Source organism: Streptomyces sp. NBC_00425 (assembly GCF_036030735.1).
Taxonomy (GTDB): Bacteria; Actinomycetota; Actinomycetes; order Streptomycetales; family Streptomycetaceae; genus Streptomyces.
In genome coordinates this window covers 6,003,616-6,116,696 of sequence record NZ_CP107928.1, presented here as the reverse complement: position 1 = coordinate 6,116,696, position 113,081 = coordinate 6,003,616, and the positions used below count along the sequence as shown (strand labels likewise).

The following is a 113,081-nucleotide window of genomic DNA, read 5'->3' as shown; positions in this document are numbered from 1 at the left end:
CTGCACACCTTCATCGGCGGCGCGCCCAGCACGCCCGAGGCGCTGCGCGAACGCTACGAACGCCTCGTCGCCGGCTCCCCCGACCCGTCCGTCTCCTGGTGCAACTGGGTGCTGCGGACACGGGACGACGACTGCCTCACCGGGACCGTCCAGGCGACGGTGACCGGCCGGACCGAGGCCGAGATCGCCTGGGTCGTGGGCGTCCCCTGGCAGGGGCGCGGTCTGGCCTGCGAGGCGGCCCGCGGCCTCGTCGGATGGCTGCGGGAGCAGGGCGTGCGGACGATCGTCGCCCATGTCCACCCCGACCACCGGGCCTCCGCGGCGGTGGCCGCCGCAGCCGGTCTCTCCCCCACGCGGGAGGAGCAGGACGGCGAGATCAGGTGGCGTTCCCGGAGCCCCGGCAGCGTCTGACGGCCCCAGACCCGGCCCGGACCCGGACCCGGTCCGGCTCTCCGTCCGTCAGGAGGACGCCCGTCCCACCAGCTCCGTCGCCAGCACCACCTGCCGGCGCTCCAGGCCCCGGGAGACCGCCGGACGTCGGTCCGCGATCTCGGTGAGGAGGAGGTCCAGCATCCTGCGGCCCATCTCCTCGATGGGCTGGCGCACACTCGTCAGCGGCGGGTCCATGTGACGGGCTATCGCCGAGTCGTCGTAGCCGACCAGGGCCACGTCCTGCGGAATACGGCGGCCCGCCTCGCGCAGGGCCTGCCGGGCGCCCGCCGCCATGACGTCGGAACCCGCGAAGACCGCGTCGAGCGTCGGGGTGCCGGCGAGGAGCTCGTGCATCGCGCGGTGGCCGCCCTCCTCGGTGAAGTCGCCCAGGGCGATGAGCCCTTCGTCCACCGGGTGCCCCGCGTCGCGCAGTGCGTCCCGGTAGCCGTCGACGCGCCGCTGCGCGCCGTAGACGTCGAGGCGGCCGGTGATGTGGGCGATGCGGGTACGGCCCCGGGACAGCAGGTGCTCGACGGCCGAGCGGCCGCCGCCGTAGTTGTCGGAGTCCACGGACGGGAGCGTCTCCCCGGCGGAACGCGGACCGCTGATCACCGCCGGGATCTCCAGCTGCGACAGCAGATCGGGCAGCGGGTCGTCGGCGTGCACCGAGACCAGCAGGACGCCGTCCACGCGGTGCGCCGCCAGGTACTGGGCCAGCCTGCGCCGTTCGCGATCGCTACCCGCGAAGATCAGCAGCAGCTGCATCTCCGTCTCCGCGAGCTCCGCGCCGACGCCGCGCAGCATGTCCGAGAAGTACGGCTCGGCGAAGAACCGGGTCTCCGGTTCGGGGACGACGAGGGCGATCGCGTCCGTGCGGTTCGCCGCGAGCGCGCGGGCGGCGGTGTTCGGGACATAGCCGAGCTCGGCGACCGCCGCCTCCACCGCCGCGCGGGTCGCGTCGCTGACCCTCGGCGAGCCGTTGATCACCCGGGAGACCGTGCCCCGGCCCACGCCCGCGCGCGCGGCCACCTCTTCCAGGGTCGGCCGGCCCCCGCTGCGCCCCCGTGCTCCGTGGCCTGCCATGGGCTCCGCCTTCCCGTTGTTCGCACTCGCCTGGAATCTAACAGTCCTGTCCGCCGGGCCCGCGGTCACCGGGGGCCACGGCCAGGACGAAGCCTGCCGCCGGCCGGGATCCTCGTCACTTCGGACACCTGGCGGACCATTTATGCCGAACTGTGCTTTATGGGCCCTGCTTCATCCGATTAGCTAACAGGCCGATAACTGAACGCATCTCTCCGCGCCCCCACCCTTGACACCCCCGCCGGAACCGACGACTCTTCAACACATCACCTGTGGGAGCGCTCCCACGGTACCTGACACATACACATCCCGCACGTTCCCCGCCCGAGCCGCAGCGAGTAACTGACGGGCCCAACATTGCAGTTGGCCGGGGGGTCGGCACGTCAGGGCAACAGGAGGACGTAATGCGAGCACGTACCCGAACCGCCCGCCGGGCGGTTGTCCTCGCGGCCGTCGCGTCGTTGGGCGCCGGCCTGCTGGCCGGCTGTGCCGACGACGGCGGCGACGACAAGGCTTCCGACGGTTCGTCGTCCGGCAGCGGCAAGGGCAAGACCACGATCACTCTCGGTCTGTTCGGCACCTTCGGCTTCAAGGAGGCCGGGCTCTATGCCGAGTACGAGAAGCTCAACCCGAACATCAAGATCGCCGAGAACGTCATCGAGCGGAACGAGAACTACTACCCCGCGCTCGTCAACCACCTGACCACCAACAGCGGTCTGATGGACGTCCAGGCCATCGAAGTGGCCAACATCGCCGAAGTCGTCGCGACCCAGGCGTCCAAGTTCCAGGACGTGTCCAAGATCTCGGGCGTGAGCAAGGGCAACTGGCTGGAATGGAAGTGGGCGCAGGCCACGGCCAAGGACAACAAGACGATCGGCCTCGGCACCGACGTCGGTCCCATGGCCCTCTGCTACCGCACGGACCTCTTCAAGCAGGCCGGTCTGCCCACCGACCCCAAGGCGGTCGGCGCGCTGTGGGCGGGCGACTGGAACAAGTTCATCTCGGTCGGCGAGCAGTACAAGAAGAAGGCGCCCGCGGGCACGTTCTTCATGGACTCCCCCGGCGGGCTGCTCAACGCGGTCCTCAGCAGTGAGAAGGAGAAGTTCTACGACTCCTCCGGCGAGATCATCTACAAGAAGAACCCCGCCATCAAGGCCGGCTTCGACCTGACCGCGAAGGCCGCCGCGGCGGGCCTGGTCCAGCCCCAGACGCAGTTCCAGCAGGCCTGGGACACGACGATCGCCAACAGCAAGTTCGCCACCATCGCCTGCCCGCCGTGGATGCTGGGCACGATCAAGGGCAAGTCGAAGCCCGAGTCGTCCGGCAAGTGGGCCGTCGCGGTGGCGCCGAAGTCCGGCAACTGGGGCGGCGCCTTCCTGGGCGTGCCCTCCGCCGGCAAGCACGTGAAGGAAGCCGAGAAGCTGGCCGCCTGGCTGACCGCGCCCGAGCAGCAGGCGAAGCTGTTCAAGGTGCAGGGCAACTTCCCGAGCGCTCCCGGCACGTACACGATGCCCGAAGTCACCGGCGCGAAGAACCAGATGACCGGTGAGCAGAACATCGGCACGATCTTCGCCGAGGCCGCCAAGACCGCCCCGGTCCAGGTGATCGGCCCGAAGGACCAGATCATCATGCAGGGTCTGAGCGACAACGGCGTCATCCTGGTGACGAAGGGCAAGTCGGCGGCGGAAGCCTGGGAAGCGGCGACCAAGACCATCGACAACAACCTGGACAAGTGACCCGAATGGCCACCCGCCACGACACCGCCGCGCCCCCAGCCAAGGAGGGGGGCGCGGCCCCGGGCCGCCCGCCCGCCGTCCTCACGGATGCGGAACAGCGGCGCAGGGCCCGGCTCTCCCGCCGCTGGCAGCGGGACAAGCGCTGGAGCCCGTACGCGTTCGTCTCGCCGTTCTTCCTGCTGTTCCTCGCGTTCGGCCTGTTCCCGCTGCTCTACACCGGCTGGGCCTCGCTGCACCAGGTGGAGCTGACCGCGCCCACCGACATGACGTGGGTGGGGATGCGCAACTACACGCGCATCTTCGACGACGACTTCTTCTGGAACGCGGCGAAGAACACCCTGACGATCGGAATCATCGCCACCGTTCCGCAGCTGCTGATGGCCATGGGCATCGCCCACATCCTCAACTACAAGCTGCGGGCCTCGACCTTCTACCGGGTCGCGATGCTCGCGCCGTACGCGACGTCGATCGCGGCCGCCTCGCTGGTCTTCGTCCTGCTCTTCGGCCGTGACTACGGCATGATCAACTGGGCGCTGCACTTCGTCGGGATCGACGCGATCGACTGGCAGAACGACAAGTGGCCGTCGCAGATCGCCGTCTCGTCGATCATCATCTGGCGGTGGACCGGGTACAACGCGCTGATCTACCTGGCCGCGATGCAGGCCATCCCGCAGGACCTGTACGAGTCGGCGGCGCTGGACGGCGCGAGCCGCTGGAGGCAGTTCCTGCACGTGACGCTGCCGTCGCTGCGGCCGACCATCCTGTTCACGGTCGTCGTGTCGACGATCGGCGCGAGCCAGGTCTTCGGCGAGCCGCTGCTGTTCGACGCCAACAAGGGCGCGTCGGGCGGCGCGGAGCACCAGTTCCAGACGCTGGGCCTGTACCTGTACGAGCAGGGCTGGGTCAACCAGCACCTCGGCCGGGCCTCGGCGATCGCCTGGACGATGTTCCTGATCCTGATCGTGGTCGGCATCGTCAACTACGTCATCTCGCGCCGGCTGCGCGCCAGTAGTTAGGAGTACCGGCCGTGACGACGACGACAACGACCGCCAAGACCGTGGAACCCGAGGACGCCGTACCGGCGGCCCGCAAGGTGCGCCGGCCGAAGTCCGCGCGGGCGGGCGGGCAGATGCACGGTGGCCCGATCGCCTACATCATCCTGGCCGTGTTCACCATCGTGTCGCTGTTCCCGCTGGTGTGGACGGCTATCGCCGCCTCCCGGGACAACAACCGGCTGGCGCAGAACCCGCCGCCGTTCGTGTTCGGCTCCAACCTCTTCCACAACCTGGACGTGGCCTGGAACGACGCGAACCTGGGCAAGGCCTTCGTCAACACGACGATCGTCGCGGGCACGTCGGCGGCGACGATCGTGTTCCTCTCGACGATCGCCGGGTTCGCCTTCGCCAAGCTCCGCTTCCGGGGCCGGGGCGCGCTGATGCTGATCGTGATCGGCACGATGATGGTGCCGCCGCAGCTGAGCGTGATCCCGCTGTACATGATGGTCGCCAAACTGGAGTGGACGGACCAGCTCCAGGCGGTGATCCTGCCGTCGCTGGTGAGCGCGTTCGGGGTGTTCTTCATGCGGCAGTACCTCATCCAGGCGTTGCCCGACGAGATCATCGAGGCGGCCCGGGTGGACGGCGCGAGCAGCTGGCGGGTGGTGTGGCACGTGGTGTTCCCCGCGGCGCGCCCCGCGATGGCGGTGCTCGGCATGCTGATGTTCGTGCAGACCTGGAACGACTTCCTGTGGCCGTTCCTGGTGCTGAGCCAGACCGGCAACCCGACCGTGCAGGTCGCGGTGGCGGGCCTGGGCCGTGGCTACACCCCGGACCAGTCCCTGATCATGGCGGGCGCACTGCTCGGCACGCTGCCGCTGCTGCTGGTCTTCGCGATCTTCGGCAAGCAGATCGTGGGCGGCATCATGCAGGGCGCGGTGAAGGGCTGAGCCGCGCCGCGCGGCCGGGACGCCCACCGCACACGACGCCGGCGGCACAGGCGCGGGCCGTCACGCGTCCATGAATCTCCCGGGGGCCGGGTCACCGCCGTCCCGGCCCCCTTCGCACCACTTCCCCCCTCAACCTCCGTCGGTCTCGACGACCACTCATGGGAGCGCTTCCATGCCTGAGCCCGTTTCTCCGGTGACCTTTCCTCCCGCCTTCCTCTGGGGCGCGGCGACCTCCGCCTACCAGATCGAGGGGGCGGTGCGGGAGGACGGCCGCACCCCCTCGATCTGGGACACCTTCAGCCATACACCCGGCAAGACGGCGGGCGGTGAGCACGGTGACATCGCTGTCGACCACTATCACCGCTACCGCGACGACGTCGCCCTGATGGCGGACCTGGGCCTGACGGCGTACCGCTTCTCCATCTCCTGGTCCCGGGTCCAGCCGACCGGCCGCGGTCCCGCGGTCCAGGTGGGTCTGGACTTCTACCGCCGGCTGGTGGACGAGCTCCTGGCGAAGGGCATCAAGCCCGCCGTCACCCTCTACCACTGGGACCTCCCCCAGGAGCTCGAGGACGCGGGCGGCTGGCCGGAGCGGGACACGGCCTACCGGTTCGCGGAGTACGCGCAGATCGTCGGCGAGGCGCTCGGCGACCGGGTGGAGAACTGGATCACGCTGAACGAGCCGTGGTGCAGCGCCTTCCTGGGCTACGCGTCCGGAGTGCACGCGCCGGGCCGTACGGAGCCGGTGGCCTCGCTGAAGGCGGCGCACCACCTGAACCTGGCGCACGGGCTGGGCACGTCGGCGCTGCGCGCGGCCATGCCGGCCCGCAACTCGGTGGCGATCAGCCTCAACTCCTCGGTGGTGCGCCCGCTCTCCCCGGGCGACCCGGCGGACCTGGCCGCGGTGCAGAAGATCGACGACCTCGCCAACGGCGTCTTCCACGGTCCGATCCTGCGGGGCGCCTACCCCGAGACGCTGCTCGCGGCGACCTCGTCGCTGACGGACTGGTCGTACGTCCTCGAGGGCGATCTGCGCACCATCCACCAGCCGCTGGACGCGCTGGGCCTCAACTACTACACGCCCACGCTGGTCTCGGCGGCGGACGCGTCGGTGCGCGGCCCCCGCTCGGACGGTCACGGCGCGAGCGACCACTCGCCGTGGCCGGGCGCGGACGACGTCGCGTTCCACCTGACCCCCGGCGACCGCACGGAGATGGGCTGGTCCATCGACCCGACCGGTCTGCACGAGCTGATCATGCGCTACACCCGGGAGGCGCCGGGCCTGCCGCTGTACGTCACGGAGAACGGCGCGGCCTACGACGACAAGCCCGACTCGGACGGCCGCGTCCACGACCCGGAGCGCATCGCCTATCTGCGCGGCCACCTTGCGGCGGTGCGGCAGGCGATCGCTGACGGCGCGGACGTGCGCGGCTACTACCTGTGGTCCCTGCTCGACAACTTCGAGTGGGCGTACGGCTACGAGAAGCGGTTCGGCGCGGTGTACGTGGACTACGCGACGCTGACCCGCACGCCGAAGTCGAGCGCCCTCTGGTACGGCCAGGCGGCGCGGACCGGTTCCCTGCCCGAGGCCGACACCGCCTGACGGTGGCCGACACCGCCTGACGGTGGCCGACACCGCCTGACGGTGGTCGCGGCAGTTCGACCGCACAGACCGCCTGACCCGGGGGGGGCAGGGGGGAGGGGCGCGGCACGCCGTGGGGAGCGTGCCGCGCCCTCTGCGTGCCGGGCGGCGGCGTGCTAGTTGTAGGCGGCGAACGCCTTGGAGAACGCGGAGCCCGTCTGGAGGACGGAGCTGCAGGTGGCGTCCGCGGAGTTCTTGGCTCCGCCGGGGCACTGCCGGTCCCGCGTCGCCGACCACATGGACAGCCAGCCGAGCCCCCTGGCCTTGGCAAAGGCGACGAGCTGGGTGGCGTCCTGCACGGTGAACACCTCGGAGGCCACGTCGTTGACGCCGATCATGGGAGTGACCGCGACCGTCTTCCAGGCCACGCTGTCGCTCAGCGCGAGGACGCTCTTGATCTGTGCCTGGGTGGCGGTGGCGGCCTGCTCGGCGTAGGTCCCCATGTCGCCGCTGTAGGCCGGGCCGTAGTCCATCGCCATGATGTTGACGGCGGCGATCCGCACGCCGTCGGACTTGGCGGCGGCCAGCAGGTTCACGCCGTCCTGGGTCAGTCCCTCGGGCATGACGGGGAGGGTGAACGACACGTCGAGGCCCGGGTGCTCGCGCTGCAGCTGGGCGATGGCCCGGGCGCGGCGGGTGTTGGCCGCCGTGTTCGGCAGTGCGCCGCCCTCTACGTCGAAGTCGACCTTGGTGAGCCGGTACGCGTCCACCGCCTTGGCGTACGCGGCGGCCAGCGCCGTGGCGGACGTGCACGTCGTCGCCAGCTCGGAGCCGGCGGCGCCGCCGAAGGAGACCCGCACGTCACCGCCCTTGGCCCGCAGCGCCCCGATCTGCGCGGCGACGGCATCGCTCGCGAGGTCGGTCACCCCGCCCCACTTGGGCGTGCAGCCGCCGCCGTCGGTGACGAACGCCAGGTTGTAGTCCTTCACGCCCGTCGCGTCCGCGTTCGCGAGCAGGTCGAAGGCGGGGTAGAGGGAGGTGTCGACGTAGGGGGCGAACCCGGCCGCGGAGGGTGTGCCGGTGCCGGTGTCCGTTCCGGTGCCGGTGCTGCCGCTCGGGCTCGGCGAGGAGGAGCCGGACGTGCCGGGCGTGGGGCCGGAGCCGGTGCCGGGGCTGCTCGGGGTCGCCGTGGGGCCGGCGGACCCGGTCGGCCGTCCGCTCGGCCGGGGGGTGGCGCCGTCGTCGGCGGAGCACGTGGCCCCGTCCACGAGACAACCGCCGGGATCGCCGCTGCCGTTGACGACGAAGCCGACGGTGACGGACTCTCCGGCGGCGAGTCCGTCGGTGTCCCAGCGCGGCGGTGACACGGTGACGTGACGTCCGCCGACAGCGGCCTCCCCGTTCCACAGGGAACTCAGCTTCGCCCCGGCCGGCAGGTCGAACTCCAGCTTCCATTCCTTCTCGGCCTGTGGGCTGTTGTTCGTCACGACGTACTGCGCGGTGTAGCCCGTCGACCACTCGCTGGTCCTGGTGTACGCGGCGCCGACCCCGGCGGCCTGCGCGGTACCGGTGACGAGGACGACCCCGCCCCCGACGACCGCCGCGGCGACGACACCGCCGATCACCTTGCTCCTGCTGCCGATCCTGCGCCGATGCGTGCTCATGACGTGCCTGCCTTCACTGCTCACGGGGGTCCCGGGGGCGGGGTGCGAGTGCGGGGTGCGGCAGCACGCTAGCGATGCGGAACCGGACAAAACGCCTGATGGGGACAGGGGTCGCCGATCTTAGGACGCGCTTAAGGAAGGCATCGGAACGGGTTAAAGGTCGAGACCAATCCGGCTGTTCCCGGCAGGCGGGCCACAACGGCGGCCGTCGTCACCGGAGCGCCGTCCGTCTCCGTCTGCGGACCGTGCCACGGTGGCCGGTGCGGGCCGGCCTGCGGTCGGTCAGCTGGAGCCAGAGGCGGACCTCCGTGCCGCCCAGCACCGAGGCGCCGATGCGGACGTCGCCGCCCGTGGACTCGGCGAGCCGGCGGACGATGTCCAGGCCGAGACCGGTGGAGCCGGCGGTCCCTGACCCCCGGCCGCGGGCCATCGCCGTGACGGGGTCGGGGATGCCCGGGCCGGCGTCGGAGACCAGGACGATCACCGCGTCCTCGGCGTTGTGGACGTCGACGGCGAAGGCGGTGCCCTCCGGGGTGTGGCGGAAGACGTTGCCGAGGAGCGCGTCGAGGGCGGCCGCGAGGTCGGCGCGGGCCACGGGGATGCGGACCGGACGGTCGACGCCGGCGGTGCGCACCTTGCGGCCCTCGTCCTCCGCGAGCGCCGACCAGAACTCCATCCGTTCCCGGACCACCTCCGCCGCGTCGCAGCCCGCGCCGGGACCTGCGGCCGCCGTCTGCGGCTTGGCCTCCCGCGCGGTGCGGATGATGGTGTCCACCTCGCGTTCCAGCTGGGCGACGGCCGTGCGGGTCTGCTCGGCGGCCGGGGAGTCGCCGAGGGAGGCCGCGTTGAGCCGGAGCACCGTCAACGGGGTCCGCAGACGGTGGGACAGGTCCGCCGCCAACTCCCTCTCGTTCGCCAGCAGTCCGACGACCTGATCGGCCATCGAGTTGAACGCCACGGCGGCCAGGCGCAGTTCGCTCGGCCCCTCCTCCGGCACCCTCGCCCCCAGCTTCCCCTCCCCCAGCTCGCGCGCCCCCTCGACCAGCCGCCTGGCCGGCTGCACCATCCGCACGCCCAGCCGGTCCGCGACCGCGACCGACCCGACGACCAGCGCGGCCCCGACCGCCGCCAGCACCGCCCAGGCCGTGGCGACCCCGTGGCTCACCTCGGACTCGGGGACGTACACCTCGATCACCGCGGTACCCAGGCTCAGCGCGACCGGCTGGAGCAGCACGGAACCGCCGGGGACCTCCGCCATGGACGCCCGGCCGAGCTTCCGCACCGCCGCGACGTCGGCGGCGTCCGCGCGCTGTCGGCCGAGGTCGACGGCGGCGCGGCCCTCGCCCGCCGGCAGGTGCACCGCCATCCCGTCGTCGGAGCCCGCCGCGGCCACCACCCGCTCCAGCTGATCGCGGTCGGTGGTGATGGACAGCGCCGGGACGACGACCGCGGCCACCCGCTCCGCGTTGGAGAACGCCCGGTCCCGGGCCATCTCCTCGACGACGAGCCCCAGCGGGACCGCGAAGGCGATCACGACCATCGTGGTGACCGCCAGACACACCTTGACCAGGGCCCACCTCATCGCGGCGGCTCCGATCGGCCGGGGCCGCAGACGGGGGGCTCCAGCTTCACGCCGACGCCCCGCAGCGTGTGCAGATAGCGCGGCCGCGCCGCCGTCTCGCCCAGCTTGCGCCGCAGCCAGGACAGATGGACGTCGATGGTCTGGTCGTCGCCGTAGGCCTGCTGCCACACCTCGGCGAGCAGCTCCCGGCGCGCCACCACGACGCCGGGCCGGCCGGCCAGGAACGCCAGCAGGTCGAACTCGCGGCGGGTCAGGTCGAGCCGCACGCCGTCCAGCTCGGCCTGACGGCGCAGCGGGTCCACGGTCAGCCCGCCGACCCGCAGGACGGCGGACGGCGCCGCCTCCCCTGCGCCGGTGCGGGAGCGGCGCAGCACGGCCGCCATCCGGGCCGACAGGTGCTCCACCGAGAACGGCTTGGTCAGGTAGTCGTCCGCACCCGCGTTGAGGAGCCGGACGATCTCCGACTCGTCGTCGCGCGCGGTGGCGATGATGACCGGCACGTCCGTGATCCCGCGCAGCATCTTCAGGGCTTCGGAGCCGTCCAGATCGGGCAGCCCGAGGTCGAGGACGACCACGTCGAAGGAGAAGTGGGCGACCTCGCGCAGCGCCTCCAGCGCCGTGCCCACGCTGCGCACCGTGTGCGCGGCGTCGGTCAGATGCCGGATGAGCGCCGAGCGTACGAACTGGTCGTCCTCGACCACGAGCACACTTGCCATGCGCCGCAACCTACGCCATGCGGGCGGGCGTCGATCGGGCCTGTGGACAACTCGGCGTCTGTGGAGAACCGGTGGGCCGCCGGGCTCCGCGGACGGTACGACCGGGGACACGGGTGAGGCGCGTGGGGCAAGATGGCGGCGATGCGCAGAGGACTCGTACACGTACTGGCCTGGTCGCTCGCCACGGGCGCGGCGGTCACGCTGTCGTGGTGGGGCGTCCACGCGGTGATGGCGGGCACGGCCTACGACCCGCCGCGCGCCCTGCCGCTGGTGGCCGACGCTGCCGTGCGGGAGCCGAAGCCGCCGGCCGCGTCCGCGAGCGGTCCCGGACCGTCGGCCGGTCCTTCGGCCGGTGCGTCCCGCGGGCCCGGCCGCACCACGCCCGTCGCGCCCGCCCCGTCGGACACGGCGACGGCCGGCAGCCCCTCTCCGAGCGGCCCCGGCGCCTCCGGCACGACGCGGAGCAGCGTCCGGAGCTACGACACCGACGGCGGGCGGGTCGTCTTCGACCTCGGGAAGACCTCGGCGACGCTGGTCTCGGCCACCCCGGGCGCGGCCTGGTCGGTGCAGGTGTGGAAGACCGAGTCGTGGATCCGGGTGGAGTTCAGCTCCGGCGCGGACCGGGTGTCGGTGTTCTGCACCTGGCACGACCGTCCGCCCCGGGTGGAGGTGGGGACGTACTGACGCGGGAACGAGGCCCGGAGCGGACGCCGGAACGGACGCGTGACCGATCGCCCGCTGCGCGAGGCCGAACGCGTCAGCGGAACACCGACGGCGGCGGCGCGGGCGAGGCCACCGCCGACGCGTCCACCACGGCCACCGCGCCTCCGGTGAAGTCGGTCAGCGCCCGGCCGTGCTCGACCCTGCCGGGGTGCGGATCGGAGGCGGCCCGGCGGGTCAGTTCGGCGATCGGCAGCGGCAGGTCGGAGGCGACGAGCACGGCGTTGCCGAACCGCTTGCGCCGCAGCACGGTCGGGTCGGCGACCAGCGCGAGTTCGGGGAACCGGGCGGCGGCGGTGGCGATCTGCCCGCGCAGATGCGCGAGCGGCGGGCCGTCGGCCAGGTTGGCGGCGTAGACCCCGCCCGGCCTCAGCGCCCTGCGGACCTCGTCGAGGAACTCGGTCGAGGTGAGGTGGGCGGGGGTCCTGGCGCCGCTGAACACATCGGCCACGACGAGATCGGCCCATCCGTCCGGCACCTTGGCCAGACCTTCGCGCGCGTCGAGGGACCTGACCCTGATGCGCGCACCCGGGTCCAACGGCAGTTCCCGGCGCACCAGTCGGACGAGGGCGGCGTCGCGTTCGACGACCTGCTGGGTGGAGCGGGGGCGGGTGGCTGCGACGTACCGGGCGAGGGTGAACGCGCCACCGCCGAGGTGCACGGCGTGCAGGGGCTTGCCGGCCGGGGCGGCGAGGTCGATGACGTGTCCGAGGCGCCGCTGGTACTCGAAGGAGAGGTACCCGGGATCGTCGAGGTCGACGTGCGACTGGGGGGCGCCGTCGATGAGCAGCGTCCAGGCCCGCGCCCGGTCCCGGTCCGGTACGAGTTGCGCGAGTCCGCCGTCGACGGGCTCGACGACGGCGTCGGCGTCCCGCTCGCGCCGGGTGTTCCTGGGCTTTCCCATGACAGCATTTTCGCAGGCCCCGACGGCTCGCCGCGCGCCCGGCGCCCGGTGGGCCGACCACGGGCCCGGGCCGGGTTCCCGCCCCGGGTCGGACCCGGCCTAGCGGCAGCTGTCCGCCGCCTCGATCAGCCGGGCCGCCTCGCCCAACGCCCGGCGCAGCACCGCCGGATCGGTCGCGAGGTCCGCCTCGCCGGGAGGCACCAGCCAGTCCGAGCCCTCGACGGGCGGCTCGGGGGCGGGTCTCAGTCCCCGTTCGCCGGTTCTGGTGCAGACGCTGCCCGGCACGTCCCACGCCGCCGCTGTGCCGGGCGGCACCACGAAGCCGAGGGTGTCGCCGCCGTCGTCGTGCAGAACGGGACCCACCCCGTCCCGGGACGACCCGCGCCGCAGGATGTCCACCGCCTCCAACCCCTGCCGGGTCCCCACCGTCACCAGGTCGCACGCCGCCACCGACGGCATACGACGATCGTTGCTCTGACTGGTCTCCATTCCGGCCTCCACCGCACAGCCCGCCTGCAGTCCACAAGGCTCAACGCGTCACGGCGTCAAGGGCTACGGCGGAAGTCCGCCGCAAAGGATGGCAGTTCATGGCAGATCGCGGATGAGATATCCGTTTTGCAGCCAAACACCGCATGGCGGCCCGACCACAGCAGGTACGTTCTTGCCCGCCGGGAACAAGGGTGCCACTCGGACAACTCACCCCTGGTCCGGCATGGTTCGACGGTTCGCACGAGAGGACCCGGCCATGGCGTCGTCAACGGTGACCCCAGCTCGGCCCGACCGGCCGGCACGGCCCAACTCCGTCTTCCGGCAGCTGCGCGGACAGCGCTCGCCGGCCGAGTTCGCCGCGCTCGTACGGCGGGCAGCGCGCGAGATCGGCGAGCGGGTCAGCTGTGACGCGCGCTACATCGGGCGGGTCGAGGCGGGCGAGATCCGCTGCCCCAACTACGCCTACGAGCGGGTGTTCCTGCACATGTTCCCCGGCCGCACACTCGCCGATCTGGGGTTCGCGCCCCGCTCGTCCGTTCGCGGCCGAGGGGCGCGCGGCACCGAGGACGCCCCCCGCGCTCACCCCGCGGAACCGGCGCGCGCCACCGGTGACGAGCGGCACACGGATGAGACGCGCCGGGCGCACGAACCGTATGACAAGCAGGACCCGTACGACATGCACCACGACCACGAGGAGAGCGACGTGCTGCGTCGCGCATTCATGACCGGCGGAGGCGCCACCATGGCCGCCGCCACGCTGGGCCCCTTCGTCCTCGCCCACGGCGCTTCGGCGGCGGCCCGCCGGAGCCGGCGCGCGGGATCGAGCGAGGCGGGCGCACTCGAAGAAGCGGTCCGCAGAATCCGGCTGCTGGACGACCGGCACGGGGCCGACGGCCTCTACCGGCGCGCGGCCGCTCCGCTGCGCGCCGCCTTCGCGCTGCTGGACGCCGGGACCACCCGTCAGACGACGGCCGACCGGCTCCACTCGGGCGCCGGGGAGCTCGCCATCTCGGTGGGCTGGCTGGCGCACGACTCGGGCCGGTTCGACGACGCGCGCTCGCACTACGCCGAGGCCCTGGCGACCGCCCGGGTGACCGGGGACGACGCGCTGGAGGCGCACGCCTTCTGCAACACGGCGTTCCTCGCGCGGGACGCGGGCCGCCCCCGCGAGGCCGTCCGCGCCGCCCAGGCCGCCCAGCGCGTCGCCCGCCCGCTGGGCTCGCCCCGGCTGATGTCGCTGCTGGCGCTGCGCGAGGCGGGCGGCTGGGCGGGGCTCGCCGACCGGACCGGCTGCGAGCAGGCCCTCGTCCGCGCACAGGCCCTCTACGACCGCGGCCGCTGCGACCACGACCCCGAGTGGATGAGCTTCTACGGCGAGGCCGAGCTGGAGGGGCTCACCGCGCAGTGCTGGTCGGCGCTCGGCGACTGGCCGCGCGCGGCCCGGCACGCGAGACGGGCCGCGGACCTCCAGGACCCGCACTTCACCCGGAACATCGCCCTGTACACGGCCGAGCTGGCGGACGACCTCGCGCGCGGGGGGCGTCCCGACGAGGCCGCGGTGGCCGGACTGCGGGTCCTGGATCTGCTGGACCAGGTCCAGTCGTCACGGATCCAGACCATGCTGGCGGGGACGGCGCGGGTGTTGCTGCCGCACCGGAGGGCGGGCGGTGTCTCCGCGTTCCTGGAGCGGCACGCCTCGACGCCGCGGAAGGTGTGAGCCGCGTCTCCCCGGGCCCCGTCCCGGCCGCGTGTCCCCGCCCCGTGCGGCCCCGGTCCGCGCCGCCCCCGGGCCCGCCTTTGCGCGCTGTGGTCCGCGCCCGTGGTCAGACGAGGTGACCGAGGTCGTTCCAGCTCTCGATCGCCGGCTCGCCGTAGGCCCAGCCCAGGACCGACACCGACGTCGGGTTCAGACGGATCCGCGCCGCGAAGTCCAGCGGCAGACCCAGCCAGCGTGCCCCGATGGAACGGAGGATGTGCCCGTGGGCGAAGACCAGCACGTCCCGGTCGGCCGAGCGGGCCCAGGCGACGACCTCGTCCGCGCGGGCCGTCACCTCGTCCAGGGTCTCCCCCTCGGGGACGCCGTCGCGCCAGATGAGCCACCCGGGCCGGACGGCCTGGATCTGCGCGGGGGTCATCCCCTCGTAGGCGCCGTAGTGCCACTCCATCAGGGTGTCCCAGACCTCGGCCCGCTCCCCGAAGCCGGCGAGTGCGCACGTCTCCCGCGCGCGGACCAGCGGGCTGGTGCGTATCTCGGCGCCGGCGAGGCCGTCGAAGGGCGGCCGGTGCAGCCGCTCCCCCAGCAGCTCGGCGCCCCGGCGGCCCTCCTCCAGGAGGGGCACGTCGGTCCTGCCGGTGTGCTTGCCGGACAGCGACCACTCCGTCTGCCCGTGCCGGGCCAGCAGAATGCGCGGTGCCATGGGGGACCTTTCCGGGAGAACCCTGGGAAGGACCAGGGAGGAGTTCGGGGGCGGATCCCCTCCATCATCGCTCACCCTGAACAGGGGCAACCCGGCGGGCGATCTCAGCGTCTTTGAGATCCGGGGCCCCTCGCGAGGGGCGCGTCCGCCCGCCGTAAAGTGGCACGTCCCGCGCCACCGGCGGCGCAGTGACCGGACCAGTAGCAGACAGCGACCAGACAGCGACAGAAGGGGGAGGCGATCGGATGCCGCAGACCGAGACACCAGGCACCGAGGCGGCCCCGCGGACACGGCTGCGCTGGTGGACCGAGCTGCCCCTGCTGGTGCTGGTGTACCTCTGCTACTCGGCGGGCCGGCTGCTCGCGCGCGGTGACGTCTCCACCGCCGTCGACCACGGTCTGGCGATCCTGCGCGTCGAGAAGGTGTTCTACCTCAACGCCGAACACCCGCTGAACCGACTGTTCACGGCCCACGCCTGGATCGGCGTGCCGGCCGACTTCTGGTACGCGTCGCTGCACTACCTGGTCACCCCCGCGATCCTGGTCTGGCTGTTCCGGTCGCGGACGCTGCACTACCGGGCGGCCCGCACCTGGCTGATGGCGTCCACCTTCATCGGCCTCATCGGCTTCACGCTGATGCCCACCTGCCCGCCGCGGCTGCTGTCGGCCGGGCACGGCTTCGTGGACACGATGGCCCAGTACAGCTCGTACGGCTGGTGGGGCGGCGAGGCGAGCGCACCGCGCGGCATGGGCGGCATGACCAACCAGTACGCGGCCATGCCGAGCCTGCACGTGGGCTGGGCCCTGTGGTGCGGTGTGATGCTGTGGCGCCACGGCGGCACACGCCTGGCGAAGACGGCGGGCGTCGTCTACCCGCTGGTGACCACCCTCGTGGTGATGGGCACCGCCAACCACTACTTCCTCGACGCGGCCGCCGGCGCGGCCGTGATGGGCGTCGGACTGCTGCTGGCGCCGTGGGCGATGCGCGCCGCGGACCGGGCCCGGGTGTGGTTCGCCTCCCGCGTCCCGGCGCTCGCCCCGGCTCTCCCGGCGGACTCTCCCGCCCCTTCGGCCTCGGTTGTCAGTGGCGGATGCCAGACTTCCCCGGGTGAGCGAATTCCACGGCAGCGCGAGTCACGGCTCCGCCCCGGAGTCGAACCGGACGCCACCCCCTCGGAAGCTGGGGACGGCGCTCCGGCAGCGGCTCGCTGAGCTGCGCGGCCCCGACACACCGGCCAAGGCGCTGGACGCCCGCGCCCTCGCCGCGCTCGCCGCGAACCCGGGCTGCAAGCGGCGCGCCATCCTCGACGGCGCCGGTGTCGACAAGGCGGCCCTGGCGGGCGCGCTGGGTTCGCCGTCGGCCTTCGGCCAGTCCCAGTTCGCCCTCACCCGCGGCAACGCGTTCGAGGCGAAGGTGAAGGCGGACGGCGGCGCGGAACTGCTGCGGCTGGTGCACGAACGGCTGGACCCGGCCGCGCCGCCGCCCTCCGGCGCGGCCGTTCCCGACCTGTCCGCGATCGGCCCCGAGGGCCGCACCGCCCGCACGGCGCTGGCGCTGCGCGAGGCCGCAGCGTCCGCGGCGGAGGCCGCCGAGGCGGGCGAGGCGGGCGGCTGGACGCTCCTCGACCACCCGATGATCGCCCTCGACGTGGCGGGCTCCCCCGCCTTCCTCGAGCCGGACGCGGTGGTGGTCCACCCGGACGGCAGCTGGACGGTCGTGGAGATCAAGTCGTTCCCCATGCTGGACGGCGCGGCGGACCCCGCGAAGGTCGGCGCCGCCGCCCGGCAGGCCGCCGTGTACGTGCTGGCCCTCGAGGAGGTCGCCGCCCGTCTGGAGCCCGCCCCGCGCGTGCGCCACCGGGTGCTCCTGGTCTGCCCCAAGGACTTCTCCAACCTGCCCACCGCATCCGCCGTGGACGTGCGCAAGCAGCGTGCCGTCACCCACCGCCAGCTCGCGCGCCTCACCCGGATCCAGGAGATCGCCGACGCCCTGCCCGACGGCGTCTGCTTCTCCCCCGAGCTGCCCGGCGAGCAGCTCACGGAGGCCGTCGAGGCGGTCCCCGCCGCGTACGCGCCCGAGTGCCTGGCCGCCTGCGAGCTCGCGTTCCACTGCCGTGACCGCTCCCGCGCGGCCGGTGCGGTCACCGCGCTGGGCCGGTCGGTGCGGGCCGAGCTGGGCGGGCTGAGCACCGTCGAGGACGTCCTGGCGGCGGCCCGCGGCGAGGCCGGCGATCCCCGGGACCCGGCCGTCGCCGCGCTGCGCCGGGCCGCGGAGCTGCGCCGGGAGGCCCTGGGGGCGATGTGTCCCTGATCACCGCCCTGGCCCGGCTGGAGGCCGTCGCCACCGGTCGCGCCCAGCCCGCCGCCACCGTCCGGCACCGGCGGCTGTCCGGGCGGCCGCTGGTGTTCGTGCCGCTGACCACCGCCGGTGAGGCCGGCGCTCCGCTGGGCGCGCTGGTCGGCACCGACCGGGACGCGCCGCGGCTGCTGGTCGTGCCGCAGCCGCGCGACCGCGACCTGCGCTTCGCGTTCCTCGCCGAGCTGGCCGACGTGGTCCTGCCCTACCTCGACTCCTACGCCGACGACGTGGAGGCCGCCGAGCGGGCCGAGACCGACCCGGAGACCGGCAAGCGCGTCAAGGTCGAGGTCGAGCTGTGCGCCGACGCGCCCCAGCTGATCGTGCCGAGCCGTGCGGGCGTCGACCTCGTGCGCCTGCTGGGCCGTTCCATGCGCTTTCGGCGGACGGCCGAACAGGACCCTGAGACGCCGCATCCCGCACCCCCGCGCGTGCCGCTGCTCGGGCGGTGGCTGACGCACTTCGGGGAGCGGTCCCGGGTGCCCGGCTCCTCGCTGCTGCTGGCCCTCACGGAGGTGCTGGGCCGGCACTGGGCGACCGGGCAGTCCAGCCTGGAGGACCAGCACCTGGGGGCGCTGCTCGCCTGGATCGACCCGCCGCCGGGCGAGACGGGCGCCGAGGCGGCGCTGCGCGCGGAGCTCGCGCGGGACGCCGACGGGCAGTTGCGGTGCCCGCCGGCCGGTCCCGCCACCGACCCGGCGTTCGACAACAAGCTGCTCGCCCCCGCCATCGAGCGCTACGACCGCGCGCGCACCGCCCTGGCCGCCGCCGAGGACGGTCTGCAGGCCGACGACCGGCTGGGGGCGCTCACCGCCGCCGAGCGGGAGATCCGCGAGCTGGTGCGCAGCCGGACGCTGCCGACCTGGAACGCGGTGTGGGCGGGCCTGGACCTGTTGCGGACGCTGCCCGAAGGCGCGCACGTCGAGGAGCGGTGGACGCGCGACCGCTGGTCGTTCACCGGCCACCGCGACCGGGTGGTCGCCGGCGAGCCCCCGCAGCCGCGCCGGGACGACGCGGTCACGGCGGCCGGCAAGCTCGCCACGCGCGAACGCGAACAGGCCCGGCTGGAGGCCCAGGAGGCACTCGACGACCCGCTGGCGATGGCGGGGCGCCGGCTGGCCGGGGAAGCGTTCGCGGGCGAGGTCGTCGACGTCGTCATGGCGTACGGCGAGGGCCGCAGGCCGAGCCCGCGTCCGCTGGTCACCGTACGGACGGACGACCGGCCGCATCTCGCCGAGCGGGCGAAGGCGTACCGGTCGCTGGGCGGGAAGCCGCAGGCGGCCGAGTTCGTGGAACGGGTCGCGGAGGACCTGGTCGTGCTGCGGATCGTCGACAAGATGGGCCGCGGCAAGGAGCCCGAGGCGGGGTCCGTGCCGGAGAAGGGCGACCGGCTCTGCTTCACCCTCTTCGAGCACGAGCAGCGCGGCGGCGCGAAGCTGCCCGACCCGGAGGACACCCCGTGGACGCACGGCGGTCCGCCCGGTGAGCAGACGCCCGAAGCCCCCGACTCCGTCACCCAGGAGGACGTCCTGTGACCGCCGAGGCCGCTCTCGACCCCGGTACCGCCGCCGCCCGTGCCACCGACGCGATCCTGCGCGACACCCTGCACTCCACCGCGCGCGGGGTCGTCGTGGACTCCCCGCCGGGGGCCGGCAAGTCCACGCTCGTCGTCCGGGCGGCGCTCGAACTGGCCGACGCGGGGCGGTCGTTGATGGTGGTCGCGCAGACCAACGCGCAGGTGGACGACCTGGTGCTGCGGCTCGCCGAGAAGAGCCCCGAGCTGCCGGTGGGCCGACTGCACAGCAGTGACGCCGACCCGTACGACAAGGCGCTGGAGCGGCTGCCGAACGTGCGGAAGTCGGCGAAGGCGGCGGAGCTGGCCGGGCTGCCGGTGGTGATCTCCACCGCCGCGAAGTGGGCGCACGTGAAGACCGACGAGCCGTGGCGGCACGCGATCGTGGACGAGGCGTACCAGATGCGGTCGGACGGGCTGCTGGCCGTGGCCGGGCTGTTCGAGCGGGCGCTGTTCGTGGGCGACCCCGGGCAGCTGGACCCGTTCTCGATCGTCGGCGGCGAACAGTGGGCGGGGCTGTCGTACGACCCGTCGGCGTCGGCGGTCAGCACCCTCCTCGCGCACAACCCGGAGCTGCCGCAGCACCGGCTGCCGGTGTCCTGGCGGCTCCCGGCGTCGGCCGCGCCGCTGGTCTCCGCCGCGTTCTACCCGTACACGCCGTTCCGCAGCGGCACCGGGCACGGCGACCGCCGTCTCTCCTTCGCCGTACCGTCGGACGGCTCCGGCGCCGACCGGGTGATCGACGAGGCGGCGGAGTCCGGCTGGGGCCTGCTGGAGCTGCCCGCCCGGCACACCCCCCGCACCGACCCGGAGGCGGTGCGGGCGGTCGCCATGGTGGTGCGGCGGCTGCTGGACCGGGGCGGCGCCGCCGTCTCGGAGCGCTCCCCCGACCCGACCCCGTTGACGGCCGACCGGGTGGCGGTCGGCACGGCGCACCGCGACCAGGCGGCGGCGGTGCGCGCGGCCCTGGCGGAGCTGGGCGTCGGGGAGGTGACGGTGGACACCGCGAACCGGCTGCAGGGCATGGAGTTCGACGTCACGGTGATCCTGCACCCGCTCTCCGGCCGCCCCGACGCCACCGCCTTCCATCTGGAGACCGGCCGGCTGTGCGTGCTCGCCTCCCGCCACCGGCACGCGTGCGTGGTGGTGTGCCGGGCGGGCGTCGACGACCTGCTGGACGAGTACCCGTCGACGGAACCGGTGCAGCTGGGCACCCTCGTGAAGTTCCCGGACGGCTGGGAGGCCAACCACGCGATGCTGGCGCATCTCGGGGAACATCGGGTCGCCTGGAAGCCTTGAGTGTCCGGGGCCGAATGCCTCTAGCGCCATCGGGGGAGAATGGAAGGCGGTCTGCATCCGAACCGTACGAGGAGGAGAAGACATGGCGGAGCCCACGCCGCGTCGGAACGAATCGCGGCTACGCCCCGCGCCCCTGCTCTTCGAGCCCGCCGAGGCGGCCGGCGACCCTGAGCACTTCTTCGACCTGGAGTCGATAGACGATCCGGGGGCGCTGCTGAGCCGGGCGACGGAGCTGACGCTCGCGTTCCGGGCGGCCGCCGACCGGGCGCTGGAGTTCCAGGCGATGGCGGCGGCGCAGCTCGCCGATCCGCGCCGCTTCGACCGGCTGACGACGGCGGACATCGCCGATCGGGCCGAGTGGACCGAGGACTACGCGAAGAAGATGGTCGAGTTCGGCCGGGATCTGCTGCGGGGCGACGCCGAGGGGCGGGGGCCCGCCGACCCTGGGTGAGGCGTCGCCGGCCGCGTGCGTGAGGTGAGCCGTGTGACCGGCGTGAGCCGTGTGACCGGCGTGAGCCATGTGACCGGCGTGGGCCGTCCGCGCTGTGCGAGGCCGCCGGGGGCGGCACGCGACCTCACCGCTGGCATATGCCGGGCGGGCAAGATACTCCCTCCGCGTCCCTCACGTCCCGATTTCGCGCAACCCTGTGAGAGCGCCTGTTCACAGCCGGTAGACCTGTCGGTATGAGCAGCGCATACGACGAAGCCCTCGGCGTCACCCCGGACGGCGCCGCCTGGCTGGCCTCCGCCGGAACGTATCCGCGCAGCACGCTCGCCCTCTGGGAGGAGCGGCCGCAGGCGCCGGTGGTCCTGCCGTGCGGCGCGGTGTTCGACGTCGTCAGCGCGCCGGCGATGTTCGGGCGGGCGATGCTCGACCGGTTGTGGGGCGAAGGGCCGGGCTCCGGGCCGGTGGCCGCGTTCCGCGGCCGGACGCTGCTGTTCGCGGCGCCCGGCACGGCCCAGCGGCTGCCCTCGCTGCTGGAGTGGGAGGAGTGGAGCGCCGAAGGCCGCCGGGACGGCCGTGCCGCGACCGTGCCGCCCCTGCTGTGCCACGGCACCGGCGACGCGGTGACGGTGCCCGCGCTGGTGCCGTCCGATCCGGGGTGCGGCACCCGCTGGATGGTCGCCCCGGACACCCGCCACCCCTGGCTTCCGGGGCCCGACATCCTGCTGTGGGCGGCGGTGCGGGCGGCCCGTTCGGCCGTGCGCATATCGATTTCTCCTCCCCCCGACCAGGATGCTAAGGTCTACGACGTCAGCAGGCGCCGCTAGCTCAGTTGGTTAGAGCAGCTGACTCTTAATCAGCGGGTCCGGGGTTCGAGTCCCTGGCGGCGCACGACAGTGAAAGGCCCCTCGCGTGAGCGGGGGGCCTTTTTCGTGCCGTCATCTCACAGCTTCTTCCCGGGGGTGATCGTCAACGTCCAGGCCCCCGAAGCCGAGCGGCTCTCCACGTCCACGCGGACGCCGTCGTCCGGGACGGTGAAGCTCTCGCCGAGGGCGACCGGGGCGTCGGCGAGCGGCGGATAGACGGAGTTCTCCCAGCAGGCCTCGGTGCGCGGGTGGGCATCGAGCACCTCGACCGGTCCGCGGCCCGACCGGGCGGCGCTGCTGACGCGGTAGACGAGGATGCCGGCGCGGCAGGCGGCGCGGTCGTTGCCCACCGGGCCGCGTGCCTCGAAGGCGAGCGCGCTGTCGGGGCCGGTGCGGACCACCGCGAGCCTGGCGCCGCCGCCGGGCACGGGGGCCGACCGCACGGGGGCCGACCGCACCGGGGCGGGAGCCGGCTGCACCGGGGCCGGAGCCGGCGCCCCGAGGGTTCGCCCGTCCGGTTCGCCGGGCCCGGGAGCCGGCGCCCCGAGGGTTCGCGCGGCCGGTTCCCCGGACCCGGGAGCCGGTTCCCCGAGGGCTCGTGCGGACGCCGCACCCGGTCCGGCGCCGACCGGCTCCAGCGTCAGCCGGGTCGGGCCGGGACTCCGCAGGCACAGCACCTGGCGCGGATCCAGCCAGCCCAGCTTCCACTTGTGCCAGGCGAACAGGTCGGGGGCGAGCCCGAACTGGCTGCCCATCAGGTCCCAGTCGCCGACATAGGTGTCCCAGTCGCCCTTGCCGTCGACGGGGCGGTGGTAGAGGTCGGGCAGGTCGAAGACATGGCCGGTCTCGTGGGCGAGGACGAGCCGGTCCGGGGGGTGCTTCTCGAACACGGTGACGACCCGGCGGATGTCGGTGCCGTCGGCGTGCAGCGGGTCGTCCAGGTTGACGACCTTCGTGGCGTCCGAGTCGACGCCGGGGGCGTCCGGATCGGCCACGAAGTAGACGACGTCGTAGCGGGAGAAGTCGACGTGGGGGTCGGCGGCGGCCAGGGCGTCGTGCAGGTAGGCGGCCCGGCCCTCGGGGCTCCAGTCACGCCGTATGGCGTAGGCGGCGGACGGCTTCGGCATGCGGATCCACTGTTTCAGCGGATGGGAGCGCAGGCTGAATCTGCCGTACGACGCCTGCTCGAAGAAGCGGCTGGTGGCCGGGAAGTGGTCGGCGGCCAGTTCCGCGGGGGAGGTCAGGGGGGTCCAGTCGGGGAAGGACAGGAACACCATCACCGCGTCCAGCGAGCGGGCCGGACGGGGGTAGGCGGCGTTCCAGGTGGCCAGGCCCTCCGAGTGGTGGGCCGTGGTGCGGGCCAGGGCGCAGGGCTCGGCGGAGAAGGGTTCGGCCACCGAGGGGTTGCCGATCAGGGAGGTCGCGGCGAGCGCCGTGAGGGTGGTGAACACGGCCGCGGTACTGCGAAGTCGGGGGCGCGGGAGCAGGCGCACGGGTCGCGGCAGTCGCGGCACAGAGACCTCCGGGAGCGGTTCACGGGACACCGCAACCCAGACTGTGTTGATTTGTCGTACTACGCCCTGTTTTTCTGCACCAGACGAGTGAGGACGCGGAAAGCGGGCATCACCCCGACACCCCCGGAATTCTCACGGAACGTCACAAGCGGTCGCGGGCCCGCAGAACCGGGCCAGCTGCGGGCAGAAACGATCTGTCAGAAAGGCGGGTTGTTCCGGGACACTGGGCATAGGCTGCGCGGGTCCCCGGGCAGCCTCTATGATCGGCACACTTTCCTGCACGGACAGCGATCGAGTGCACTGCGGGAGCGAGCGGTGAGCGGAACGTCCGAAGGGCCGACGCCCGCGGCAGACCTCGACCGGTCAGCCGTCACAGAGAGTGACATCAACAGTACGAGCGGCGGGCCTGCGGCCTACCGGTCCGTCTTCGCGGCGGCACCGCTCGCCATGGCCGTCGTCGACGGCGAGGGGCGGATCGTCGACGCCAACGGCGCGCTCGGCGCGTTGCTCGGCGGCGGCAGCGCCCCGCTGGTCGGCAGGGTCGCCTCCGACCTGCTGGACCTGGCCTCCGACGCCCGGATCCGGCACGCCTACCGCGAGGTCCTGCGCGGCCGCCGGGCCAAGCTGCGCTGCACCCGGCGACTGAAGCAGCCCGACGGGCACGCGCTGTGGGCGCAGGTCACCGTCTCGCCGCTGGAGGCGCAGACGCCGGGGGCGCAGACGCCCGGGGTGCTGCTGTCCGTGGCCGACGTCAGCGCACACCGCGACCTGCAGGCGCGACTGCGGCACCTGCAGATGCACGACCCGGTGACCCGGCTGGCCAACCGCACGCTGTTCTTCGAGCGGGTGTCGGCCGCCCTGGAGGCGGAGGCGTACGAACAGAGCGGCACCGGCCGGATCGGCCTGTGCTACCTGGACCTGGACGGCTTCAAGGCGGTCAACGACACCCTCGGCCACCGGGTGGGCGACCGTCTGCTGGCCGCCGTCGCCGAGCGGCTGAACGGGTGCGCCGAGGAGGCCGGGCGGACCAGGCCGAGCGTGCCGCTGGTGGCCCGGCTCGGCGGGGACGAGTTCGCCCTGCTGGTGGAGGACTCCACCGGCACGGACCAGCTCGCCGACCTCGCCGAGTCCGTGCTCAAGGCGCTCCAGGCCCCCTTCGACCTGGCCGGACACCGGCTGAACGTGTCCGCGTCGATCGGGGTGGTGGAGCGGGCCGCGGCCGGCACCACCGCAACCGGTCTGATGCAGGCCGCCGACACCACGCTGTACTGGGCGAAGGTGGACGGCAAGGGCCGCTGGACGCTGTTCGACCCCGAGCGCAACGCCCATCTGATGACCCGGCAGGCGCTGGCCTCCACGCTGCGTCCCGCCATCGAGCGCGGCGAGTTCCGGCTCGACTACCAGCCCCTGGTCGGCATGTCGGACGGCCGGCTGCGCGGCGTGGAGGCGCTGGTCCGCTGGGATCACCCGCGGTTCGGGCTGCTGTCGCCGAATCGGTTCGTCGCGCTGGCCGAGGAGGACGGCTCGATCGTCCCGCTCGGCCAATGGGTTCTGGCCACCGCCTGCCGCCAGGCACGGCAGTGGCAACTGGACAATCCGGACGATCCACCGCTGTTCGTCAGCGTCAACGTGGCGGTGCGTCAGGTGTGGGACTCCGACCTGGTGGCGGACGTGGCGGAGATCCTCGCCGAGACCGGGCTCGCGCCGCACCTGCTCCAGCTGGAGCTGACCGAGTCGGCGGTGATGGGCTCGGCGGGACGGCCGTTGCAGGCGTTGCAGGCGCTCAGCGACATGGGCGTGGGCATCGCGATCGACGACTTCGGCACCGGCTACTCCAACCTCGCCTATCTGAGCCGGCTGCCGGTGTCGGTGCTGAAGCTGGACGGCTCCTTCGTGCGCGGCTTCCAGTACGAGAGCGACAAGGAGGGAACCACCCCGCCGAACCCGGCCGACCAGGTCGTCGTCGAGGCGATGATCGACCTCGCCCACCGGCTGGGGCTGACCGTCACGGCCGAGTGCGTGGAGACGTCCGCGCAGGCGACCCGGCTGCGCAGCATCGGCTGCGACACCGGGCAGGGCTGGCTGTACTCCCGCCCGGTGTCGCCGGACCGCATCTCCGAGCTGCGCGGGACCGCCGAGTCCTACGCGGTCGGCAACCCGTAGGCGTCCGCGACGAGTTCGTAGGAGCGCAACCGCAGGGCGCCGCGGTGGGCGTGGCTGGTGAGCATCAGCTCGTCGGCGCCGGTGCGCTTGTGCAGGTCGTCGAGGCCGGTGCGGACCTCGTCGGCGGTGCCGTGGATGATGTTCGCCGTCCAGGAGTCGACGAACTCGCGCTCCAGCGGGCCGAGCCGGTGCGCCTGCGCCTCCTCGGGGGAGGGGAACAGGCCGGGGCGGCCGCTGCGCAGCCGGACCATGTTGACGCCGGTGGCCAGCACCTGGCGTCGGGCCTCGCGTTCGTCGTCGGCGGCCAGCACGGAGACGCCGATCAGCGCGTACGGCTCGGCGAGCACCGCGGAGGGCCGGAACGACGCCCGGTACAGGTCGAGGGCCGGCACGGTGTTCTGCGCGGAGAAGTGGTGCGCGAAGGCGAAGGGCAGACCGAGCACACCGGCCAGACGGGCGCTGAAGCCGGAGGAGCCGAGCAGCCAGATCGGCGGCCGGTGCGCCGACTGCACTCCGCCGGGGGACGTGCCCTGGACCGGGCCGGGGATGGCGTGCACCCTGCGGTAGGGATGGCCGTCGGGGAAGTCGTCGTCCAGGAAGCGGGTGAGCTCGGCGAGCTGCTCGGGGAAGTCGTCGGCGCCCTCGTGCAGGGTGGCGGTGCGGCGGAGAGCGGCCGCGGTGCCTCCGTCGGTGCCGGGGGCGCGGCCGAGGCCGAGGTCGACGCGGCGGGGGGCCAGCGCCTCCAGGGTGCCGAACTGCTCGGCGATGACGAGGGGCGCGTGGTTGGGCAGCATCACGCCGCCGGAGCCGAGCCGGATGCGGTCGGTGTGGGCGGCGAGATGGGCGAGGATCACCGCGGGCGAGGACGAGGCGACGCCGGGCATCGAGTGGTGCTCGGCGACCCAGTAGCGGTGGAAGCCGCGCGACTCCGCGAACCGCGCGAGGCCGACGCTGGTGCGCAGGGCGTCGGCGGCGGTGCTGCCGGAGCCGACGGTGACCAGGTCCAGTACGGACAGGGGGGTCGGGGCGCTGCCCCGTGCCGTGCCGCGGATCCCGTCGCCCGCCGTGGGCCCGTCGCCCGTCGTGGGTCCGTCGCCTGCCGTCGTCGCGCCGGCCGGCTCGGCCTCTGCCGGCGTCTCTTCTGCGGCCACGGGGTCCTCCTGTCGTCAGCCGTGTGCTGTCCTCGCAGCGCCAACAGGAGGGTGTCCCCGCTTATTCCCGGTGGACCGGCGACCGCTCCGGCGACCGCGGACCGGCGACCGCGGCACGCGCGTCGTCGGTGCGGACGGCACACCCGGCGCCGTACCGGGCCTCACACCTGCACGACGGGCTCCCGGGTGAACAGGGCGCCGAGCCCCGGCGCGTTCACCCGCCGGTCGGTGAGGCGCAGCGCCTCCCACACGGTGACCTGGTTGGCGGTGAGGACCGGCTTGCCGAGCTCCTTCTCCAGCTCCGGCAGGAACGCGGCCGTGTGCAGGGCGGTGCCGGGCAGCATGACCGCCTGCGCCTCGGGGGAGTCGGCCGCCCGCGCGAGGGCTGACACCTGCGCCTCCCCCCAGGCGCCGGCCTCGGCCGCCGTGACGATCCCGGCGCTGTGGACGCCGGTCACCCCGACGCCGCCCGCCCGGAGGAAGTCGGCGAAGAGGGCGGCCACGTCGTCCGGGTAGGCCGCCGCGACGGCGACGCGTGCGGCCCCGACCTCCCGGGCCGCCCGCACGAAGGCGAAGGAGGTCGAGGAGGCCGGCGTTCCGGCACTGGTGGCCAGGGCGCGCACCTGCTCCTGGGCGCCCTCCCAGCCGTGCACGAAGCCGCCGCTGGTGCTCGCCCACACGATCGCCTCGACGCCGGCGAGCCGCAGTTGCCCGACGCCCTCCGCCAGCCGCTCGGCCGCGCCCTTCTGCCGCAGGGCGTCGACCCGGTGGGCGTCCTCGCCGACGCCGGTGTGGACCAGGTCCAGCCGGACGTCGCTGCCCAGGAGCTGCTCGATGCGGGGGTAGTCGTCCTCGGCCGAGTGGCCCGGGTAGAGGAATCCGAGTGCGGTCATGTCCAGCCTTTCCTGCTGCTCTTCTTCCGGCAGTGCCGGCGGCGGGTCCCGCGGTGGGGGCCGGCCTCCGGCGGTTCGGTGGGCCGCACGCGCGCCGGGATGTCCGGCGGCGCTCCACGGTCCCACCGCCCGGGTACCCAGTCGGCGCAACGCCGCCCACACGGTCACCTGGTTGGCCGAGATGAGCGGTACGGGCGGTATGAGCGGTGGGGCCGCCGGCCGGGAGCCGCTCCGCCCTGCCGCGGCGGGGCACTCCCCGGGGTCCGCCCACAGAGCGGGGCCCCCGGCGGAGCCGACGGGCAACGGACGGTAGGCGCAGCCGTGTTGACGGCGGTGGGTCCGGGTGCCAACGTGGTCAATCCGCGCACGTCATCATCCGCGCTCGCCGGAATCCGCGCACGTCGGACGCGCCGGGGAAGGGACACCGGATGGCCGCCGTCCCCCCGCCTCCCGCCGCGCCCCCTCCCGCCTCCCTTCCCACGCTCCTCGTCCTCGACGCCGACCCGCCGCCCCGGCTCGGGCGGCTCACCGGGCGGGTCCGGGTGGTGCACACCGACGAGGCCTCGCTCGCCGAGCGGCTGCCGGCCGCCGACGCCCTGCTGGTCTGGGACTTCACCTCGCACGCGGTGCGCGACGCCTGGCCGGGCGAGGGCCCGCGGCCGCGCTGGGTGCACACGGCGAGCGCGGGCGTGGACCATCTGATGTGTCCCGAACTCACCGCGTCGGACACGGTGGTGACGAACGCGCGCGGTGTCTTCGACGAGCCGATCGCCGAGTACGTCGCCGCGCTGGTGCTGGCGATGGCGAAGGACCTGCCCCTGACCTGGGAGTTCCAGCAGCGGGGCGAGTGGCGGCACCGGGAGGGCAGGCGGGTCGCCGGGACGCGGGCCGTCGTCGTCGGGTCGGGGCCGATCGGGCGGGCCGTCGCCCGCACTCTGAAGGCGCTCGGCATGACCGCGGCGGTCGTCGGACGTGTCCCGCGGACCGGCATCCACGGCCCCGACGACCTGGACCGGCTGCTGGCCCGCGCCGACTGGGTGGTCGCGGCCGCCCCGCTCACCGAGCAGACGCGCGGCATGTTCGACCTTCGGAGGTTCGGCGTGATGCAGCCCTCGGCCCGGTTCGTGAACGTGGGCCGCGGCCAACTGGTGGTGGAGGAGGCGCTGGTGCGGGCCCTGGAGCGGCGGTGGATCGCCGGCGCCGCCCTGGACGTCCTCACCTCGGAGCCGCTGCCCGCCGACAGCCCGCTGTGGCGGGTGCCGGGGCTGCTGATCTCGCCCCACATGAGCGGGGACACGGTCGGCTGGCGGGACGACCTCGGCGCGCAGTTCGTCGAGCTGTTCGAGCGGTGGGCGGTGGGCCGGCCGTTGCGGAACGTGGTCGACAAGCAGCGCGGGTACGTGCCCGGGCACTGACGTCACGGCGCCGCGCACACGCCGCCGCCGGGGACGGCTCAGGCGTGGTCCGGGGCCGTCCGGCGCAGCTCGTCACGCCAGAGCGCGCTGTCGACGTAGTGGTTGTCGTAGCGCTCGGAGCTCGCGCGGATGTCCTCGACGCCCGCCTCGCCGTGGTGCACACGCTCCAGCAGCCGGTAGTAGTCGAAGCGGTGCAGTCCCGGCGTGAAGAGCACGAGCAGTTCGGCGGTGCTGCCGGGGGCCGGCGCGAAGGCGTGCGGGACGGTCGGCGGGACGGTCAGGAAGTCGCCCCGGTCCAGGGTGCGCACCTCGTCGCCGACCAGGAAGCGCATCCGGCCGTCCAGGACGTAGAACACCTCGGTCGCCCGGGTGTGGAAGTGCGCGGGCGCGCCGGGCGAGCCCTCGGCGAAGGTCGCCTTGTTGGCGGTGAGGGCCCCGCCGGTGGCGTCCGCGTCGGCGAGCAGCGTGATCAGGCTGAGGGCGCCGTCCTGGAGGGTCTCGGCCTGGCCGGAGCGGACGACGAGGGGGCTGGTCATGGGGACTCCCGAAGATCGGCGGGCGGTCCGCGGCTGCGGCCGTCGGACCTGTCACCCATGAATCTAGACCCGCGAAAGACCCGGTGAACGGTGCATTGTGAGGTCATTCTCGTGGGTCAATCCGCCGCCGTCCCCCCGGTCGTCGGCGGCGGCCTTCCCGGGGCTGAGCAGCGAGGGAGACGGCGCACCGGCCGCCCGTGCGGTCCGGGTCGGGAGCGCCGTCGCGGGGTCCTTCACGAGGTCCTTCGCGGAGAACGGGGCCGGAAGCGATCCGCATAACCGGCCGGAAGCCGGGTAGCGGCGCGCCCATGGCTCGACCACAAGCACATCGATCAGGAACCGGCCCCCGACCCCACAGAGGACCCAGCCGCCGCTCACTGCTCGCGGCGGCGGTGTCGCTGGGCGCCGCGGGGGGTCTGGGGGCGGCCGGCTGCAGCCGCGTCCCGGACGACGGAAAGGTCCTGGGGGGTGGTCTTCTGGACACCCTGCGGAAGCGGGGGTCCGTGAAGATCGGCATCGCCAGCGAGCCGCCCTTCGGGTACGTCGGGGACGACGGACGGGCCACCGGGGAAGCGCCCGCGATCGCGAGGGTGATCTTCGAACGGCTCGGCATCGACGACGTCGAGCCGGTGCCGGTGGACTTCGGCGCCCTCATACCGGGCCTCAAGGCGCGGCAGTTCGATGTGGTGTCCGCCGGCATGTACATCAATCCGGTCCGGTGCGAGCAGGTGCTGTTCGCCGACCCGGACTATCTGATGCTGGACTCCTTCATCGTCCGCAAGGGCAATCCGCACGGCATCAGGACGTACGACGACGTCAGGAAGAAGGGGCTCAGGCTCGCCTCCGGGAAGGCGTACGCCCAGATCGACTACGCCAGGGCCGCGGGCATCAAGGACGTGCTGGTCCTGCCGGACCAGGTGGCCGGTCTGGACGCGGTGGCCCAGGGCCGGGTGGACGCCTTCGCGGGGACCCGCATCACGGTGAAGTCGGCGGTGGAGAGTTCCGGACGGGTGTCCGCGACAGAGCCGTTCCAGCCCGTGGTGGACGGCGAACCGGCCTACGGCGCGGGCGGCTTCGCCTTCCGGCAGTCCGAGAAGAACCTCCGTGACGCGTTCAACGAGGAACTGCTGAAGCTCAAGAAGGACGACTACCGGGAGCTCCTGCGGATCGTCGGCCCCTTCGGCTTCGAGAGGGCCGACATGACGGACCTCACGGCGAAGGAGCTGTGCGGCTGATGATGAGTTCCGAGTTCTTCACCACCTGGTTCCTGCCGGGCATCTGGATCACCGTCCAGGTGACGGTGTACGCGGCGGCCCTCGGCGCGGCCATCTCGTTCGGGGTCGGTCTGGCCCGCGGTTCGCGGTACTGGATCGTCCGCTTCGTCGCCGGGATCTACTTCGAGGTCTTCCGGGGCATGTCGGCGCTGGTGCTGATGTTCTGGATGTTCTTCGCGCTGCCCCTGTTCGGCTGGCAGCTGGTGCCCATGTGGGCCGGCGTCAGCGCGCTGGGCCTGACCTACGGCGCGTACGGCTCCGAGATCGTCCGCGGGTCCCTGGCCGCCGTCTCCCCGGCGCAGAAAGAGGCGGGCGTCGCGCTCAATTTCAGCCGTCTGCAGCGGCTGCGCCTGATCGAACTGCCCCAGGCCTGGCCCGAGATGGTGCCGCCGTTCAACAACCTGCTGATCGAGCTGCTGAAGGGCACCGCCCTGGTCTCGGTCATCACGGTGGCCGACATGACGTTCGCCGGCAACCTGGTCCGGCTGGGCACCAACGAGACGACGCCGGTCTACACCCTGCTGCTGGTCCTGTACTTCGTCCTCGCCTTCCTCATCACCCGCGGCATGCGGCTGCTGGAGCGCAGGGCGAAGGCGGGGGTCGGGCAGCGGCCCGAGAAGACCGGCGGGACCGCCCGCACGTCCGGCGCCCGCGGCGAACGCCCGCCCGCCGGTTCGCAGTCGGCGGCGGGAGGCACGGCATGAGCTGGGACTGGAACGTCGTGGACGACTTCATGCCGCGGTTCTGGGACGGCGTGCTCGTCACCCTCCAGGCGCTGGCCGTCGGCACGCTGATCGCCTTCGCGCTGGGACTGGTGTGGGCGCTGGCCCAGCGGTCCGGGCGGGCGTGGGTGCGCTGGCCGGTCGTCGCCGTCACGGAGTTCATCCGCAACACGCCGCTGTTGGTGCAGCTGTTCTTCCTCTTCTACGTGGTGCCGAACTTCGGCCCCTCGATGTCACCGCTCACCACCGGCATCGTCGGCCTCGGACTGCACTACTCCACCTACACCGCGGAGGTCTACCGCGCGGGTATCGACGGTGTGCCCGCCGGCCAGTGGGAGGCGGCCACCGCGCTGAGCCTGTCCAAGGGTCGCACCTGGCGTGTGGTGATCCTCCCGCAGGCGATCCGCCGGGTCGTCCCGCCGCTGGGCAACTACGTCATCGCCATGCTCAAGGACTCTCCGATGATCGCGACCATCGGCGCCTTCGACATGCTCGGCGAGGCCCAGACCTTCAGCAACGAGACCTTCACCACGGAGGCGCTGACCGTCGTGGGCGTGGCGTTCATCGTCATCGCCTACCCCGCCTCCCTTCTGATCCGAGCCCTGGAGCGACGCCTTGTCCGCTGACACCGATCCCGCGCAGACCCTCGAGCACCTCGCCAACCCGCCGGTGGACGGCAGTGAGCTGATCCGCTTCGACCAGGTCACCAAGCGCTTCGGCGAGAACACCGTCCTCGACCGGCTCGACTTCTCCGTCGACTCCGGCAAGCACGTCACGCTGATCGGCCCGTCGGGCTCCGGCAAGACGACGATCCTGCGGCTGCTGATGACCCTGGCCACGCCCGACGAGGGCACCATCAAGGTGGGCGGCGAGTACCTGACCCACGAGGAACGCGGCGGCAGACTGGTCCCGGCCGGCGAGAAGCACGTCCGTGAGGTCCGCAAGAACATCGGGATGGTCTTCCAGCAGTTCAACCTGTTCCCGAACATGAAGGTGCTGCGCAACATCACCGAGGCCCCCGTCACCGTCCTCGGCCTGTCCCGGGACGAGGCGGAACAGCGGGCGCGCGAGCTGCTCGAACTGGTCGGCCTGACCGAGCACATCGACAAGTACCCGAGCCAGCTGTCCGGCGGCCAGCAGCAGCGGGTGGCGATCGCGCGGGCGCTGGCGATGCGGCCGCAGGTCCTGCTGCTGGACGAGGTGACCTCCGCACTGGACCCGGAGCTGGTGGCCGGCGTCCTGGACGTGCTGCGGGACATCGCCCGCACCACCGACATCACGATGCTCTGCGTGACCCACGAGATGGGCTTCGCCCGGGACATCTCGGACCAGGTGCTGATGTTCGACTCGGGCCGTGTCATCGAGTCGGGCCCGCCGGAGAAGATGTTCAGCGATCCGGAGCAGGAGCGGACCCGGGAGTTCCTCAGCGCCGTCCTGTGACCACCCCTGACGTGAGCCGGGGGCCGGATGCGTGAGCCGCGGGGGCCGGGGTGCGTGAGCCGCGGGGGCGGGCTCGCGTGACCCCGGCCCCGGTTCGTTCCTTGGGCATATGCCAGGGGGACGGTCCGCTGCAGAGGGGGTGGGCAATCCCGCCGACGCCCCTCCCGGCAGACCCGTCGGCGGTTATCGTGGTAGCGGTTCACTGACCGGATTACGGCCCATAGGCAAGCGCAGCCGACACAGCGAGCGCAGGGGGAACCGTGGCGCTGAAACACGAGCCGTCCGCGCCGTACCACTCGACCCAGCACGCCCTGCGCGTCCTGGAGAGCGTGGCGCGGCACCCCACCGGAATCACCGACGACCGACTCGCCCGTCTGACCGGCCTCAGCCCGGAGCGCCTGACCACGCTCCTGCGGATGCTCCGCCGTGAGGGATACGTCGAGCAACTCGCCGACGGGGTGTACGTGACCGGGGACGCCCTCACCCGCCTCGGCTCCGCGCAGGACCACGACCAGGCCCTGCACGCGAGGCTCCAGCACACCCTCGACCGGCTGCGCGACTCCGTCGGCGCGGCCGTCTACATCAGCCGGTACGTCGACGGCGAGGTCACCATCACCCAGTACGCGGACGGCCCCGCCACACCGTCCGTCAACGAGTGGTTCGACTTCCGCCGCTCCGCGCACGCCACCGCGCTCGGCAAGAGCCTGCTCGGTCAGCTCGACCACAACAGCCGCCGCGACCACCTCTCCCGGCACAAGATGGCCCGGCTCACCTCGCGCACCATCACCAGCGACAAGCTGCTGCTCTCCCGGCTGGAGGCCCAGGCGCCCACCGTCCCGGTGCTCGACCTCCAGGAGTACGCGATCGGCACGGTCTGCGCGGCCGTCCCGATCACCGCCGGCTCCACGGCGGGCTGTCTCGCCCTCTCCCTGCCCGTCGCCCACGCCCACCGGCTCCGCCAGGCCGCCGAGACCCTGAACAGGAACGCGGCGCCGGTACTGCTGTCGCTCGCCATCTGAGGCGCGTCCCGGGGGCGCCCGCCTCATGGTCGGAAGCACCCCCGCGGACCGGGTAGTATTTTCTTCGTCGCAGGCCGCCGAAGGCGGAGGGCGAGAGTCATGCGCCGCTAGCTCAGTTGGTTAGAGCAGCTGACTCTTAATCAGCGGGTCCGGGGTTCGAGTCCCTGGCGGCGCACAGAGGAAGGGCCTCTCGTGAAGACGAGGGGCCCTTCGGCTTTCCCCGGTCCTCGGCCCTTTCCGCAGCCCCCTCCGCCCACGGTCCGCCCGGCCGTCCCGGTCCGGCCGGTCCGGCCTCCGCCGCCTCCCGCTCCGTCAGCCTCCGATAGGCGGACTCTCCCGGCGGCCGCCACCACACCGGGTCGGCGCAGCGCGGCCCCTCGCGTCGCAGCAGCGCCCGGTGGATCTTGTTCGTCGCGGTGACGGGCATCCGCTCCACCACCCGTACGAACCGGGGCGCCATCTTGGTTCCCAGGTCGGGCTGGGCGAGCAGGAACCCGGCGAAGCCCGCCGGGTCGAAGGTTCCGGCCAGCGTCGCCATCACCTGGTCGCCGGTCACGGGGTCCGGCACCGCGTAGACGGCGACGGCGTCCGCCCCGTCGTAGCGGGCGAGGATGTTCTCGATCATCGCGGCGGCCAGGTTCTCGCCGTCGACGCGGAGCCGGTCGTCGGTGCGGCCCGCGAAGTAGAGGAAGCCCTCGCGGTCCCGGTAGAAGAGGTCACCGGTCCAGTACGCGCCGTCCTCCCGACGCCGCTCCGCCTCCGCCGCCGGGTTGCGCCAGTAACCCTCGAAGGGGTTCGGACCCCGGTTGACCAGCTCCCCGATGGCCGCGTCGCCGTTGAGCAGCCGCCCCGCCGCGTCGAACACGGCCCGCGGACACTCCTCGCGCGTCTGCGGGTCGAGGACGACGAGACCCGCGCCCGCCCGGCCGACCGCCCCCGGCGGAGTGCCGGGCGACCACTGCACCGCCGCCCCGCCCTCGGAGGAGCCGTACCCCTCCACCAGCCGCACCCCGAACCGCCGCTCGAAGGCGGCCGCGTCCACCGCTCCCGCCTCCGTGCCGAAGCCCAGCCGCAGCGCGTGGTCCCGGTCGTCCGGGCCCGGCTCGGTGGCCAGGACGTACTGGATCGCCCGTCCGACATAGGTGAAGTACGTCGCCCGGTGGCGCCGTACGTCCGCCAGGAACCCGGACGCCGAGAAGCGCCGCCGCAGCGCCACCCCGGCCCCTGCCGTCAGCGCGGGCGCCCAGTCGGCGATCACCGCGTTGCCGTGGAACATCGGCATGCAGACGTAGTGCACGTCGTCCGGCCCGACGGCGAACTGCCCCGCCAGGGAGCGCCCGGCGGCCGCCAGCCGGCCCTGTGTGCAGATCGCGGCCTTGGGGGCGCCGGTCGAGCCGGAGGTGAAGTAGAGCAGGAACCGGTCGGCGGGCGTGGCGCGGGACGGGTCCGGGCGGGCGTCGGCGTACGGGGCGAGGAGTGCGTCGTACTCCGGCGTGCCGGTGATCAGCAGGCGGACTCCGGGCAGGTCGAGCCCTCTGAGCAGCGGCAGGTGGGCGTGCTCGGTGACCAGCAGCCGGCACTCGGTGTGCAGGACGTCCCGGGCCAGCTCGGGGCCGCGCCGGGTGGAGTTGATCCCGGCGACGGCCGCCCCGGCGAGGGCCGCGGCCGACAGCCAGAGCGGGAACTCCGGCGTGTTGTCCAGCAGCAGCCCGACGTGCGGCGGGCCGTCCGTCGGCAGCAGGTCGGTCAGCAGGGCCGCCCGGGCGGCGGCCCCGGCGGCGACCTCGTGGTGCGTGAGGACGGTGTCCTCGCACCACAGCCCCGGCCGGCGGTCATCCCAGCGGGCGGCCACGAGTTCGGCGACGGTACCGGTTCCGGTTCCGGTTTCCCTGGTGGACTCCATGGGCGCGCACGGTAGTTGACGTACCGTCAGATGTGGAGAGCCGGACGGGACGTCGTCAGGGGATCATGCGGTCGGTCTCGGCGAGCATGGTGTGGACCGAGACCATGAACAGGACGCAGCCGGCGATGAACACGGCGAAGAAGGCCAGCAGACAGCCCGTGCCCGCAGCGAGCTTGCCCCGGCTCGGCGGGCGGGCCGTGGCCCCTTCGGGGTGCTCGGGCGCGTAGAACACGGTGACGATGTCGCCCTCGATGACGGTGCCCGGACCGCCGCTCTCGTCGAAGCGGTAGGCGCGACCGTCCCTCGTGGTGAACTCGTAGACGTGGTGCAGGGTGGTGCTCACCGAGGTGTCGTTGCCCCCACCGCTCGTGCTCGTGTAGGTCCGCAGACAGCGGCCCTCGGCGGTGACTCCGCTGTCCCAGGCCGCCCTGACCTGCCGGGTGCGGCCGAGCACCTTGTACGCGGCGAACAGCACGCCGGCGATCATGAACGTCGGCACGATGTAGAAGAAGAACGCTTCCATGAGCTCCCCCGGATGTTCTGACGCCGGCCTGGTCCTGACGGCGTGCAGGGAACGTACCCGTGCGCGGGCCCGGGGGAGCTCAAACAATGCTCAGGAAAACCGGCCGCTCAGAACGTGACGTCGGAACAGGCGTAGAAGGCGTTGGTCGTGTCGGCGATCGTCCACACGGCGACGATCATGTGCCGTCCGCTGAGCCCGGACGGCAGCGTGCCGCTGTGCGAGAGGGTCGACGGGGGCCGCTGACCGCCGTAGGGCACGGTCAGGAACGGCGTGAGGTTGAGGTCGGAGCGGGCCAGGTTGTGGTTCTGGTTCCAGCCCTGCCTGGTGACGTAGTACTTGAAGTCGGTCGTGGCGTGCATCGCGGTGAACTGCCAGCGGAAGGTGTAGCTCTGGCCGCCGTTCACCCGGGTCGCCGGCCACGCCCCGCCCGAGGGGGTCCGCGGACCGTCGAGCTGGGCGAAGCGGGTGTTGTTGCCGGAACAGATCCGGCCGTCGGCCGCGCCGGAGCCCGGGAAGCCCTTCGGCCCCTCGACGCTCTGCGGCTCCCACTGGATGTCGCCGCAGTCGGTCACGGAGCCGTTCTGGCAGAGCTTCTGCCGGCTGACGGGGAGGTCGGTGTAGCCGTGGCCGCTCGCGCCGCCGGCGGTGAGCACGAAGGCTCCCGCCGTGGTGAGCCCGAGCGCGGCGGCGTACCACCTGGTCTTTTTGCGCATGCTGCCGCTCCTGGAGAACGTGGGGAGTTCAGTGAGCCGAGCCGTGCAGGTCTAGACCAAGTTCGAGATTATGGGCGACCGAGGGACATGTCCATACCCGTCGCGCGTTCTGTTCGACGGGCCGTCAGGGCGACTGCTCCCGGCCCGCGCAGAAGGCCACCGTCAGGTCCTTCACCAGCGCCTTGCGCTCGTAGTCGTCCAGTTCCACCAGCCCGCGCATGGTCAGCCGGGTCACCGTGTCCTCCACCGAGTCGACGACCGAGGTCAGCACCGTGGCCCGGTGCTGGGCGTCGAGCGCGGCGATCCGTCGGCGGTGCATCGCGGCGGCGACCTCGGGGGCGTACTCCACCCGGACCGGCTGCACCGAGAACACCTCGAGGCCGACCACTCCCGCGTCCCGCGCGACCAGCCGGGTCAGCGCCTCCCCCGCCGCCTCCACCGAGCCCCGGCCCGCGCCCGGCGTCTCCACCGGGATGCGGGCCAGGGCCGCCTCGACGCACTCGCGCAGATACGTCTCGTGGTCCTCCACGCCCAGTGTGGCCCGCGCGGTGTCCCGCACCCGCCACACCACCAGGGCCACCACCCGCAGCGCGACCCCGCTGCCGTCGGCGGCGAACATCGGCTCGCTGCGCCAGTGCCGCAGCCGCACGTCCACCCGCCGGCGCAGCAGCAGCGGGTTCACCCACAGCAGCCCGGTGCGCCGCACCGTGCCCCGGTAGCGGCCGAACAGGCCGAGCACCCAGGCCCGTCCGGTCCGTCCGCGGGCGAGACCACCGAACCCGAACAGCGCCAGCGCGCCCGCGCCCGCGTACGCCGCCCACTGCACCGGACCGAGGCCCGCGCCCGCGATCTCCGGCAACCGCAGCGCCGCCACCGCGAGCGGCGGCAGGACCCCGGCCCACCACGAGGCGGCCCCACAGCAGGCCACCCCGCAGACACCGGCGAGCACTCCCGCGGCGCCGGGCAGCACCCGCGCCGGCCGCTCCGCCAGCTCGGGGTCCGGCTGCGGTGCGGGGCGGGGCTTCACGGGCATCGGCCGGCGCAGCCTCGGCTGCTCCCCGGTGCCCGCCCGGCTGCCCACCACGGCGGGTCCGAGCGGCACCGGCCGCGGCTCCGGCTCGTCACGGAACAGCAGGTGGACGGGGATCTCGGTGGTCGCCTCGTTCTGGATGAGCCGTGCGGGCCTGGACGGTCCCTCGGACTCGGGTGTGGGAGAAGTGGTCGTGTGCATTGCGTGCCTCCAGCCTCCGCGCCAGATACGCCATGACAGTGGGGGGAACGGTGGGGGTGAGGGGGATCGGTGTGCGGGGAACGGTGCGGGTGGGAACCGTCCGGGTGGAACCGCGCGGGCGGGAACTGCCCGGGCGGCGATCACCCGGGGGGGCGCCGCGGGTGCGGCGGCGTTTCTACGAGAAGAGCCGCCGCCAGGTCTCGGGCCCCGGGTAGCCGTCGGCCGCGCCGCCGCGCCAGCCCTGGGCGCGCTGGAAGGCCTCGACCGCTCGCCGGTCCGCCTCGCCCCAACGCGGTCCCGGACCCGTCGCGTAGTGCCTGCCGAATCCCTTTTTCACCAGCTGCCGCCCCAGCTGCGTGACGTACGCGCTCTGCGCGCCGGGCCGGAACACACCCCGGCCCGGGTAGGCGGGGCCGCGCGACCCCGCGGGGGCGGGAGCAGCGGGCGGCCCCGCCGCGCCCCACCCCGACCCTGACCCGACCCCTGCCCCGACCCCTGACCCGCCGCCTGTCTCCGGGTTCGTGCCGGGGACCTGCGGGACCTGCGCCGTCTGCGGCCCCGCGATGTCCGTGCCCCGGCCGGCGACCAGCAACGCCCAGGTCCGCGGGCCGGGCAGGCCGTCGGCGTCGGGGCCGCGCCAGCCCTGGGCGCGCTGGAAGGCCTGGGTGGCCCTGCCGTCGGCCGCCGACCAGCGCGGGCCGGGCCCGGAGGCGTAGAAGCGCTCGGCGCCGCGCTCGACGAGGAGCCCGCCGAGCAGGGTGACGTACCTGTTGTCGGCGCCGGGGCCGAACGCCGCCCGTCCCGGGAACGCCGGCAGCGCGACCTGCTGCCCGCCGGGCTTGTCGCCGCCCGCGTTCGCGTTCGCGACCGCGTTTTGACCCGTGCCGCCGGACTGCTCCTCGGTGGTCTGCGCGGCCGGCCGGAGGCCCTTGTAGCGGTAGGGGACGTAGCGGTCGGAATTGCTCCAGTAGGCGTAGGGAGTCGCCTGGCGGCGCGTGGCCGGACGGGTCTGCTCGTAGACGATGTAATAGCTGTGCGTGTAGTCCGTCCAGCCGCCGAAAAGGACGACGTGCGAGCCTTTCTCGGGGTCGGACGGATTGTGGAACAGCAGAATGTCGCCGGGCTGGAGTTCCTCCTTGGAAATCCTCGTCCCGAACTGGTGGAGACTGCCCGTCCACTCGTTCCGGGGCAGGTTCCAGGCCATGGAGACGAAGCCGGAGCAGTCCTGCCGGTACCCGTCCCACCAGTAGGCGCTCATGCTGTACGGCACCTGGGCCGAAACCCACTCCTTGGCCCGTCCGATGATGTCGGCCCGGGTCGTCGCAGGCGTCACGACCGGTCCCGCCGCCCCGCCCGGACGCACCGGCTGCCCGGCCAGGCCGTGCAGCGGGGCCCTCACCCCCTGAGGAGTCTTGGGCTCGTCACCTGCGGGAACGCCAGGACGGTCGGGGGCGTGCGGAGCCGCCGCAGCGGGCGCCGCGTGCGCCGCACCGAGCGCCGCGGCCGTCGCGGTGGCCACGACCAGAGCGCGGTGAGCGGGCGGGAAGCCGCCGAACGGGCCGGTCGGGGCATTACGGGCCGCCCGTCGGCGTGCCGCACATCCGGGGCAGTCGCAGTCGCTCTCGGGATCGAATTCCTCGAATGCCGGAGGCTCCATGCGATTCCCCTCACACCTCAGCTGGAAATGTCCGCGACTGCTCACGTTCGCCAGTTTCTCAACCGTCTTGTCGACGCGCATGCTGACGGTCCGAATGATGTAAGCGGCGCTCTCCCGGCGCCCGGCGCCCCGGACGGTCGGAGGCACCCTCCGGGGTCCTGTAGAGTTACGGAGTCAGTGCAAGCGCCGCTAGCTCAGTTGGTTAGAGCAGCTGACTCTTAATCAGCGGGTCCGGGGTTCGAGTCCCTGGCGGCGCACAGACGACGAAGGCCCCTCGCGAGAGCGAGGGGCCTTCGTTCGTTCCCGTCCCCATCACGTCAGGCGCTCGCGCCCGTCAGGTAGGCCGACACGATCACGTTCGCCGTGTAGCTGTGGCCGGCTCGGTCGAAAGCGCCGCCGCAGGTGATGAGGCGCAGTTCGGCGCGGCCCGGCCGGCGGACGCCGTAGGCGAGCCGGGCGTCGAAGCGGTCGCGCGGGACGACCTCGACGTCGTCGACCGTGAACTCGGCGACCTTCCCGTCGTCCCGGACCACGCGGACCGTCTCGCCGCCCCGGAGCGTGCTCAGCTTGTAGAAGACGGCGGGCCGGGTCTCCGTGTCGACGTGCCCCACCAGCAGGGCGGCGCCCCGCGCACCGGGCTTCGCGCCGCCGGCGTACCAGCCGACGACGCCCGCCTGGTCGAAGGGCGGCGGGTCGACGGCCCCGTCCCCGTCGAGGCCGCGGGCGACGACCGGGGCCTGCACGCCCAGCACGGGTATGTCGACGCGCCGCGGCAGCGCCTGCCCCAACGGCGCGACGGCGGGCGGGAGCACGACCGGCGGGCGGCCCACCGCGGCCATGTCGCCGGTGGCCGGAACGGGCGCCCCGTGCCGCACCTCGGTGACCTCACGCCCCCACAGCCACAGCCCGAGCAGCAGCACCGCCCAGGCCAGGCCGGTCAGGAAGCGTCCGGAAGCGCGCTCGCGGTCGGACACGGCTCAGTCCGTCCTGCGTCTCCGCCGCACACCGCGGAAGACGACGGCGGCCGCGGCGACGCCCGCCAGCACCAGACCGATGACCGCCTGCACCGCGCCCGGGCCGTCCACCCGCGCCTCCTCCACGGCGGCGAGCGGAGCCGTACCGCCGCCGCCCGCGCGAACCGGGGCGACGGGAGAGGCGGCGACCGTCGGGGCGTCCCGCACCGGGGAGTCCGACGACTCCCGCGGCCGCGACGGCTCGGCGGGCGACGGGACGACGACGCTGATCCGGCCCTTGACCGTGAAGTCGACGCAGGTGATCCGGACGTCGTAGGCGCCGGCCGCGACCGAGGAGCGGACCCGGGTGTCGCCGACGAGCGAGCCGCCCGAACCGCTGAGCCGTGCGTCCGCGACGAAGGCGTCCGAGGTCGCGGTGGCCGTGCGGCCGGCGCAACCCGTGACCTTCAGCGTGATCTCGGCGCCGGGCGCGGGCCTGGACGGTGTGACCGAGACGCTGCCGCCGTCGCCCGAGGCGCGGGCCTCCGGGGCGTACGCCATGGGGACGAGCACCGCGGGGACGAGCGCCGCGACGGCGGCCGCGACACCAGAACAGAGAGTGACCTTGAGTGAACTCATCGTGAACCTCCAGCTCTCTGGAGAGTCCCCCGCCGGGCCGCCCGGCGCATCCCCTGGCGGGTTTTCACTGCTCCGTACGGGTGGCAGGCACGACGCCGCGGGTTTCAGACCCGGTCGACGAGGTCCGCGATCGAGTCCACGATCTTCGACGGCCGGTAGGGGAAGTCCTCGACCTGCTCCGGCCTGGTCAGACCGGTGAGCACCAGGAACGTCTGCATGCCGGCCTCCATGCCCGCCAGCACGTCGGTGTCCATGCGGTCGCCGATCATCGCGCTGGTCTCGGAGTGGGCGCCGATGGCGTTCAGTCCGGTGCGCATCATCAGCGGGTTCGGCTTGCCCGCGAAGTACGGATTCTTGCCGGTCGCCTTGGTGATCAGCGCGGCGACGGCCCCCGTGGCGGGCAGCGCGCCCTCGGCGGAGGGGCCCGTCTCGTCCGGGTTGGTGCAGATGAAACGCGCGCCGTCGTTGATGAGGCGGACCGCCTTCGTCATCGCCTCGAAGGAGTAGGTGCGGGTCTCGCCGAGCACGACGTAGTCGGGCTCGTGGTCGGTGAGCACGTAACCGATGTCGTGCAGCGCGGTGGTCAGCCCCGCCTCGCCGATGACGTACGCCGTGCCCTCCGGCCGCTGGTCGCCGAGGAACTGGGCGGTGGCCAGCGCGGAGGTCCAGATGTTGTCGATCGGCACGTCCAGACCCATCCGCCGCAGCCGGGCGTGCAGGTCGCGCGGGGTGTAGATCGAGTTGTTGGTCAGGACGAGGAAGGGCTTGCCGGACTCCCGCAGCTTCTTCAGGAAGGCGTCGGCGCCGGGGATCGGCACGCCCTCGTGGATGAGCACACCGTCCATGTCGGTGAGCCACGACTCGATGGGCTTGCGGTCTGCCATGTGCGGGATCTCCCTGCCGTGCGCGAGGACGCAGTCGCTGCGTGCGCGCCCCAGCCTAATCACAGGGCCGATCTTGGGGAATGGCCGCTTCCGGGCCGTCCACCTGCTGGGACGCGTCCCCCGAGGTCAGCGTCGCCGGCGGGCCAGCAGCAGGGCGGCGCCGACGAGCAGGAAGCCGCCGCCGACGACGCCGAGAGCGGTGGGCGAGGACAGGCCGGTGCGGGCCAGCTCCGCGGCCTCGTCGGCGAGGGAGAGCGCGCCGGGGTCGGCGGCGGAGGGGTGCGGGGAGGGCGTCGCGGGGTGCGGGGAGGGCGTCGCTGGGGACGCGGAATGCGGGGCGGCCGAACCGGAACCCGCCTCGGCCTTCCCGGCCTGCGGGTCGGCGCCGGGTTCGGTGCCGCGCTCGGAGTCGCGTCCGGAGTCGGGTTCGGAGTCGGGTTCGGGTTCCGCTTCGGGCGGGGTGGCGGGCGCGGTCCCGACGGCGAAGCGGTAGTCGTTCGACTGGCCGACCCAGTCGCCGTCGTCACCGTGCCGCTGGACGACGGCCGCGTTGGCGGTGACGACGTTGGGGGCGGTGTCCGGGGCGAGGGCCAGCCGCAGCTTCACCGTGAGGGTCCGGCCGGGGCCCACACGGAACCCGGCGAAGCCGCCGGCCCCCTGCTCGTCGGCGAGGACGCCGACCAGTTCGTCCTCGTCGGTGGTCTCGAAGCGGACCGGGTGCGCCCGTCCGTCGGCGTAGAACTCCAGGCGCGGCTGATCCGGTTTCAGCTGGTGTCCGGCGTCGACCAGGACGACGACCGGATGAACGCCGTCGCAGGTACGGCGAGTGGTGTTGGTGAGGTCGAGATACCAGGCGCCGAATCCGCCGCCCGGCCGGTAGGAGTCGGGACCGCCGTGCAGACGGGTGGTGAGCGGGAAGCCGTCGGCGCCGGAGCCGGCACAACCCGGTCCGGCTTCCGCGTACGCGGGCACGGGGAGGAGGGCGGCGGCCGCGGCGAGACAGAGGGAGACAGGCGGGCACAGTCGCATGAACACGTGAGCCTGCACGATGATCCGACCGGACCGCCTCCGCCACACCGCACACCCACGCGCATCCCCTCGTTCGGCGGAGACGCCCGGCCGGTGGGGGGCGCCCGTGCGCCGGGGGCTCACCGGGGCTCACCAGGGGTTCCGGGCGCACCGGACCCACCAGGCTCCCGTGCCCACCGGCGCTCCGGACTCACCAGGGGTCCCGGACCCACCATGCGCTCCGGGCTCACCAGGGGTCCCGGACTCGCAGGGCGCTACAGGCTCACCCGCGGGGCACCAGGGGCGTGCCCGGCGGTCCGCTCAGCCGGCCCCGCGGCCGAACAGGGGGGCCAGAAGGAGCTGGGCGGCGCCCTCCGCCACGTTGCGCGGACCGCCGGGGGCGAGCCGCACCGGCACGGCGTTCTGCGGGGCGCCCTCACGGCGGGCGTGGGTGTCGAGGACGGCGGCCACACCGCGCAGGAAGGGCTCGGGGTCGGCCGCGACGGTCCGGCCGCCCAGCAGGACGGCGTCGATGTCGAGCAGTCCCGCCAGGTTCGCGGCGGCGACCCCCAGCACCCGCGCCGCCTCGCCCACGTCCCCCCGGGCGAGGGCGGCCAGGCACAGCGCCTCGACGCACCCCCGGTTGCCGCACGGGCACGGCGGTCCGTCCAGCTGCACGACCTGGTGCCCGAACTCCCCCGCGCCGGTGCGCGCGCCCCGGTGCACGGTCCCGCCGATCACCAGGCCCGCGCCGAGGCCGGTGCCGAGGTGCAGACAGGCGAAGGAGCCGCGCTCCCCGCCGACGGCGAGTCCGAGCGCGACGGCGTTGGTGTCCTTGTCGACGACGACCGGCGCCCCGAGCCGCGTCGCCAGCGCGTCCCGCAGCGGGAAGCCGTCCCACTCGGGGAAACCGGTGATCCGGTGCAGCACCCCGTGGCTGTGGTCGAGCGGACCGGGCAGCGCCACGCCGACGCCGAAGAGGGTGCCGCCCGCGGTCCGGCCCAGCGGTCCGGCCTCCCGGACGACCGCCCCCAGCACCGCCTCCGCGCCCGCGCCCAGGTCCACCGGCACACGCCGCTCCGCCACCACGGTCCCGTCGAGATCGACCAGCACCGCTCTCAGCTCGTCCCGGTCGAGGTGGACGCCGACGGCGTGGCCGGCGCCGGGAACCAGCCGCAGGACCGTGCGCGGCTTGCCGCCGGTCGACGCGCGCCGGCCCGCCTCCGCCGCCAGCCCCTCCTCCCGCAGCCGAGCGGTGATCTTGCTGACGGCCTGCGGGGTGAGGCCGGTCCGCTCGGCGAGCTCGAGTCTGCTGATGCCGTCCGGACCGGCCGTGCGCAGCAGGTCGAGCACGAGCGCGGTGTTGTGGCTGCGCAGACCCGGCAGGTTCACACCGGTCGGGCGGCCGCCGCCGTTCGTCCTGTTCACGAGGTCATTCTCCCCCCTGCTTGCACTTTGGCAACAGTGTTGCGAAAGTGGGGCGCATGACTGGACGCAAGACTGGCGAGACTCCTCTGCGTGTGGGCCTGATCGGCTACGGCCTCGCGGGCTCCGTCTTCCACGCCCCGCTGATCGCCGCCACCGAAGGCCTCGCGCTCGACACGGTGGTCACCTCGAACCCGGAGCGGCAGGAGCAGGCCCGCGCCGAGTTCCCGGACGTGCGCCTCGTCGCCGGCCCCGACGACCTCCTCGCCCGGGCCGGCGAGCTGGACCTGGTCGTCGTCGCGTCCCCGAACAGGACACACGTGCCGCTCGCCACCGCCGCCCTCGAGGCCGGTCTGCCGGTCGTCGTCGACAAGCCGGTCGCGGGCACGGCGGCCGAGGCCCGTGCGCTGGCCGCCCTGGCCGAAGAGCGCGGACTGCTCCTCTCCGTCTTCCAGAACCGCCGCTGGGACAACGACTTCCTGACCCTGCGCAAGCTGCTGGACGAGGGCGCGCTGGGCGACGTCCAGCGCTTCGAGTCGCGGTTCGAGCGGTGGCGGCCGCTGCCGAAGGGCGGCTGGCGGGAGTCCGGCGACCCGACAGAGATCGGAGGTCTGCTCTACGACCTCGGCAGCCATGTCGTCGACCAGGCGCTGGTGCTCTTCGGCCCGGCGGTCCTCGTGTACGCCGAGGCGGACGTCCGCCGGCCGGGCGCGGAGACCGACGACGACACGTTCATCGCGCTCACCCACGCGAACGGCGTCCGCTCCCACCTGTACGTCTCCGCCACGACCGCCCAACTCGGCCCGCGCTTCCGGGTGCTGGGCTCGAAGGCGGGGTACGTGAAGTACGGCCTGGACCCGCAGGAGGCGGCGCTGCGCGAGGGCCTGCGGCCCGACGGCCGGGCGCAGGGCGCGGACTGGGGCACGGAACCGGAGGAGCTGTGGGGCCGGGTCGGCGCCGGCGAGTCCCCGTCGACCGGCGGCGGACGCCCCGAACAGACCCTCCCCGGCGACTACCCGGCCTACTACGCTGCGGTGACCAAGGCACTGATCGACGGCGGCCCGGGCCCGGTGACCGCCGTCGAGGCGGCCGCCGCCCTCGACGTCCTGGAGGCGGCCCGCCGATCGGCACGAGACAAGGTGGCGGTGACGCTGTAATGGGCACCCACGAGATCACCCCGAAGTTCACTCCGGAGATCACCCCGACCCTGGAGGAACTGCAGACCCAGGAACGCCGGCTGGTCTTCCGCCAGTTCACCCACGACGACGCGTGGGCCCTCGGCTCGCTGCTGGTGGAGCTGGCCCGCGAGCGCCAGGCGCCGGTGGCCGTCGACATCCACCGGACCGGCCAGCAGCTCTTCCACGCCGCCCTGCCCGGCTCGACCCCCGACAACGACGCCTGGATCGCCCGCAAGCGCCGGGTGGTGGAACGCTTCGGCGCCTCGTCGTACCTGGTGGGCTCCCGCTTCCGCGCCAGGGGGACGACCTTCGAGGAATCCTCCCGCCTCGACCCGGACGCCTATGCGGCCCACGGCGGCTCCTTCCCGATCAACGTGGAGGGCGTGGGCATCGTCGGCGCGGTGACGGTCTCGGGCCTCCCCCAGCTCGAGGACCACCGCTTCGTGGTGGCCGCCCTGGAACAGTTCCTGGAGAAATACCTGTAACGGACCGCGGGGGCGCGGGACGGCGACACCCAGGCCCGAGCAACCCCCTAGGGGCGCGGACGCCCGTGACACTCACGGCTGTGCAATTCCCCGGGGGGTGCGGGCGGCCGTGACACCCACGGCTGTGCAACCCCCAGGGGCGCGGGGAACCGCGCGACCAGCCACTCCCCGCCCGCACCCGACGACCAACGCACCCCTGCCCCTGCCCCTGCCCCTGCCCCGCAGTCCCCCCACCGACCCAGCGGAGCGCTACGCGACGGCGAACACCTGCCGCTGCCGCCCCAGCCCCGAGATCTCCAGTTCCACCACGTCCCCGCCCCGCAGGAACGGCTTCGGGTCGGGCGCCCCGAGAGCCACCCCGGCCGGCGTCCCCGTGTTGATCACGTCCCCGGGGTACAGCGTCATGAACCGGCTGACGTACCGCACGACCTCCCCGACGGCGAAGATCTGCTCGGCCGTCGTGCCGTCCTGCTTCAGCTCGCCGTTGACCCAGAGCCTCAGGGAGAGGTCCTGCGGGTCGGCGATCTCGTCCGCCGTCACCAGCCACGGCCCCAGCGGGTTGAACGTCTCGCAGTTCTTGCCCTTGTCCCAGGTCCCGCCGCGCTCGATCTGGAACTCCCGCTCGGACACGTCGTGCGCCACCGCGTACCCGGCGACGTGCGCGAGCCCCTCCTCGGCGGACTCCAGGTAGCGGGCCGTCCGCCCTACGACGACGGCCAGCTCCACCTCCCAGTCCGTCTTGACGGACCCGCGCGGGATCAGCACGGTGTCGTGCGGCCCGACGACGGTGTCCGCCGCCTTGAAGAAGATCACGGGCTCGGCGGGCGGCTCGGCCCCGGTCTCCCGGGCGTGGTCGTGGTAGTTCAGCCCGATGCACACGATCTTGCCGATCCGGGCCAGCGGCGGCCCGATCCGCAGCCCGGCGGCGTCCAGCGCCGGCAGGGCCCCGGACTCGGCGGCGGCCCGGACCCGGCCGAGCGCCGCGTCGTCGGCGAGCAGCGCCCCGTCGATGTCCCGGACGACCCCGGAGAGGTCCCGCAGGACCCCCTCGGAGTCGAGCAGCGCGGGACGCTCCGTTCCCTTCGCACCGACTCGCAGCAACTTCATGGTGATCGTCTCCCTGGATCGCGGGCGCCCTCCGAAGGGTGCAGCCATCGGAGGACTGGTCGATCGTCCAAGCTCCGCGTCCGCTCCGCAATACCCGGTTCACGTACTGGACCGTCCGGACCGTCACCGGACGGACGCGTGCGGGACGGTCATCGGTAGAGGACGGCCCGTTCGACCGCGCTCCACGTCGTCGACGTGATCACGTACAGCGCGGCGGCCAGCGGGACGACCGCCACGGTGACCAGGGTGAAGAACGACATGAACGGCATGACCCTGGTGAGGGCGCCTGCCCCGGGCACCTCCTGGCCGCCGGTCACGGGCAGCGGCATCCGCCTGGCGCGCAGGTAGTTGAAGGTGGCGACCACGGCCACGACGGTGAACAGCGCGAGGTAGACCAGTCCGGCCCCGCCGACCGGGCCGCCTCCGGCGAGCGCGTCCGCCCAGTGGTCGCCGAGGGGTGCGTCGAACAGCCGGTGGCCGAGCAGCCCGTTGCGTTCACCGCCGATGGAGGTGCTGGAGAAGAGGTGGTAGAGCACGAAGAACGCGGGAGCCTGGAGCAGACTCGGCAGACAGCCGGAGAGCGGCGACACCTTTTCCGCGGCGTGCAGTTCCAGCACGGCCTTCCGGAGCCGTTCGGGGTCCTCGGCGTGCTTGCCGCGCAGTTCGGCGATCCTCGGCTGCAGGGCGGTGCGGGCCTTCTGCCCGCGGGCTGCCGCGCGGGACAGCGGGTGGACGAGGAGCCGTACGAGCGCGGTGAACAGGACGATCGCGGCGGCCGCGGCGGCGGCGCCGAACAGGGGCTGGAGCAGGTCGGCGAGGTGCTCGACCAGGCTGGCGAAAACGGACATGGGTGAGGAGCCCTCCGGGGGTCTCGTCGTGCCGGGGACAACGGGGTTGGCGGCATGACGACCCGCGCGGGGTCACGAGGACGACGTCGGACGTGCCCTACGCGGCGGTCGCCGGAAGGGCGTGACCGGGCGCTCGGGGGCGGGGGCGGCCGGACGCGTCCGGATCGCGTTGCGGCAGGAAGGCCGTGCGCCGCGCCCGGTCCCTGATCGCGGTGCGCACCCGGGTGGGCGGCACGCGGGGTGCGCTGCGCGCGGCGACGACCGTGCAGACGGTGAGCGCGGAGGACGCGGCGGCGGTCGCGGCGAGGGCGACGGCGGCCGTGAGACTGCCGGAGTCCAGGAGCAGGACGTCCAGGACCAGGAGGAGCAGGAAGGGCATGACGGCGCGACGCGCGTCGAACCGGGTGTGCGGCATGCCTCTCCTTCCCTGCTCCCAGGAGGACGTCCGGGGCGCCGCGATGGTTCCGGGGCCGGGTCGAGGCCGGGCCGGAACCGGGCCGGAACCGGGAGCCCGGAGCCGAGGCCGGATCGAGGCCGGGCAAGACCGGGACCGGGACCAAGGCCGGAACCGGGACCGGGGCCGGGACCGGTTCCTGAGCCGCCAACTTGTATCAGTTGTTTGACACAAGATTCGGCTCGCGGCATCTTGTACCCACCACTTGATACAAGTACCGACCGGGGGTCCGCCATGCTCGACACCGTCACGCCCGAGCGGCTGCTGGCGCGCGCCGACCTCTGCGCCCGCTGGGCCGGCCTGGCCCTGGGCGTCGTCGTCGCCCAGCCGCTGGCGGCCATGGACAGCGACGACCTCGCCATGCGCTTCCTCAGCGCGGTCACCGCGTTCGGGCTGTGCGCCGTCGGCGGGGTCCTGCTCGGCGACTCCCTCACCCCCGCGCCCCTCGAAGCGGTCCGCACCGCCGCCCTCGCCCCGCGCCGGGTCCGGGACCACGTCCCGCCCCGGATGGCGCCGCTGCTGGTCTTCGAGGCGGCCTGGATCGCCGTCCTGCTGACGACAGGGACCCTCATGGCCTCCCCCGACGCCCACGGCCGGGCCGGCCGTACCCTCACCGTCACCTGCGCCGCGGGCAGACCCCGGCTCCTCGGCCCCTGGCCCGGCCTGCACTACGCCGCCCCGGCGCTCGCCGCCCTCGCCCTCGGCACCGCCGCCTGCGTCTGGGCGCTGCGCCGCATCGCACACCGCCCGGGCGACAACCTGCGGCGCCACGACCGCAGCTGGGCGATCACCGGAGCCTGGGGGCTGCTGGTCTCCAGCCAGCTGTTGATCGTCCTCGGCATGATCGGCCGGGTGCTGTCCCGTACGACCTGCGCCGGCATGCTCGGCAACGTCACCGCGCTGGTGATCTACCCCCTGGGACTGCTCTCCCTGTTCACCCTGGGATGGTGCCTGTTCACCGTCGTCGCGCCCCGGGCCGTCGGCGATGAGTGAGCCCGCGGTACGCGTCGACACCACCAGCCAGGTGCCCCCGTACGACCAGATCCGCTCCCAGCTCGCCGCGCTGATCGTCACCGGCCGACTGGCGGAGGGCGAGCGGCTGCCGACCGTGCGCCAGCTCGCCGCCGACCTGGGTCTGGCGCCGGGGACGGTGGCCCGCGCCTACCGGGAACTGGAGGCCGCCGAGCTGATCCGCACCCGGCGCGGCGCCGGCTCCCGGGTGGCCGCTCCCCGGCCCCGTCCGGGCCGCCCCGATCCCGAGCAACTGGCGACGCTGGCCCGCGACTTCACCGCGTCCGCCCGCGCCCTCGGCGCCGACACGGACGCCGTCCTGACCGCCGTCCGAGAGGCTCTCGAGGAGGGCGCGTAGCGGCCTCGGACGGGAACTGCGCGACGCGGTCCGCAACCGCACGCCCCGCCCGGCGGCTCTACATGACCATGCACCTGCTCGACATGCGCGACATGCACGACATGCACAAGAGGGTGGCCGGCGTCGTCGGGAGGTTCGCCGGCCAGCTGGCACGCTTCGGCTGGGTCCAGGCGCGCTGCTGCGCCTTCGCGGTCGCGCTGCTCGGCGGCATGGCCGTCTCCCGGCTGCTCCCGGTCCTCCCGGTGGCCCGCTACGACCTCCTCCTCGCCTACGGCGTGCTGCTCACCGCGGCCGCCCGGCTCCTCGGCTGGGAGTCCCGGCGGGAGGTCGCGGTGGTGGCCGTCTGCCACGTCCTGGGCCTCGCCTTCGAGCTGGTGAAGGTGCGGGTGGGTTCGTGGAGCTACCCCGAACCCGGCCTCACCAAGATCGCCGGAGTGCCGTTGTACGGCGGCTTCATGTACGCGGCCGTCGGCAGCTACGTCTGCCGGTCCTGGCGGCTGCTCGACCTGTCGCTGACCCGCTACCGGCCCCGCTCGACCGCCGTGCTCGCCGTCGGCCTGTACGTGAACTTCCTGACCCATCACTGGCTGCCGGACCTGCGGCTGCCGCTCGGCGCGCTGCTGCTGGCCGCCACGGCGGGCACATGGGCGCACTTCACGGTCGGCGGGCTGCGGCACCGGATGCCGCTGGCGCTCGCCTTCACGCTGATCGGCTTCTTCCTCTGGCTCGCCGAGAACATCGCCACCTACCTCGGCGCCTGGACGTACCCGTACCAGCTCGACGGCTGGGAGCCCGTCGCCCTCTCCAAGTGGGTCTCGTGGGCGCTGTTGATCAGCGTCACCTTCGTCATCTGCGGGGCGGGCCGGGAGCGCCGCGAACTCCGTGAGCGCCGCGAACTCCGGGAGCGTCGGCGCGACGGCGTCCTATCCGCGGGGCTGCGCGGCGACCAGGACGCCCCACACGACCAGCCGGTACCGGGAGGTGTACTCGGGCGTGCAGGTGGTCAGGGTGAGGTAGCGGCCGGGGACGCCGTAGCCGTGGCCGGGCTTCGTGAGGGAGCGGGGCACGGGCCCGATGACGCCGGAGTCGCGGGGTGAGGTCTGCGGCAGGACCTTGTCGACGAGGTAGGTGTAGGTGGCGTCGCGGGTCTCCACCTCCACCCTGTCGCCCTTCCCCAGGCGGTTGAGGTACCGGAAGGGCTCACCGTGGGTGTTGCGGTGCGCGGCGACCGCGAAGTTGCCCTGCTGCCCCGGCTGTTGACTGCCGCTGTAGTGACCCGCGTACCCCTTGTCGAGGACCTTCCGCTTGCTGGTGCCTTCGGCCACCGGCACCCGCAGGCCGAGCCGGGGGATGCGCAGGACGGCGTAGGCCTGGGAGGCGCGCGGGACGCCGCTGTCGGCGTCGCTCCCCGCCGATGAGCCGGTACCGCCGTCGACGCCGCCTCCGTCGCCGGCGGACGGGTCGCCGGCGGCGGTGCCGGCGCCCGGGCCGCCGTCACCGGCGGCGCCCTGCGGATCGTCCGCCGCACCGCTCCCCCACTGCCGCTCCAGGGCCGCCACCCCGCGCTCGGCGCCGGCCCTCGCCTCCCGGTTGGTCCACCACAGCTGGTGGACGACGAGGAGGAGGACCAGCACCCCGGCGGTGACGAGGAGTTCGGCGCCGGTCCACAACGCCCGTCGGCACCGGGCGCGCCGCCGCCGGGTGCCGTGCCGAACCACGGGGACGCGTCGGCCGGGGGCGACGCGCCGGCCGAGGGGAGTCCGCTGCCCGGGGGAAGTCCGCACGCGGGCACGATAGGGGGAGGGGGACAAGGTCTCCAGACCCGTACATACACGGACCGTTCCCGCCCCGTCCGTTCGTCGCCTCGAACGCTCTCCGCCCCTTTCTCCACAGGTTCGAGAAAGGGCTGTCAGAACTCTCGACAACGCCACGGGCCACACCCGATGCTTCGTCACGCATTCACGCATTCACGCATTCACGCATTCACGCTCTGACGCATTCACGCACTGCCGCAGTCACGCACTGCCGCAGTCACGCACTGACGCACTGACTCACTCCGACGACGCCGGCGGGGACGACCGGCGGTCGATCGCTGTCATGAAGCGGAGAAGTCATGATCCGACGCAGAACACTGCTGGCGGCCACGGGCGGCGCGCTCCTCGGAAGCACCCTCGCGACGGGCACCGCCCGCGCCGACGCCACGATCGCCGTCAACCCGTCGACGACGTACGGCACCTGGGAGGGTTGGGGCACCTCCCTGGCCTGGTGGGCGAACGTCTTCGGCGCCCGGGACGACTTCGCCGACATCTTCTTCACGACCAAGTCGGTGTCCTACAACGGCAGCACCCTGCCCGGCCTCGGCCTCAACATCGCCCGCTACAACCTGGGCGCGTGCAGTTGGAACACCGTGGGCGGCGCGTCGATGGCGGTGTCCGCCAACATCCCCGGGTTCAAGCAGATCGAGGGCTACTGGCAGGACTGGAACAACGAGGACCCGACGTCCTCGGCCTGGGACTGGACGGCGGACGCGAACCAGCGCGCGATGCTGCAGAAGGCCGTGTCGCGCGGCGCGACGTCCGAACTGTTCGCCAACTCCCCCATGTGGTGGATGTGTCTGAACCACAACCCGTCGGGCGCGGCGGGCGGCGGCAACAACCTCCAGTCCTGGAACTACCGCCAGCACGCCTCCCACCTCGCGGCGGTCGCCCTGCGCGCGAAGAACAACTGGGGCGTGGACTTCGCGACGGTCGACCCGTTCAACGAACCGTCCTCGTCCTGGTGGACGGCCACCGGGACGCAGGAGGGCTGTCACATGGACGCGACCGTCCAGGCCGCCGTCCTTCCCTACATGCGCAGCGAGTTGGACTCGCGGGGCCTGACGGCGACGAAGATCTCGGCCTCGGACGAGACGAGCTACGACCTCGCCCGCACCACCTGGAACTCCTTCTCCGCGACGACGAAGGGGTACGTGAACCGGGTCAACGTGCACGGCTACCAGGGCTCCGGCGGCCGCCGCGACCTGCTGTACACGGACGTCGTGACGACGGCCAAGAAAGCGCTGTGGAACTCCGAGACCGGCGACAAGGACGGCACCGGCCTCACGATGGCGAGCAACCTGCTCTACGACTTCCGCTGGCTGCACCCGACGGCCTGGGTCTACTGGCAGGTCATGGACCCGTCGGCGGGCTGGGCGATGATCCGCTACGACGAGAACACGCTGGCGGCCGGCGCGGTCACCACGAAGTACTACGTGATGGCCCAGTTCAGCCGTCACATCCGGCCCGGCATGACCATCCTCGACACGGGCGTGAGCTACGCGGCGGCGGCCATCGACAGGACGGCGAAGCGCCTGGTGATCGTCGCGGCGAACACGTCGTCGTCGGCCCAGACGCTCACCTTCGACCTGTCCCGCTTCACCACGGTGAGCGGCGGATCGGGAGGCCTGGTCCCGCGCTGGAACACGGTGACCGGCGGCTCCGGCGACCTCTACACGTCCCACTCGGACACGCACCTGAGCGGCAAGTCGATCAGCGTGCCGTTCGCGGCGGGCGCGGTGCAGACCCTCCAGGTGGACGGGGTGACGATCTAGGGACGTCCGACACGGCTTCCGGGTGGGCGGGGCGGCGATGTGGTCGCTGGCCTGCAGGTATCTCTCCTTTGTCGCCGGGCGGCGCTACCGTGTCACCCATGCGCCCCGACACGCCTGCCGAGAACGTCGACCACACCGCCGAAGCGGCACGCCTGGAGCGGACCGCCGGCCTGTATCCCGAGGACGCGGAAGCCCTGCTGCTGCAGGCCGCGGCCCACCTGGAACTGGCCGGCGACCGCCCCGCCGCGACGACCCTGTACGACCGGCTCCTGTCCTCCTCGGAGGGTCCGGAGAACCTGGACAGCCCCCACCTGATCCGCGCCCTGAAGGCCTCCAACCTGTGGGAGTACGGTCACGAGGCCGAGGCCAGAGCGATCATCGACGGCATCCGCGCCGCCGCCCCCCGCGACCCGGCCCCCTGGGTGATCGTCGCGGAGTCGCTGGAGTCCCACGACGAGCTGGAGGCCGCGCAGAAGACGTTCACCGAGGGCGTCACCCTGCTCCTGGCGGACGTCCCGGAACCCCCGCCGCACTCCTCGCACCCCCTGCTCTTCGGCCGCCACCGCGTGCGCCGCATGCTGGGAGCCGCCCACGACGACTGGGACGTGCTGGCCGACACCCTCCACTCCTCCCCCGTCCCCCTCGACGAGCTGCACGACCCCAAGCGCGTCTGGTCGCTGGGCTCGGACAACCCGGCCGAACTGCAGGCGGAGATCTCCCGCCTGCGCGCCGAGCTCGGCGCGTACCGGGAGGAGCTGTCCCGCCCGTTCCCGGTGGCGGTCCTGCACTGGCCCACGGGAGAGCTCGCGGAACTGGTGGGGGCGTACCCGACGCTGTCGGACGAGTACCCCTCGCACGACGAGCACCTGGCGACGATAGAGGCGTCCCTGCGCGAACTCGCCGCCTCCGGCACGGCCAACCTCGGCATCGTCACCGGGACAGTCCCCTCCTACGAGGCCTTCGCGGCCTCGGAAGCCTCGTCACCGGGGGACACGAACCTGCTCCCCCAGTACGCGACGACCCTGGCAGCCCGGGGCAGGGCAGTGGGCTGGCCGCCGGAGCGGGGGGCTGCTTGCTGGTGCGGGTCGGGGAACAGCTACGAGGCATGCCATGGAGTTGCAGGGACTTGAGACCGGGGCTGCGGCATCCGGGGCACTTCAGCGGCCACACGCCCAGACGCAACGACCGGGCGCCGGCCTGTCCGTGGCGATCATCGACCGTGACCACATGCATTCGTGAGGCATGACGACAGTGAACAGCGTGACGCCTTCCTCTCCCGGCGTCTCAGCCCGCATGAGCAGGCAGGCGAGCAAGGACACCGGTGTCGAGCTGGCCGTGCGGCGGCTGCTTCACTCGACCGGTATGCGCTACCGCGTGGAGTACCCCGTCCCCGGCATGCCACGACGGCGGATCGATGTGGCCTTCCCTCGCGCGAAGGTGGCGGTCCTCATCGACGGCTGCTTCTGGCACGGCTGCCCGCAGCACGCCACGCAGCCGAAGGCCAACGCGGAGTGGTGGCGGACCAAGCTGGACCGGAACATGGCGCGGGACCAGGAGACGACCGAGCACCTCACCGCCCGGGGATGGACGGTGTTGCGGTTCTGGGAGCACACACAGCCGGAAGAGGTCGCCCAGACCGTGCGCGTCACGGTCGACCGCAGGAGACGCGAGATGCGGGAGAGTGCCACCCTCGCGCGGGAGGCAGGGGAGAATAGGCGGCGAACGAGCCGAGGGGGAAAGACGGTTGACTGACAGACTGACTTTCGTGGACGTCTGCTCCGGTGCGGGCGGGTTGGCGTCGGGTCTGGAGAGTGCGGGCTTCACGCCGACGCTGCTCCTCGACGACAAGCAGCAGGCGTGTGAGACGCTCCTGGCCAACCGACCGCACTGGAACGTCGTCCGCGAAGATCTGATCGACTTCGTGCCGGACGAGCACCGGGAGAGTCTCGACGTCGACCTGCTCTCGGCCGGTCTGCCGCGAGTGAAATCCTCCGCCGCAGTGGGACGTTCTGACAGTGAGCCCGAACTGCACCTCCTCCGGGCCGCGGTGTACCTCGTTCACGGAATCCAGCCTCGCGCACTGCTTCTGGAGAATCTGCCCGCGCTCGTACACTCACCCGCGTACGAGGAGGTGCGTCGGTTCGTCTCGGAGGAACTCGCCCACCTCGGTTACCGCTTGCGTTGGTTCGTGTTGAACGCAGCGGACTTCGGCGTTCCCCAGGACCGGGAGCAGGGCGTCCTGGTGGCGCTCAAGGAACCCTGGTTCGACCGCTTCGTCCCGCCGAGGCCGACCGTCGACACGCATGTCCCGGTCGGAGAGGCGCTGCGGAAGTCCATGGCAGCCCGGGGCTGGGCGGAGGCCGACGCCTGGGCGGATCAGGCGAGCACCGTGGCTCCGACCCTCGTCGGTGGTTCGGACAACCGGGGCGGTGCCGACGTCGGTCCGACCGGCACGAAGCGTGCCTGGGCGCGGATGGGGATCAACGGGAACGCGTTCGCCGACGAGGTGCCGGGACCGGACTACATGTGGCCCCGCTCCGACGACGTGGCACATATGCCGAAAATCACGGTGGACCAAGCCGCGGTCGTCCAGGCGTTCCCCCCGGAGTGGCAGATCACGGGACAGAAGACCGCCCGATACCGACAGATCGGTCATGCCACCCCTCCGCCGGTCGGCAGGGCACTCGGCGAGGCGATAGCGACCGCGCTGCGGTCCTCAGGCCGGGAGTAGCCGGTGGGCGATGGCACAGCCGACAGCCGGCTACACTTCTCGCACATGAGCCACGCCAAGCACACACCCTCCTCACCTGCGGTTTTCCACATCGTGGACCTTTTCGCGGGGCCTGGAGGTCTGGATGTGGCGGCGGAAGTCCTCGGTCATCGGGTCACCGGCATCGAATGGGACGACGACGCCTGTGACACCCGTGCGGCGGCGGGAATGGACACCTTCGCCGGCGACGTGAGGGAGTTCCGCGCCGCCCACTTCCCTCACGCCCAGGTGCTGACCGGTGGGCCGCCCTGTCAGACGTTCACCGTCGCCGGCCACGGCGCGGGCCGCAGGGCCTTGGACGATGTGTTGGAGTACATCGCGCGGCTGCACGATGCCGTGCGCTCCGAGTCGACGCCTTGGCGTGAGGTCTTCCGCACCTGGCGCAGGATCTCCGAGGAACTGCGGCACAAGGCCGCCGAGGCGGAGACGGTCAAGGCCGCGAAGCGTGAGGTCGAGGCAGTCCGCTCGGTCACCCGCAAGGCAGTCAGGAAGAACCTCGCCGAGCACGGCTGCTCGACCGAGGAGATCAAGATCGCCTTGAAGACGCTGGAGGCGCCGCTCGGCCTCGCCCGCCGGGACGCCGAGCTCAAGACCCTCCTCGACGGTCTCGTCTCTCTGGAGAAGTCCCTCGACACGCATCGAGTGAGGTTGGAGGAGCTGGGCGACGAACGGACGGGGCTCGTTCTCCAGCCGCTGTGGTGGGTGATCGAACGGAGTCGCCGCCCGGGACTGGTGCCCTACGAGGCCGTGGTGCTGGAGCAGGTGCCCGCTGTGATGCGGGTGTGGGAAGAGTACGAGAAGGTGCTGGCCACCCTCGGTTATCGGACTCGGAAACAGATGATGCACACCGAGGCTTTCGGTGTGCCGCAGACCCGCAGGCGTGCCGTGCTCATGGCCAGGTTCGGAAAGATCGACATCCCGGAGCTGGAGGAGACCCACGAGCGCTACCGGCCTGGCGGCGTTCTTGCTGCCTCCCGGGGCACTGATCGCGCGGACGGGCTGCTCTGGGACATCGACGAGAAGACCGTCAGCAGGAGCAACGAAAAACCGAAGGACTCCTGGGTGTCCATGGAGGCAGCCCTGAAGAAGGTTCGGGACATCGCACCGGACCTGAACCTGCCGGACCGCCCCGCCTTCACCGTGGTCTCGAACTACGGCACCGGCGGCGACCCGGGTGCGCGCGGGCGCCGTGACCACGATGCGCCGTCCTCGACGGTCACCGGGAAGGTTTCCCGCAACCGGCTCGTACACAAGGGGACGGACACGGATCTCCCCCAGTTCAGCCGTTTCGAACTCGCCGAGGCCGGAGTGCTCCAGACGTTTCCCGTCGCGTACCCCTGGCGGGGCGGCGACCGGCCCCAACAGATCGGCAACGCGGTGCCGCCCCGGCTCGCCCTGCACGTACTCCGGCACGTGCTCGAACCGGAGTTGAGCGAGAAGGAGGCCGATGCCAGGCTGGAGCAGGCCGTTGCGAAGCTCGAGAACTGGCGTCCTCCGACCGCACCGGTGAAGGTCCGCCGGCGCAAGGATCTGGAGGCTCACCCGCACACCGACGGGTGAGCCCCCTCGGATCATGCCTGGGAGGTCTTGCCCCTGACGGGGGCCGTCTCGAAGAGTTCCGCGAAGCAGTCCGTCAGCTTCTCGATCGACTCCTCGGGCACGGGTTCCTCGTCGGGTCCGGTCGGCAGCTCGTGCCGAGGCACCGGTGGCGCGTTCTCGGCCTCCGCAATCCACTGGCGCAGGTCTTCGGGGTCCCTCGGCTCGTCAGCGGCCAACACGTCGTAGACGAGGGTGGCACCAGCCGTGTTGATCGCGGCCATCAGACCGGTGATCTCCCGACCGGTGGTGGCGATACCACGCTGGAGAACGCGCACAAGCGCCTGAGCCGTAGGGCGGTGGTCGACCAGGTCCGACCGCATCACTGTGTGGATCAGATCCTGGTTGGCACAGGCGGCCACGACCGGGGCGTAGTCCGAGCCGTTGCGAAACACCTCGGCCGCCCACCACAGGCGCGAGAAGCACTGACGGTCGGGAGCTCCCTTGAAGCGGGCTGCGTCGATACGGGGCTCGGGCGTGTTCGCCGTGGGCGCGGCGAGGTGCCGCCAGGCAACGTAGTCAGGGGCCACACCGAGGGCAAGATGGTTCCAGATCCGCCGGTCGGCGGCCTCCCGCCGCGTGAGGCGGAGAGCCGCGTGCAGACGGGGCGCCAACCAGGCGTCGGCGTCCGTCTTGTTCTCCTTGAACTTGTGCAACGCGTCTTCGACCAGCTCCCGCAGGGGTTCCGCCCGCCAGCGGGGATCCTCCGCCGGCAGGGGCTCGACGACCTTCGCGAGGTCCACTCCCCCATGCCCCTGGACCCCCCGCAGCAGGTCATCGGTGAGGAAGGGGTCTGCGGCCGTCGCGGAAAGCAGACCCAGCCGGTCCGGGAGATGGTGCGGCTGCTCGATCACGGCCTGTCCTCTCGGTTGTTCTGCTGCAGTGCGCGCAGGATGTTGGCGAGCGACTGGCGTGCACCCGCCCGACGGACGGCGGCGTAATGGACTCGGGTCTGGAGTTCCACCCATCCCGCGTCCCCGGTCCGCCGGCGCTGGACCTGACGAAGCGCGTCCTCTGCACGGAGGTTGGGCACCACGTCGGGGAGCATGTCCCGCAGCACCTCCCCTCTCCAGTCGGTGGGGAAGACGGGCGAACCGTCGGGCTCGACCTCCAGATCACCGATCGCACTGTGAAAGACGGCGGTCCACACATCTGTGGCCATCTGAGAGAGCAGCAGTTCGTGGACCTTGTTCTCCATCCCTCCGGTGTCACCTCCGAGAAGGTCCGCGAACCCCTCGACATCGGTATTCACCATCACCAGCGGGAGCCGGCCCGAGGCATCGACGACCCAGGGCGCGTCGGCGTACGGGCGTAGCCATTCGCGTGAGCTCTTGGAGAAGCTCGCCTGCTTCACGTCGAGCCGCAAGCCACCGAGCGGCTCCTCCGCCGTCGTGTCGACCGTCCAGTCCGTGTCGGTCTCGGTGATCCCTCGGCCCGGAACACCGTCGACCGTGGCTACGGCATGGACGGCCAGGTCGGCCCGGTCCACGTGGTCGTCCCGACGCACCTCGATCGCGCCGGACCACTCCTTGCTGCCCGGAGCGTCCTGGTCGAGGTCGACTGTGGTGCGGACGTTGGTATCTCCATCGGTGAGTACCGCGAGGACACGGAGGTCGCTCCACGGGGCGTCGGCGTCCGTGGCTCCGGGTGGGAGAGTCGCCGACAGACCGATCCGAGCCGTAACCCAGTCCTCGTGCTGTGCCACACCCAAAGCAACGGTCCGCTTGGGGGTCGAGTACGCCGAGGTGTCCAGATGATCACGCGAGCCGTCGGGCAGTTTCAGAGAAACCGAGGTCACCCGCAGCGTGACGGGACGGTTCAGTCGCTTGTACGGATAGAACTTCATGCCTCACTCCCTGAACCGGCACGGAGTTCGAGTACCAGTCGCGTGAGTTCGGTGCGGACCGGATGGCTGGTCGGATCGGTGGCACCGTTGAACACCGCCCGGCGTGCGCCGGGCGTGAAGTGCAGGACACCGTCCTGAACCCGGCAGCCCTCCACCGCGACCAGTTCGGCCCAGTCCAGCCGTGGCCTGCCTCCCGACCGGACGTCGAGGAGCACCATCGGGGTCATGGCGGGCAGTTCGTCGACGCGCGGCAATTTCACCTCGGCGGTGATACGCCACTCACGGTTCTCCCCGATGACGGCGTCCAGCTCGGAGAGTTCCGGCAGGCCCGAGCCGGCGGCACGTCTGGGCACCGCGGCCTTCCGGGGGACGGTGAGCTTCTTGCGCAGCTTGGCGCTTTCGTGCGAGCCGGGGCGCTTGGGGCGGACGACGAGCTCCCGCACCGCCGCGTTGACCTCGGTGGTGAGCCGGGAGATCCGGTAGTGGGCGCTGTGGGACCAGCGGAGCGTCAACTCCTCGGTCTGGCCCCATCGATCGTGTTCGGGTGGTTCGGCAGCTCGTAGGAACTCTTCGGCCTCCCCGGCGAAGGGGGCCGAATCGCCGGCCGCGTGCCCCACCAGCAGGACCGCCTGAAAGGAGGTGACGCCCAACGGCAGACCGGCGACGGTGGATTTCCTGATGGTCATCCGGTTGCCGCGCAGGGAGTGAACCTGGTTGGGGCTGCCGTCCTTGTCCTCGGCCTCCGTGACAAGGAGCACCCCGTGATGAGTACCGAGTGTGCCGCGTCGGCCTCCGGAGAGGGGCAACTTGAGCGGAACCGTGCGGAGCGCCACCTGGCCGGACTCGGTGAGCCGGTCGACGGTCTTCCCCTCGTAGAAGGCGCGCAATGCCCGAGTGCGGGAGGGTTGGCCGACCAGGGGGTCGACCTGTTCTTCCTCGACGACCACCTCGTCGTTGCGCAGGGTGCGCACCGACGTCTCCAACAGTGGAAGCCGGGGCCCTCCTCCGGTCATGGCTGCCCAGAAGTCCCGGCTCAATGCCTCGACCAGACGTTTGTGCATGGTCCGGATGTCACGGGCGCCGTCCTCCTCGCTCCCGTCCTCGTCCTCGTCGTCCGTGGACGGATCCCTGCCCTGGTCGAGGCTCGCCACGTCGTGGGCGCCGACGATGAGGAAGGATGTGCCGGGCTCTTCGCTGTCACGCGTGAGGTGAAGGCGTTCGACCGTTTCCTCGTCGGCCCACCAGGACCGTACGACCTCGGCGTTGGGCGTCTCGGGGTCGGGGCGTCCGAGCCAGGCGGGGCCCGCGTAGGCGGTGCCGCCGACGGAACGCCACGGCAGTTCCAACCGCCCGATGACACGGCGCTCGGTACGTCCCTCGTGCGGGACGGAGAGAGTGGAGTTGATCAGCACCAGACCCAGTGCACTGGTCGCCCAGAGGGTGGCCTTGCCGAGACCGTACGAGCCACCGGCGCCGGAGCCCGATTTCAGGCTTTCCAGCTGGCGGCGGACGACAGCCGCGAACTTTCCGTCGTCGTAATCATCTCCGGTGAGACCGGAGGCGTTGTAGTCGTCGACCCGCAGCAGGATCAGACGACCCTTCTCGAACATGTCGCGCACGCCGGCGTCCACGACCCGGCCGACCTTCTGATCTGCGGACGACTGGGACACGGCCGAATAGTGTGGCTGGAGCTCGTCCCAGAGGAGCGCGGCACGAAAGGCCTCCAGTTTCCCGCCGGTGAGTTCGTGGATGGTGTATCGCACGCGCACCGGACGGCCGTTGTGCACGAGCCGCTCGTCGAGGCTGTTCTGACAGGTCTCGCGCGCGAGGACCTGGACATCCGCGTCGAAGGCGAAGGCCGCCGCATTGCCGCCGTCGCGCCCACCGTCCCGGTAGCCGGGTCGGTGGTACCAGGTGACGGGCAGACCGGCCTGGGTGTCAGCAGTGCGGGTGTGGACCGTGCCGAGGTCCGTGCCGAGCGCCTCGGCGATCTGCGCCATGACCGAGGGACGCGGCACCGAGCGCCGGGTGACCCAGGCGGAGACCGCCGCACGGGTCATTTTGAGTTCCTTCGCCAGCTCCGTCTGGCTCATGTTCGAGATCGCAAGCTGACGGGCCAGCCAGGGCCCGAACTCCTCGCCGGCCTCCATGTGCCTCCCCAACTCCTAGTGCTTCTGCCGTTGTGTCCACGGCTTCGGACAGGCTAATTTGACAGGCGACGCCTCGTCAACAAACGCTTGACGAGGCGCACCTGCCGACCGTCGGTCACCGGATGTCCGAATCAGTCGCAATGTACCGACCAAGCACCTGGTGACCGAAATGGGAATTTCCTGTCGCAAATATTTGCTGGAGATCGGAATTTCGACCTCCGGAAATCGGTTCGCGAAATTCCGTACCCCGAACGAGTGAACCTGCTAAGGTCGTTGAAGGCGGTTCTACCTCCTGGCTCAGATATTCCTGAGCGACATACGGCACAGCCATGTCTTCATCGTTGAATTCTCCGGAAATTCTCGTTGAACGAGTCCCCGGAAACGAAAAACAGGAGGAAGCGGAACGTCATGGAAGAATATTCAGGGGAGACCGATCCCCCGTACGCTGTCGAACCTTTTTCCGGGCGCGAGGTCCACTGCCTCGAACTCCAGCACTTATTAGCAGGAGAAGATGCACGGAAGAAGCAGATCTATAATTTTTCCGGGCTCACTCCCGCAGATCTGGACGAGCCCTAATGTTCGGTTCCAGGGTTCACCGAAACCCATGACACCGACCCGAGAAATCCCTGGACGAACCTTCCGGAACCCGTCGGACAGCTCGGCCAGACATCCTCATCTGCGCACTCCCGAGCGGATTCATATCATTGTTTCCGCTCCTGTCCTTTCCGTGTTCCGTCATCCCGCCCACCGCAGGAGCCGTGAAGAAGCAGTGTCCGAGTCATCGTCGCCGCTGTCGCCGGTCATCGCGACCGTTCTGGAACAGTCCTCGCGCGTTCTCCAGACGTATAAGGTCGATCCCGGTCTTATTCCCGAGCACGCCAACAGTGAGCGTCGTATCACCCAGGGTGGGTACGGGGACAGGCAACTGTTCGAGCTTGTCCAGAACGCCGCCGACGAAATCGCCGATGAGCCCGGCGGAACCACTCACGTCGTTCTCACCGCCTCCCATCTCTACTGCGCCAACGAGGGTTCACCGGTGACGGCCGAGGGTGCCGAAACCATTCTCCGTATGAGCATGTCCCGCAAAAGGGGGGGCCAGATCGGCCGATTCGGTGTAGGGGTCAAGTCCGTTCTGGTGGTCACCGATACCCCTCAGTTCTTCAGCACCTCGGGGGCCTTCGGGTTCGATCGCGAATGGGCATGCGAACAGATCCGCTCGGTTCCCGGCGTGCAGGAGCGTCTCGGCGACCGGTTCGAGGCGCCTGTGCTTCGGATGGCCCGCCCGCTCGACGAGGCCGCCGAGCGGGCCGCGGATCCCGTGCTCGACGAGCTGCTCGGCTGGGCCACCACAGTCGTGCGGCTGCCTCTGCTCCCCGGGGCCGCCGGCAGGTTGGCGTTGGACATGCACGGAGGGAAGACCTCCACCGGGGCGAGCCGCGAGGAGTTCCCTCTCGGGTTCCAGCTCCTCTCCCCGCACGTGGCGCGGGTGGTACTGGAGGACCGCAGGACGCTTCCACCGGCCCATCGCGTGCTCACCACCGAGCGGGACGGGAACCTGCACACGGTGCGGGAGGAACGCGCGGGCAGGTCGCCCCGCGACACCCGGTGGCGGGTCTTCACCACCATGCACGAGCCCGGCCTGTCCGCCCGCGCCGACGCCGGTGAACTGCACGACCGTCTCGATCTCGAACTCGCCTGGGCGGTACCGGCGTTCGAGAAGGACACGGACAGCGGACTCCACATCAGTCGGTCACGAGGACGTGGCCGCTTCTGGTCCTTCTTCCCCACCAAGTACGAGATGTCGTTGAGCGGCATCCTCAACGGCGCGTGGAAGACCAACGAGGACCGGCAGAACTTGCTGGACTCCTCCGCGTTCAACGAGGAGATGATCAGGGTCTCCGCAGCCCTGGTGGTCGACTCCCTCCCGGCCCTGTCGCCGGCAGAGGACCCCGCCGCATACCTCCCGCTCCTGCCCGGCCGTACGAAGGAATCGATCAGCTGGGCCGACGACTTCCTGACCCAGGAGATCTGGAAGCGGGCTGCCTGCCGCCCCTCGCTGCCCGATCAGGAAGGCGTACTTCGCGTACCGACCGAACTGCGGATTCCCCCACGCCTCGACAAGGATTGCAGCACGATCTGGGCACGGATGTGGCACGAGACGCCCGGTCGACCGTCGAACTGGCTGCACCCCTCGGCGGAGGTCAACACCCTCCGTTCGGGAAAGGTCCAGCATGTTCTCGACGCAGCCGAGCACGAGCGGTCAGGCGTCCGCGAGTGGCTGGAGGCTCTTGTCTCGGACGGCTCCGCGGTGGCTTCCGCGACCGCCGTCCGCATCCTGGCGGACATGGTCCGGACGGGTTCGTCCTATGTCGAAGAGGCGCGCAGGGCACGGATCGTGCTCACCGAGGAGCACGGCCTGGTGCCGCCGGTCCCCGGGCAGGTGTTCCGCCGCGCCGACGACGACGGGCCCCGCGAATCCCTCGTGTACGTGGTGCCGGAGATCTCCGAGGAACCCGAACTGGCCTCCGCCCTCGACGCGCTCGGTATTCGCGAGGCCGATGTGGAGGGCCGTTTCGTCAGCGTCCTCGACCGCGGCCTCGACGGCTACGGCGACGCTGACTGGGAGCGCTTCTGGAACCTCTTCCGTCAAGCCGGCGGCCACCGGCTGATCGACACCGTGCTCCAACACGTACCGGACGTCCCCCGGACCTTGCGGGTGCGGACGGCCGACGGGAGGTTCCGGCCACTGCGCGACTGCATGCTGCCGGGCGCGGTGGTGAGCGCCGAGCGTGACCCGCGCGTCGCCGTCGACATGCGCTTCCACTCCGACGACATCGCGGTGTTCCGCCAGGTAGGGCCGAGGGAACGGCCCACGACGGCACGGCCCGAGGGCGAGGCCTGGTTCGAGGAGTACCGGGAGGCGGTCCACGCGACCTACCTGCACGGGCTGGACAAGCGTGCCCCCAGGCCCACCCTCAACCGATTGAAGGTGGAGGGAGCGCCCATCGGCGGACCGCTGCACCTGTTCCCCTCGCTTTCGGAGGAATCCCGCGCCGCCTTCCTCAAAGCCCTGCCGGACGACGCGGTGGTGGACAACTGGACGCGTCAGATCGGCGCACAGTCGAGCACCCGGCAGGCCGTCGAGTCGCCGATCCGCTGGATGCTCAGGAAGCACGGCACGGTCCTCACCTCCCGGGGGGTCAAGCCGCTGGCAGAAGCGGTCGGGCCTCAACTGGCCTCCTACCGCGACATCCTGCCGGTGGCCGACCTGTCCCCCGAGAAGGCCAGAAAACTGCGGTTGCCGACCACGGTCGACGACGTACCGGCCGAGCTCTGGGCGCCGCTCCTGCTGGAGCTGACCCGCAGCGAGGACGACAGGTTCGTCGGCAACACGTACGTGATGCTCACTCGGCTCGGTGCGGCCTTCCCCGAGGATTCCCTGACCCGCTGTCGGATCGGAGACAGCTGGAGCACTCGCCCCGATGACGAGATCGTCGTCGCCGTCGGCGCCTCCGAGTACCGTGCCCTGCGTGCGGAGCAGCTCCCCGCACTGCTCGTGGGGACGGCCGCCGACGCCGATCTGATGATCGAGCAGTGGGGCATGAGGTCCTACAAGGGTGCGATCACCCGTGAGACCCGTGAGGTCCCGGAAGGCGAACCGGTCCCGCTCGTCGAGCTGTACCCGGCGCTGCGCCAGCGGCTCGGCAGCGTCACGCGCGGCGCTCTGGTGCAGCGGTGCACGAAGTTGGAGGAGGTGACCCGGACGGACAACGGCACCAAGTCCCGCGCACTCGACGCGGTCCGCCAGGGGAACACGGTCAAGGTCCTAATCCCCCTGGAGCGGGAGCCGATGCTCCGTCTGATCGACCGTGAGCTGGAACTCGGACTGGGTGCGAGCGGCTGCCGGGCGGTCCTGGAGCGTGAGGAACAGATGGCACGGGACAGCGCGGTCCAAGCCGCGGTGAAGGCCGTGCGCGACGCGACGGACGTGGTCACCAAGATCGAGTTGCTGATCGGCGCCGAGGCTCTCCGGTCGGGGCTGCCGGACGGTCTGCTGGATGCCGAGGCGGAGGCGACGGGGGGCACGGTGCCGTCCGCACACCGGGTCGCGCAGATGGCATTCAACGCGCGCGGCGACAGGGTGCTGCATCACCACGCCCGTGACATCCAGGGCCGTTTCCCCAACGCGCCTGTCGGTTACGGGGGTTCGGCGGCGGCGATCTCGTTCGTGTCCGGTCTCGGCTTGCCGATGACCTTCGCGGGCTCCCGCACGCCGTCCCCGCCGGCCTCCGAGACTGTCGACGGGCCGCGGGACTTCCCCGCACTCCACGACTACCAGGAGGATCTGGTCCGGAACATCACCACCCTGCTCGACCGACTGGCGCCGCAGCGGGCCATGCTGTCCCTGCCCACCGGTGCGGGCAAGACCCGGGTCACCGCCGAGGCCGTGATCCGCTGGGTGAAGCGGGTGGGCGATCTGGAGGGGCCGCTGCTGTGGATCGCGCAGACCGAAGAGCTGTGCGAGCAGGCCGTGCAGAGCTGGAAGTTCGTCTGGGGCAAGGTAGGTGCGGAACGCCCGCTCACGATCAGCCGGCTCTTGGGAGGCAACGAGGCCGGTGACGTCCAGGGGCACCCGCATCTGGTGGTGGCCACCGACGCCAAGCTGGAGCGGTGCCTGGACGGCGACGCCTACGAGTGGCTGCGGAAGGCCTCCTTGGTCATCGTGGACGAGGCGCACACCGCGATCTCACCGCGATACACCGCCATCCTCGGGATGTTGGGGCTAACGCAGTACGAGACCCGACGGCATCTGCTCGGTCTGACCGCCACCCCGTTCCGTAACAACAACGAGGAGGAGACCAGCCGTCTGGTGGGACGCTTCGGCCGACGACGTCTGGACGAAGGCGTCTTCCCCTCGGGCGACCCTTACCGAGATCTCCAGGAGTGGGGCATGCTCGCCCAGGTCGAGCACCGCACCCTGGAGGGCGGCAGCATCGAGCTGACCAGTGACGAGAAGGTCCAGGCGGACCGCATGGCCATGCTCTCCAGCTCGGCCGAGCAGCGCCTGGTGGAGGACCACGCGCGCAGCCTCCGTATCGTCGAGGAGGTGGCCGGTCTCCCCGAGGACTGGCCGACTCTGCTGTTCGCGACCTCCGTCGACCACGCCAACTCGTTGGCCGCCTTGTTGAACGACCGGGGGGTTGCCTCCGCGGCCGTCGACTCGACCAGCAGCATGCCGGACCGTCGTAGGCGCATCGACGACTTCCGCGAGGGGCGCATCCGCGTGCTCACCAACTACGGGGTGCTGACTCAGGGGTTCGACGCCCCCGCCACCCGAGTCGTGGTTGTGGCACGCCCGGTTTACAGCACCAACGTCTACCAGCAGATGATCGGTCGCGGTCTGCGCGGCCCGAAGAACGGTGGAAAGCCCACCTGCCTGATCCTCAACGTCAGCGACAACATCGCCAACTTCGACACCCAGCTCGCGTTCACCCAGTTCGAGCACCTCTGGAGCCGAAAGTGACCGAGCCCTATCTGGGCAGCCCCCCGCTCACGGACGAGCAGCGGATCGTCGTGGAACAGCCCTGGGGTGCAAGGGTGTTGGTGACAGCAGGAGCCGGGGCCGGCAAGACACACACGCTGGTGCGCCGGCTGGACGCGCTGTGCGGCCACGAGGATCCGGAGGAGGCGTTGGAAGCCGCCGAGATCCTGGTCCTGACCTTCTCCCGGGCGGCCGCCCGCGAACTGCGCGAGCGGATCACCCGGCACGGGGAACGGGCCCGCCGGGTCCGGGCGCAGACCTTCGACGCCTGGGCGTACGGAGTGCTCGCCCGGGCCCGTCCGGACGGGGACTGGGGTGGCACGACCTTCGACGAGCGGATCGCCGCGGCGGTCGACGCGGTGGAGAAGGGAGCCCTGGAGATCGGCGACTCCGATCCGCCCTCCCACGTCGTCGTGGACGAGGCACAGGATCTGCTGGGCGTGCGTCGCGAACTGGTGGAGACGCTGCTCGACCGTTACCGGGACAGTTGCGGTTTCACGGTGGTCGGGGACATGGCCCAGTCCGTGTACGGGTTCCAGATCGCCGACCGCGACGAACGGCTGGACGAGACCGGCCGGTTCTTCGACTGGTTGCGCGTCTCCTACCCCGACGACCTGGTGGAGTTGGAGCTCACCGGCAACTTCCGGGCCACAACCGACGAGGCCCGGGTGGCACTGGCGCACGGTCCGCGTCTCCAACGGCTCACCGATCGGGACGAGGCCGGCGCGCTCTACGGCGAGTTGCGCGACCTGCTTCTGGACCCGGCGAACGGGATCGGCGACCTCGACGACGAGTTCACCCTGTCCGGGCTGCGCGATCTGTCCGACACATGCGCGATCCTCACCCGCGACAACCGGGAGGCCTTGGTGGTCGCCGAGCTGCTGCACGCGCACGGCGTCGAACACCGGTTGCGGCGTCCGCTCGAAGAACGTCCTGTGCCGTACTGGGTGGGCGAGTTGCTGCGTCGTACCGACGCGACCGCTCTCACCGAGGACCGGTTCCGGACCCTGCTCGCCGAGATACCCATGTCGTTCGAACCGGACGTGTCGATGCTGTGGCCCGTCCTGCGGCGGGTGGCCCGCGGGCCCGCGGGGGGCGTGCTCGACCTCGACCGACTGCGGCACGCCGTCGCGGGCGGCAGGTTCCCCGACGAGGCGGCCGATCCCGAACCCTCCCGGATCGTCGTCTCGACCGTCCACCGGGCCAAGGGACTGGAGTTCGACCAGGTGATCCTTCTGGCCCCTCCCAGCGCCGAGGAACTCCACCGCCGGTACGCGGCCGACCTGGATCTGCCCGCCGAGGCGCGTGCCCTCTACGTGGCGATGACCCGCGCCCGACAGGACCTGTATCACGCGAATCCCCCGAAACTGCCGCACTTCAGGCGAACGGACAGCCGGGGCGACGGCCGGCGCTATCTCGGCGGCTGGCAGTCGTACAAGCGATTCGGCATCGTCGCCGAGGCGGGCGACGTGGATCGGGACGACCCGCCGGGAGCCGAGGGGGGCGCCCGCGACATCCAGTCGTACCTTTTGGAACGGGTCGCACCCGGGCACGCCGTGATGCTGCGCAAGCGGCACGACATGCAGATGGGCGAGCGTCAGAGCCCGCCCTACGCCCTGCTGCACGAAGGGCGGGAGATCGGCGAGGCCTCGCGGCGATTCCGCGAGGACCTGTTCCGCGTGCAGAAGGTGAGCAGAACGTGGGATCCGTCCTGGCCTGCCGAGATTCACGGCCTGCGGATCGACACCACGGAAACCGTGACGGGCAGCACCGCCGCCGGCGCCAACGCCGGTCTCGGCGACCGGGGCGTGTGGATCGCCCCCAGGATCACCGGCATCGGACGGTACCGGTGGACGAACCACGACGAGGAGCGGAACACGTGACGAACGGGGCGGACAGGCACGCCGAGCACTACCGCGTGCGAGACGAAGATCTCCTCGTGGGGCTCCGCCGCGAGCTCCTCGGCCCCGCCGAGGACGCGGACAAGGACGAGCGGAACGAGATCCTCACCCAGGACACGCCCGTCGACCGCTACCCGACCGGGGTGTTGTACCCGGGTTCGGCGGACACGGGCGCGACGGAGGCGCGCAAGGAAGAGGCCGCGGAGCAGGACGGCTTGGACGCCGCTCCCGTACTCACCCGCGACAGCGTGGAGGAGTCCGGCGCGGAGCGGGACCCGGGGCGGCCCGGAGACCGTCGGCCCTCCTCCATGGGTCTGACCTTTGCGGTCGACCCGAAGACAAGCAAGAGGATCGTGGTCTCGTCGCGCGCCGCCGCGTACCGTCCCACCGACGCGGAAGGAAGGCCGGTCGAAGCACGCAGGGCCGAGGCCCGCACCCTGTCCGCCCAGCGGGAGCACTGGCGGCGGGAGGAACTCGACCTCCCGGACTACACGATCGACGTCACCGTGCCGGGCAGCGGTGTACGGGCTCGGCTGCACGCCGACAGAAAGGTCGACCTGCACGCGATCGTTCGTCGCGCCGATCCACGAGGAATGGTCAGCGTCACGGTGACCCTGATCAACGCGGAACAGGTCGGCAAGTACGACCTGAAAGACGCGTTCTCCCTGTTCCAGTGCGGTCTTCGGGTCCGCGCCGCCGACGGTTCCACCGCGTTCGTGGAACGCTCCGCCAGGACAGCCTCCCACGACCCGGAGATCGCCATGAGCCGGCTGCTGCACCGGCACGCACCGACTTTCGCCGTCGGGCACGGCTGCTCAGCGGAATGGGACTGGACGCCGTCGCCCATCGGGGTGACCGACACGAACGAAGGCGGCGTCCCCGAGGTACGCAGCCAGTTCGTACCGTCCGTCGAGGTGCTGCTCACCGACTCCAACCCCGAGATCGACAGCTCGGCACTGTCCATGCTGGGGCTGGCGGAGAAGCCCGACACCGAGATCCTGGCCGCGCTGGAGAATCTCGCCTCGGGGTACGAGCGGTGGATCGACCGCAAGCGGGACGAGGCCGCGGGCCTGGCCGGCACGCACCACGAGGAGCCCGCGCAGAAGCAGGTGACAGCCTGCCACGAGGCTCTCGGCCGCATCCGGGAGGGCATCGAACTGCTGCGGACCAAGCCCGACGTGATGCGGGCGTTCCGGCTGGCCAACCGTGTCATGGCCGACCAGCGCGCCCGCAGCGAATGGGTGCGGAAGGGGCGGGTCGGTACGCCCGACCTGGCCAAGGGCCGGTGGCGCCCGTTCCAGATCGCGTTCGTGCTGCTCTGCCTGGCCGGGGTCGACGACCCGGGCCACGACGATCGCAAGCTCTCCGACCTGCTCTGGTTCCCCACGGGTGGTGGCAAGACGGAGGCCTATCTCGGCCTGATCGCGCTCACGTCGTTCCTGCGCCGTATCCGTAAGGGAGCGACCGGCGGTGGGGTCACGGTCATCATGCGGTACACGCTGCGACTGCTCACCCTTCAGCAGTTCGAGCGTGCGGCGATCCTGTTCTGTGCGATGGAACAACTGCGCCGCCGTACGCCGGAACTGGGCACGGAGGAGTTCTCCGTCGGCATGTGGGTGGGCCGTTCGGCCACCCCCAACCTGCTGGCCAAGGCCGACGAGAAGCTCGTCGAGCTGCAACGGAACCTCGGCAAGAGCCTCGCCAGGGAGAACCCCGTCCAGTTGCACGCATGTCCCTGGTGCGGCGAGCGCCTCGACGCGCGCGACTACAGCGTCGACGTCGAAGCCCGGCGGATGTTCGTCCGTTGCCCTGCCCAAGACTGCGACTTCGGCGACGGGCTGCCCGTCCACCTGGTCGACGAGGCGGTGTACGCGGCACGGCCGACGCTGGTGATCGCCACCGTCGACAAGTTCGCGTCGATGCCTTGGCGCCCGGCCACCGCTGCGCTGTTCAACCTGGACGACACCGACGACCCCACTCCGCCGCCCGAGCTGATCGTCCAGGACGAACTCCACCTGATCTCCGGCCCGCTGGGAACCCTGACCGGCCTCTACGAGACGGCGGTGGACGCCCTTGCGAACAAGCCCAAGGTCATCGCCTCCACCGCGACCATCCGTCGCGCCTCCGACCAGGGCAGGCACCTCTTCGCCCGGGGCGTACGACAGTTCCCGCCCGCCGGCCTGGACGCCCGCGACTCGTGGTTCGCCGTGGAGACGCCTCGCGAGGAAAAGGCGACTCGCCGCTACGTCGGCCTCCTGGCTCCCGGTACCAGCCAGTCCACGCTGCTGATCCGCACGTACGCCACCCTGCTGCACCGGGCGATGCACGCGGACACCGAGGACGACAGGGTGAAGGACACGTACTGGAGCCTCGTCGGCTACTTCAACAGCCTGCGGCTGCTCTCGGCTGCGGAACTACAGGTCCACGACGACGTGGTGGCGTACCTGGAGCTGCTCGCCGAGCGCGAGGGGAAGGAGGTCCGACCGATCCCCAACTACTCGGAGCTGACGAGTCGTGTCGACGCCAGCGAGATCCCGACCCGACTCAAGCGCATCGAGAAGCGATACCCCGACGAGGACGCCGTTGATGTCCTGCTCGCCACCAACATGATCGCGGTCGGCGTGGACGTCGACCGTCTCGGCCTCATGGCCGTGATGGGCCAGCCGCAGACCACGGCGGAGTACATCCAGGCCACCAGCCGCGTCGGTCGCGCACACCCTGGTCTGGTGGCGGTAATGCTCAACTCCACCCGCTCCCGCGACCGTTCGCACTACGAGAGCTTCCAACACTTTCACTCGGCTCTCTACCGGGAGGTCGAGTCGACCTCGGTGACCCCGTTCTCCGCGCGCGCCCGCGACCGGGGCCTGCACGCGGTGATCGTGGCTCTGGCCCGCATCCTGATCCCGGCCGCCCGTCCCAACGACGGTGCCGCCAAGGTCGAGTCGTACGTGGAAGTACTCGAGAACAAGGTGAAGGACGTCATCCTCGACCGTGTCGGAACAGTCGACAGCAAGGAGACCACTGCCGTGTCCCTGACGTTCGACGAGTTCCTGACCTGGTGGCGCGACGAGGCCGACCGACACAGCGGCCTGCTCTTCGAACCTCAGCGAGGCAACCGCTCGCCCTCGATCCTGAAGTCGTACGACGACGAGACCGACGGCCCCGAGGCATGGCCCACGCTGTGGAGCCTGCGCGACGTCGACGCCGAGTCCGCACTGTTCATGGAGGGAAACCGATGACCCCGCCCCCCGCCCGCCGCCGACGCACAGGCCAAAGCGGTGCGCCGGCCCACACCCTGCCCCGGCGGGGCTCGGTCCGCCGCGCTCAGGCCATCACCACCTACGGCGTCGGCTCGCTCATTGCGGTCGACCAGGAATCCTTCGTCGTCTCGGGTCTGGACGACGCGGAGAGGAGCTGGCGAACGGACGAGGCACCACGGATCTACGAACGGCGGTTGGCTCGCCTCCTCGGCGTCGGCTACTTCCGGCTGCCCCCCGCGTCCGGCGACGAAAGCAAGGACGGCATGCGGGTCCGGCGCTTCCCTCAGATGCACTCCTGCCCGGAGTGCGCCGAACTCCAGCGACACCGAGACTTCAACCCGCCAGAAGGACGCAGTGCCTGCGGCACCTGCGAGGTCGCCCTGGTCCCCTCCCGCTTCGTCGTCGCCTGCGAAGACGGGCACCTCGACGAGTTCCCGTACTGGCACTGGGTCCACCGGTCCACCGAACCGGGGGCCGGCAGCGAGCAGTGCGGTGGGAGGCTCAAGCTGCGTTCGTCCGGTCGTACGTCCTCGCTCCGCTCGATCGTCGTCTCCTGCGACTGCACCCCCAAACCCGAGGTCTCGATGGAGGGTTCCTTCCGCAAGGCGGCACTCAAGGACCTCGGACTCAGGTGCCAGGGTGCTCGTCCCTGGCTCGGAAACTCAGCGAACGAGACATGCGGGCTGCCCCTGCGTACCCTCCAGCGCGGTTCCTCCACCGTTTGGCAGCCGGTGTTGAAGTCGGCGCTGTCCATCCCGCCGTGGAGCGACGGCCGTTCGGACCCGCTCGCCGAACACTGGGACGCGCTGCGCGAGTGCGCCGACCGCAGTGAGGTGGCGGGGTATCTGAAGGCCGCCCTCAGAGGCAAGGCGCCCATCCCGTTGGAAGTGGTGATGACGCTCCTGAACGCGGAGCTCGAGGAGGACCCCGACGGGGACACGGCTCCCACCTTCGACCACCGCTATCGCGCTCTGCGCAACAAGGAGTACGAGCGTCTACGCGCCGGCAACGAGGAGAGCGAGCACACCCGCGGCGAGCAGTTCCTCTGCGAGCCCCCGGAGGGCGACACGGCCATGCTGAAGCCTCTTGGCGTCAGCGACCCGATGTTGGTCAAACGGCTTCGCGAGGTACGCGCTCTGAAGGCCTTCACCCGGCTCGCCGATCCCGACTCGTCCACCGAGGCGAAGGAGGTGCCGCTCGCCGGCGGCCCTCTGCCGTGGCTCCCGGCGATGGAGGTCCGTGGCGAGGGAGTGTTCCTCCGCCTGGACGAACAACGGCTCGACTCCTGGGAGCGGGCCGTCGGCGTGGCGGACCGCGCGAAACGTCTGCGCAATGCCCATCAGCGCGTGTTGGAAGAGAGGGCGGGCGACCGTCACCAGGCCGTCCAGTCACCTGCTTCCCCTCGCATGGTGCTGCTCCACACGCTTGCCCATGTGCTCATCAACGAGTGGAGCCTGGAAGCGGGTTACCCGGCGGCGGCACTCCGCGAGCGTCTGTACGCGGACGACGACATGGCCGGAATCCTGATCTACACGGCGACGAGCGACTCTGCGGGCAGCCTCGGCGGCTTGGTCGCACAGGGCGAACCGCATCTGCTGGATCAGACGGTCCGCTCCGCCGTCCGCCGTGCCGAGTGGTGCTCCTCGGATCCGCTCTGCATGGAGAGCGGCGTGTCCGGCGTCGGTGGCACGAACATGGCTGCCTGCCATGCCTGCGTGATGCTCCCGGAGACGAGTTGCGAGCACAACAACGTCCTGCTGGACCGGGCGCTGCTCGTCGGCACTCCAGAGGATCCGGACGTGGGGTTCTTCGCGAACCTCCTGGAGCGTTGACACAACATTCGCGGTGAGGTGGCGAGCAGTGGCTTGTCGCCCTGATGCAGACCCGCCCTCCCAGGGCAGGGATGTCGGGTGGCCTGCACGATGCACTTCTGCTCGCCGCGCACGTTCTCGGCGGGGCCGCCGTCAGGCGGTCGATGCGCGTGAGAACCCGTCCCCGCGGTTGCCCCGCTCGACCTCGTAGCGCATCTGAGCACGGTCCAGGGCTTCGTCGGCGTCGCAACCGTGGGCGCGAAGCCAGTGAAGGAAATCCGCGATGGCCGTGATCACCGAATCCTCGTTCACAGCCTTTCCGAGTCTCCCCGGACCGGCTCGGAGTTGCGATTTCCCGTCCGGGCAGGACGCCAACAGAGCCTCGGCGCGCCGGACGCCGGGGTCTTCGACATGGCCGTTCGGCGACGTGAGGCCGGTCGTTAGCTCACACCAGGTGACTTTCCGATCGAGCTGGAGCTGTACGCCCCAGCGTGCGGCAACGGCGTCGACCAAGGCCATGCCTCGCCCGCCCTCCGAGTCCGAGTTCGCGTCAAGGAGCGTAGGCAGGGCTCGGGTGTCAGGATCGTGGACCTCGATGCGCAGATGCACCCCGTTCATCGACACCGCGAGTGTGGCCGGCGTTCCGGGGCCGACGTGCGTGATGACGTTGGCCGCCATCTCGCTGACGCACAGCTGCGCTTCGTCCGTGACCCCGTGCAAGCCCCAGATGCCGAGGTGCAGGCGCATTACCCGGCGAAGGGCTGCAACCTCCGCCGGCTCGGCGGTGAAGGCCAGGTCCCACGGTTTGCGCGTCATGCATGCGTCCTGTCCCACGTAAACCCCTGTCATCGCAGGTGACACCCCATGCAGCACGCAGTGTCACGGGGAATCACGATGAGTTGCTCTGCCTTCAGACTGCAGCTGGCGCATCCCTTTGTGCAATGTGCACGGCGGGATTCCCACTTCCGAGTGATTGGCAAGCACACCCCTTGGCGCGAGACTGAACGCCCGCTACAAGGAACGGGGTTGATATGGCCGGATCACCCACCGCACGCCGTCGCCGCCTGTCGATCGAGCTGAAGAAGCTCCGTGAGCAGTCCACTCTGACCTGTGCCCAGGTGGGCGCGGCCCTGGACTGGAGCGGCTCGAAGGTGAACCGCATGGAGACGGGCAGCGGCCGGGTCCAGCCGTCCGACATCGACGCCCTGTGCCGGTTCTACGCGACCAGCGAAGAGCTGCGCGAGTTCCTCAAGTCTCTGGCCCGGCAGGCCAAGATGCGCGGCTGGTGGCAGGTCCACGGCTCGGGTGTGCCGGAATGGTTCAACATCTACATCGGCCTGGAACAGGAGGCTTCGGCTTTCCGCCAGTACCAGTGCGAGGTCGTGCCCGGTCTCATGCAGACCCACGCCTACGCGTCCGAGCTCCACAAGACCGGTGCGCACATGTCCGCCGAGGACATCGCCAGGGCCGTTCAGGTGCGCATGGAGCGTCAGGCCCTGCTGACCGGGACGGACGCCCCCGAAGCCTGGTTCATCGTGAACGAAGGCGCTCTGCGCAACGTCATCGGCGACCGGGCGCTGATGCGCGATCAGATCGAACGGGTTCTGGACGCCGGCCGTTTGCCCTCCGTGACCGTTCAGGTCCTCCCCTTCGACTCCGGCACCTATCCGGCCACGGGTTCATTCACCATGCTGGGCTTCCCCGCGCCGGAGGACCCCGACATCGTCTACCGGGACGGCATCACCGATGCGGTCTACCTGGAGGGCGAGCATCATGTCCGTGAGTACACCCGAGCGTTCGACGGCCTGCGGGCCGCAGCCCTGAGCCCTCAGCGCTCGGCCCACCTGATTGAAACCGTCTTGAAGGAATACGCACGGTGAGCATTGCAACGCCCAGCGGGAGAAGCCATCCGGTGTGGTTCACGTCGTCGTACAGCAATGGTGCAGGAGGGGAGTGCGTCGAGTGCGCTCTGTCGAGTGAAGGCGCCCTGGTTCGTGACTCGAAGCGGGCAGAAGGGGCTGAGATTGCTGTGCGCGGCGAGGCCTGGTTCTCCTTCATATGTGCTGTGAAGCGGAATACCGAGGACTGAGAGTTCCTCAGGTCGTCTCGCGGAGCCGTATTCCTTCACCAAGTCGCCACGGTCGACTCATAGTGCTCGGCCAGAGCACTCCGGTCGATCAGGTCCGTGTCCGGAATTCGCAGCGCGGCGCCCTCCAGTTCGCTATACGTTACGTAGCCGCCGAGGCTCGGAGCGACTTGGACGATGAAGTCTTCGGGCCTGATGGCCAGGAGGCCGCTGTCGAAGAGGTGATGAATGTCCGAGCGTAGGAGGAGTCCTTCCTCCGCTCTGTGCTGCTCCGTGATCGCGAAGGCTCGGAGATGGGCGGCTTGGAGCACTTCCGCGGGAGCAGGCCCCGTGACCGCGCAGATCATCCCGTAGCGACGGACCAACGCTCGGCGGAACGCATCCTGCCCCCGTCGCACTGCGACCGTTGCGCGCCGACGCCCGCCGGGCAACTCGAAGGGACGAGGCCGGACGCCAGCGGATGACGGCCTGCTGCGGGGAAGCCGGACACCTCTGAGAGACACGGCCGCAAGGACCCCGGAGTAGTCCAGGGCTTTGATCGACTGCTGGTCGGAATTGGTCAAGCTGAGTTCGGAGAGCAGGGCCTTTTCGAGGCAGCCCTCGAGGGCCTGCCAGGTGCCTCCGTAGTGGGCCCGATAGGAGGTCACCTCTATCGTCTCTGTCGAAGGGACGTCGAAAGTCTCTCCGCACGGACTGCACCTGAATCTGGGAAGCACAGAGGTCCGCTCCTTGAAGCCGGTACTCCCGCAACCAGGGCATCTGCTCCGGAGCTTCTCTTGATCCGGAAAGATCTCCAACTGCTCGACGTAGCCGATGCCAAGTGCCTCGCGTCCGCTTCGGACCACCACCAGGTCGTCCAGCGCGACCCGTCGATGGTTGCCCACCGTGGAGTCATAGCTGTAGGACTCCTCGATGACGTCCTCGTAGCCGGTGTTCCCCTGGAACTGTCGGTCCTCGCCGGCGATCAGGAACGACCAAGCCCTGCCGGCCGATTCCCCCGTGACAATCCCTGTCTCGTCCATGCCACGAGCTTATGAGCCGACACTGACATCACACGACGGGGCTGGGTGTCCCGACGTTCCTCGGCCTGTCGTGCAGCAACCGGTTCGTCGAGCCTTTCTTGGGCACGTTGGGGCTGACTGCCAAGCGTGGGGTGCGCCGCTACTGGAGCGCCTCGATCGCCTTCAGTATCAAGTTCCGGGCCTCAGCTCCGTAGACGGCCATGCTGCGCAACCGCTCGAAAGCCCTGATGTACAGGCTGATCTCCGAAGGTTGGGTGATGTTCACCTCGGCGGAGATCAGCTCGACGGATACCAGGGTGTCGTCGTGGACGTCGAACGTCTCCTGCGGCCAGAGAGTCCGTTCGCGCGTCGACATGGGGATGACCCCGAGGGACACCGTCGGGAGTGCACCAGCGGTCAGCAGGTAGCCGAGCTGCGCCGCCATCGCGTCCGCGTTGCCCAACTGGTAGTACAAGACGGCCTCTTCGACGACCATCACGAAGCGATGGCCGGGCTCGTGGATGATCTGGGAGCGCTGGAGGCGTGCGGTTGCGGCTTCGGCCGCGTCGTCGGGGACGCCGAGGAGGCGGGCGTTGGTGCTCAACAAGGCCCGCGCGTAGCCCTCTGTCTGCAACAGCCCGGGCACCAGCACCGGGGAGTACGTGCGCAGCAGGTCCGTCGACCGGTAGAGCTCCACATAGCTGTCCTGCAGCTTGCGAAGGCCTGCCCGTACGCGTTGCCGCCACTCACGGTAGAGGGATTCTGCGTCCTGGGAGGCCGCGATCAAGTCCTCGGCCTGGTCGTCCGCGCCGGTCGCATGGCACCAGACGCGGACGTCCGCGGGGGACGCCGGCGTCCTGGCGTTCTCGATACGGGAGGTCTTCGAATGGTGCCAGCGGCATCGCGAGGCCAGCTCGGTGACCGTCAGACCGGCATTCCTTCTCAGGTCGCGCAGCCGTCGCGCCACGTTCTCGCGAGCGGCCTGGGCGGAGGAGGACGGTGAAGTGGACATGAGCTGGCCGAAGTTGCTTTCTGTCAGTGGATCTCGTAGTCGTCGTGCGGGACGGCGCGCTCCCATACTGCCTCGAAGGCGTCCGAGCACTGCTTGACGATAGTCGGCTCGGTGCGTAGCTCCATGGGAACGTCACCGCTCCAGTCGCCGTCGCCCGAGAAGTGGTTGAAGAGAACCTGTGCGTCGTCGAAAATCCACAGGTCGGCACCGGGCAGCATCAGGTCCGCCGTCCCTCTACGGGGCAGCCAGCGAACGAGTTCGCCTGCGTGCAGGTTGACGACGGTTCCGGCGTGCTCGTAGCGGATGTAGTCGGTGACCGGTTCGGACACGACGCGGGCACGTCGTACCACCACTCCGCGGGCAACCGCTCCGGAGACCATGTCGACCCACGGAGCCCAGTACTCCGAGGTGGGATCCGTGTCCCGCAGGCCGGTGCGCAGCCAGGTGTCGTAGTCGTCGGCCTCGTCGCCCACCGCGTACTGATCGCGCATTTCCAGGTGCACGGCGGAGAGCTGCGCGGTTTCCATCAGCTCGTCAAAGCTGGGTACGTTCTGCGACATCGCAGGCCTCCCGCAGGACCGGTACCAAGCGGGCCGGAATGCGCACCACCGTCTCGTGGTCGGGGATGCCCTGCGCGTGTCCGGGAGCCGAGTTGTCCACACATTGAGCTCGTGTCGGCTCGTCCGCCATGTAGCTCTGGATCACGATGTCCGCCGTCTCCAGATCCACCCATGCTGTCGGCGACCCGTTCTTTCCCGTATCCGGGTCGATCCCGATGAACCGTAAGCGCATAGTCGCCTCCGTTGTCGATGCTGTGCGCCGATGTGCACCAATTTCACGGACATATGCCGCCCCCGTCAAGGTGAGAAAGCAGCCAGACAGCACTCATAAAGCTGTGCACATCGGTGCACATTGCTGGTGATGGACCACACAACACCCCTAGCTTCGGCAGGGTGACAGACACGCGAACGCGGACTCTGCGTCCCGCCGAACCAGAACCCGGCATCTTCATCCACTCACGCACCGACCGCGAGTCGGCCACCGCTCACTGGCTCCTGTCGGCTCACCCCGTCCCCAGCCGGGCGGCCATGGAGTGGACGGAGTGCGGCATCGCGCTGCTGCCTCTCGGCGCCCTCATGTCGGCCGTACGGCTACCCCAGGACCTTGTGCGCGCTGTTGCCGACCACTGCGGACGCGACGTCGACTCATTCCTCGACGAAGCCTGCGAGGGTGGGTCGGTCATCTGCGACCCACAGGGGTGCCGGTACTACGCCCTGGTCCCGGCCCTCATGCCTGCCACCTGGCACGGGGCCGCCGAGGAATGGCGTGCGCTGGGCGTGGAGTGCCTGGGGCGCGGCACCTATCTCGGTGTCCCAGAACCGGGGGCCAACTCCCTCAACCCGCTTGGGTGGCACTCCTACTGGTCCGTGCCCATGACCTCGGCAGGCGCGCTGTGCCGCCCACTTGACGTCGCCCGCATCATCGCCGCCGGAAGACGACTGGCGTGCGACGAGCAGTGAAGCAAGGTCCTCCGACCGCAGAAGCAAAGCACTCCAACTGCGAAGGAGCCATTCCATGGCCCCCACCGTCGCCACCGAGCCCCGCACCGGCCGTTCTCTCGTCACCGACACGGAGTTCGAGACGCTTGCCGCGTTCTGCGCCGACGAGTACGGCCTGGAGCGCTGCGTCGCCGACCGGGTCGTCGACCAGGCCCTCGCCCTCGTCTACGTCATGGGGAGCAGCGGTGACGGGGCGAGCATGGCACCGTCGCAGCAGGTCGATCCCGGCTGGCACACGCTCATCCTGCACACGGGGTGGTACGCCGACTGGTGCGAGCGCAGCTTCGGCCACTTCCTGCACCACCAGCCCAACGCCAAAGTCCGCACGCGTGGGCTGATGGTCGACGTCGTGGGCCGGTTGCGTACCGCCGGGTTCGAAGTCGACGAGCGGCTCTGGGGCACGGCCGCAGAATGCAACCCGCCCGCCTGCTGCGGCGACGGCGACGGCTGCTGACACCCGCTCCCCCGTCCGTGCGGGCCGACCGTACCCGTGGCCGGGCCGCCTCGCTCCGTGCCAGAACGGACTGCCCATGCTCCTCACCGAGCTCACCGCGACCAGCCGCGTCACCATGTTCCCCCTCGGCCACCTCACCGTCGCCTACACCACCCACTCCAGTGACCCACGAGGCCTCGGCGACATCGGGCTCGTCACCGTCGTCGACGAACAGTCCGACGGCGAGGAGCTGTGGCGGCTCGCCCGCGACCTCGGCGGCCGAACCCAGAACCCGGACCAGGCCCGATGGATCCTCACCCAGGCGAGCCGCGCCCGCGTGGTCGCTGCATACACCAACCTGACGGACGCCAAGTGGACCGCCCGCGTCCGTCGACGCTTCGCACTCGACGCGCTGTTCGCGAACCACGAAATCCTCATGACCGGGCGGATCACTCTGCCCCTTGGAGAAGGTGTCCCGATCGCGAGTTGCGCTCCTTGACGCCCAGCTGACGGCCGTTGCACGGAGCGCGCGGAGCTTCGTCGGGCACAGGAAGTCTGCGAGGTCGGAGAAGATGTCTGTATGCCGAAGACCACGCAGTTGCGTACGTACACCGTCCGAGCGGGCATGCTCGACGAGTGGGTGGAGCGTTGGCGGGAGGAGATCGTGCCGTTGCGGCTGGCGTTGGGGTTCGGGATCGGAGGGGCCTGGGTGGACCGGGAACGCAACCAGTTCGTCTGGCTGATCTCGTACGACGGTCCGGAGACGTTCGCCGAGCGCAACGCGCTGTACTGGTCGTCGCCCGAGCGCAAAGCCATGGGCCTGGACCCGGACGGCTACCTGGTCCACACCGAGGAGCGCACGGTGGAATCGGTCTACTGATTCAGGGGGTCACGGTGGGTCGAGCGGCAGAAGTTGCTGCCGCCGCTCCTCGCGGGTCAGAGCACGGAAGACCCTTCCCCGGGCCGTCGCTTCCAGCCGGTCATAGTCCGGCACCGCCAGCCACGCGCGCGACGTCCCGTCGGCCGAGCCCGTGAGCAGCCGTGCGCCGTCCGGGGACCAGGCCACGGAGGTCACCTTGTCCTGGTGCACACCGACGACGGCGATCTCCTCAAAAGTGGCGGCGGACCAGACGCGTACGGTGCGGTCGTCTCCCCCCGTGGCGATGTGCCGGCCGTCCGGCGACCAGGCGGCGGCACGGAGCCGCCCCTCGTGACCCTTCAGCACATCGATGCGCCGTCCGGTGGCGACGTCCCACACGGCGGCCGTCCAGTCGCCGGAAGCGGTGGCGATCCTCGTCTCATCCGGAGACCAACTGACGTCCTCCACGTAGTTGTCGTGACCGCGCAGCACGGTGAACTGCTGCCCCTCCCCGATGTCCCACAGCCGACAGGTACGGTCGTCGGAACAGCTGGCGAGCAGCCGTCCGCTCGGCGACCATGCCACGCGCCCCACCCAGTCCTGATGTCCCGTCAGTTTCAGCAGCTCGGTCCCGTCCGACGCGGACAGCACCCGCACGGCGCCGTCGTGGCCGCCGGCGGCGATCCGGCCGCCGTCCGGAGACCAAGCACAGCCCTCGATGACCTCACCGTGTCGCTCGAACAGCGTGCCGCCGTGCCCGTCGACGATCCGGAACAGGCCGTCGTTGGCGCTGAACGCGAGCCGTTCCCCCTGCGGAGCCCAGGCGACGGCCCAGACCCGGCCCTCCCACTCGATCACCGGTCCGGCCGGAACTCCGGTTACCGCGTCCCACACCCGTACGGTGCCATCGTCTGAGGCCGTGGCGATACGGCTGCCGTCGCCGGACCATGCGGCCTGGTTCACGGGGCCACGGTGTCCGTCGGCCAGTAGGACTTCGGCGCCACGCGGGCGCAGGTCCCACACCATGCCGGTGCCGTCGGTGGAACTGGTGGCGAGCATGGTCCCGCGGGGTGACCATGCGACGCCCCACACCGTGTCGGCATGGCCTCGCAGCACGGCCAGGACCTTGGCGTCCTCGGTGCCGACAATGCGCACCGTGCGGTCGGAGGAGGCGCTCGCCAGCATTCGCCCGTCCGGAGACCAGGCGAGGTTCCACACGTAGTCGGTGTGTCCTCGCAGCAACAGGCGCAGGTCGCCGGTACCGGCGTCCCAGATGCGAGCGGTGTGGTCCCCGGAGCCGGTGGCGATGTGCCTTCCGTCCGGTGACCAGGCGATGCCCTCGACGAAGTCCGAGTGGCCGGTGAGTGTGGTGGCCGCCGTACCGGTCGTCAGGTCCCACACGATCGCGGTCTGATCGTGTGAGGCGGATGCGAGGCGGATGCCGTCCGGTGACCAGGCAACACCCCACACGTCCTCGTCATGCCCGTGCAGTTCGTGCGCGAGCCGCCCGGTGTCGGCCTCCCAGACCCGTACGATCCGGTCCTTGGAGCTCGCCGCGACGTGCCGGCCGTCCGGCGACCAGGCCACCTGCCTGCCGAGGTCTCCGGCACCGGTGAGCAGCCGGACCGGCTCCCCTGTGGTGGCATCCCAGATCCGTACGACACGTTCACGGCCGGCGGTTGCCAGCCTCGCCGAGTCCGGTGACCAGGCAACGGACTCGACCATGACTCCGTCGCACGGCAGCACCAGCAGTGCGCGTCCGGACCCCGCGTCGTGAACGCGGGCCGTGCCGTCCCTGGACGCCGTGGCCAGCATGCGCCCGTCCGGGGACCAGGCGATGTGACGGACAGTGTCAGTGTGACCGTCGAGCCGCGCGCGGAGATGACTCGCCGCCAGCGCCGCCATCAGCCCGCGCCTGGCCGAGGGCGTGGGCGTGCACTCACCGATTGCGGCGAGTGAGAGCAGCAGGGAGCGCTCCGGTTCGCTCTCCGCGTTCAGAAGAACCTGGCGGCCGATGCTGTCGGAGACGCGGCTGAGGAAGGACAGGTCGCGGCGTTGCGAGGATTCGACGAGTGAGCGGGCGGGTGCGGACGCCTGTCCGGACTCCTCCAGTGCTTCGAGCCAGCGCCGGGCAGCCGTGAGGCGTTCCCCGGTGAGGAGATAGTCGTCGCTGCGTCCGGCCCGCTCCCAGTCGGCCGCCCACCGCTCCAGTTCGGCGCGCTCACGCAGTCGTTCGGCCCGCGCCTCGACCTCCTGGCGCAGCGGGGCCCACTGGCGGAACAGAGCCTCGTGCGTCACCTGCGCACAGGGCTCGCTACCGGCTGCGGAGCCGCTGCCCGTGATGTCGGTGCGCAGCAGCCTCGCCTCGACAAAGGCATCGACGACATGGAGGTCCCGTTCGTCGAGTTCGGACAGTGGCACATGGCGGCGTACAGCGTCCTGCCCCTCCACGGTCACGAACCTGAGCAGGACACGGAGGACAACGTCGATGCCCACGCCCGCCCCGAGCCCGGCTACGGCGTTGTCTGCCTGACGCGCCAGCGCGCCGGGCACGCCCCCGAGCCGCCGGTACAGCGCCTCGGTCACCATCCCGCCAGGGCCGGAGGCGAAGTACAACTCCTGGAGGAGGTAGGCGAGCAGCGGTAGTGCGTCGTCCGTCCCGGTCTCGCTCACGATGGAGTCGACGACTCCGTGCTCGAAGCTGAGGCCGACGAGGGCCCCGGGGCGCTCCACGACTTCGACGAGCTGTGCTCTGCCCAATGTGCCGATGGCGACGGGGTTCTGAAGGAGGTCCGCCTGTCCGGTGCCGAGCAGCCTGCCGAGCAGGTCCACTCGGAGGGTGACCAGTACGCGAACCGCCAGGTCCTGTTCCACGCACGTACGCAGCGCTTCGAGAAACTGGGCGCGTTCATGTTCGCCCGTCAGGGTGACGACCTCCTCGAACTGGTCGACCACGAGGAGTATCCGCCTGAACCGGCCGCCTCGGAGCCGCGACAGCTCGGCTCGCAGTGCATCCGGTCCCTGACGCAGCCTCCGCAGTACTGCGCTCGCCGGTTCCTGCCCGTCGGCGGCGGCCGCCAGCGCACCCGCGAGGGCGCCCAGCGGGTTGGGGCCCGGGGCGAAGGCGGGTACGACGGTCCAGCGGCGATCCCGAAGCCGGGGCACCACTCCCGCCCTGACCAGGGAGGATTTTCCGCTCCCGGAAGCCCCGACCAACACCAGGAACCGTTCCGCCGGGCGGGTCGTGGTGGCGTGCAGCCTGCGGGTCAGTTCGACGGCCTGTGCCTCCCGGCCGAAGTAGACGGCGGCCTCGTCCTCGTCGAACGCGTCGAGGCCCGGGTACGGAACCCGCTCACGCGGCCACTCGATCCGGGCCGGCGCGGGATGCTCCAGCCGGTAGACGACGACCTGCCCGACCACGAGTGCCAAGATCAGCACTCCGATGGCCGGAACGGAGAACCGCTGAATCGCCTCAAGCACCCACGGCGCCTTGTCCGTACTGGTCGCGTAGTTGGTGGCGATCCCGAGTAAGCAGGCGACCAGCGCCAGCATGACCTGGAGCGCGACCTGCATACGGTTCCTCATCGGCCGCCGTTCACGGCCGCGTAGCCACCCGCCAGCACCGCTCAGCCCCCGTTTCCCCGGTCTCGAAAAGCCGGCATCGTGTCATCCCGCTCATGACCATCTTCTGCGGCTTCACAGGCGCGTTCAACGGTGCGTATGGGTTTCGGCCATGTGCGGCGGCCGGTCCCGAGCCCTTGCAGTTCCGTATCTCGATCCTGGCCCGATGGTGCCAAGCGTGTACGAGTCAGTACCGCCACACGCCGCTCCCGCACCCTCCTCCTGGCTCATTTCCCTGTTGCTGACGAGTCGGCCGGTGGGCAGACGCCGGGGGACCCGCAAGGCCCGGGTGGCGACTCGCGGTAGTCGAAGGTCGTTCTCGCCCGTTCCCGCCCACGGCGACGGGGCTCGGGCGTCGGGCGGTGCGGCGGGGGCGTTAGCCTCGGGGGCGAGCTTGACGATCAGGGCGAGGAGGCGGCAGACATGGCGAAGGTTCCCAGTGCGGTGATCGCGGCGGGCGGGCTGGTCGGCGGGTACGGGGTGGCTCGGTGGACGCGTCAGCGGCCGCTGGGCGGGGCCGTCCTCGCCGTCGCGGGGGCCGCGGCCGCGCAGCAGTGGCGGCGGCAGGCCGGTGGGAAGGCCGCGGGGGCGCTGAGCGCCGCGTACGTGGCCGCCTTCGCGGCGTCGCATCCGCTGGCGAAGAGGGTGGGTGCCTGGCCGTCGGTGTTCGGGGTTGCGGGGGCCGTGGCGCTGGCCTCGTGGGCGGTCGCCGACCGCCGGGGGTGAGATGCCGGGCCGGCTCTCCGCCGGCCCACAGGGTCCGAAGGTCCGCCGGGCCCGCACGGCCCAGAGCTTGCCGCAACCGGCCGCTGGACGCGCCCCGCGAGCCATACGAGCCCCACGAGCGCAATAGGGGTCACGGCGGCTACACCTACACCTACACCTACGGGGAGTACGGCGAGTTCGGCGCGTGCGACGGGTATTGCGGCACCGGCGCACAGGTCGGTCCCGGGACGTGGGTCTGCCCCGGGAGAGGGGTCGGGACCGGGAGGTGTGGCGCTCCCGGGGCGTACGTCGGCGTCTGCGTCTGCGTCGGCGCGTAAACAGGTACCGGCGTCTGCGCGGGCTCCGGCGTGTACGTCGGCTCGGGGAGGCCGCCTCGGCCCAGTGCCGAGCGCATCGTCACGCCGTAGCGGTGCCTCAGCCGCCGTATCTCCCAGGCCGACAGGGCCGTCACGGAGAGCGGGCCGCCCAGCAGGAAGGCGAGGCGGACGAGCGGCGGGGCGGCCACCTCGGGGCCGTCGGAGTAGCTCAGCGCGAACAGGGCCCACACCAGGAACGGCGAGATCAGCGCGGGCAGCAGATCGTGGACGTCGCCGACCCGGAAGCAGGAGTTGAGCGCGAACACCCCGGCGGCCAGCGTGAACACCGCCACCACGGCCAGGACGAACGCGCCGATGAGCATCACGATGACGAACACCAGGAACGACGCGAGCCAGGCGAGGTTGCCGGCGGCGCGGATGTCCGCCCACGGGATGATCTCCGCGTGCAGCAGCCTCACGCCCAGCAGGACGCCGCCGCCGCACACGCCCACGCCGAGCGCGATGACGCCGAGCGCGGTGCCGGGGCCGGTGAGTCGCCGGGCGTAGACGCCGCGCAGCGAGGGGCGGGCCATGCCGATGAAGACGCTCAGGGTGATCAGTCCGGCGACCAGGGCGATCCCGCAGCCGACGACGACGTCCAGCACCTTGCCGAGGAGGATGTCCTCGCCGCTCTCGGCCAGCGGGTAGGCGAACAGCAGTCCCGCCGACGCCACCGTGCCGGCCCAGGTGCGAGCGGACTGGAGGCGCTGGACGACCGGGTCCCCGACGCGGTCGGGGCGGGACGCGGCCGCCAGCGCGGCGGCGGCGGCGAGCGGGCCGGGCGCCGAGCGCACCCTGGACGACAGAGTTGAGCGACGGGTGTGCACGGTGACGTCTCCCCCGAGTACGTGACGGTGGCTCACGTGTTCGCACGTGCCACGGCGGGTCACCTTATCCGACCCTTACCCGCCCGGCGATCACGCCCCTGCCACCCCCAGCCGCCTCTCATCGTCCCGGTGACCCCCTGTCACCCCCCGTCGGCCCCCGCCGCGCTGCCGGGACGCGCGCGGGGGACGGCCGAAGCGGCTGCCCCGGGCGGCACGCTCACCTGCCGCCCGGGGCAGCCGCTCCCGGGAACCGTCCGACGGGCCGCCCCCTGTCGCCTACGACCTCGTCAGGCGGTCGCCTTGCGGTCGCCGTCGCCCCGCTTCGTCGCCTCGCGGGCCTTCGTCGCCGCCGCCGTCAAGGGCTTGGCGATGTCCTCCAGGGACCGTCGCTCGGCGTTGACCGCGAGGAACGCCGCGACCAGGCCCGCCAGGCACATCAGCGTCGCGCCGATGGAGAAGGCGAGGACCGTGTCGCCGACCTTGCCCGTGTCGGTGAGCTTGGCGAACAGCAGGGGGCCGCTGATGCCGCCGGCGGCGGTGCCGAGGGCGTAGAAGAAGGCGATGGACATCGCGCGGGTCTCCATCGGGAAGACCTCGGACACCGTCAGATAAGCGCTCGACGCGCCCGCCGACGCGAAGAACAGCACCGCGCACCAGCAGGCCGTCATCGTCGTCGCGTCGAGCGAGCCCTGGTCGAACAGCCAGGCCGTGCCGAACAGCAGCACACCGGACAGCAGATACGTCGAGGAGATCATCACCCGTCGGCCGACCGTGTCGAACAGCTTGCCCAGCATCAGCGGGCCGCAGAAGTTGCCGATCGCGATGACCGCGAAGTAGTAGCCGGTGTCGCCGCTCGGCACGTCGAAGAACTTGGTGAGGATCGCGCCGAAGCCGAAGGTGATCGCGTTGTAGAGGAAGGCCTGTCCGATGAAGAGGGAGAAGCCGAGGATCGAGCGGCGCCGGTAGTCGGAGAACACCGTGCGGGCGATCTCGACGAAGGACACGCTGCGGCGCTGGTGGATGGTGAGCTCACCCTCGGCCCGCGGCAGTCGCTCCCCCTTGTCCGACTCGATCTGTTTCTCGATCGAGGCGACGATCTCCTCGGCCTCCCGGTCCCGGCCGTGGATCAGCAGCCAGCGCGGACTCTCCGGGACGTGCCGCCGGACGAGCAGGATCACCAGGGCGAGGACGGCGCCCAGCGCGAACGTCAGCCGCCAGCCCACGTTCGCCGCGAAGACGTCCGTGTTCAGCGCGACGATCGACAGCAGCGAACCGGCGACCGCGCCCAGCCAGAAGCTGCCGTTGATGATCAGGTCGACGCGCCCCCGGTACTGCGCCGGGATCAGCTCGTCGATCGCCGAGTTGATCGCCGCGTACTCGCCGCCGATGCCGAAGCCGGTGAGGAACCGGAACAGCAGGAACCACCAGGTGTCGAAGGAGATCGCGGTCAGGGCGGTGGCCGCCAGATACACCGCGAGGGTGATCATGAACAGCTTCTTGCGGCCCCACTTGTCGGTCAGCCGGCCCCAGAACAGGGCGCCGGCGCAGGCGCCGGCCACGTACAGCGCCGCCGCGATACCGGTGACCTGACCGGATGTGATGGGCAGGCCGCTGCCCGGTTCGGACAGCCGGGCGGCGATGTTCCCGACGACCGTGACCTCCAGGCCGTCCAGGATCCACACCGTGCCGAGTCCGAAGACGATGGTCCAGTGCCAGTGCGACCAGGGCAGCCGGTCCAGACGGGCGGGGATGTCGGTGGTGATCGTGCGGTCTCTCTCGGCCGGCACTGCGGCTTCGGCGCTGGTCATGGGCTCCCTCCTCGGCCCGCTCCTCCTCGAGCGGAACGCGGATCGGGTGCCCGCCGCCGGCGTCTTCACGCCCCCAGCGAGCGCGCCACGGTGTAGATCAGCAACCCGGCCAGCGAACCCACCACCGTGCCGTTGATCCGGATGAACTGCAGGTCACGGCCGATGTTGGCCTCGATCTTGCGCGTCGTGTGCTCCGCGTCCCAGCCCGCCACGGTGTCGGTGATCAGCGAGGTGATCTCCTTGCGGTACGTCGTCACGACATGCACCGCCGCGCCCTCCACCCAGCTGTCGACCTTCTCCTGCACCTTGGGCTCGGTGGCCATCCGCGCCCCCAGCGACAGCAGCGAGGCCCGCACCCGCAGCCGCAGCTCGCTGCGCTCGTCCTCCGCGGCCGCCACGATCATGGAGCGGACGGCCGTCCACACCGACGCGATCAGGTCCTGCACCTCGCCCCGGCCCAGCACCTCGCCCTTGAGTCGCTCCACCCGCGCGCGCGTGTCCGTGTCGGACTGCAGATCGACGGCGAAGTCCCGGAGGAAGCGGTCGAGGGCGCCCCGAGCCGGGTGGGAGGGCATGTCCCGCATCTCCGCGCAGAACCGCAGCAGCTCCTTGTAGACGCGTTCACCGATCCGCTTGTCGACGAACCGGGGCGTCCAGCCGGGCGCACCGCCCTGCACCGCGTCCATCACCGAGTCGGCGTGCAGCTCCAGCCAGTCGTGCGCCCTGGACACCACCAGATCCACGGCCCGCCGGTGACCGCCGTCCCCGACGATCCGCTCCAGCAGCTTCCCGATGCCCGGCGCGATCTCCTGCGCGTCGGCGCGCCGGGTGATCGCCTCGCCGACCACCGCCTGGACGTCCGCGTCGCGCAGCACCGTCAGCGCGCCGCGCAGGGCCGTCGCCAGCTCCGCCGTCACCCGGTCGGCGTGCTCCGGCTCGGCCAGCCAGGCGCCCAGCCGGGTGCCGATGCCCACCGACCGCAGCCGCTGCCGCACCACGTCCTCGGAGAGGAAGTTCTCCCCGACGAACTCACCCAGCGAGACACCCAGCTGGTCCTTCTTGTTCGGGATGATCGCCGTGTGCGGGATGGGCAGGCCGAGCGGGTGACGGAACAGCGCCGTCACCGCGAACCAGTCGGCGAGCGCACCGACCATGCCCGCCTCCGCGGCCGCCGCCACATAGGACGCCCACGCGCCCGCCCCCCGGTGCGCGGCCCACTCGGCGAGGACGTACACCACGGCCACGAACAGCAGCAGCCCCGCCGCGGTGAGCTTCATCCGGCGCACCCCGCGCCGCTTCTCCTCGTCGGCGGCGCTGAACACGGTCATCGCGCGCGCCGCCCCGGCACGGGCCGTCCCGGCGCCCGCCGGTTCCTCCGTACGATCCATCCGCTCCACCCGTTCCGTTCGGCCGTGCACCGCCGGCGTCCCGCACGCTGATAATGGTCCCTGCCTGACCGACTCCTGGAACGGAACAAGAGTTCCCGTCGTCTGTCAGACGGGGGAGCTCAACGGTGAACTCCTGCATGAACGCGTGCCCCATCGGCGCACGCACGCATCATCCGGAGCAGCACCGCTCCCCTCACGAGGAGAACCACACCCGCATGACCGCCAAGCATCATGGTTATGCCCTGCTGGCGGCGATCGTCGCCCTCGTCGTGGGCGTGTCCGCCGTCATATACCTCGGCGTCGCCTCCGGGGACGGCGCGGGCGCCGGCTCCGGGCGCCGCTCCGCCGGGGACACGGTCGCCGCCGGCCCCGCCCCGGGCAACGCGGCTCCCGTCTCGACCGGCGTGTGGGTCGGGTCCTGGGCCGCCGCACCGGCCGGCGGGGAACCGGGCACCGAGGCCCACGGCATGGCCGGCCGCACCGTCCGCAACGTCGTCCACACCGGTGTCGGCGGCACCAGCGCCCGGATCACGCTCTCCAACCTCTACGGCAGCCTGCCGCTGACCGTCACCCACGCCACGCTCGCCGTCGCCGCAGCCGACGACAGCGCGGCCGCGGACCCCGCCACCCTGCGCCGGCTCACCTTCGGCGGAGCCGCCACCGTCGTCGTCCCGGCCGGCGGGCAGGCCGTCAGCGACGCCGTCGCCGTCGTCGTCCCGCACGACGCCGACATCCTCGTCAGCACCTACTCCCCGACCTCCGCCGGCCCGGTGACCTACCACCCGCGCGCCCGGCAGACGAGCTACGTCGCCGACGGCGAGTCCACCGAGGACGTCACCGGCGCCTCCTTCACCGCGACCAGCGTGTACTGGCGCTACCTGACCGCGCTGGACGTGCTCAGCAACGAGGCCGACGGCACCCTCGTCGCCTTCGGCGACTCCATCACCGACGGAGTCACCTCCACCGCCGGCGAGAACCGCCGCTGGCCCGACGTCCTCGCCGGCCGACTGCGCACGGCGCTCGCCGCCGGCGGATCCGTCGACGGGGACACGCCCCGCTACGGCGTCGTCAACCAGGGCATCAGCGGCAACCGGGTCCTCGTCGACGACCCGCTGCGCGGCGCCGGCGGCATCCACCGCTTCGACCGGGACGTCCTCGACCGGCCCAACGTGAAGGCCGTCGTCGTCGACCTCGGCATCAACGACATCCTGCGCGACCCGAACCCGTCCGGCCCACAGGCGATCGTGGCCGGCCTGCGCACCCTCGTCGACCGTGCCCACGCCCGCGGCGTCCGGGTCGTCGGCGCCACCCTCACGCCGTTCCGCGGCCACCGCGGCTACACCGACGCCCGCGAGCGCGTCCGGCAGCAGGTCAACGCGGCGATCCGCACGGGCGGCCTGTTCGACGAGGTCGTCGACTTCGACAAGGCGCTGCGCGACCCCTACGACCCGCGCAGCCTGCGCTCCGAGTACGACTCCGGGGACCATCTGCACCCCAGCGACCGCGGCTACCGGACGATGGCGCGGACCGTCGACCTGAGCGAACTCGCCGGCCCGGCCGCCCCCGCACGGCTCTGACGACGGCGGCGCCGAAAGCGGCGTCCGCCGGTCACGACGACCACAGGCCGCGACGACCACGGGCCGCGACCGCGACGCGCTGCGACCGCGACCCACCGCGACGGCGGCCCGCGGCGACGGCGCGTCGCCCCGCCTACTCCTCGCGGCGGCGTTCCCGCCGCTCCTCCCGCCGCCCGCGCCCCTCCTCGGGACCGAGCCCGAGGCCGTGCCCCCGCAGCAGGTCCTTGTGGCCCTCCAGCATCCGCCGGTGCGCCTCCTGCACGTCGTCCCGGAAGGAGGCGTGCAGCTCGCGCCTCGCCGCCTTGCGGTCCAGCCTCTCCTGGCGCCGCGCGGCCCGCGTCATCTTGCGCTCCACACCGACCCCGCCCCAGAACGCGAACCCGCTCACCACCACCCGCGGCGCCCCCGGCTCGCCCACCACGCCGCTCTCCCGCTGGTCGAAGCCGCCCATCACACCGATCCCGCGCACGACGACCTCCACCCCCGGCGGCACCGTGATCTGCACCCCGCCCATGACCGCGAAACAGTTGATCTCGACCTCCCCGGCCGAGAAGTCCGCCTCACGCAGGTCGATCTCCCCGCCGCCCCAGAAGGCGACGCACGTGAACCGCCGCGGCACCGTCCAGCGGCCCTTGCGCTGGAAGCCCGACATCACCGCCACCGCCCACGTCGACGACCCCTCGCCGCCCACGATCCGCCCGGCCCAACCCCCGTCCCGGGACGGCTCCTTCTGCAACGACACCACAGGCGGCGCCGCCACCCCCCGCGCCGGCAGATCACGCGTGATCGGCGCCAACTCCCGGTACGTGCGCGCCGCGTAGGTCTGCTCCAGCCGCTCCTCGAACTCCGCCATGTCCAGACGGCCCTCGGCGACCGCGTCGCGCAACACCTCGGCGACCCGCTCACGATCGGCGTCGGAGGCACGGAGGTCCGAACGGTCCGGGACTGCGTCGTCGGTCATGCCCGCAGCCTACGAGTTCCCGGCCCCCGGCACTACGGTCTCCCGCTCCTCCGAGGACCCGCCGCCCCCCGCCCCGTACAACATCCTGGCGATCACCGCCTCGATGTCCGGCTCCCGCACCGACAGGTCCACCAGCGGATACTCCGCCGCGATCCGCGCGACCAGCGCCGCCGCCGACCCCGACGCCGGGAACGCCAGCCACTGACGCGGACCCTCCACCCGCACCACCCGCGCCGCGTCCCCCACCTCGATCGGCGGCGACTCCCGCTCCAGATCCACCACCAGCGTCCGCTCGCTCTCCCCCACCTCGTGCAACCCCGCGAGCGCGCCGTCGTACACCAGACGGCCGTGGTCGATGACCATCACCCGCGAACACAACTGCTCGATGTCCTGCAGATCATGGGTGGTGAGCAGCACCGTCGTACCCCGCTCGGCGTTCAGCTCGCGCAGGAACCCCCGCACCCGCGCCTTGGACACCACGTCCAGACCGATCGTCGGCTCGTCGAGATACAGCACCTCGGGATCGTGCAGCAACGCCGCCGCGATGTCACCGCGCATCCGCTGCCCCAGCGACAACTGCCGCACCGGCACCTCCAACAGGTCCGCCAGATCCAGCAGTTCCACCAGCCGGTCGAGATTTTCCCGGTAACGCCCGTCCGGGATGCGGTACATGCGGTGCATCAGCCGGTACGAATCGATCAGCGGCAGATCCCACCACAGCGTCGTCCGCTGCCCGAACACCACCCCGATCCGGTGCGCCAGCCGCGTCCGCTCCCGCGACGGATCGATCCCCGCCACCCGCAGCCGGCCACCGCTCGGCGTCAGGATCCCCGTCAGCATCTTGATCGTCGTCGACTTCCCTGCACCGTTCGGCCCGATGTAGCCGACCATCTCCCCCCGCGCCACCGAGAACGACAGCTCGTCGACCGCCCGCACCTGCCGCAGCTCCCGCCTGAGGAACCCCGTCCGCCTGCGCACGTCGAAGACCTTCTCGACCCGGTCCACCTCGATGAAAGCGTCCTCGGACACACTCAACTCCCCGTACTCCGATACGACCTGAGACCCACCCGCCACGCCAGCCCCGCCGCCACGCAGCACAACAGCGCCGCCACCGGCGAGGCGAACGCCGCCCACCCCGGCAACCCCAACGGATACGGCCGCCCCAGCACATAGGCCGCCGGCACCCAGTTGACGAACGCCAACGGCAGCACGAACGTCACCGAACGCAGCAACTCCCTGCCGAACACCGTCGGCGGGTACTGCAACAACGTCTGCCCGCCGAACGTGAACGCCGCCTGCACCTCCGCCGCGTCCTGCGCCACGAACTGGAACGCCGCACCCGCCACGAACACCGCCGAGAAGATCAGCCCGCCGCACACCACCATCACCGGCACCAGCAGCACCTTCACCGGCGTCCACGCCACGTCCAGCGACACCAGCGCCCACCCCAGCACCAAGCCGCCCTGAGTGATCCGCGAAACCCTCCGCAACGCGAACCGGTCCGCCGCCACCTGCGCCAGCACCGGCGCCGGCCGCACCAGCAACATGTCCAGCGTCCCGTCACGCACCCGCGTACCCAGCCGCCCCGCCGACCCGATCGCCAGATCCGCCACCCCGAACGACATCGCCGACAACCCGTACAGCAACGCGATCTCCGGCAACGTGTACCCGCCCAACACGTCCACCTGCGAGAACATCAACAAGATCGCGACAAAGTCCAACCCCGTCACCAGCAGACCGCCCACCACCGTCATCGCGAACGACATCCGGTACGTCAACGTCGACCGGATCCACATCCCGGCGATCAACCGGTACGCCCGCAACCCCTCCGCCAGCCGGCCGCCCTCACCCACCCTGCACCACCACCCGCCGCGTCGCCGCCCCCTGCACCAGCCGGCCCACCGCCAGCAGCACCACAGCCCACCCCGCCTGGAACGCGAACGCCGACCACACGTCGACGCGCCCCATCAGCACGTCCGCCGGGGTCTGCAACAACGCCGACCACGGCAGCAGCATCACGATGTCCCCCAACGGCTGCGGAAACGCGTTCAACGGCAACGCCATCCCCGAACAGAACACCCCCGTGACCATCAACACCTGCAACGCCCCCGTGCCGTCCAGCAGCCAGAACCCGCTCAACGCCACCAGGAACCGGATCGCGTAACTCACCACCATCGCCAGCACCACCGCCACCAGGAACGCCGCCCACACCCCCGCCTCCCCCGGCAACGCCGTCGGGAAGAACAACGCCCCGAACACGAACGGGATCACCCCCCGCCCCAGCAACTGGAACAACGCCCGCCCCAGATCCGTCGCCAGCCACCACGCCTGAAGATCGGCCGGCCGGTACAGGTCGACCGCCACCTCACCCGTGCGAATGCGCTCGATCAGATCCGTCTCGAAACCGCCGCCCTGGATCGCCAGCGTCGCGAACAACGCCTGCCCCAGCCACACGTACGTCACCGCCTGCGCCTGGTCGTAACCCCCCAGGTGCGGCCGCTCGTCCCACAACGCCAGATATGTGTAGACGAGGATCAGGCCGAAAACGGTGTTCGTGAACACCCCCGCCGCCGTCGCCACCCGATACGTCGCGTACCTTCGGAAGCCCCCCGCCGCGACGGCCGCGTACAACCGCGCCGTTCCCAAGGCAACCCTCCTCCTCGCCCAACAGTCACCTGGGTGCCCCCTGCGACACCGAAACGCAGGAGCCTAGTGCGCCGCCCCCGCCGCATGCCACGCGTTTTCCGGCACAACACGCGTGGATTGTCGGGAACGGAACGCCCGGTGCGAGAGTCTTCAACAGGGGGCGCAGAGAAATACCGAGGCGTACGAGGCGTACGGGCACGTACGACGCGAAACAGGAGTCCGGCAACACATGAGCGACGAGCCGCAGCCGCAGCAGCCGACCGAGGGCACCGCCCCCGGAGAGCCCGAGGCGGGTGACGGAGGGAACAGCAAGAAGGTGAAGCGACCCAAGCGCACCGGCTGGCGCCGCCTGCTGCCCACCTGGCGGATGGTGCTCAGCACCATCGTCCTCGGCCTGCTGCTCCTCGTCGGCCTGTTCTTCCTCGGCTACTCCATGGTCGAGATCCCGCCGGCCAACGCCCTCGCCACCAAGCAGTCCAACGTCTACCTCTACGCCGACGGCACCGAGATCGCCCGCGACGGCAAGGTCAACCGCGAGAACGTCGACCTCGCGCAGATCTCCAAGGACGCCCAGCACGCCGTGCTCGCCGCCGAGGACCGCGACTTCTACACCGAGTCCGCCATCGACCCCAAGGCGATGCTGCGGGCCGGCTGGAACACCGCCACCGGCAAGGGCAAGCAGTCCGGCTCCACGATCACCCAGCAGTACGTGAAGAACTACTACCTCGCGCAGGAGCAGACCGCCACGCGCAAGGTGAAGGAGTTCTTCATCGCGATCAAGCTCGACCGCGAGAAGTCCAAGGACGACATCCTCGAGGGCTACCTCAACACCAGCTACTTCGGCCGCAACGCCTACGGCATCCAGGCCGCCGCCAAGGCCTACTACGGCGTCGACGCCCTCAAGCTCAGCCCCGCCCAGGGCGCCTACCTCGCCGCCCTCGTCAACGCGCCCAGCGAGTACGACGTCATCGCCCACCCCGAGAACCGCAGGGCCGCCGAGGCCCGCTGGAACTACGTCCTCGACGGCATGGTCACCAAGGGCTGGCTCACCGCTTCCCAGCGCACCGGAATGAAGTTCCCGAGCCCCAAGGAGACCTCCGGCGCCGACAACGGGATGTCCGGACAGCGCGGCTACCTCGTCAACGCCATCAAGGACTACCTGCGCGACAACAAGATGGTCACCCAGGCGGAACTCGACGCCGGCGGCTACCGCATCACCACCACCCTCGACAAGAAGAAGCAGAACGCCTTCGTCGACGCCGTCAACGACCAGCTGATGAAGAAGCTCGACAAGAAGAACCGCAAGGTCGACACCTACGTCCGCGCCGGCGGAGCCGCCGTCGAGCCCAAGACCGGCAAGATCCTCGCCCTGTACGGCGGCGTCGACTACGTCAAGCAGTACACCAACAACGCCACCCGCCAGGACTTCCAGGTCGGCTCCACCTTCAAGCCGTTCGTCTTCACCTCCGCCGTCCAGAACGACTCCACCACCCAGGACAACCGCAGGATCACGCCCAACACGATCTACGACGGCACCAACAAACGCCCCGTCCAGGGCTGGAGCGGCCCCTCCTACGCGCCCGAGAACGAGGACTACGTCAACTACGGCGACATCAACGTGCGCACCGCCACCGACAAGTCCGTCAACTCGGTGTACGCACAGATGGCCGTCGACGTCGGCCCCGCCAAGGTCAAGCAGACCGCGATCGCCCTCGGGCTGCCCACCGACACCCCCGACCTGCAGCCCTACCCCTCCATCGCGCTCGGCACCGCCACCGCCAGCGTCCTGGACATGGCGCAGGCCTACGCCACCCTCGCCAACCACGGCAAGCACGGCATGTACACGATGATCAGCAAGGTCACCAAGGACGGCTCCGACGTCGTGGAACTGCCCGCGTACAAGGCCTCCCAGGTCGTCAGCCGCGAAGCCGCCGACACCACCACCTCCGTCCTGCGCAGCGTCGTCCAGAACGGCACCGCCAGGAAGGCCCAGGCCGCCGGCCGCCCCGCCGCCGGCAAGACCGGCACCGCCGAAGACGACCAGGCCGCCTGGTTCGCCGGCTACACCCCCGACCTCGCCACCGTCGTCGCCGTCATGGGCCAGGACCCGGTCACCGCACACCACAAGTCCCTCAAGGGCGCCCTCGGCCTGCCCCGCATCAACGGCGGCGACGCCCCCACCCAGATCTGGGCCCAGTTCACCGAGGACGCCCTCAAGGGCAGCCCCGCCAAGGACTTCGACCTCACCCTCCAGGAAGGCGGCGGCGACTCCGCCACCCCCTCCGACCCGGCCGACGACCCGGACGAGCCCTCCGACGACCAGACCGGCGGCAGCACGCCGAGCGACGGCACCAAGGGACAGACGCAGGGACAGAGCCAGGGCCAGTCCCAGGGGCAGACCGGCGGCGGCACCACGACCAACGGCAACACCACCGGAGACGCCACCACCGGCACCACCGGGGGCGGCACCGGGGGCGGCGGAACGTCGACCGGCACCGCGAACGGCGGATCGGCGACCAACGGGACGACCAGCGGCACCAGCTCCGGCACCACCGACGGCGGCGGCACGTCGGCCGGCGCCACCGACGGCGGCGGGGGCGGCGACGCCGGCAACTCGGCCGGCACCACCGTCGGCCCCCAGCTCACGCCCACCCGCCGGGAATGACCCTCGCCCCGCCGACCCGGTGACCGCACCGCGGCGGCCGGTCAGTGACCGACGGGGCCCGCGTGAAGACACAGCACAAAGGGCTGGTGACGACAGTCACCAGCCCTTTGTGGCCCCACAATCAGAGATACAGCCCCGTGGAGTCCTGCGACCCCTCGAACCGGTCCGCGGCCACGGCGTGCAGGTCGCGCTCCCGCATCAGCACATACGCCACGCCCCGCACCTCCACCTCCGCACGGTCCTCCGGGTCGTACAGCACACGGTCGCCCGGCTCCACCGTCCGCACGTTCTGCCCCACCGCGACCACCTGCGCCCACGCCAGCCGACGCCCGACGGCCGCAGTGGCGGGAATCAGAATCCCGCCACCCGAACGCCGCTCGCCCTCACCGGCCTCCTGCCGCACGAGCACACGGTCGTGCAGCATCCGGATGGGCAGCTTGTCGTGCTGCGGATCGAGGTCGTCTCTCTTGGCGCTCACACCACTGAACCTACCTGCCCGCGACGCCCCCGTGAGCGAGCGGGGGTGGTGACGCCCCCGAGCGGATCAGCCCCTGCGGCGACGCGGACCGAAGGCCAGCAGCCCCACGACCCCCACAACCACGAGCGCCACCGGCACCACCCGCTCCAGCCGCGGCGCGCCCTCTTCGTCCACGAACTGCGCCTTCACGTCACTCACCACCCGGTTCACCTGCACATACGCCCGGCCGAGGGTGTGATCGACGTTGGCGACGACCTTGGCCTTGACGTCCCCGACAATGGTCTTCGGGTGCACCCGCACCCCGATCTCGTCCAGCGTCTCCGCCAGCACCTCGCGACGGGCCCTGATGTCCGCCTCGATCTGCGCCGGGGTCCTGGTGTCCGACGTCTCCGCCACGGTCAGCCTCCGAAGTCACCTGGGTCCTGTTCCGGACAGTCTGTCAGCTCCACCCTCGCCCGCACCGCCAGGACCCCCGGTTACGCTGGACCGATGAGCGAGCGACTCCAGCCCGGGGACGTGGCCCCCGCATTCACCCTCTCCGACGCCGACGGCAACCAGGTGTCCCTGTCGGACCACAAGGGCCGCAAGGTCATCGTCTACTTCTACCCGGCCGCCCTGACCCCCGGCTGCACGAAGCAGGCCTGCGACTTCACCGACAACCTCGACCTCCTGACCGCCGCGGGCTACGACGTCCTCGGCATCTCCCCGGACAGCCCCGAGAAGCTGGGCAAGTTCCGCGACAAGGAGTCCCTGAAGGTCACCCTCCTGGCCGACCCCGAGAAGACCGCCCTCGACGCGTACGGCGCGTTCGGCGAGAAGAAGAACTACGGCAAGACGTACATGGGTGTCATCCGCTCCACGATCGTCGTGGACGAGGAGGGCAAGGTCGAACACGCCCTCTACAACGTCCGCGCCACGGGCCACGTCGCCAAGATCATCAAGGACCTGGGCATCTGAAGTCCCCACTCCGCAGACAGGCGGCCCGCATCGGACACCCCGACGCGGGCCGCTCCACGTTTCACGCGTGACTGTCCGATAAACGGTTCGTCACTCCGTACGAGACCACGAACGGGTGGCCGGAAGACGGAGGGGATTCGAATGGGCGCGAGCGCGTACACCAAGGAGCGGCTCGCCAGGCGGTACCCGAGCAGTCGGCTGAAGCGGGCGATGAGCGAGTTGGGCATGGAGGAGCGATGCGTCCTGTGCGGGATCGAGGGGGTGCGGGGAACCGTTGCCTCTGGAGGTCGACCACATCGACGGCGACTGGAGTGACGATCGACGGGAGAATCTGCGGTTGCTGTGCCCCAACTGCCACGCCATCACCAGCACCTGGTGCAGGGGAGGCAGAAGCCGGGAAGCAACTCCCGGTACGATGACAGACGGCTAGCGGCGGTGGTGCAATGGCGACACAGCAGACTTAGGATCTGTGGCCCCGATGGGGGCTTGAGGGTTCGAATCCCTTCCGCCGCACACTAACGGCCTGCGAATCGAAAGGAATGATTCGCAGGCCGTTTCTGTGGCCCACCTCAGCCCAGCAGCTCCCGTACCGCCGGTACCAGCCCTCGGAACGCCTTGCCTCGGTGGCTGATCGCGTTCTTCTCCTCCGCCGTCAGTTCCGCGCACGTGCGCGTCTCGCCGTCGGGCTGGAGGATCGGGTCGTAGCCGAAGCCGTTCGTGCCCGTGGGCGCGAAGCGCAGGACGCCCGTCAGCCGGCCCTCGACGACGCGTTCCGTGCCGTCCGGGAGGGCCAGGGCCGCCGCGCAGGCGAAGTGGGCGCCGCGGTGTTCGTCCGCGATGTCGGACAGCTGGGCCAGGAGGAGGTCGAGGTTGGCCTTGTCGTCGCCGTGCGTGCCGGACCAGCGGGCCGAGAAGATGCCGGGGGCGCCGTTCAGGACGTCCACGCAGAGGCCCGAGTCGTCGGCGACGGCCGGGTGGCCGGTGGCCCGGGCGAGGGCGTGGGCCTTGAGGAGCGCGTTCTCGGCGAAGGTGACGCCGGTTTCCCTGACGTCGGGGATGTCGGGGTAGGCGTCCGCGCCGACGAGGTCGTGGGGCAGTCCTGCGTCGGCGAGGATCGACCTGAGTTCGGTGATCTTTCCGGCGTTGCGGGTGGCGAGGATCAGGCGGGTCATGTCCACCAGTATCCCGGCCGCCGCGGCCGGCCAGGCCGGCCCGGCGCTAGGGCGTGCAGACCTTCGTCAGTTCGCCCGCTGCGTCCGTGACGGGGCTGACGTCGGGGGTGTTGTCGCCGTTCTTGACGGCGGTGCGGACGTTCGCGACGGCTTTCTGAAGGTCGTCGACCGCCTTGTTGACGTCGGCGTTGTCCGTCTTGTCGCCTATCTTGTCGAGGTTGTTCTCGATGGAGGTCAGCGACTCCTGCGTCTGGGTCGGGTCGTTCGCGGCGTTCTCCACGGCCTGCTGGAGGTCGGTGACGCTGTCGGCGATCGAGTCCGCGGTCTGGACGCAGTCGAGGGCCTTGTTGACCGCGTCGCAGCCGGTGGCCGTCAGTCCCAGGGTGAGGGCGACGGCCGCCGTGGTGGCGGCGATGACGGTTCGGCGACGCCGGAGTGGGCGTCGGCTCGCGGCCGTGGACATAACTGTGTTCCTCCTCTTGTCAGGCCCAGGAGGCCCCCGTCGGTGTACTGGCCTAGACGCGACGGCGGGCGGACCGGTTGCCCGCGCCCGCCGCCGTTCTTGGTGTGCTCTTTACTTTTCGAGGACGGCGGCGAGTGCCGTGCGCTGGAGCGCGGTCAGTTCCGCGCAGCCGGAAACGGCGAGGTCGAGGAGGGAGTTGAGTTCGTCGCGGGCGAACGGCTCGGCCTCGGCGGTGCCTTGGACCTCGACGAAGCGGCCGTCGCCGGTGCAGACGACGTTCATGTCGGTCTCGGCGCGGACGTCCTCCTCGTAGCGGAGGTCGAGGAGCGGGACGCCGCCGACGATGCCGACGGAGACGGCGGACACGGTGCCGGTGAGGGGCTGGCGGCCGGCCTTGATCAGCTTCTTGCCCTGGGCCCAGGAGACGGCGTCGGCCAGGGCGACGTACGCGCCGGTGATGGCGGCGGTGCGGGTGCCGCCGTCGGCCTGGAGGACGTCGCAGTCGAGGACGATGGTGTTCTCGCCGAGGGCCTTGTAGTCGATGACGGCGCGCAGGGAGCGGCCGATGAGGCGGGAGATCTCGTGGGTGCGGCCGCCGATCTTGCCGCGGACGGATTCGCGGTCGCCGCGGGTGTTGGTGGCGCGGGGCAGCATGGAGTATTCGGCGGTGACCCAGCCTTCGCCGCTGCCTTTGCGCCAGCGGGGGACGCCTTCGGTGACGGTGGCGGTGCAGAAGACCTTGGTGTCGCCGAAGGAGACGAGTACGGAGCCTTCGGCGTGCTTGCTCCAGCCGCGTTCGATGGTGACGGGGCGGAGCTGTTCGGGGGTGCGGCCGTCGATGCGAGACATGGCGCTGAGCCTAGCCGTACGCGCGAAGGGGCTCCTCCCGTGGTGTCGGGAGGAGCCCCTCACGGGTGAGTGCTCGGAGTCGAGGTCTCACGGGTGGGCGTGTCGGCTCACATCATGTCTTCGATCTCGGCTGCGATGGGGTCGGCGTCGGTGCCGATGACGACCTGGATGGCGGTGCCCATCTTGACGACGCCGTGGGCGCCGGCGGCCTTCAGGGCGGCTTCGTCGACGAGTGAGGCGTCGCTGACCTCGGTGCGCAGGCGGGTGATGCAGCCTTCGATCTCTTCGATGTTGTCGAGCCCGCCGAGTCCGGCGACGATCTTCTCAGCCTTGGTGGCCATGTTCGGTCTCCCTGAATTCCCTGGTGCCGGCCGTGATTGCGTGTCGGACCGCTGGTGGCAGTAACCCACCGTTGGCCCAGCTTCGCGAGCGATTGCGTCGGGTGTGGCGAAGGATGACGTCAGTGATGACGTCGCCGCAACCCAATCGTCCGTAGCTGGTCTACACCACCTGACAGGCGGTCGCCAAACGATGAGTGCCGAGAGCGCCCGGTCCGAGGTCAGTCCCGCGCGAAGGCGCTGGCAGAGTGCGTTCCAGGGTCTGCAGAAGATGGGCCGGAGTCTGCAGTTGCCGATCGCGGTGCTGCCGGCCGCGGGCATCCTCAACCGGCTCGGTCAGCCTGATGTGTTCGGGGACGACGGGCTGGGCTGGACGAACGTGGCGAAGGTGATGGCGGGTGCGGGCGCGGCGCTGCTCGACGGTTCGCTGGGGCTTCCGCTGTTGTTCTGCATCGGTGTGGCGATCGGTATGGCGAAGAAGTCGGACGGTTCGACGGCGCTGGCGGCGGTGGCGGGATTCCTCGTCTACTACAACGTGTTGCGGCAGTTCCCGGAGGACTGCGCGCCCGGTTCTAAGGTGATTCCGAACATCGGGTGCCAGGCGACCGACAACACGGTGGGGGCGTTCGCGTATCAGAATCCCGGGGTGTTCGGCGGGATCGTGATGGGTCTGCTGACGGCGTTCCTCTGGCAGCGGTACCACCGGACGAAGCTGGTGGACTGGCTGGGGTTCTTCAACGGGCGGCGGTTGGTGCCGATCATCATGGCGTTCGTCGCGATCGCGTTCGCCGCGTTGTGCCTGTGGGTGTGGCCGCCGATCGGCGACGCGCTGGAGAACTTCAGCGACTGGCTGGACGGGCTGGACGCGTGGGGTGCGGGCATCTTCGGGGTCGCGAACCGGGCGTTGCTGGTGATCGGTCTGCACCAGTTCCTGAACGTGCCCATCTGGTTCCAGTTCGGGAGTTACACGAAGCCGGACGGTTCGGTGGTGCACGGTGACATCAACATGTTCCTGGCGGGTGACCCGGACGCGGGGCAGTTCACGTCGGGCTTCTTCCCGATCATGATGTTCGCGTTGCCGGCGGCGGCGCTGGCGATCACGCACTGCGCGCGGCCGGGGCGGCGCAAGGAGGTCGGGGGCCTGATGCTGTCGGTGGCGTTGACGTCGTTCGTGACGGGCATCACCGAGCCGATCGAGTACTCGTTCCTGTTCGTCGCGCCGTTGCTGTACGCGGTGCACGCGGTGCTGACGGGTGTGTCGATGGCGGTGACATGGGGGCTGGGCGTGCATGACGGGTTCAGTTTCTCGGCGGGGTTGATCGACTACGTCATCAACTGGAACCTGGCGACGCGGCCGTGGGCGATCGTCCCGATCGGTCTGTGTTTCGCGGCCGTCTACTACGTGATCTTCCGGTTCGCGATCACGAGGTTCGATCTGAAGACGCCGGGGCGGGAGCCGGAGGAGGAGCGGGAGGACGTCACGAAGGCGTGAGCGGAGGTCTGCGGCGCGCGGTCGGCGACGGCGGTTCGCGACGGCGGTCGGCGCACTGATCAGAGGGCCCCCGGGACTCGGTTCCCGGGGGCTCTCGCGTGCGCGGAGTGCACACGGTGCGCATCGGAACGAACGTGCAAGATCCGGCACGGGGCGTAGTTCTTCGGTTGCACGTTTGACGGGTTCCTTATATCGCCACCATCGTGCTAGAACATGGTCTACACCACTGAGTGGTGTAGACCATCACCGATGGAGGACGTCTATGAGCACCGCCACCGCGCCCACGGCGGCCCCTGCGAAGAAGCGGGGATCCGGCCTGTTCCAAGGCCTGCAGAAGGTCGGCCGAAGCCTTCAGCTGCCCATCGCCGTGCTGCCGGCGGCGGGCATCCTGCTGCGACTCGGCCAGGACGACGTGTTCGGCAAGGACGGTCTCGGCTGGGACAAGGTCGCCAAGGTCTTCGCGACCGCCGGTGACGCCGTTTTCGCCAACCTGCCGCTGCTCTTCTGCGTCGGCATCGCCATCGGCTTCGCCAAGAAGGCCGACGGTTCGACCGCCCTCGCCGCGCTGGTCGGCTTCCTCGTCTACAAGAACGTGCTGACCGCGTTCCCGATCGCGGATGCCCAGATCACCAAGGGTGCGGACGTCGCCGCCACCTACAACGACCCCAAGGTCCTCGGCGGCATCGTGATGGGCCTGATAGCCGCCGTCACCTGGCAGCGCTTCCACCGCACCAAGCTCCCGGACTGGCTGGGCTTCTTCAACGGCCGCCGCCTTGTGCCGATCCTGATGGCCTTCATCGGCACCGCTGTCGGCGTCTTCTTCGGCCTGGTGTGGGAGCCCATCGGTGACGTGATCACGAACTTCGGCGAGTGGATGACCGGCCTCGGCGCCGTCGGCGCGGGCATCTTCGGCGCCGTCAACCGTGCGCTTCTCCCGGTGGGCATGCACCAGTTCGTCAACACGGTGGCCTGGCAGGAGATCGGCAGCTTCAAGGACCCCTCCGGCGCCGTCTGGCACGGTGACCTGCCGCGTTTCTTCCACGGTGACCCGACCGCCGGCCAGTTCATGACCGGCTTCTTCCCGATCATGATGTTCGCGCTCCCCGCCGCCGCTCTCGCCATCACGCACGCCGCCCGTCCCGAGCGCCGCAAGGCCGTGGGCGGCATGATGCTCTCGCTCGCGCTGACCTCGTTCGTCACCGGCATCACCGAGCCGATCGAGTTCGCGTTCATGTTCATCGCGCCGGTGCTGTACGTCATCCACGCGCTCCTGACGGCCCTCTCCATGGCCGTCACCTGGGCCCTCGGCGTCCACCACGGCTTCAGCTTCTCGGCCGGCGCGATCGACTACTTCCTCAACTGGAACCTGGCCACCAAGCCCTGGATGATCATCCCGATCGGTCTCGTGTTCGCGGCCGTCTACTACGGCGTCTTCCGCTTCGCCATCATCAAGTGGAACCTCCCCACCCCGGGCCGGGAGCCCGAGGAGGAGGTCGAGGACCTCACGAAGGCGTAGGCGGAGACCCCGTCCACGGACACGCGAAGACCCCCGGAGCCCTGAACTGCTCCGGGGGTCTTCGTCTGTGCGGGGGATCAGATCTCGTACGTCTGCCGGGGCGCGGCCAGTTCCACCGTGCCGTCGAACACCGCGCGGGCGTCCGCGAGGTTGACCTGGGGGTCGGTCCACGGCGGGATGTGGGTCAGCACGAGCTTGCGCGCGCCCGCCCGGCTGGCCGTCTCGCCGGCCTCACGGCCATTGAGATGCAGGTCGGGGATGTTCTCCTTGCCATGCGTGAAGGCGGCCTCGCAGAGGAACAGGTCCGTGTCGCGGGCGAGTTCCAGCAGTGCGGGGCTGACGCCGGTGTCACCGGAGTACGTCAGCGATCTGCCGCGGTGTTCGACGCGGATGCCGTACGCCTCCACCGGGTGGGCGACCCGTTCCGTGTGCACGGTGAACGGGCCGATGTCGAAGGTGGACGGCTTGACCGTGTGGAAGTCGAAGACCTCGCTCATGGAGGAGGCCGAGGGGGTGTCGGCGTAGGCGGTGGTCAGGCGGTGTTCGGTGCCCTCGGGGCCGTAGACCGGGATGGGGTCGCAGCGTCCGCCGTCGTGCCGGTAGTAGCGCGCGACGAAGTACGCGCACATGTCGATGCAGTGGTCGGCGTGCAGATGGCTCAGGAAGATCGCGTCGAGGTCGTAGAGACCGCAGTGGCGCTGCAGCTCGCCCAGGGCGCCGTTGCCCATGTCGAGAAGCAGCCGGAAGCCGTCGGCCTCGACGAGGTAGCTCGAGCAGGCCGATTCCGCGGAGGGGAACGACCCCGAGCAGCCGACGACGGTGAGCTTCATAAAGCAGAAACCTCCGCTGGCGGGTAACCGGGAAGGGTCCGGGAGGGACCGTGAACGAATGATCGTCACATGGGGCGACGGGATCGTGCGGTTCGTCGAGCGTAAGGCGCAAAACCCCGGGTCGCTCCTCCGCCAGGGGCCGTTGTGGGCGAACTCACCTGTGCTGTCACCGGTTCGGCTGGACCAGGGGCGTGCGGGGTACAGAAGGGGGCGCGCGTCGATGGTCGCGCGCTGGTGGGGCCGCCGGTAACGTCGTCGTATGGACACGTCCTGGTGGCTCGCGCTCGCCGCGGTGGTACTGCTGGCGCTGGTCGCCACGCTCGTGGACAGCTGGGGTCGCGGGCGGCGTCCGCGGGGCAGCGGGACCCGGCCGCCCGGTCGGCCGAAGCGTCCGGCGACGGGACGGCCGGCGCGGGGACGCGATCGCACGGGGCGGCCGCAGCCGGCGGAGATCTGGTGGGCGAACGTGCCGTTCGAGGACGGGCCGCAATCGTGGGGGGCCGGGCGTCGGGGGTCACCGCGCTCCTCCGGCGCCGGGGACGGATCGGGCCGGACGGCGGCGGCGGACGGGCGGGCCAAGGACCGGCCGTGTCTGGTGCTGGCGGTGCACGGCGACCGGGTGACCGTCGCGAAGATCACCAGCAAGTACCGCGACGAGCGGCCCGGGGTGATCCCGCTGCCGCCGGGCGCCGTCGGAGACGCGCAGGGGCGGCGGAGTTTCCTGGAGACGGACGAGTTGCGCCAGGTCCCGGTGCGGGAGTTCCGGCGCCGGGTGGGCGTCGTGGACCCGCTCCTGTGGGACCAGGTCCGCCATCTGACCGCCTGAGATCCGGAGGCGTGACCGCCTGAGATCCGGGAGTCGGGGCCGCCCGGGATTTGGGAGTCGAGGCCGCCTGAAGTCCGGGGCCCGGGGCCGCCCGGGATCCGGGGGTCGGGACCGGCCGGGATCCGGGGGTCGGGACCGGCCGGGATCCGGGGGTCGGGACCGGCCGGGATCCGGGGGTCGGGGCCGCCTGAAGTCCGGGGCACGGGACCCCGGACCCGTGTGGCATCGTGCCCGGCGGACCGTTCCGCGCCCGGTGGTCCGCGGTCCGCGGGCGGCTGCCCGCGGTCCCCACGGGCGGGCCGGGCCGCTACGCCCAGAGCTGGCCCTGGACGGTCTCGATCGCCTCCTCCGTGGTGGCCGCGGTGTAGACGCCGGTCGACAGGTACTTCCAGCCGCCGTCCGCCACGACGAACGCGATGTCGGCGCTCTCCCCCGCCTTCAGCGCCTTGTTCCCGACGCCGATCGCGGCGTGCAGGGCGGCGCCGGTGGAGACGCCGGCGAAGATGCCCTCCTGCTGGAGGAGTTCCCGGGTGCGGGTGACGGCGTCGGCCGAGCCGACGGAGAAGCGGGTGGTGAGCACGGAGGCGTCGTACAGCTCGGGCACGAAGCCCTCGTCGAGGTTGCGCAGGCCGTAGACGAGGTCGTCGTAGCGCGGCTCGGCGGCGACGATCTTCACGTCCGGCTTGTTCTCGCGGAGGAACCGGCCGACGCCCATCAGCGTGCCCGTCGTGCCGAGGCCGGCGACGAAGTGGGTGATGGAGGGGAGGTCGGCGAGGATCTCGGGGCCGGTGGTGGCGTAGTGGGCGCCCGCGTTGTCGGGGTTGCCGTACTGGTAGAGCATCACCCAGTCGGGATGCTCGGCGGAGAGTTCCTTGGCGACGCGCACGGCGGTGTTGGAGCCGCCGGCGGCCGGGGAGGAGATGATCTCGGCGCCCCACATGGCGAGCAGGTCGCGGCGTTCCTGCGAGGTGTTCTCGGGCATCACGCAGACGATGCGGTAGCCCTTGAGCTTGGCCGCCATGGCAAGGGAGATGCCGGTGTTGCCGCTGGTGGGCTCGAGGATGGTGCAGCCGGGGGTGAGCCGGCCGTCCTTCTCGGCCTGTTCGACCATGTGCAGGGCGGGGCGGTCCTTGACGGAGCCGGTGGGGTTGCGGTCCTCGAGCTTCGCCCAGATGCGGACGTCGGCGGACGGCGAGAGCCGCGGCAGGCGCACCAGAGGGGTGTTGCCCACCGCGGCCAGCGGGGAGTCGTAACGCATGGGGTCCGGCGGCCGATCAGGCCATGCCGCCGGCGACGGCCGGCAGGATCGTCACGGTGTCGCCGTCGGTCAGCTTGGTGTCGATGCCGTCGACGAAGCGGACGTCCTCGTCGTTCAGGTACACGTTGACGAAGCGGCGCAGCTTGCCGTCGTCCACGATGCGGGCGTGGATGCCCGCATGCCGGGTCTCGAGGTCGGTGAACAGGTCGGCGAGGGTCTCACCGCTGCCCTCCACCGCCTTCTGACCGTCGGTGTACTGGCGGAGGATGGTGGGGATGCGGACCTCGATGGCCATGGCTGAGGGCTCCTGTCGGAAGGTGTGGGCAGCGCGGAAACGTGCGTGTCGGACGCCGCGGCTCACGGCCCACGGCGGCAGGGCCTGCGTCAACAGATGGCGCTGGCGAGCCTGCACAGGTCGACGTGCAGCCGCGCCACGAGCAGTGTGCCCGGCGTCTTGTCGCTCACGTCGTTCAGAACCATGGGCTCATCGTATCGATTCCCGGTCAGGCGTCCGGAGTGTGATCCCACATGGTGGACGGATCGGGTCCAGAAGATGGGATCGCGCCGGTGGGAGCCTTCCCGGTGCGGTCGGCCCGCCCGGCCCGCCCGGCAGGTGCGGGGCGCGCGGCCCGGGCGTCGCGGCCCGGCGCATCACGACCCGTCCGGCGCATCACGGTCCGTCCCGGCGCGGGGGACGTCAGACGACGGGCTTTCCGGTCAGGTGGACGCCCGCCGCGCGCATGTCCTCCAGGGCGCGGTCGGTGGTGTCCTCGGCCACGCCGGCGGTGAGGGACAGCAGGACCTGGGTGCGAAAGCCCGCGCGGGCGGCGTCCAGGGCGGTGGCCCGGACGCAGTGGTCGGTGGCGATGCCGACCACGTCGACCTCGTCGATCTGCCGGTCCCGGAGCCAGTCGCCGAGGCCCACGCCGTTCTCGTCGGCGCCCTCGAATCCGCTGTAGGCGGCGGCGTAGTCGCCCTTGGAGAAGACGGCGTCGACGGCGCCGGAGGCGACGGCCGGGGCGAAGTTGGGGTGGAAGCCGACGCCCTCGGTGCCGGCGACGCAGTGCGCGGGCCAGGAGTGGACGTAGTCGGGGTTGTCGGCGAAGTGGCCGCCGGGCGCGATGTGGTGGTCGCGGGTGGCCACGACGTGGCGGTACCCGGCGGGGGCCTGGCCGATGAGTTCGGTGATGGCGGCGGCCACGTCGGCGCCGCCGGCCACCGCGAGGCTGCCTCCCTCGCAGAAGTCGTTCTGCACGTCTACGACGATCAAGGCGCGGCGCATGGGCGGTGTCCTTCGGTGGGGGTCCACCGGTTCTTCCGAGCCGGAGGAGGGTGAAGTACTTGAGCCTAGAGACTTTGCCGGCGGTACGGGAGGGGGCGGGCGAGGGACCGGCGCGCTCCCGCACCGCCGGGCTCAGGCCCTGGTTCCGGTCACGGCACTAGCTACCCGACGGGCCGTGCACATACTCCGTGGGGATGACGGGTTCGCCGCGGGAGAGCTGGGTGGCGGACAGGGGCAGGCCGGCGCGGGCGGCGACATGGCGGTCGCGGACGGCGTCGAGGGGCTCGCGGGCGACGACCTCGCCGTCCCTGACGAGGTCGACGAGGAGCCCGCGGCCGGCCAGCCCGTCGGGGACGTCGCCGGTGCCGACGACCTCGGCCTCGGCGACGCCGTATGCGTCGAGGCGGCGGGCGGCCCACTTGCGTCCGCCGACGGAGGTCTTGCCGCCGGACGACTTCTTCGCCACCGGGACGAGCGGCGCGGCCGGGTCGTCGGACTCGGCGCGGGCGACGAGTTTGTAGACCATCGAGGCCGTGGGGTGTCCGGAGCCGGTGACGAGCTGGGTGCCGACCCCGTAGGCGTCCACGGGGGCCGCGGCGAGGGAGGCGATGGCGTACTCGTCGAGGTCGGAGGTGACGATGATGCGGGTGCCGGTGGCGCCGAGGTCGTCGAGCTGCTGGCGCACCCGGTGGGCGACGAGGAGGAGGTCGCCGGAGTCGATGCGGACGGCGCCCAGCTCGGGTCCGGCGACCTCGACGGCGGTGCGGACGGCTTCGGCGACGTCGTAGGTGTCCACGAGGAGGGTGGTGCCCCGGCCGAGGGAGTCGACCTGGGCCTGGAAGGCGTCCCGCTCGTTGTCGTGGAGCAGGGTGAAGGCGTGGGCGCTGGTGCCGACGGTGGGGATGCCGTAGCGGAAGCCGGCGGCGAGGTCGGAGGTGGTGGTGAAGCCGCCGATGTAGGCGGCGCGGGAGGCGGCGACCGCGCCGAGTTCGTGGGTGCGGCGGGCGCCCATCTCGATGAGGGGGCGCTCGCCTGCGGCGGAGGACATGCGGGAGGCCGCGGCGGCGATCGCGGAGTCGTGGTTGAGGATGGAGAGGATGACGGTCTCGAGGAGGACGCACTCGGCGAAGGAGCCCTCGACGCGCATGATCGGCGAGCCGGGGAAGTAGACCTCGCCCTCGGGGTAGCCGCTGATGTCACCCGAGAAGCGGTATCCGGCGAGCCAGTCGAGGGTCGCCTCGTCGACGATGCCGCGTTCGCGCAGGAAGCCGAGGAGGTCGGCGTCGAAGCGGAAGTTCTCGACCGCGTCCAGGACCCGGCCGGTGCCGGCGACGACGCCGTAGCGCCGGCCGTCCGGCAGCCGGCGGGTGAAGACCTCGAACACGCTGCGGCGTTCGGCGGTGCCCGCCTTCAACGCGGCCTGCAGCATCGTCAGCTCGTACTGGTCCGTGAAGAGCGCCGTCGACGGGACTCGCACCGGCAGCCCAAGGTCCGCTGTGTTCATGACGAGGATGCTACCCCCTTTTCGTCGGTGTGACGATTTCGGTGCGGCGTGGCAGCATGGGCCTTGTGACGTCACCCGCTCCCCTTGAGATCGAACGCACCGAGTCGGCGGAGGAGGTCTTCGCCGTACCCGAGCCGGACGTCCCCTGGGTCACGATCGTCCACAACGACCCGGTCAACCTCATGAGCTACGTGACGTACGTCTTCCAGGCGTACTTCGGCTACTCGAAGGACAAGGCCACCAAGCTCATGCTCGACGTCCACCACAAGGGCCGGGCGGTCGTCTCCAGCGGTTCGCGCGAGGAGATGGAACGCGACGTGCAGGCCATGCACGGGTACGGCCTGTGGGCCACCCTCCAGCAGGACCGGAAGTAGCCTCCCCTCATATGCCTGGACACTTCGAACCGCTCCCCGGCGGCGGCGCGGCCGTCGCGCTCGACGACGTCGAGATCTCCATCATCCGGTCGCTGGCCGTGCAGCTCCTGGAGCTGATCGGCCCGGGCCCCGCCGAGGACGCCCCGGACGACCCGCTCGCCGAGCTCTTCGCCGAGGGGCCGAGCGAGCCGCCCTCCGATCCCGTGCTCCGGAGGCTGTTCCCGGACGCCTACACCGACCCGGAGGCCGCCCCGGGGCCCCGGGAGGCGGACGAGCAGAAGGCGCACTCCGCCGAGTTCCGCCGGTACACCGAGAACGACCTGCGGGCCGGCAAGCGGGAGAACGCCCTCACGGTGGTCCGCTCGCTGGACGCGCTGGCCGCCGAGGCGGCCGACGCGGGCGGGGCGGTGCTGAAGCTGACGCCGCAGGAGTCCCAGCAGTGGCTGCGGGCGCTGAACGACCTGCGGCTGGCGATCGGCTCCCGGCTGGAGATCACCGACGAGGAGGACACCGACCTCCTCTACCGGCTGCCGGACGAGGACCCGCGCAAGCCGATGGTGATGGCGTACCTGTGGCTGGGCGGGCTCCAGGAGACCCTGGTGACGACCCTGATGCCGTAGCCGCCGCCTCCGCAGCCGTTGCCTCCGCGGCTGCCGCCTCCGCACGTCTTGCCTCCGCGGCCGTTACGCGGGGGTTCCTCTGCCTCCGCAACCGTTACGCGGGGGTTCCTCCGCATTTTCGGTTCGCTCAGAGGGCGCTCAAATCCGGATAACGATCGCGTCACCGCGGCGGCCGGGAGTGTCCTCTTTGTGTCACGTTCATCCGCTTCTTCTGGTGTCGTGCGCCACACGTCCCACCGCTGACCGATATTGCGGGCGTGATAAATCTTCACGACCGCCCGGCGAACACCACCCGTATGTTCCGCCGGGTGCGCCACCGAGCCGGTTGATCGCCGGCCAGGCATCGCTCCATCAGTCCGGGGGGATCGAAACCCGATCCGAGGCCGACGAGAGGTCCGGATCGGCATGGAGAAAGGCGCACCACACATGTCCTCTGAGAAGGTCACTGACACCGCCGTCACTGACACTCCCGAAGAGGGGTACGAACGCGGGCTCGGCAGCCGCCAGGTCCAGATGATCGCGATCGGCGGCGCCATCGGCGTCGGCCTCTTCCTGGGAGCCGGGGCGAACATCGCCAAGGCCGGTCCCAGTCTCATCGTGATGTACGCCCTCGCCGGCGCGATCGTCTTCTTCATCATGCGGGCGCTCGGCGAGCTGCTGCTGTACCGCCCGGTCTCGGGCTCGTTCGCGGAGTACTCCCGCGAGTTCCTCGGCCCGTTCTTCGGCTACTTCACCGGCTGGACGTACTGGCTGATGTGGGTCGTCACCGGCATGGCCGAGCTGACGGCCGCCGCGATCTACGTCAACTACTGGTTCCCGGCCG

At 71.2% G+C, this 113,081-nt stretch carries 101 protein-coding genes, 4 tRNA genes and 3 pseudogenes (2 of these 108 only partly in view); 55 read left to right on the top strand and 53 right to left on the bottom strand.

Annotation, left to right across the window (positions count from 1 at the left end):
* A protein-coding gene (locus tag OHS82_RS26725) for a GNAT family N-acetyltransferase (RefSeq protein WP_328434686.1) crosses the window boundary here: on the top strand, positions 1 to 411 show its 3' portion. 108 nt of this gene lie to the left of the window's left edge; 411 of the gene's 519 nt are visible here — the last part of the coding sequence; its start codon lies off the left edge, out of view; its stop codon occupies positions 409 to 411.
* A gap of 48 nt (positions 412 to 459) precedes the next feature.
* Here OHS82_RS26725 and OHS82_RS26720 read toward each other — a convergent pair whose 3' ends face one another.
* Positions 460 to 1,515, bottom strand: a complete 1,056-nt coding sequence (locus tag OHS82_RS26720) for a LacI family DNA-binding transcriptional regulator (RefSeq protein ID WP_057574511.1) — start codon at positions 1,513 to 1,515, stop codon at positions 460 to 462.
* A 401-nt stretch (positions 1,516 to 1,916) separates the two neighbouring features.
* On the opposite strand from OHS82_RS26720, the gene OHS82_RS26715 reads away from it, so the two are divergent.
* The 4 genes from OHS82_RS26715 to OHS82_RS26700 all read left to right on the top strand — a co-directional run bounded on the left by OHS82_RS26715 (position 1,917) and on the right by OHS82_RS26700 (position 6,796).
* On the top strand, positions 1,917 to 3,248 hold the full coding sequence (locus OHS82_RS26715) for an ABC transporter substrate-binding protein (protein ID WP_057574510.1): 1,332 nt from the start codon (positions 1,917 to 1,919) through the stop codon (positions 3,246 to 3,248).
* Positions 3,249 to 3,253: 5 nt separating this feature from the next.
* Positions 3,254 to 4,264, top strand: a complete 1,011-nt coding sequence (locus tag OHS82_RS26710) for a carbohydrate ABC transporter permease (RefSeq protein WP_057574509.1) — start codon at positions 3,254 to 3,256, stop codon at positions 4,262 to 4,264.
* A gap of 41 nt (positions 4,265 to 4,305) precedes the next feature.
* A complete protein-coding gene (locus OHS82_RS26705; protein WP_107105084.1) occupies positions 4,306 to 5,193 on the top strand; it encodes a carbohydrate ABC transporter permease in 888 nt (295 codons plus the stop codon).
* Positions 5,194 to 5,365: 172 nt separating this feature from the next.
* The gene (locus OHS82_RS26700; protein ID WP_057574507.1) at positions 5,366 to 6,796 is read left to right on the top strand and encodes a GH1 family beta-glucosidase; all 1,431 of its coding nucleotides are present in this window, start codon (positions 5,366 to 5,368) and stop codon (positions 6,794 to 6,796) included.
* A 155-nt stretch (positions 6,797 to 6,951) separates the two neighbouring features.
* On the opposite strand, the gene OHS82_RS26695 is transcribed toward OHS82_RS26700, so the two are convergent.
* The 3 genes from OHS82_RS26695 to OHS82_RS26685 form a co-directional block, all read right to left on the bottom strand.
* Positions 6,952 to 8,439, bottom strand: coding sequence for a glycoside hydrolase family 18 protein (locus OHS82_RS26695; protein ID WP_057574506.1), 1,488 nt, complete (start codon positions 8,437 to 8,439; stop codon positions 6,952 to 6,954).
* A gap of 211 nt (positions 8,440 to 8,650) precedes the next feature.
* Positions 8,651 to 10,021 (bottom strand): sensor histidine kinase, encoded by a 1,371-nt coding sequence (locus OHS82_RS26690; RefSeq protein ID WP_057574505.1) that lies wholly within the window; start codon positions 10,019 to 10,021, stop codon positions 8,651 to 8,653.
* On the bottom strand, positions 10,018 to 10,737 hold the full coding sequence (locus OHS82_RS26685; protein WP_057574504.1) for a response regulator transcription factor: 720 nt from the start codon (positions 10,735 to 10,737) through the stop codon (positions 10,018 to 10,020). The genes OHS82_RS26690 and OHS82_RS26685 overlap by 4 nt, the downstream gene beginning before the upstream one ends.
* 141 nt (positions 10,738 to 10,878) lie before the next feature.
* Here OHS82_RS26685 and OHS82_RS26680 point away from each other — a divergent pair, with 141 nt between their 5' ends.
* Positions 10,879 to 11,421 carry a hypothetical protein gene (locus OHS82_RS26680; protein WP_328434685.1) on the top strand — a complete coding sequence of 181 codons (543 nt, stop codon included), beginning with the start codon at positions 10,879 to 10,881 and terminating at the stop codon, positions 11,419 to 11,421.
* 73 nt (positions 11,422 to 11,494) lie between these two features.
* Here OHS82_RS26680 and OHS82_RS26675 read toward each other — a convergent pair whose 3' ends face one another.
* Positions 11,495 to 12,361: a spermidine synthase gene (locus OHS82_RS26675; RefSeq protein WP_057574503.1), complete on the bottom strand. Its 867-nt coding sequence runs from the start codon at positions 12,359 to 12,361 to the stop codon at positions 11,495 to 11,497.
* Between the two features lie 99 nt (positions 12,362 to 12,460).
* Positions 12,461 to 12,850, bottom strand: a complete 390-nt coding sequence (locus OHS82_RS26670) for a hypothetical protein (protein ID WP_057574502.1) — start codon at positions 12,848 to 12,850, stop codon at positions 12,461 to 12,463.
* Positions 12,851 to 13,106: 256 nt separating this feature from the next.
* Here OHS82_RS26670 and OHS82_RS26665 point away from each other — a divergent pair, with 256 nt between their 5' ends.
* Positions 13,107 to 14,567 (top strand): tetratricopeptide repeat protein, encoded by a 1,461-nt coding sequence (locus OHS82_RS26665; protein WP_328434684.1) that lies wholly within the window; start codon positions 13,107 to 13,109, stop codon positions 14,565 to 14,567.
* Positions 14,568 to 14,673: 106 nt separating this feature from the next.
* On the opposite strand, the gene OHS82_RS26660 is transcribed toward OHS82_RS26665, so the two are convergent.
* Positions 14,674 to 15,267, bottom strand: coding sequence for a histidine phosphatase family protein (locus OHS82_RS26660; protein WP_057574501.1), 594 nt, complete (start codon positions 15,265 to 15,267; stop codon positions 14,674 to 14,676).
* A gap of 245 nt (positions 15,268 to 15,512) precedes the next feature.
* Between OHS82_RS26660 and OHS82_RS26655 the strand changes: the two genes are divergently transcribed.
* The 7 genes from OHS82_RS26655 (at position 15,513) to OHS82_RS26625 (ending at position 21,830) form a co-directional block, all read left to right on the top strand.
* Positions 15,513 to 16,478, top strand: coding sequence for a phosphatase PAP2 family protein (locus tag OHS82_RS26655; RefSeq protein WP_057574500.1), 966 nt, complete (start codon positions 15,513 to 15,515; stop codon positions 16,476 to 16,478).
* Entirely contained in the window at positions 16,375 to 17,577 is a 1,203-nt protein-coding gene (locus tag OHS82_RS26650; protein WP_057574499.1) for a hypothetical protein, read from the top strand. The genes OHS82_RS26655 and OHS82_RS26650 overlap by 104 nt, the downstream gene beginning before the upstream one ends.
* Entirely contained in the window at positions 17,568 to 19,157 is a 1,590-nt protein-coding gene (locus tag OHS82_RS26645; protein ID WP_057574498.1) for a hypothetical protein, read from the top strand. Before OHS82_RS26650 ends, OHS82_RS26645 begins: the two co-directional genes overlap by 10 nt.
* A complete protein-coding gene (locus tag OHS82_RS26640; RefSeq protein WP_057574497.1) occupies positions 19,154 to 20,494 on the top strand; it encodes an AAA family ATPase in 1,341 nt (446 codons plus the stop codon). Before OHS82_RS26645 ends, OHS82_RS26640 begins: the two co-directional genes overlap by 4 nt.
* Before the next feature lie 82 nt (positions 20,495 to 20,576).
* Positions 20,577 to 20,945, top strand: coding sequence for a hypothetical protein (locus tag OHS82_RS26635; RefSeq protein WP_057574496.1), 369 nt, complete (start codon positions 20,577 to 20,579; stop codon positions 20,943 to 20,945).
* A gap of 233 nt (positions 20,946 to 21,178) precedes the next feature.
* The gene (locus tag OHS82_RS26630; RefSeq protein WP_328434683.1) at positions 21,179 to 21,766 is read left to right on the top strand and encodes a bifunctional DNA primase/polymerase; all 588 of its coding nucleotides are present in this window, start codon (positions 21,179 to 21,181) and stop codon (positions 21,764 to 21,766) included.
* Positions 21,757 to 21,830: transfer RNA gene (locus OHS82_RS26625), tRNA-Lys, on the top strand. The genes OHS82_RS26630 and OHS82_RS26625 overlap by 10 nt, the downstream gene beginning before the upstream one ends.
* A 52-nt stretch (positions 21,831 to 21,882) precedes the next feature.
* On the opposite strand, the gene OHS82_RS26620 is transcribed toward OHS82_RS26625, so the two are convergent.
* Positions 21,883 to 23,349: a M6 family metalloprotease domain-containing protein gene (locus tag OHS82_RS26620; protein WP_328434682.1), complete on the bottom strand. Its 1,467-nt coding sequence runs from the start codon at positions 23,347 to 23,349 to the stop codon at positions 21,883 to 21,885.
* 285 nt (positions 23,350 to 23,634) lie between these two features.
* Between OHS82_RS26620 and OHS82_RS26615 the strand changes: the two genes are divergently transcribed.
* Positions 23,635 to 25,482 (top strand): putative bifunctional diguanylate cyclase/phosphodiesterase, encoded by a 1,848-nt coding sequence (locus OHS82_RS26615; RefSeq protein WP_328434681.1) that lies wholly within the window; start codon positions 23,635 to 23,637, stop codon positions 25,480 to 25,482.
* On the opposite strand, the gene OHS82_RS26610 is transcribed toward OHS82_RS26615, so the two are convergent.
* Together OHS82_RS26610 and OHS82_RS26605 are read right to left on the bottom strand one after the other, a co-directional pair.
* Positions 25,461 to 26,534, bottom strand: a complete 1,074-nt coding sequence (locus OHS82_RS26610; RefSeq protein ID WP_057574837.1) for an LLM class flavin-dependent oxidoreductase — start codon at positions 26,532 to 26,534, stop codon at positions 25,461 to 25,463. The genes OHS82_RS26615 and OHS82_RS26610 overlap by 22 nt on opposite strands.
* 260 nt (positions 26,535 to 26,794) lie before the next feature.
* Positions 26,795 to 27,526 (bottom strand): maleate cis-trans isomerase family protein, encoded by a 732-nt coding sequence (locus tag OHS82_RS26605; RefSeq protein ID WP_057574494.1) that lies wholly within the window; start codon positions 27,524 to 27,526, stop codon positions 26,795 to 26,797.
* A gap of 428 nt (positions 27,527 to 27,954) precedes the next feature.
* Here OHS82_RS26605 and OHS82_RS26600 point away from each other — a divergent pair, with 428 nt between their 5' ends.
* Complete coding sequence (locus OHS82_RS26600; protein ID WP_057574493.1) at positions 27,955 to 28,941, top strand: D-2-hydroxyacid dehydrogenase; 987 nt, start codon at positions 27,955 to 27,957, stop codon at positions 28,939 to 28,941.
* A gap of 38 nt (positions 28,942 to 28,979) precedes the next feature.
* Here the strand turns inward: OHS82_RS26600 and OHS82_RS26595 are convergent, their stop codons facing one another.
* Complete coding sequence (locus tag OHS82_RS26595) at positions 28,980 to 29,477, bottom strand: cupin domain-containing protein (protein WP_057574492.1); 498 nt, start codon at positions 29,475 to 29,477, stop codon at positions 28,980 to 28,982.
* 308 nt (positions 29,478 to 29,785) lie between these two features.
* Between OHS82_RS26595 and ehuB the strand changes: the two genes are divergently transcribed.
* The 6 genes from ehuB to OHS82_RS26565 all read left to right on the top strand — a co-directional run bounded on the left by ehuB (position 29,786) and on the right by OHS82_RS26565 (position 34,107).
* Positions 29,786 to 30,712: an ectoine/hydroxyectoine ABC transporter substrate-binding protein EhuB gene (ehuB, locus tag OHS82_RS26590; protein WP_057574491.1), complete on the top strand. Its 927-nt coding sequence runs from the start codon at positions 29,786 to 29,788 to the stop codon at positions 30,710 to 30,712.
* A complete protein-coding gene (gene ehuC, locus OHS82_RS26585) occupies positions 30,712 to 31,455 on the top strand; it encodes an ectoine/hydroxyectoine ABC transporter permease subunit EhuC (protein WP_057574836.1) in 744 nt (247 codons plus the stop codon). The genes ehuB and ehuC overlap by 1 nt, the downstream gene beginning before the upstream one ends.
* Positions 31,452 to 32,099 (top strand): ectoine/hydroxyectoine ABC transporter permease subunit EhuD, encoded by a 648-nt coding sequence (gene ehuD / locus OHS82_RS26580; protein ID WP_057574490.1) that lies wholly within the window; start codon positions 31,452 to 31,454, stop codon positions 32,097 to 32,099. Before ehuC ends, ehuD begins: the two co-directional genes overlap by 4 nt.
* Positions 32,089 to 32,913 carry an ectoine/hydroxyectoine ABC transporter ATP-binding protein EhuA gene (gene ehuA, locus OHS82_RS26575; protein ID WP_242432906.1) on the top strand — a complete coding sequence of 275 codons (825 nt, stop codon included), beginning with the start codon at positions 32,089 to 32,091 and terminating at the stop codon, positions 32,911 to 32,913. The genes ehuD and ehuA overlap by 11 nt, the downstream gene beginning before the upstream one ends.
* A 260-nt stretch (positions 32,914 to 33,173) precedes the next feature.
* The gene (locus OHS82_RS26570; protein WP_328434680.1) at positions 33,174 to 33,932 is read left to right on the top strand and encodes an IclR family transcriptional regulator; all 759 of its coding nucleotides are present in this window, start codon (positions 33,174 to 33,176) and stop codon (positions 33,930 to 33,932) included.
* A gap of 101 nt (positions 33,933 to 34,033) precedes the next feature.
* A tRNA-Lys gene (locus OHS82_RS26565) sits at positions 34,034 to 34,107 on the top strand.
* Between the two features lie 135 nt (positions 34,108 to 34,242).
* On the opposite strand, the pseudogene OHS82_RS26560 reads toward OHS82_RS26565, so the two are convergent.
* The 5 genes and pseudogenes from OHS82_RS26560 to OHS82_RS26540 form a co-directional block, all read right to left on the bottom strand.
* Positions 34,243 to 35,835: pseudogene (locus tag OHS82_RS26560) on the bottom strand (long-chain-fatty-acid--CoA ligase); the annotation flags it as partial.
* Between the two features lie 55 nt (positions 35,836 to 35,890).
* Entirely contained in the window at positions 35,891 to 36,358 is a 468-nt protein-coding gene (locus OHS82_RS26555) for a DUF3592 domain-containing protein (RefSeq protein ID WP_057574488.1), read from the bottom strand.
* Between the two features lie 107 nt (positions 36,359 to 36,465).
* Positions 36,466 to 37,071, bottom strand: coding sequence for a lytic polysaccharide monooxygenase auxiliary activity family 9 protein (locus tag OHS82_RS26550; RefSeq protein ID WP_057574487.1), 606 nt, complete (start codon positions 37,069 to 37,071; stop codon positions 36,466 to 36,468).
* A gap of 124 nt (positions 37,072 to 37,195) precedes the next feature.
* Entirely contained in the window at positions 37,196 to 38,302 is a 1,107-nt protein-coding gene (locus OHS82_RS26545) for an SPFH domain-containing protein (protein WP_057574486.1), read from the bottom strand.
* A gap of 175 nt (positions 38,303 to 38,477) precedes the next feature.
* Entirely contained in the window at positions 38,478 to 39,959 is a 1,482-nt protein-coding gene (locus tag OHS82_RS26540) for a peptidoglycan-binding protein (protein ID WP_328434679.1), read from the bottom strand.
* Between the two features lie 183 nt (positions 39,960 to 40,142).
* On the opposite strand from OHS82_RS26540, the gene OHS82_RS26535 reads away from it, so the two are divergent.
* Positions 40,143 to 40,216, top strand: a tRNA-Lys gene (locus tag OHS82_RS26535).
* Between the two features lie 60 nt (positions 40,217 to 40,276).
* On the opposite strand, the gene OHS82_RS26530 is transcribed toward OHS82_RS26535, so the two are convergent.
* From OHS82_RS26530 to OHS82_RS26510, 5 genes are all read right to left on the bottom strand, one after another.
* Positions 40,277 to 40,933 carry a class F sortase gene (locus tag OHS82_RS26530; RefSeq protein WP_057574484.1) on the bottom strand — a complete coding sequence of 219 codons (657 nt, stop codon included), beginning with the start codon at positions 40,931 to 40,933 and terminating at the stop codon, positions 40,277 to 40,279.
* A gap of 3 nt (positions 40,934 to 40,936) precedes the next feature.
* Positions 40,937 to 41,551 (bottom strand): hypothetical protein, encoded by a 615-nt coding sequence (locus OHS82_RS26525; RefSeq protein ID WP_057574483.1) that lies wholly within the window; start codon positions 41,549 to 41,551, stop codon positions 40,937 to 40,939.
* Positions 41,552 to 41,655: 104 nt separating this feature from the next.
* Positions 41,656 to 42,435, bottom strand: coding sequence for an HAD-IIA family hydrolase (locus tag OHS82_RS26520; RefSeq protein ID WP_057574482.1), 780 nt, complete (start codon positions 42,433 to 42,435; stop codon positions 41,656 to 41,658).
* Between the two features lie 126 nt (positions 42,436 to 42,561).
* A complete protein-coding gene (locus tag OHS82_RS26515) occupies positions 42,562 to 43,470 on the bottom strand; it encodes an LPXTG cell wall anchor domain-containing protein (protein WP_057574834.1) in 909 nt (302 codons plus the stop codon).
* 294 nt (positions 43,471 to 43,764) lie between these two features.
* Positions 43,765 to 44,871, bottom strand: a complete 1,107-nt coding sequence (locus tag OHS82_RS26510; protein WP_057574481.1) for an ROK family transcriptional regulator — start codon at positions 44,869 to 44,871, stop codon at positions 43,765 to 43,767.
* A gap of 56 nt (positions 44,872 to 44,927) precedes the next feature.
* Here OHS82_RS26510 and OHS82_RS26505 point away from each other — a divergent pair, with 56 nt between their 5' ends.
* Positions 44,928 to 46,025, top strand: a complete 1,098-nt coding sequence (locus OHS82_RS26505; protein WP_328434678.1) for a Gfo/Idh/MocA family oxidoreductase — start codon at positions 44,928 to 44,930, stop codon at positions 46,023 to 46,025.
* Entirely contained in the window at positions 46,025 to 46,531 is a 507-nt protein-coding gene (locus OHS82_RS26500) for a heme-degrading domain-containing protein (protein ID WP_057574479.1), read from the top strand. Before OHS82_RS26505 ends, OHS82_RS26500 begins: the two co-directional genes overlap by 1 nt.
* Before the next feature lie 249 nt (positions 46,532 to 46,780).
* Here OHS82_RS26500 and OHS82_RS26495 read toward each other — a convergent pair whose 3' ends face one another.
* The 3 genes from OHS82_RS26495 to OHS82_RS26485 form a co-directional block, all read right to left on the bottom strand.
* On the bottom strand, positions 46,781 to 47,638 hold the full coding sequence (locus tag OHS82_RS26495) for a fumarylacetoacetate hydrolase family protein (protein WP_057574478.1): 858 nt from the start codon (positions 47,636 to 47,638) through the stop codon (positions 46,781 to 46,783).
* Positions 47,639 to 47,787: 149 nt separating this feature from the next.
* Positions 47,788 to 48,486 (bottom strand): YidC/Oxa1 family membrane protein insertase, encoded by a 699-nt coding sequence (locus OHS82_RS26490; protein ID WP_057574477.1) that lies wholly within the window; start codon positions 48,484 to 48,486, stop codon positions 47,788 to 47,790.
* A 97-nt stretch (positions 48,487 to 48,583) separates the two neighbouring features.
* Entirely contained in the window at positions 48,584 to 48,901 is a 318-nt protein-coding gene (locus OHS82_RS26485) for a DUF6412 domain-containing protein (RefSeq protein WP_057574476.1), read from the bottom strand.
* 273 nt (positions 48,902 to 49,174) lie between these two features.
* On the opposite strand from OHS82_RS26485, the gene OHS82_RS26480 reads away from it, so the two are divergent.
* The 3 genes and pseudogenes from OHS82_RS26480 to OHS82_RS26470 form a co-directional block, all read left to right on the top strand.
* The gene (locus OHS82_RS26480; RefSeq protein WP_057574475.1) at positions 49,175 to 49,933 is read left to right on the top strand and encodes a hypothetical protein; all 759 of its coding nucleotides are present in this window, start codon (positions 49,175 to 49,177) and stop codon (positions 49,931 to 49,933) included.
* Positions 49,926 to 50,309 carry a GntR family transcriptional regulator gene (locus tag OHS82_RS26475; RefSeq protein ID WP_057574474.1) on the top strand — a complete coding sequence of 128 codons (384 nt, stop codon included), beginning with the start codon at positions 49,926 to 49,928 and terminating at the stop codon, positions 50,307 to 50,309. The genes OHS82_RS26480 and OHS82_RS26475 overlap by 8 nt, the downstream gene beginning before the upstream one ends.
* A gap of 101 nt (positions 50,310 to 50,410) precedes the next feature.
* A pseudogene (locus tag OHS82_RS26470) lies at positions 50,411 to 51,184 on the top strand (DUF817 domain-containing protein); the annotation flags it as partial.
* A 48-nt stretch (positions 51,185 to 51,232) separates the two neighbouring features.
* Here OHS82_RS26470 and OHS82_RS26465 read toward each other — a convergent pair.
* Positions 51,233 to 52,093 carry a class E sortase gene (locus OHS82_RS26465; protein ID WP_443041047.1) on the bottom strand — a complete coding sequence of 287 codons (861 nt, stop codon included), beginning with the start codon at positions 52,091 to 52,093 and terminating at the stop codon, positions 51,233 to 51,235.
* 329 nt (positions 52,094 to 52,422) lie between these two features.
* On the opposite strand from OHS82_RS26465, the gene OHS82_RS26460 reads away from it, so the two are divergent.
* The 5 genes from OHS82_RS26460 (at position 52,423) to OHS82_RS26440 (ending at position 58,228) form a co-directional block, all read left to right on the top strand.
* Positions 52,423 to 53,898 (top strand): beta-1,6-galactanase, encoded by a 1,476-nt coding sequence (locus OHS82_RS26460; protein ID WP_057574472.1) that lies wholly within the window; start codon positions 52,423 to 52,425, stop codon positions 53,896 to 53,898.
* A gap of 98 nt (positions 53,899 to 53,996) precedes the next feature.
* Complete coding sequence (locus OHS82_RS26455) at positions 53,997 to 55,028, top strand: SEC-C domain-containing protein (protein WP_328434677.1); 1,032 nt, start codon at positions 53,997 to 53,999, stop codon at positions 55,026 to 55,028.
* A gap of 163 nt (positions 55,029 to 55,191) precedes the next feature.
* Positions 55,192 to 55,650, top strand: coding sequence for a very short patch repair endonuclease (locus OHS82_RS26450; protein WP_328436109.1), 459 nt, complete (start codon positions 55,192 to 55,194; stop codon positions 55,648 to 55,650).
* A complete protein-coding gene (locus tag OHS82_RS26445; RefSeq protein WP_328434676.1) occupies positions 55,643 to 56,629 on the top strand; it encodes a DNA cytosine methyltransferase in 987 nt (328 codons plus the stop codon). The genes OHS82_RS26450 and OHS82_RS26445 overlap by 8 nt, the downstream gene beginning before the upstream one ends.
* Positions 56,630 to 56,674: 45 nt before the next feature.
* A complete protein-coding gene (locus tag OHS82_RS26440; protein ID WP_328434675.1) occupies positions 56,675 to 58,228 on the top strand; it encodes a DNA cytosine methyltransferase in 1,554 nt (517 codons plus the stop codon).
* Between the two features lie 11 nt (positions 58,229 to 58,239).
* Here the strand turns inward: OHS82_RS26440 and OHS82_RS26435 are convergent, their stop codons facing one another.
* The 3 genes from OHS82_RS26435 to OHS82_RS26425 are packed head-to-tail and all read right to left on the bottom strand — an operon-like array spanning position 58,240 to position 62,260.
* Positions 58,240 to 59,118, bottom strand: coding sequence for a DUF6339 family protein (locus tag OHS82_RS26435; RefSeq protein ID WP_328434674.1), 879 nt, complete (start codon positions 59,116 to 59,118; stop codon positions 58,240 to 58,242).
* Positions 59,115 to 60,110, bottom strand: a complete 996-nt coding sequence (locus tag OHS82_RS26430) for a hypothetical protein (RefSeq protein ID WP_328434673.1) — start codon at positions 60,108 to 60,110, stop codon at positions 59,115 to 59,117. Before OHS82_RS26430 ends, OHS82_RS26435 begins: the two co-directional genes overlap by 4 nt.
* Positions 60,107 to 62,260: a helix-turn-helix domain-containing protein gene (locus OHS82_RS26425; RefSeq protein WP_328434672.1), complete on the bottom strand. Its 2,154-nt coding sequence runs from the start codon at positions 62,258 to 62,260 to the stop codon at positions 60,107 to 60,109. The genes OHS82_RS26430 and OHS82_RS26425 overlap by 4 nt, the downstream gene beginning before the upstream one ends.
* Positions 62,261 to 63,029: 769 nt before the next feature.
* Between OHS82_RS26425 and OHS82_RS26415 the strand changes: the two genes are divergently transcribed.
* Genes OHS82_RS26415 through OHS82_RS26400 form a run of 4 tightly spaced genes read left to right on the top strand, consistent with a single transcriptional unit; the run spans position 63,030 to position 74,795 of the window.
* Positions 63,030 to 67,784 (top strand): DEAD/DEAH box helicase, encoded by a 4,755-nt coding sequence (locus tag OHS82_RS26415; RefSeq protein WP_443041048.1) that lies wholly within the window; start codon positions 63,030 to 63,032, stop codon positions 67,782 to 67,784.
* The gene (locus OHS82_RS26410) at positions 67,781 to 69,685 is read left to right on the top strand and encodes an ATP-dependent helicase (RefSeq protein WP_328434669.1); all 1,905 of its coding nucleotides are present in this window, start codon (positions 67,781 to 67,783) and stop codon (positions 69,683 to 69,685) included. Before OHS82_RS26415 ends, OHS82_RS26410 begins: the two co-directional genes overlap by 4 nt.
* Entirely contained in the window at positions 69,682 to 72,942 is a 3,261-nt protein-coding gene (locus OHS82_RS26405) for a helicase-related protein (protein WP_328434668.1), read from the top strand. Before OHS82_RS26410 ends, OHS82_RS26405 begins: the two co-directional genes overlap by 4 nt.
* A complete protein-coding gene (locus tag OHS82_RS26400; protein ID WP_328434667.1) occupies positions 72,939 to 74,795 on the top strand; it encodes a DUF1998 domain-containing protein in 1,857 nt (618 codons plus the stop codon). Before OHS82_RS26405 ends, OHS82_RS26400 begins: the two co-directional genes overlap by 4 nt.
* Positions 74,796 to 74,927: 132 nt before the next feature.
* Here the strand turns inward: OHS82_RS26400 and OHS82_RS26395 are convergent, their stop codons facing one another.
* A complete protein-coding gene (locus tag OHS82_RS26395) occupies positions 74,928 to 75,590 on the bottom strand; it encodes an ATP-binding protein (protein ID WP_328434666.1) in 663 nt (220 codons plus the stop codon).
* Between the two features lie 215 nt (positions 75,591 to 75,805).
* Here OHS82_RS26395 and OHS82_RS26390 point away from each other — a divergent pair, with 215 nt between their 5' ends.
* Both OHS82_RS26390 and OHS82_RS26385 read left to right on the top strand, forming a co-directional pair.
* Positions 75,806 to 76,654 (top strand): helix-turn-helix domain-containing protein, encoded by an 849-nt coding sequence (locus OHS82_RS26390; protein WP_328434665.1) that lies wholly within the window; start codon positions 75,806 to 75,808, stop codon positions 76,652 to 76,654.
* Complete coding sequence (locus OHS82_RS26385; protein WP_328434664.1) at positions 76,651 to 76,863, top strand: DUF397 domain-containing protein; 213 nt, start codon at positions 76,651 to 76,653, stop codon at positions 76,861 to 76,863. The genes OHS82_RS26390 and OHS82_RS26385 overlap by 4 nt, the downstream gene beginning before the upstream one ends.
* A 35-nt stretch (positions 76,864 to 76,898) precedes the next feature.
* Here the strand turns inward: OHS82_RS26385 and OHS82_RS26380 are convergent, their stop codons facing one another.
* From OHS82_RS26380 to OHS82_RS26365, 4 genes are all read right to left on the bottom strand, one after another.
* Positions 76,899 to 77,882, bottom strand: coding sequence for an HNH endonuclease (locus tag OHS82_RS26380; protein ID WP_328434663.1), 984 nt, complete (start codon positions 77,880 to 77,882; stop codon positions 76,899 to 76,901).
* Positions 77,883 to 78,021: 139 nt separating this feature from the next.
* Positions 78,022 to 78,873, bottom strand: a complete 852-nt coding sequence (locus OHS82_RS26375; protein WP_328434662.1) for a helix-turn-helix domain-containing protein — start codon at positions 78,871 to 78,873, stop codon at positions 78,022 to 78,024.
* Positions 78,874 to 78,896: 23 nt separating this feature from the next.
* Entirely contained in the window at positions 78,897 to 79,433 is a 537-nt protein-coding gene (locus OHS82_RS26370; protein WP_328434661.1) for a DUF6879 family protein, read from the bottom strand.
* Positions 79,408 to 79,665 carry a hypothetical protein gene (locus OHS82_RS26365; RefSeq protein ID WP_328434660.1) on the bottom strand — a complete coding sequence of 86 codons (258 nt, stop codon included), beginning with the start codon at positions 79,663 to 79,665 and terminating at the stop codon, positions 79,408 to 79,410. The genes OHS82_RS26370 and OHS82_RS26365 overlap by 26 nt, the downstream gene beginning before the upstream one ends.
* A 161-nt stretch (positions 79,666 to 79,826) precedes the next feature.
* On the opposite strand from OHS82_RS26365, the gene OHS82_RS26360 reads away from it, so the two are divergent.
* The 4 genes from OHS82_RS26360 (at position 79,827) to OHS82_RS26345 (ending at position 81,745) form a co-directional block, all read left to right on the top strand.
* Positions 79,827 to 80,393, top strand: a complete 567-nt coding sequence (locus OHS82_RS26360) for a hypothetical protein (RefSeq protein ID WP_328434659.1) — start codon at positions 79,827 to 79,829, stop codon at positions 80,391 to 80,393.
* Between the two features lie 55 nt (positions 80,394 to 80,448).
* Positions 80,449 to 80,886 carry a hypothetical protein gene (locus tag OHS82_RS26355; RefSeq protein ID WP_328434658.1) on the top strand — a complete coding sequence of 146 codons (438 nt, stop codon included), beginning with the start codon at positions 80,449 to 80,451 and terminating at the stop codon, positions 80,884 to 80,886.
* Positions 80,887 to 80,962: 76 nt separating this feature from the next.
* Positions 80,963 to 81,364: a hypothetical protein gene (locus tag OHS82_RS26350; RefSeq protein WP_328434657.1), complete on the top strand. Its 402-nt coding sequence runs from the start codon at positions 80,963 to 80,965 to the stop codon at positions 81,362 to 81,364.
* A gap of 81 nt (positions 81,365 to 81,445) precedes the next feature.
* Positions 81,446 to 81,745: an NIPSNAP family protein gene (locus OHS82_RS26345; RefSeq protein ID WP_328434656.1), complete on the top strand. Its 300-nt coding sequence runs from the start codon at positions 81,446 to 81,448 to the stop codon at positions 81,743 to 81,745.
* A gap of 9 nt (positions 81,746 to 81,754) precedes the next feature.
* Here the strand turns inward: OHS82_RS26345 and OHS82_RS26340 are convergent, their stop codons facing one another.
* Positions 81,755 to 85,297, bottom strand: a complete 3,543-nt coding sequence (locus OHS82_RS26340) for an nSTAND1 domain-containing NTPase (RefSeq protein ID WP_328434655.1) — start codon at positions 85,295 to 85,297, stop codon at positions 81,755 to 81,757.
* A 471-nt stretch (positions 85,298 to 85,768) separates the two neighbouring features.
* Between OHS82_RS26340 and OHS82_RS26335 the strand changes: the two genes are divergently transcribed.
* Positions 85,769 to 86,071 (top strand): hypothetical protein, encoded by a 303-nt coding sequence (locus OHS82_RS26335; RefSeq protein ID WP_319276409.1) that lies wholly within the window; start codon positions 85,769 to 85,771, stop codon positions 86,069 to 86,071.
* 157 nt (positions 86,072 to 86,228) lie between these two features.
* Here the strand turns inward: OHS82_RS26335 and OHS82_RS26330 are convergent, their stop codons facing one another.
* The 3 genes from OHS82_RS26330 to OHS82_RS26320 all read right to left on the bottom strand — a co-directional run bounded on the left by OHS82_RS26330 (position 86,229) and on the right by OHS82_RS26320 (position 90,480).
* On the bottom strand, positions 86,229 to 87,254 hold the full coding sequence (locus OHS82_RS26330; protein ID WP_328434654.1) for a hypothetical protein: 1,026 nt from the start codon (positions 87,252 to 87,254) through the stop codon (positions 86,229 to 86,231).
* A 287-nt stretch (positions 87,255 to 87,541) separates the two neighbouring features.
* Complete coding sequence (locus OHS82_RS26325; RefSeq protein ID WP_057574465.1) at positions 87,542 to 89,062, bottom strand: MFS transporter; 1,521 nt, start codon at positions 89,060 to 89,062, stop codon at positions 87,542 to 87,544.
* 65 nt (positions 89,063 to 89,127) lie between these two features.
* Positions 89,128 to 90,480 carry a DUF445 domain-containing protein gene (locus tag OHS82_RS26320; protein ID WP_079040890.1) on the bottom strand — a complete coding sequence of 451 codons (1,353 nt, stop codon included), beginning with the start codon at positions 90,478 to 90,480 and terminating at the stop codon, positions 89,128 to 89,130.
* 185 nt (positions 90,481 to 90,665) lie between these two features.
* Between OHS82_RS26320 and OHS82_RS26315 the strand changes: the two genes are divergently transcribed.
* The gene (locus OHS82_RS26315; RefSeq protein WP_328434653.1) at positions 90,666 to 92,027 is read left to right on the top strand and encodes an SGNH/GDSL hydrolase family protein; all 1,362 of its coding nucleotides are present in this window, start codon (positions 90,666 to 90,668) and stop codon (positions 92,025 to 92,027) included.
* A 133-nt stretch (positions 92,028 to 92,160) separates the two neighbouring features.
* Here the strand turns inward: OHS82_RS26315 and OHS82_RS26310 are convergent, their stop codons facing one another.
* From OHS82_RS26310 to OHS82_RS26295, 4 genes are read right to left on the bottom strand one after another with little or no spacing between them, the layout of a single operon-like run.
* The gene (locus OHS82_RS26310; RefSeq protein ID WP_328434652.1) at positions 92,161 to 92,988 is read right to left on the bottom strand and encodes a DUF1707 SHOCT-like domain-containing protein; all 828 of its coding nucleotides are present in this window, start codon (positions 92,986 to 92,988) and stop codon (positions 92,161 to 92,163) included.
* A 9-nt stretch (positions 92,989 to 92,997) separates the two neighbouring features.
* Complete coding sequence (locus OHS82_RS26305; protein WP_328434651.1) at positions 92,998 to 94,023, bottom strand: ABC transporter ATP-binding protein; 1,026 nt, start codon at positions 94,021 to 94,023, stop codon at positions 92,998 to 93,000.
* Entirely contained in the window at positions 94,020 to 94,784 is a 765-nt protein-coding gene (locus OHS82_RS26300; RefSeq protein WP_057574831.1) for an ABC transporter permease, read from the bottom strand. Before OHS82_RS26300 ends, OHS82_RS26305 begins: the two co-directional genes overlap by 4 nt.
* Before the next feature lie 49 nt (positions 94,785 to 94,833).
* Positions 94,834 to 95,634, bottom strand: a complete 801-nt coding sequence (locus OHS82_RS26295; protein WP_057574462.1) for an ABC transporter permease — start codon at positions 95,632 to 95,634, stop codon at positions 94,834 to 94,836.
* A 229-nt stretch (positions 95,635 to 95,863) separates the two neighbouring features.
* On the opposite strand from OHS82_RS26295, the gene OHS82_RS26290 reads away from it, so the two are divergent.
* Entirely contained in the window at positions 95,864 to 98,299 is a 2,436-nt protein-coding gene (locus OHS82_RS26290) for a transglycosylase domain-containing protein (RefSeq protein WP_328434650.1), read from the top strand.
* A gap of 121 nt (positions 98,300 to 98,420) precedes the next feature.
* Here the strand turns inward: OHS82_RS26290 and OHS82_RS26285 are convergent, their stop codons facing one another.
* Both OHS82_RS26285 and OHS82_RS26280 read right to left on the bottom strand, forming a co-directional pair.
* Positions 98,421 to 98,777 (bottom strand): GroES family chaperonin, encoded by a 357-nt coding sequence (locus tag OHS82_RS26285; RefSeq protein WP_057574460.1) that lies wholly within the window; start codon positions 98,775 to 98,777, stop codon positions 98,421 to 98,423.
* 66 nt (positions 98,778 to 98,843) lie between these two features.
* Positions 98,844 to 99,173, bottom strand: a complete 330-nt coding sequence (locus OHS82_RS26280) for a DUF3618 domain-containing protein (protein ID WP_057574459.1) — start codon at positions 99,171 to 99,173, stop codon at positions 98,844 to 98,846.
* Positions 99,174 to 99,266: 93 nt separating this feature from the next.
* On the opposite strand from OHS82_RS26280, the gene bcp reads away from it, so the two are divergent.
* From bcp to OHS82_RS26265, 3 genes and pseudogenes are all read left to right on the top strand, one after another.
* Positions 99,267 to 99,734, top strand: coding sequence for a thioredoxin-dependent thiol peroxidase (gene bcp, locus OHS82_RS26275; RefSeq protein WP_057574458.1), 468 nt, complete (start codon positions 99,267 to 99,269; stop codon positions 99,732 to 99,734).
* Positions 99,735 to 99,908: 174 nt separating this feature from the next.
* Positions 99,909 to 100,164, top strand: a pseudogene (locus OHS82_RS26270) (HNH endonuclease signature motif containing protein); the annotation flags it as partial.
* A tRNA-Leu gene (locus OHS82_RS26265) sits at positions 100,164 to 100,247 on the top strand. The pseudogene OHS82_RS26270 and the gene OHS82_RS26265, both read left to right, overlap by 1 nt.
* A gap of 56 nt (positions 100,248 to 100,303) precedes the next feature.
* On the opposite strand, the gene rdgB is transcribed toward OHS82_RS26265, so the two are convergent.
* From rdgB to OHS82_RS26245, 4 genes are all read right to left on the bottom strand, one after another.
* On the bottom strand, positions 100,304 to 100,906 hold the full coding sequence (gene rdgB / locus OHS82_RS26260; RefSeq protein ID WP_057574830.1) for an RdgB/HAM1 family non-canonical purine NTP pyrophosphatase: 603 nt from the start codon (positions 100,904 to 100,906) through the stop codon (positions 100,304 to 100,306).
* A 46-nt stretch (positions 100,907 to 100,952) separates the two neighbouring features.
* The gene (locus OHS82_RS26255; RefSeq protein WP_057574457.1) at positions 100,953 to 101,369 is read right to left on the bottom strand and encodes a hypothetical protein; all 417 of its coding nucleotides are present in this window, start codon (positions 101,367 to 101,369) and stop codon (positions 100,953 to 100,955) included.
* Positions 101,370 to 101,480: 111 nt separating this feature from the next.
* Entirely contained in the window at positions 101,481 to 102,218 is a 738-nt protein-coding gene (gene rph, locus OHS82_RS26250) for a ribonuclease PH (protein WP_057574456.1), read from the bottom strand.
* 107 nt (positions 102,219 to 102,325) lie between these two features.
* Positions 102,326 to 102,559, bottom strand: coding sequence for a glucose PTS transporter subunit EIIB (locus OHS82_RS26245; protein ID WP_057574455.1), 234 nt, complete (start codon positions 102,557 to 102,559; stop codon positions 102,326 to 102,328).
* Between the two features lie 190 nt (positions 102,560 to 102,749).
* Here OHS82_RS26245 and OHS82_RS26240 point away from each other — a divergent pair, with 190 nt between their 5' ends.
* Together OHS82_RS26240 and OHS82_RS26235 are read left to right on the top strand one after the other, a co-directional pair.
* A complete protein-coding gene (locus OHS82_RS26240) occupies positions 102,750 to 104,048 on the top strand; it encodes a PTS transporter subunit EIIC (protein ID WP_057574454.1) in 1,299 nt (432 codons plus the stop codon).
* A 262-nt stretch (positions 104,049 to 104,310) separates the two neighbouring features.
* The gene (locus OHS82_RS26235; protein WP_328434649.1) at positions 104,311 to 105,564 is read left to right on the top strand and encodes a PTS transporter subunit EIIC; all 1,254 of its coding nucleotides are present in this window, start codon (positions 104,311 to 104,313) and stop codon (positions 105,562 to 105,564) included.
* A gap of 77 nt (positions 105,565 to 105,641) precedes the next feature.
* Here OHS82_RS26235 and OHS82_RS26230 read toward each other — a convergent pair whose 3' ends face one another.
* A complete protein-coding gene (locus tag OHS82_RS26230) occupies positions 105,642 to 106,394 on the bottom strand; it encodes an MBL fold metallo-hydrolase (protein ID WP_057574452.1) in 753 nt (250 codons plus the stop codon).
* Between the two features lie 259 nt (positions 106,395 to 106,653).
* Here OHS82_RS26230 and OHS82_RS26225 point away from each other — a divergent pair, with 259 nt between their 5' ends.
* On the top strand, positions 106,654 to 107,220 hold the full coding sequence (locus OHS82_RS26225; RefSeq protein WP_328434648.1) for a type II toxin-antitoxin system PemK/MazF family toxin: 567 nt from the start codon (positions 106,654 to 106,656) through the stop codon (positions 107,218 to 107,220).
* Between the two features lie 307 nt (positions 107,221 to 107,527).
* Here OHS82_RS26225 and OHS82_RS26220 read toward each other — a convergent pair whose 3' ends face one another.
* The 5 genes from OHS82_RS26220 to OHS82_RS26200 all read right to left on the bottom strand — a co-directional run bounded on the left by OHS82_RS26220 (position 107,528) and on the right by OHS82_RS26200 (position 111,264).
* Positions 107,528 to 108,478 carry a PLP-dependent cysteine synthase family protein gene (locus tag OHS82_RS26220; RefSeq protein WP_057574450.1) on the bottom strand — a complete coding sequence of 317 codons (951 nt, stop codon included), beginning with the start codon at positions 108,476 to 108,478 and terminating at the stop codon, positions 107,528 to 107,530.
* A 16-nt stretch (positions 108,479 to 108,494) separates the two neighbouring features.
* Positions 108,495 to 108,773: a MoaD/ThiS family protein gene (locus OHS82_RS26215; protein WP_057574449.1), complete on the bottom strand. Its 279-nt coding sequence runs from the start codon at positions 108,771 to 108,773 to the stop codon at positions 108,495 to 108,497.
* A gap of 89 nt (positions 108,774 to 108,862) precedes the next feature.
* Complete coding sequence (locus OHS82_RS26210) at positions 108,863 to 108,958, bottom strand: putative leader peptide (RefSeq protein WP_319168103.1); 96 nt, start codon at positions 108,956 to 108,958, stop codon at positions 108,863 to 108,865.
* Between the two features lie 217 nt (positions 108,959 to 109,175).
* Complete coding sequence (locus OHS82_RS26205) at positions 109,176 to 109,760, bottom strand: isochorismatase family protein (RefSeq protein ID WP_057574448.1); 585 nt, start codon at positions 109,758 to 109,760, stop codon at positions 109,176 to 109,178.
* A gap of 157 nt (positions 109,761 to 109,917) precedes the next feature.
* Positions 109,918 to 111,264: a nicotinate phosphoribosyltransferase gene (locus OHS82_RS26200; protein WP_079040888.1), complete on the bottom strand. Its 1,347-nt coding sequence runs from the start codon at positions 111,262 to 111,264 to the stop codon at positions 109,918 to 109,920.
* Positions 111,265 to 111,320: 56 nt separating this feature from the next.
* Between OHS82_RS26200 and clpS the strand changes: the two genes are divergently transcribed.
* The 3 genes from clpS to OHS82_RS26185 all read left to right on the top strand — a co-directional run.
* Entirely contained in the window at positions 111,321 to 111,638 is a 318-nt protein-coding gene (gene clpS / locus OHS82_RS26195; RefSeq protein WP_057574446.1) for an ATP-dependent Clp protease adapter ClpS, read from the top strand.
* A gap of 11 nt (positions 111,639 to 111,649) precedes the next feature.
* Complete coding sequence (locus OHS82_RS26190) at positions 111,650 to 112,258, top strand: DUF2017 domain-containing protein (protein ID WP_057574445.1); 609 nt, start codon at positions 111,650 to 111,652, stop codon at positions 112,256 to 112,258.
* 426 nt (positions 112,259 to 112,684) lie between these two features.
* Positions 112,685 to 113,081, top strand: partial view of an amino acid permease gene (locus OHS82_RS26185; protein ID WP_057574444.1) — the 5' end (the start) only. The gene runs 1,037 nt beyond the window's last position; only the first 397 of its 1,434 coding nucleotides appear in the window; its start codon is at positions 112,685 to 112,687; its stop codon lies off the right edge, out of view.

Coding starts and splice junctions, on each gene's coding strand:
- OHS82_RS26720 (WP_057574511.1), bottom strand. CDS start 1,515: ATGGCAGGCCACGGAGCACGGGGGCGCAGCGGGGGCCGGCCGACCCTG.
- OHS82_RS26715 (WP_057574510.1), top strand. CDS start 1,917: ATGCGAGCACGTACCCGAACCGCCCGCCGGGCGGTTGTCCTCGCGGCC.
- OHS82_RS26710 (WP_057574509.1), top strand. CDS start 3,254: ATGGCCACCCGCCACGACACCGCCGCGCCCCCAGCCAAGGAGGGGGGC.
- OHS82_RS26700 (WP_057574507.1), top strand. CDS start 5,366: ATGCCTGAGCCCGTTTCTCCGGTGACCTTTCCTCCCGCCTTCCTCTGG.
- OHS82_RS26695 (WP_057574506.1), bottom strand. CDS start 8,439: ATGAGCACGCATCGGCGCAGGATCGGCAGCAGGAGCAAGGTGATCGGC.
- OHS82_RS26690 (WP_057574505.1), bottom strand. CDS start 10,021: ATGAGGTGGGCCCTGGTCAAGGTGTGTCTGGCGGTCACCACGATGGTC.
- OHS82_RS26685 (WP_057574504.1), bottom strand. CDS start 10,737: ATGGCAAGTGTGCTCGTGGTCGAGGACGACCAGTTCGTACGCTCGGCG.
- OHS82_RS26680 (WP_328434685.1), top strand. CDS start 10,879: ATGCGCAGAGGACTCGTACACGTACTGGCCTGGTCGCTCGCCACGGGC.
- OHS82_RS26675 (WP_057574503.1), bottom strand. CDS start 12,361: ATGGGAAAGCCCAGGAACACCCGGCGCGAGCGGGACGCCGACGCCGTC.
- OHS82_RS26670 (WP_057574502.1), bottom strand. CDS start 12,850: ATGGAGACCAGTCAGAGCAACGATCGTCGTATGCCGTCGGTGGCGGCG.
- OHS82_RS26665 (WP_328434684.1), top strand. CDS start 13,107: ATGGCGTCGTCAACGGTGACCCCAGCTCGGCCCGACCGGCCGGCACGG.
- OHS82_RS26660 (WP_057574501.1), bottom strand. CDS start 15,267: ATGGCACCGCGCATTCTGCTGGCCCGGCACGGGCAGACGGAGTGGTCG.
- OHS82_RS26655 (WP_057574500.1), top strand. CDS start 15,513: ATGCCGCAGACCGAGACACCAGGCACCGAGGCGGCCCCGCGGACACGG.
- OHS82_RS26635 (WP_057574496.1), top strand. CDS start 20,577: ATGGCGGAGCCCACGCCGCGTCGGAACGAATCGCGGCTACGCCCCGCG.
- OHS82_RS26630 (WP_328434683.1), top strand. CDS start 21,179: ATGAGCAGCGCATACGACGAAGCCCTCGGCGTCACCCCGGACGGCGCC.
- OHS82_RS26605 (WP_057574494.1), bottom strand. CDS start 27,526: ATGACCGCACTCGGATTCCTCTACCCGGGCCACTCGGCCGAGGACGAC.
- OHS82_RS26600 (WP_057574493.1), top strand. CDS start 27,955: ATGGCCGCCGTCCCCCCGCCTCCCGCCGCGCCCCCTCCCGCCTCCCTT.
- OHS82_RS26595 (WP_057574492.1), bottom strand. CDS start 29,477: ATGACCAGCCCCCTCGTCGTCCGCTCCGGCCAGGCCGAGACCCTCCAG.
- ehuB (WP_057574491.1), top strand. CDS start 29,786: ATGGCTCGACCACAAGCACATCGATCAGGAACCGGCCCCCGACCCCAC.
- ehuC (WP_057574836.1), top strand. CDS start 30,712: ATGATGAGTTCCGAGTTCTTCACCACCTGGTTCCTGCCGGGCATCTGG.
- ehuD (WP_057574490.1), top strand. CDS start 31,452: ATGAGCTGGGACTGGAACGTCGTGGACGACTTCATGCCGCGGTTCTGG.
- OHS82_RS26555 (WP_057574488.1), bottom strand. CDS start 36,358: ATGGAAGCGTTCTTCTTCTACATCGTGCCGACGTTCATGATCGCCGGC.
- OHS82_RS26550 (WP_057574487.1), bottom strand. CDS start 37,071: ATGCGCAAAAAGACCAGGTGGTACGCCGCCGCGCTCGGGCTCACCACG.
- OHS82_RS26545 (WP_057574486.1), bottom strand. CDS start 38,302: ATGCACACGACCACTTCTCCCACACCCGAGTCCGAGGGACCGTCCAGG.
- OHS82_RS26540 (WP_328434679.1), bottom strand. CDS start 39,959: ATGGAGCCTCCGGCATTCGAGGAATTCGATCCCGAGAGCGACTGCGAC.
- OHS82_RS26525 (WP_057574483.1), bottom strand. CDS start 41,551: ATGAGTTCACTCAAGGTCACTCTCTGTTCTGGTGTCGCGGCCGCCGTC.
- OHS82_RS26520 (WP_057574482.1), bottom strand. CDS start 42,435: ATGGCAGACCGCAAGCCCATCGAGTCGTGGCTCACCGACATGGACGGT.
- OHS82_RS26505 (WP_328434678.1), top strand. CDS start 44,928: ATGACTGGACGCAAGACTGGCGAGACTCCTCTGCGTGTGGGCCTGATC.
- OHS82_RS26500 (WP_057574479.1), top strand. CDS start 46,025: ATGGGCACCCACGAGATCACCCCGAAGTTCACTCCGGAGATCACCCCG.
- OHS82_RS26495 (WP_057574478.1), bottom strand. CDS start 47,638: ATGAAGTTGCTGCGAGTCGGTGCGAAGGGAACGGAGCGTCCCGCGCTG.
- OHS82_RS26490 (WP_057574477.1), bottom strand. CDS start 48,486: ATGTCCGTTTTCGCCAGCCTGGTCGAGCACCTCGCCGACCTGCTCCAG.
- OHS82_RS26485 (WP_057574476.1), bottom strand. CDS start 48,901: ATGCCGCACACCCGGTTCGACGCGCGTCGCGCCGTCATGCCCTTCCTG.
- OHS82_RS26480 (WP_057574475.1), top strand. CDS start 49,175: ATGCTCGACACCGTCACGCCCGAGCGGCTGCTGGCGCGCGCCGACCTC.
- OHS82_RS26475 (WP_057574474.1), top strand. CDS start 49,926: ATGAGTGAGCCCGCGGTACGCGTCGACACCACCAGCCAGGTGCCCCCG.
- OHS82_RS26460 (WP_057574472.1), top strand. CDS start 52,423: ATGATCCGACGCAGAACACTGCTGGCGGCCACGGGCGGCGCGCTCCTC.
- OHS82_RS26455 (WP_328434677.1), top strand. CDS start 53,997: ATGCGCCCCGACACGCCTGCCGAGAACGTCGACCACACCGCCGAAGCG.
- OHS82_RS26450 (WP_328436109.1), top strand. CDS start 55,192: ATGAGCAGGCAGGCGAGCAAGGACACCGGTGTCGAGCTGGCCGTGCGG.
- OHS82_RS26440 (WP_328434675.1), top strand. CDS start 56,675: ATGAGCCACGCCAAGCACACACCCTCCTCACCTGCGGTTTTCCACATC.
- OHS82_RS26430 (WP_328434673.1), bottom strand. CDS start 60,110: ATGAAGTTCTATCCGTACAAGCGACTGAACCGTCCCGTCACGCTGCGG.
- OHS82_RS26425 (WP_328434672.1), bottom strand. CDS start 62,260: ATGGAGGCCGGCGAGGAGTTCGGGCCCTGGCTGGCCCGTCAGCTTGCG.
- OHS82_RS26400 (WP_328434667.1), top strand. CDS start 72,939: ATGACCCCGCCCCCCGCCCGCCGCCGACGCACAGGCCAAAGCGGTGCG.
- OHS82_RS26395 (WP_328434666.1), bottom strand. CDS start 75,590: ATGACGCGCAAACCGTGGGACCTGGCCTTCACCGCCGAGCCGGCGGAG.
- OHS82_RS26390 (WP_328434665.1), top strand. CDS start 75,806: ATGGCCGGATCACCCACCGCACGCCGTCGCCGCCTGTCGATCGAGCTG.
- OHS82_RS26380 (WP_328434663.1), bottom strand. CDS start 77,882: ATGGACGAGACAGGGATTGTCACGGGGGAATCGGCCGGCAGGGCTTGG.
- OHS82_RS26375 (WP_328434662.1), bottom strand. CDS start 78,873: ATGTCCACTTCACCGTCCTCCTCCGCCCAGGCCGCTCGCGAGAACGTG.
- OHS82_RS26370 (WP_328434661.1), bottom strand. CDS start 79,433: ATGTCGCAGAACGTACCCAGCTTTGACGAGCTGATGGAAACCGCGCAG.
- OHS82_RS26365 (WP_328434660.1), bottom strand. CDS start 79,665: ATGCGCTTACGGTTCATCGGGATCGACCCGGATACGGGAAAGAACGGG.
- OHS82_RS26355 (WP_328434658.1), top strand. CDS start 80,449: ATGGCCCCCACCGTCGCCACCGAGCCCCGCACCGGCCGTTCTCTCGTC.
- OHS82_RS26350 (WP_328434657.1), top strand. CDS start 80,963: ATGCTCCTCACCGAGCTCACCGCGACCAGCCGCGTCACCATGTTCCCC.
- OHS82_RS26345 (WP_328434656.1), top strand. CDS start 81,446: ATGCCGAAGACCACGCAGTTGCGTACGTACACCGTCCGAGCGGGCATG.
- OHS82_RS26340 (WP_328434655.1), bottom strand. CDS start 85,297: ATGCAGGTCGCGCTCCAGGTCATGCTGGCGCTGGTCGCCTGCTTACTC.
- OHS82_RS26335 (WP_319276409.1), top strand. CDS start 85,769: ATGGCGAAGGTTCCCAGTGCGGTGATCGCGGCGGGCGGGCTGGTCGGC.
- OHS82_RS26325 (WP_057574465.1), bottom strand. CDS start 89,062: ATGACCAGCGCCGAAGCCGCAGTGCCGGCCGAGAGAGACCGCACGATC.
- OHS82_RS26315 (WP_328434653.1), top strand. CDS start 90,666: ATGACCGCCAAGCATCATGGTTATGCCCTGCTGGCGGCGATCGTCGCC.
- OHS82_RS26310 (WP_328434652.1), bottom strand. CDS start 92,988: ATGACCGACGACGCAGTCCCGGACCGTTCGGACCTCCGTGCCTCCGAC.
- OHS82_RS26300 (WP_057574831.1), bottom strand. CDS start 94,784: ATGTGGATCCGGTCGACGTTGACGTACCGGATGTCGTTCGCGATGACG.
- OHS82_RS26290 (WP_328434650.1), top strand. CDS start 95,864: ATGAGCGACGAGCCGCAGCCGCAGCAGCCGACCGAGGGCACCGCCCCC.
- bcp (WP_057574458.1), top strand. CDS start 99,267: ATGAGCGAGCGACTCCAGCCCGGGGACGTGGCCCCCGCATTCACCCTC.
- rdgB (WP_057574830.1), bottom strand. CDS start 100,906: ATGACCCGCCTGATCCTCGCCACCCGCAACGCCGGAAAGATCACCGAA.
- OHS82_RS26255 (WP_057574457.1), bottom strand. CDS start 101,369: ATGTCCACGGCCGCGAGCCGACGCCCACTCCGGCGTCGCCGAACCGTC.
- rph (WP_057574456.1), bottom strand. CDS start 102,218: ATGTCTCGCATCGACGGCCGCACCCCCGAACAGCTCCGCCCCGTCACC.
- OHS82_RS26245 (WP_057574455.1), bottom strand. CDS start 102,559: ATGGCCACCAAGGCTGAGAAGATCGTCGCCGGACTCGGCGGGCTCGAC.
- OHS82_RS26240 (WP_057574454.1), top strand. CDS start 102,750: ATGAGTGCCGAGAGCGCCCGGTCCGAGGTCAGTCCCGCGCGAAGGCGC.
- OHS82_RS26235 (WP_328434649.1), top strand. CDS start 104,311: ATGAGCACCGCCACCGCGCCCACGGCGGCCCCTGCGAAGAAGCGGGGA.
- OHS82_RS26230 (WP_057574452.1), bottom strand. CDS start 106,394: ATGAAGCTCACCGTCGTCGGCTGCTCGGGGTCGTTCCCCTCCGCGGAA.
- OHS82_RS26225 (WP_328434648.1), top strand. CDS start 106,654: ATGGACACGTCCTGGTGGCTCGCGCTCGCCGCGGTGGTACTGCTGGCG.
- OHS82_RS26220 (WP_057574450.1), bottom strand. CDS start 108,478: ATGCGTTACGACTCCCCGCTGGCCGCGGTGGGCAACACCCCTCTGGTG.
- OHS82_RS26215 (WP_057574449.1), bottom strand. CDS start 108,773: ATGGCCATCGAGGTCCGCATCCCCACCATCCTCCGCCAGTACACCGAC.
- OHS82_RS26210 (WP_319168103.1), bottom strand. CDS start 108,958: ATGGTTCTGAACGACGTGAGCGACAAGACGCCGGGCACACTGCTCGTG.
- OHS82_RS26205 (WP_057574448.1), bottom strand. CDS start 109,760: ATGCGCCGCGCCTTGATCGTCGTAGACGTGCAGAACGACTTCTGCGAG.
- OHS82_RS26200 (WP_079040888.1), bottom strand. CDS start 111,264: ATGAACACAGCGGACCTTGGGCTGCCGGTGCGAGTCCCGTCGACGGCG.
- clpS (WP_057574446.1), top strand. CDS start 111,321: ATGGGCCTTGTGACGTCACCCGCTCCCCTTGAGATCGAACGCACCGAG.
- OHS82_RS26190 (WP_057574445.1), top strand. CDS start 111,650: ATGCCTGGACACTTCGAACCGCTCCCCGGCGGCGGCGCGGCCGTCGCG.